General features: G+C 56.1%; 101 protein-coding genes and 4 pseudogenes (2 of these 105 cut by a window edge). 52 read left to right on the plus strand and 53 right to left on the minus strand.

Annotated features, from left to right (window positions below; translation table 11 throughout):
- On the minus strand, nt 1-40 hold the start of the coding sequence (locus tag V6L81_RS06205; RefSeq protein WP_095020958.1) for an aldehyde dehydrogenase family protein. It extends 1,481 nt beyond the left edge of the window; 40 of the gene's 1,521 nt are visible here — the first part of the coding sequence; its start codon is at nt 38-40; its stop codon lies beyond the left edge, outside the window.
- 346 nt (nt 41-386) lie between these two features.
- Here V6L81_RS06205 and V6L81_RS06210 point away from each other — a divergent pair, with 346 nt between their 5' ends.
- The 4 genes from V6L81_RS06210 to V6L81_RS06225 all read left to right on the plus strand — a co-directional run bounded on the left by V6L81_RS06210 (nt 387) and on the right by V6L81_RS06225 (nt 4,712).
- Nucleotides 387-2,267, plus strand: coding sequence for a sigma-54-dependent Fis family transcriptional regulator (locus tag V6L81_RS06210; protein WP_094999450.1), 1,881 nt, complete (start codon nt 387-389; stop codon nt 2,265-2,267).
- A gap of 189 nt (nt 2,268-2,456) precedes the next feature.
- Nucleotides 2,457-3,806, plus strand: coding sequence for a UDP-N-acetylmuramate:L-alanyl-gamma-D-glutamyl-meso-diaminopimelate ligase (gene mpl / locus V6L81_RS06215; RefSeq protein WP_094999449.1), 1,350 nt, complete (start codon nt 2,457-2,459; stop codon nt 3,804-3,806).
- A complete protein-coding gene (gene ubiX / locus V6L81_RS06220) occupies nt 3,803-4,432 on the plus strand; it encodes a flavin prenyltransferase UbiX (protein WP_094999448.1) in 630 nt (209 codons plus the stop codon). The genes mpl and ubiX overlap by 4 nt, the downstream gene beginning before the upstream one ends.
- A complete protein-coding gene (locus V6L81_RS06225; protein WP_094999447.1) occupies nt 4,425-4,712 on the plus strand; it encodes a YceK/YidQ family lipoprotein in 288 nt (95 codons plus the stop codon). The genes ubiX and V6L81_RS06225 overlap by 8 nt, the downstream gene beginning before the upstream one ends.
- Nucleotides 4,713-4,728: 16 nt before the next feature.
- Here V6L81_RS06225 and V6L81_RS06230 read toward each other — a convergent pair whose 3' ends face one another.
- Nucleotides 4,729-5,370: an oxidoreductase gene (locus tag V6L81_RS06230; RefSeq protein ID WP_094999446.1), complete on the minus strand. Its 642-nt coding sequence runs from the start codon at nt 5,368-5,370 to the stop codon at nt 4,729-4,731.
- Between the two features lie 49 nt (nt 5,371-5,419).
- Complete coding sequence (locus V6L81_RS06235; RefSeq protein WP_094999445.1) at nt 5,420-7,102, minus strand: C13 family peptidase; 1,683 nt, start codon at nt 7,100-7,102, stop codon at nt 5,420-5,422.
- Nucleotides 7,103-7,268: 166 nt separating this feature from the next.
- On the opposite strand from V6L81_RS06235, the gene V6L81_RS06240 reads away from it, so the two are divergent.
- The 3 genes from V6L81_RS06240 to V6L81_RS06250 are packed head-to-tail and all read left to right on the plus strand — an operon-like array spanning nt 7,269 to nt 8,945.
- Nucleotides 7,269-7,631, plus strand: a complete 363-nt coding sequence (locus V6L81_RS06240; protein ID WP_094999444.1) for a CidA/LrgA family protein — start codon at nt 7,269-7,271, stop codon at nt 7,629-7,631.
- On the plus strand, nt 7,628-8,344 hold the full coding sequence (locus V6L81_RS06245; protein WP_094999443.1) for an LrgB family protein: 717 nt from the start codon (nt 7,628-7,630) through the stop codon (nt 8,342-8,344). The genes V6L81_RS06240 and V6L81_RS06245 overlap by 4 nt, the downstream gene beginning before the upstream one ends.
- Before the next feature lie 10 nt (nt 8,345-8,354).
- Nucleotides 8,355-8,945, plus strand: coding sequence for an LON peptidase substrate-binding domain-containing protein (locus V6L81_RS06250; protein WP_338660561.1), 591 nt, complete (start codon nt 8,355-8,357; stop codon nt 8,943-8,945).
- 2 nt (nt 8,946-8,947) lie between these two features.
- On the opposite strand, the gene V6L81_RS06255 is transcribed toward V6L81_RS06250, so the two are convergent.
- Nucleotides 8,948-10,264, minus strand: coding sequence for a bifunctional DedA family/phosphatase PAP2 family protein (locus tag V6L81_RS06255; RefSeq protein WP_296304179.1), 1,317 nt, complete (start codon nt 10,262-10,264; stop codon nt 8,948-8,950).
- A gap of 161 nt (nt 10,265-10,425) precedes the next feature.
- Entirely contained in the window at nt 10,426-11,094 is a 669-nt protein-coding gene (locus V6L81_RS06260) for a DNA-3-methyladenine glycosylase (RefSeq protein WP_095031804.1), read from the minus strand.
- 176 nt (nt 11,095-11,270) lie between these two features.
- Between V6L81_RS06260 and V6L81_RS06265 the strand changes: the two genes are divergently transcribed.
- The 13 genes from V6L81_RS06265 (at nt 11,271) to V6L81_RS06325 (ending at nt 23,676) form a co-directional block, all read left to right on the plus strand.
- The gene (locus tag V6L81_RS06265) at nt 11,271-12,542 is read left to right on the plus strand and encodes a glutamate-5-semialdehyde dehydrogenase (protein ID WP_338660562.1); all 1,272 of its coding nucleotides are present in this window, start codon (nt 11,271-11,273) and stop codon (nt 12,540-12,542) included.
- A complete protein-coding gene (gene nadD, locus V6L81_RS06270; RefSeq protein WP_232527619.1) occupies nt 12,511-13,233 on the plus strand; it encodes a nicotinate-nucleotide adenylyltransferase in 723 nt (240 codons plus the stop codon). The genes V6L81_RS06265 and nadD overlap by 32 nt, the downstream gene beginning before the upstream one ends.
- Before the next feature lie 72 nt (nt 13,234-13,305).
- The gene (gene rsfS / locus V6L81_RS06275; RefSeq protein ID WP_016779261.1) at nt 13,306-13,800 is read left to right on the plus strand and encodes a ribosome silencing factor; all 495 of its coding nucleotides are present in this window, start codon (nt 13,306-13,308) and stop codon (nt 13,798-13,800) included.
- A 9-nt stretch (nt 13,801-13,809) separates the two neighbouring features.
- Nucleotides 13,810-14,277 carry a 23S rRNA (pseudouridine(1915)-N(3))-methyltransferase RlmH gene (gene rlmH / locus V6L81_RS06280; protein ID WP_003444191.1) on the plus strand — a complete coding sequence of 156 codons (468 nt, stop codon included), beginning with the start codon at nt 13,810-13,812 and terminating at the stop codon, nt 14,275-14,277.
- A 12-nt stretch (nt 14,278-14,289) separates the two neighbouring features.
- Entirely contained in the window at nt 14,290-16,185 is a 1,896-nt protein-coding gene (mrdA, locus tag V6L81_RS06285) for a penicillin-binding protein 2 (protein ID WP_094999438.1), read from the plus strand.
- Between the two features lie 31 nt (nt 16,186-16,216).
- Entirely contained in the window at nt 16,217-17,320 is a 1,104-nt protein-coding gene (gene rodA, locus V6L81_RS06290; RefSeq protein WP_165484550.1) for a rod shape-determining protein RodA, read from the plus strand.
- A 17-nt stretch (nt 17,321-17,337) separates the two neighbouring features.
- On the plus strand, nt 17,338-18,348 hold the full coding sequence (gene mltB, locus V6L81_RS06295; RefSeq protein WP_094999436.1) for a lytic murein transglycosylase B: 1,011 nt from the start codon (nt 17,338-17,340) through the stop codon (nt 18,346-18,348).
- Nucleotides 18,348-19,337 (plus strand): septal ring lytic transglycosylase RlpA family protein, encoded by a 990-nt coding sequence (locus tag V6L81_RS06300; protein ID WP_094999435.1) that lies wholly within the window; start codon nt 18,348-18,350, stop codon nt 19,335-19,337. The genes mltB and V6L81_RS06300 overlap by 1 nt, the downstream gene beginning before the upstream one ends.
- Nucleotides 19,338-19,513: 176 nt before the next feature.
- Nucleotides 19,514-20,671, plus strand: a complete 1,158-nt coding sequence (locus V6L81_RS06305; protein WP_094999434.1) for a D-alanyl-D-alanine carboxypeptidase family protein — start codon at nt 19,514-19,516, stop codon at nt 20,669-20,671.
- 79 nt (nt 20,672-20,750) lie between these two features.
- On the plus strand, nt 20,751-21,026 hold the full coding sequence (locus V6L81_RS06310) for a DUF493 domain-containing protein (RefSeq protein ID WP_016779266.1): 276 nt from the start codon (nt 20,751-20,753) through the stop codon (nt 21,024-21,026).
- Nucleotides 21,026-21,679 (plus strand): lipoyl(octanoyl) transferase LipB, encoded by a 654-nt coding sequence (lipB, locus tag V6L81_RS06315; RefSeq protein WP_094999433.1) that lies wholly within the window; start codon nt 21,026-21,028, stop codon nt 21,677-21,679. Before V6L81_RS06310 ends, lipB begins: the two co-directional genes overlap by 1 nt.
- Nucleotide 21,680: 1 nt before the next feature.
- Nucleotides 21,681-22,721, plus strand: coding sequence for a lipoyl synthase (gene lipA / locus V6L81_RS06320; protein WP_094999432.1), 1,041 nt, complete (start codon nt 21,681-21,683; stop codon nt 22,719-22,721).
- A 4-nt stretch (nt 22,722-22,725) separates the two neighbouring features.
- On the plus strand, nt 22,726-23,676 hold the full coding sequence (locus V6L81_RS06325) for an LD-carboxypeptidase (protein WP_095031787.1): 951 nt from the start codon (nt 22,726-22,728) through the stop codon (nt 23,674-23,676).
- A 38-nt stretch (nt 23,677-23,714) separates the two neighbouring features.
- On the opposite strand, the gene V6L81_RS06330 is transcribed toward V6L81_RS06325, so the two are convergent.
- The 5 genes from V6L81_RS06330 to leuS form a co-directional block, all read right to left on the minus strand.
- Nucleotides 23,715-25,025 (minus strand): lytic murein transglycosylase, encoded by a 1,311-nt coding sequence (locus tag V6L81_RS06330; protein ID WP_094999430.1) that lies wholly within the window; start codon nt 25,023-25,025, stop codon nt 23,715-23,717.
- A 50-nt stretch (nt 25,026-25,075) separates the two neighbouring features.
- Nucleotides 25,076-25,225 carry an alternative ribosome rescue factor ArfA gene (arfA, locus tag V6L81_RS06335; RefSeq protein WP_003444166.1) on the minus strand — a complete coding sequence of 50 codons (150 nt, stop codon included), beginning with the start codon at nt 25,223-25,225 and terminating at the stop codon, nt 25,076-25,078.
- Nucleotides 25,226-25,399: 174 nt separating this feature from the next.
- Nucleotides 25,400-26,437 (minus strand): DNA polymerase III subunit delta, encoded by a 1,038-nt coding sequence (gene holA / locus V6L81_RS06340; RefSeq protein ID WP_094999429.1) that lies wholly within the window; start codon nt 26,435-26,437, stop codon nt 25,400-25,402.
- A gap of 42 nt (nt 26,438-26,479) precedes the next feature.
- Nucleotides 26,480-27,085 (minus strand): LPS assembly lipoprotein LptE, encoded by a 606-nt coding sequence (gene lptE / locus V6L81_RS06345; RefSeq protein ID WP_094999428.1) that lies wholly within the window; start codon nt 27,083-27,085, stop codon nt 26,480-26,482.
- Between the two features lie 89 nt (nt 27,086-27,174).
- Entirely contained in the window at nt 27,175-29,781 is a 2,607-nt protein-coding gene (gene leuS, locus V6L81_RS06350; RefSeq protein WP_095039136.1) for a leucine--tRNA ligase, read from the minus strand.
- A 235-nt stretch (nt 29,782-30,016) separates the two neighbouring features.
- On the opposite strand from leuS, the gene V6L81_RS06355 reads away from it, so the two are divergent.
- Both V6L81_RS06355 and V6L81_RS06360 read left to right on the plus strand, forming a co-directional pair.
- Nucleotides 30,017-30,301 carry a hypothetical protein gene (locus V6L81_RS06355; protein WP_094999426.1) on the plus strand — a complete coding sequence of 95 codons (285 nt, stop codon included), beginning with the start codon at nt 30,017-30,019 and terminating at the stop codon, nt 30,299-30,301.
- Nucleotides 30,302-30,458: 157 nt separating this feature from the next.
- A complete protein-coding gene (locus V6L81_RS06360) occupies nt 30,459-31,220 on the plus strand; it encodes a YdcF family protein (protein WP_095031785.1) in 762 nt (253 codons plus the stop codon).
- Nucleotides 31,221-31,367: 147 nt separating this feature from the next.
- Here V6L81_RS06360 and lnt read toward each other — a convergent pair whose 3' ends face one another.
- The 5 genes from lnt to miaB form a co-directional block, all read right to left on the minus strand.
- Nucleotides 31,368-32,891, minus strand: coding sequence for an apolipoprotein N-acyltransferase (gene lnt, locus V6L81_RS06365; RefSeq protein WP_130871822.1), 1,524 nt, complete (start codon nt 32,889-32,891; stop codon nt 31,368-31,370).
- Between the two features lie 21 nt (nt 32,892-32,912).
- Complete coding sequence (locus V6L81_RS06370; protein WP_016779277.1) at nt 32,913-33,752, minus strand: HlyC/CorC family transporter; 840 nt, start codon at nt 33,750-33,752, stop codon at nt 32,913-32,915.
- Nucleotides 33,753-33,790: 38 nt separating this feature from the next.
- Nucleotides 33,791-34,252: an rRNA maturation RNase YbeY gene (gene ybeY / locus V6L81_RS06375; RefSeq protein ID WP_338660563.1), complete on the minus strand. Its 462-nt coding sequence runs from the start codon at nt 34,250-34,252 to the stop codon at nt 33,791-33,793.
- Nucleotides 34,245-35,264, minus strand: a complete 1,020-nt coding sequence (locus tag V6L81_RS06380; protein WP_094999423.1) for a PhoH family protein — start codon at nt 35,262-35,264, stop codon at nt 34,245-34,247. Before V6L81_RS06380 ends, ybeY begins: the two co-directional genes overlap by 8 nt.
- 194 nt (nt 35,265-35,458) lie before the next feature.
- The gene (gene miaB, locus V6L81_RS06385; RefSeq protein WP_094999422.1) at nt 35,459-36,787 is read right to left on the minus strand and encodes a tRNA (N6-isopentenyl adenosine(37)-C2)-methylthiotransferase MiaB; all 1,329 of its coding nucleotides are present in this window, start codon (nt 36,785-36,787) and stop codon (nt 35,459-35,461) included.
- A gap of 132 nt (nt 36,788-36,919) precedes the next feature.
- On the opposite strand from miaB, the gene V6L81_RS06390 reads away from it, so the two are divergent.
- Entirely contained in the window at nt 36,920-37,246 is a 327-nt protein-coding gene (locus V6L81_RS06390) for a DUF1820 family protein (RefSeq protein WP_016779282.1), read from the plus strand.
- 35 nt (nt 37,247-37,281) lie between these two features.
- Here V6L81_RS06390 and V6L81_RS06395 read toward each other — a convergent pair whose 3' ends face one another.
- From V6L81_RS06395 to V6L81_RS06415, 5 genes are all read right to left on the minus strand, one after another.
- Nucleotides 37,282-38,400, minus strand: coding sequence for a succinylglutamate desuccinylase/aspartoacylase family protein (locus tag V6L81_RS06395; RefSeq protein ID WP_095023451.1), 1,119 nt, complete (start codon nt 38,398-38,400; stop codon nt 37,282-37,284).
- 10 nt (nt 38,401-38,410) lie between these two features.
- The gene (locus V6L81_RS06400) at nt 38,411-39,121 is read right to left on the minus strand and encodes an ABC transporter permease (RefSeq protein ID WP_095024987.1); all 711 of its coding nucleotides are present in this window, start codon (nt 39,119-39,121) and stop codon (nt 38,411-38,413) included.
- A complete protein-coding gene (locus V6L81_RS06405) occupies nt 39,118-39,810 on the minus strand; it encodes an ABC transporter permease (RefSeq protein WP_095019043.1) in 693 nt (230 codons plus the stop codon). The genes V6L81_RS06400 and V6L81_RS06405 overlap by 4 nt, the downstream gene beginning before the upstream one ends.
- The gene (locus V6L81_RS06410) at nt 39,807-40,604 is read right to left on the minus strand and encodes a transporter substrate-binding domain-containing protein (RefSeq protein WP_095020948.1); all 798 of its coding nucleotides are present in this window, start codon (nt 40,602-40,604) and stop codon (nt 39,807-39,809) included. Before V6L81_RS06410 ends, V6L81_RS06405 begins: the two co-directional genes overlap by 4 nt.
- 86 nt (nt 40,605-40,690) lie before the next feature.
- Nucleotides 40,691-42,745: an FAD-dependent oxidoreductase gene (locus V6L81_RS06415; protein ID WP_133143811.1), complete on the minus strand. Its 2,055-nt coding sequence runs from the start codon at nt 42,743-42,745 to the stop codon at nt 40,691-40,693.
- A 572-nt stretch (nt 42,746-43,317) separates the two neighbouring features.
- Between V6L81_RS06415 and V6L81_RS06420 the strand changes: the two genes are divergently transcribed.
- Entirely contained in the window at nt 43,318-43,560 is a 243-nt protein-coding gene (locus tag V6L81_RS06420) for a hypothetical protein (RefSeq protein ID WP_133143810.1), read from the plus strand.
- Here V6L81_RS06420 and V6L81_RS06425 read toward each other — a convergent pair.
- The 4 genes from V6L81_RS06425 to V6L81_RS06440 all read right to left on the minus strand — a co-directional run bounded on the left by V6L81_RS06425 (nt 43,546) and on the right by V6L81_RS06440 (nt 47,071).
- On the minus strand, nt 43,546-44,094 hold the full coding sequence (locus V6L81_RS06425; RefSeq protein WP_094999416.1) for a tetratricopeptide repeat protein: 549 nt from the start codon (nt 44,092-44,094) through the stop codon (nt 43,546-43,548). The two genes, V6L81_RS06420 and V6L81_RS06425, sit on opposite strands and share 15 nt — an antisense overlap.
- Nucleotides 44,095-44,317: 223 nt before the next feature.
- The gene (gene hemL, locus V6L81_RS06430; RefSeq protein WP_338660564.1) at nt 44,318-45,601 is read right to left on the minus strand and encodes a glutamate-1-semialdehyde 2,1-aminomutase; all 1,284 of its coding nucleotides are present in this window, start codon (nt 45,599-45,601) and stop codon (nt 44,318-44,320) included.
- Between the two features lie 31 nt (nt 45,602-45,632).
- Nucleotides 45,633-46,256 carry a thiamine phosphate synthase gene (gene thiE / locus V6L81_RS06435; RefSeq protein ID WP_094999414.1) on the minus strand — a complete coding sequence of 208 codons (624 nt, stop codon included), beginning with the start codon at nt 46,254-46,256 and terminating at the stop codon, nt 45,633-45,635.
- Between the two features lie 17 nt (nt 46,257-46,273).
- Nucleotides 46,274-47,071 (minus strand): hydroxymethylpyrimidine/phosphomethylpyrimidine kinase, encoded by a 798-nt coding sequence (locus tag V6L81_RS06440; RefSeq protein WP_094999413.1) that lies wholly within the window; start codon nt 47,069-47,071, stop codon nt 46,274-46,276.
- 285 nt (nt 47,072-47,356) lie between these two features.
- Between V6L81_RS06440 and V6L81_RS06445 the strand changes: the two genes are divergently transcribed.
- From V6L81_RS06445 to V6L81_RS06460, 4 genes are all read left to right on the plus strand, one after another.
- The gene (locus tag V6L81_RS06445; RefSeq protein WP_338660565.1) at nt 47,357-49,735 is read left to right on the plus strand and encodes a 7TM diverse intracellular signaling domain-containing protein; all 2,379 of its coding nucleotides are present in this window, start codon (nt 47,357-47,359) and stop codon (nt 49,733-49,735) included.
- Between the two features lie 74 nt (nt 49,736-49,809).
- Nucleotides 49,810-51,459: an acyl-CoA dehydrogenase family protein gene (locus V6L81_RS06450; RefSeq protein ID WP_095039141.1), complete on the plus strand. Its 1,650-nt coding sequence runs from the start codon at nt 49,810-49,812 to the stop codon at nt 51,457-51,459.
- Nucleotides 51,460-51,689: 230 nt separating this feature from the next.
- Complete coding sequence (gene amn, locus V6L81_RS06455; protein ID WP_153327098.1) at nt 51,690-53,162, plus strand: AMP nucleosidase; 1,473 nt, start codon at nt 51,690-51,692, stop codon at nt 53,160-53,162.
- A gap of 136 nt (nt 53,163-53,298) precedes the next feature.
- Nucleotides 53,299-53,865: a pseudouridine synthase gene (locus V6L81_RS06460; RefSeq protein WP_169916967.1), complete on the plus strand. Its 567-nt coding sequence runs from the start codon at nt 53,299-53,301 to the stop codon at nt 53,863-53,865.
- On the opposite strand, the gene V6L81_RS06465 is transcribed toward V6L81_RS06460, so the two are convergent.
- Nucleotides 53,860-54,069 (minus strand): DUF2788 domain-containing protein, encoded by a 210-nt coding sequence (locus V6L81_RS06465; protein WP_016779292.1) that lies wholly within the window; start codon nt 54,067-54,069, stop codon nt 53,860-53,862. The genes V6L81_RS06460 and V6L81_RS06465 overlap by 6 nt on opposite strands.
- A 256-nt stretch (nt 54,070-54,325) precedes the next feature.
- On the minus strand, nt 54,326-54,823 hold the full coding sequence (locus tag V6L81_RS06470) for an Lrp/AsnC family transcriptional regulator (protein WP_338660566.1): 498 nt from the start codon (nt 54,821-54,823) through the stop codon (nt 54,326-54,328).
- Between the two features lie 397 nt (nt 54,824-55,220).
- Here V6L81_RS06470 and V6L81_RS06475 point away from each other — a divergent pair, with 397 nt between their 5' ends.
- Entirely contained in the window at nt 55,221-56,057 is an 837-nt protein-coding gene (locus V6L81_RS06475; protein ID WP_095023446.1) for a DUF6515 family protein, read from the plus strand.
- An 11-nt stretch (nt 56,058-56,068) separates the two neighbouring features.
- Here the strand turns inward: V6L81_RS06475 and V6L81_RS06480 are convergent, their stop codons facing one another.
- The gene (locus tag V6L81_RS06480; RefSeq protein ID WP_094999407.1) at nt 56,069-56,971 is read right to left on the minus strand and encodes a cation diffusion facilitator family transporter; all 903 of its coding nucleotides are present in this window, start codon (nt 56,969-56,971) and stop codon (nt 56,069-56,071) included.
- 29 nt (nt 56,972-57,000) lie between these two features.
- On the minus strand, nt 57,001-57,420 hold the full coding sequence (locus tag V6L81_RS06485; protein ID WP_094999406.1) for a polyribonucleotide nucleotidyltransferase: 420 nt from the start codon (nt 57,418-57,420) through the stop codon (nt 57,001-57,003).
- A 79-nt stretch (nt 57,421-57,499) separates the two neighbouring features.
- Between V6L81_RS06485 and hrpB the strand changes: the two genes are divergently transcribed.
- The 5 genes from hrpB (at nt 57,500) to V6L81_RS06510 (ending at nt 66,055) form a co-directional block, all read left to right on the plus strand.
- Entirely contained in the window at nt 57,500-60,001 is a 2,502-nt protein-coding gene (gene hrpB / locus V6L81_RS06490) for an ATP-dependent helicase HrpB (RefSeq protein ID WP_338660567.1), read from the plus strand.
- A 166-nt stretch (nt 60,002-60,167) separates the two neighbouring features.
- Entirely contained in the window at nt 60,168-61,637 is a 1,470-nt protein-coding gene (locus V6L81_RS06495) for a site-specific integrase (RefSeq protein ID WP_019824165.1), read from the plus strand.
- Nucleotides 61,630-63,558, plus strand: a complete 1,929-nt coding sequence (locus V6L81_RS06500) for a hypothetical protein (protein WP_010655484.1) — start codon at nt 61,630-61,632, stop codon at nt 63,556-63,558. Before V6L81_RS06495 ends, V6L81_RS06500 begins: the two co-directional genes overlap by 8 nt.
- Nucleotides 63,555-65,621 carry a hypothetical protein gene (locus V6L81_RS06505; RefSeq protein WP_010655485.1) on the plus strand — a complete coding sequence of 689 codons (2,067 nt, stop codon included), beginning with the start codon at nt 63,555-63,557 and terminating at the stop codon, nt 65,619-65,621. Before V6L81_RS06500 ends, V6L81_RS06505 begins: the two co-directional genes overlap by 4 nt.
- Nucleotides 65,618-66,055 carry a hypothetical protein gene (locus V6L81_RS06510; RefSeq protein ID WP_010655486.1) on the plus strand — a complete coding sequence of 146 codons (438 nt, stop codon included), beginning with the start codon at nt 65,618-65,620 and terminating at the stop codon, nt 66,053-66,055. The genes V6L81_RS06505 and V6L81_RS06510 overlap by 4 nt, the downstream gene beginning before the upstream one ends.
- A 230-nt stretch (nt 66,056-66,285) precedes the next feature.
- Here V6L81_RS06510 and V6L81_RS06515 read toward each other — a convergent pair whose 3' ends face one another.
- Nucleotides 66,286-66,501 (minus strand): helix-turn-helix domain-containing protein, encoded by a 216-nt coding sequence (locus V6L81_RS06515; protein WP_010655487.1) that lies wholly within the window; start codon nt 66,499-66,501, stop codon nt 66,286-66,288.
- A 100-nt stretch (nt 66,502-66,601) separates the two neighbouring features.
- On the opposite strand from V6L81_RS06515, the gene V6L81_RS06520 reads away from it, so the two are divergent.
- Nucleotides 66,602-67,201 (plus strand): hypothetical protein, encoded by a 600-nt coding sequence (locus V6L81_RS06520; protein WP_029612172.1) that lies wholly within the window; start codon nt 66,602-66,604, stop codon nt 67,199-67,201.
- The gene (locus tag V6L81_RS06525) at nt 67,198-68,592 is read left to right on the plus strand and encodes a DEAD/DEAH box helicase (RefSeq protein ID WP_010655489.1); all 1,395 of its coding nucleotides are present in this window, start codon (nt 67,198-67,200) and stop codon (nt 68,590-68,592) included. The genes V6L81_RS06520 and V6L81_RS06525 overlap by 4 nt, the downstream gene beginning before the upstream one ends.
- A 97-nt stretch (nt 68,593-68,689) precedes the next feature.
- On the opposite strand, the gene V6L81_RS06530 is transcribed toward V6L81_RS06525, so the two are convergent.
- The 6 genes from V6L81_RS06530 to V6L81_RS06555 all read right to left on the minus strand — a co-directional run bounded on the left by V6L81_RS06530 (nt 68,690) and on the right by V6L81_RS06555 (nt 79,335).
- Nucleotides 68,690-70,474 carry a UvrD-helicase domain-containing protein gene (locus tag V6L81_RS06530; protein ID WP_010655490.1) on the minus strand — a complete coding sequence of 595 codons (1,785 nt, stop codon included), beginning with the start codon at nt 70,472-70,474 and terminating at the stop codon, nt 68,690-68,692.
- The gene (locus V6L81_RS06535) at nt 70,474-72,612 is read right to left on the minus strand and encodes an ATP-dependent endonuclease (protein WP_010655491.1); all 2,139 of its coding nucleotides are present in this window, start codon (nt 72,610-72,612) and stop codon (nt 70,474-70,476) included. Before V6L81_RS06535 ends, V6L81_RS06530 begins: the two co-directional genes overlap by 1 nt.
- Before the next feature lie 410 nt (nt 72,613-73,022).
- On the minus strand, nt 73,023-76,160 hold the full coding sequence (locus V6L81_RS06540) for an efflux RND transporter permease subunit (RefSeq protein ID WP_010655492.1): 3,138 nt from the start codon (nt 76,158-76,160) through the stop codon (nt 73,023-73,025).
- Entirely contained in the window at nt 76,157-77,641 is a 1,485-nt protein-coding gene (locus V6L81_RS06545) for an efflux RND transporter periplasmic adaptor subunit (protein WP_010655493.1), read from the minus strand. Before V6L81_RS06545 ends, V6L81_RS06540 begins: the two co-directional genes overlap by 4 nt.
- Nucleotides 77,638-78,894, minus strand: coding sequence for a TolC family protein (locus tag V6L81_RS06550; RefSeq protein WP_010655494.1), 1,257 nt, complete (start codon nt 78,892-78,894; stop codon nt 77,638-77,640). Before V6L81_RS06550 ends, V6L81_RS06545 begins: the two co-directional genes overlap by 4 nt.
- A 99-nt stretch (nt 78,895-78,993) precedes the next feature.
- Nucleotides 78,994-79,335 (minus strand): hypothetical protein, encoded by a 342-nt coding sequence (locus tag V6L81_RS06555; RefSeq protein WP_029612175.1) that lies wholly within the window; start codon nt 79,333-79,335, stop codon nt 78,994-78,996.
- A gap of 296 nt (nt 79,336-79,631) precedes the next feature.
- Here V6L81_RS06555 and V6L81_RS06560 point away from each other — a divergent pair.
- Both V6L81_RS06560 and V6L81_RS06565 read left to right on the plus strand, forming a co-directional pair.
- Nucleotides 79,632-79,760 (plus strand): annotated as a pseudogene (locus V6L81_RS06560) (hypothetical protein); the annotation flags it as partial.
- A 66-nt stretch (nt 79,761-79,826) separates the two neighbouring features.
- Nucleotides 79,827-80,738, plus strand: a complete 912-nt coding sequence (locus V6L81_RS06565; RefSeq protein WP_010655496.1) for a cation diffusion facilitator family transporter — start codon at nt 79,827-79,829, stop codon at nt 80,736-80,738.
- Nucleotides 80,739-80,880: 142 nt separating this feature from the next.
- Here the strand turns inward: V6L81_RS06565 and V6L81_RS06570 are convergent.
- From V6L81_RS06570 to V6L81_RS06585, 4 genes and pseudogenes are all read right to left on the minus strand, one after another.
- Nucleotides 80,881-81,354, minus strand: a pseudogene (locus V6L81_RS06570) (ATP-binding protein); the annotation flags it as partial.
- Nucleotides 81,355-81,361: 7 nt separating this feature from the next.
- A complete protein-coding gene (locus tag V6L81_RS06575; protein ID WP_004577240.1) occupies nt 81,362-82,324 on the minus strand; it encodes an IS30-like element ISPpu17 family transposase in 963 nt (320 codons plus the stop codon).
- Between the two features lie 90 nt (nt 82,325-82,414).
- Nucleotides 82,415-83,380 (minus strand): annotated as a pseudogene (locus V6L81_RS06580) (histidine kinase dimerization/phospho-acceptor domain-containing protein); the annotation flags it as partial.
- A complete protein-coding gene (locus tag V6L81_RS06585) occupies nt 83,377-84,051 on the minus strand; it encodes a heavy metal response regulator transcription factor (protein ID WP_010655498.1) in 675 nt (224 codons plus the stop codon). The pseudogene V6L81_RS06580 and the gene V6L81_RS06585, both read right to left, overlap by 4 nt.
- Nucleotides 84,052-84,593: 542 nt before the next feature.
- On the opposite strand from V6L81_RS06585, the gene V6L81_RS06590 reads away from it, so the two are divergent.
- The 5 genes from V6L81_RS06590 (at nt 84,594) to V6L81_RS06610 (ending at nt 91,070) form a co-directional block, all read left to right on the plus strand.
- Nucleotides 84,594-85,826 (plus strand): TolC family protein, encoded by a 1,233-nt coding sequence (locus tag V6L81_RS06590; RefSeq protein ID WP_131690204.1) that lies wholly within the window; start codon nt 84,594-84,596, stop codon nt 85,824-85,826.
- A gap of 87 nt (nt 85,827-85,913) precedes the next feature.
- Nucleotides 85,914-87,140, plus strand: a complete 1,227-nt coding sequence (locus tag V6L81_RS06595; protein WP_010655500.1) for an efflux RND transporter periplasmic adaptor subunit — start codon at nt 85,914-85,916, stop codon at nt 87,138-87,140.
- 26 nt (nt 87,141-87,166) lie between these two features.
- Nucleotides 87,167-90,331: a CusA/CzcA family heavy metal efflux RND transporter gene (locus tag V6L81_RS06600; RefSeq protein ID WP_019824158.1), complete on the plus strand. Its 3,165-nt coding sequence runs from the start codon at nt 87,167-87,169 to the stop codon at nt 90,329-90,331.
- Nucleotides 90,332-90,471: 140 nt separating this feature from the next.
- Complete coding sequence (locus V6L81_RS06605) at nt 90,472-90,669, plus strand: co-regulatory protein PtrA N-terminal domain-containing protein (protein ID WP_010655502.1); 198 nt, start codon at nt 90,472-90,474, stop codon at nt 90,667-90,669.
- A 74-nt stretch (nt 90,670-90,743) separates the two neighbouring features.
- Nucleotides 90,744-91,070: a DUF2790 domain-containing protein gene (locus V6L81_RS06610; RefSeq protein ID WP_010655503.1), complete on the plus strand. Its 327-nt coding sequence runs from the start codon at nt 90,744-90,746 to the stop codon at nt 91,068-91,070.
- 1,033 nt (nt 91,071-92,103) lie between these two features.
- Here the strand turns inward: V6L81_RS06610 and V6L81_RS06615 are convergent.
- On the minus strand, nt 92,104-93,429 hold the full coding sequence (locus V6L81_RS06615) for an OprD family porin (protein WP_010655505.1): 1,326 nt from the start codon (nt 93,427-93,429) through the stop codon (nt 92,104-92,106).
- 353 nt (nt 93,430-93,782) lie between these two features.
- A pseudogene (locus V6L81_RS06620) lies at nt 93,783-94,652 on the minus strand (IS3 family transposase); the annotation flags it as partial.
- A 74-nt stretch (nt 94,653-94,726) separates the two neighbouring features.
- On the opposite strand from V6L81_RS06620, the gene V6L81_RS06625 reads away from it, so the two are divergent.
- Nucleotides 94,727-95,752 (plus strand): IS110 family transposase, encoded by a 1,026-nt coding sequence (locus V6L81_RS06625; protein WP_010655507.1) that lies wholly within the window; start codon nt 94,727-94,729, stop codon nt 95,750-95,752.
- Nucleotides 95,753-96,003: 251 nt separating this feature from the next.
- Nucleotides 96,004-97,091 (plus strand): IS3 family transposase gene (locus V6L81_RS06630; RefSeq protein WP_085985548.1). Its coding sequence is split into 2 segments (ribosomal slippage): nt 96,004-96,256 and nt 96,256-97,091, totalling 1,089 coding nucleotides; the frame shifts between segments, so codons are not numbered across the junction.
- A gap of 78 nt (nt 97,092-97,169) precedes the next feature.
- Here the strand turns inward: V6L81_RS06630 and copD are convergent.
- The 4 genes from copD to V6L81_RS06650 form a co-directional block, all read right to left on the minus strand.
- Nucleotides 97,170-98,108, minus strand: a complete 939-nt coding sequence (gene copD, locus V6L81_RS06635) for a copper homeostasis membrane protein CopD (RefSeq protein WP_010655510.1) — start codon at nt 98,106-98,108, stop codon at nt 97,170-97,172.
- 3 nt (nt 98,109-98,111) lie between these two features.
- A complete protein-coding gene (gene copC, locus V6L81_RS06640) occupies nt 98,112-98,495 on the minus strand; it encodes a copper homeostasis periplasmic binding protein CopC (protein ID WP_010655511.1) in 384 nt (127 codons plus the stop codon).
- Nucleotides 98,496-98,855: 360 nt separating this feature from the next.
- Nucleotides 98,856-100,244, minus strand: coding sequence for a heavy metal sensor histidine kinase (locus tag V6L81_RS06645; RefSeq protein WP_010655512.1), 1,389 nt, complete (start codon nt 100,242-100,244; stop codon nt 98,856-98,858).
- Nucleotides 100,241-100,930, minus strand: a complete 690-nt coding sequence (locus V6L81_RS06650) for a heavy metal response regulator transcription factor (protein WP_010655513.1) — start codon at nt 100,928-100,930, stop codon at nt 100,241-100,243. The genes V6L81_RS06645 and V6L81_RS06650 overlap by 4 nt, the downstream gene beginning before the upstream one ends.
- 206 nt (nt 100,931-101,136) lie before the next feature.
- Here V6L81_RS06650 and V6L81_RS06655 point away from each other — a divergent pair, with 206 nt between their 5' ends.
- Both V6L81_RS06655 and V6L81_RS06660 read left to right on the plus strand, forming a co-directional pair.
- Nucleotides 101,137-101,490, plus strand: a complete 354-nt coding sequence (locus V6L81_RS06655) for a co-regulatory protein PtrA N-terminal domain-containing protein (RefSeq protein ID WP_010655514.1) — start codon at nt 101,137-101,139, stop codon at nt 101,488-101,490.
- A gap of 166 nt (nt 101,491-101,656) precedes the next feature.
- Nucleotides 101,657-102,193, plus strand: a complete 537-nt coding sequence (locus V6L81_RS06660; protein ID WP_010655515.1) for a plastocyanin/azurin family copper-binding protein — start codon at nt 101,657-101,659, stop codon at nt 102,191-102,193.
- 135 nt (nt 102,194-102,328) lie between these two features.
- On the opposite strand, the gene dmeF is transcribed toward V6L81_RS06660, so the two are convergent.
- On the minus strand, nt 102,329-103,234 hold the full coding sequence (gene dmeF, locus V6L81_RS06665; protein ID WP_010655516.1) for a CDF family Co(II)/Ni(II) efflux transporter DmeF: 906 nt from the start codon (nt 103,232-103,234) through the stop codon (nt 102,329-102,331).
- A gap of 19 nt (nt 103,235-103,253) precedes the next feature.
- Nucleotides 103,254-103,529 (minus strand): metal/formaldehyde-sensitive transcriptional repressor, encoded by a 276-nt coding sequence (locus tag V6L81_RS06670; protein WP_010655517.1) that lies wholly within the window; start codon nt 103,527-103,529, stop codon nt 103,254-103,256.
- Between the two features lie 366 nt (nt 103,530-103,895).
- Between V6L81_RS06670 and V6L81_RS06675 the strand changes: the two genes are divergently transcribed.
- A complete protein-coding gene (locus V6L81_RS06675; protein WP_010655518.1) occupies nt 103,896-104,096 on the plus strand; it encodes a heavy-metal-associated domain-containing protein in 201 nt (66 codons plus the stop codon).
- A gap of 68 nt (nt 104,097-104,164) precedes the next feature.
- On the opposite strand, the gene flgB is transcribed toward V6L81_RS06675, so the two are convergent.
- The gene (flgB, locus tag V6L81_RS06680; protein WP_019824148.1) at nt 104,165-104,578 is read right to left on the minus strand and encodes a flagellar basal body rod protein FlgB; all 414 of its coding nucleotides are present in this window, start codon (nt 104,576-104,578) and stop codon (nt 104,165-104,167) included.
- 379 nt (nt 104,579-104,957) lie between these two features.
- On the opposite strand from flgB, the gene V6L81_RS06685 reads away from it, so the two are divergent.
- From V6L81_RS06685 to V6L81_RS06700, 4 genes are all read left to right on the plus strand, one after another.
- Entirely contained in the window at nt 104,958-105,164 is a 207-nt protein-coding gene (locus tag V6L81_RS06685; protein ID WP_010655520.1) for a co-regulatory protein PtrA N-terminal domain-containing protein, read from the plus strand.
- Nucleotides 105,165-105,379: 215 nt separating this feature from the next.
- Nucleotides 105,380-107,287, plus strand: a complete 1,908-nt coding sequence (locus V6L81_RS06690) for a copper resistance system multicopper oxidase (RefSeq protein ID WP_010655521.1) — start codon at nt 105,380-105,382, stop codon at nt 107,285-107,287.
- A gap of 72 nt (nt 107,288-107,359) precedes the next feature.
- On the plus strand, nt 107,360-108,292 hold the full coding sequence (locus tag V6L81_RS06695; RefSeq protein ID WP_073514879.1) for a copper resistance protein B: 933 nt from the start codon (nt 107,360-107,362) through the stop codon (nt 108,290-108,292).
- Nucleotides 108,293-108,580: 288 nt separating this feature from the next.
- Nucleotides 108,581-109,048 carry a DUF411 domain-containing protein gene (locus V6L81_RS06700; protein WP_010655523.1) on the plus strand — a complete coding sequence of 156 codons (468 nt, stop codon included), beginning with the start codon at nt 108,581-108,583 and terminating at the stop codon, nt 109,046-109,048.
- 412 nt (nt 109,049-109,460) lie between these two features.
- Here the strand turns inward: V6L81_RS06700 and V6L81_RS06705 are convergent, their stop codons facing one another.
- The 5 genes from V6L81_RS06705 to V6L81_RS06725 all read right to left on the minus strand — a co-directional run.
- Nucleotides 109,461-109,793 (minus strand): DUF2790 domain-containing protein, encoded by a 333-nt coding sequence (locus V6L81_RS06705; RefSeq protein WP_010655524.1) that lies wholly within the window; start codon nt 109,791-109,793, stop codon nt 109,461-109,463.
- A gap of 624 nt (nt 109,794-110,417) precedes the next feature.
- The gene (locus tag V6L81_RS06710; protein ID WP_010655525.1) at nt 110,418-111,830 is read right to left on the minus strand and encodes a CHAT domain-containing protein; all 1,413 of its coding nucleotides are present in this window, start codon (nt 111,828-111,830) and stop codon (nt 110,418-110,420) included.
- A 24-nt stretch (nt 111,831-111,854) separates the two neighbouring features.
- The gene (locus V6L81_RS06715) at nt 111,855-112,475 is read right to left on the minus strand and encodes a hypothetical protein (RefSeq protein WP_010655526.1); all 621 of its coding nucleotides are present in this window, start codon (nt 112,473-112,475) and stop codon (nt 111,855-111,857) included.
- Nucleotides 112,476-112,914: 439 nt separating this feature from the next.
- Nucleotides 112,915-114,360 (minus strand): aldehyde dehydrogenase family protein, encoded by a 1,446-nt coding sequence (locus tag V6L81_RS06720; RefSeq protein WP_296301496.1) that lies wholly within the window; start codon nt 114,358-114,360, stop codon nt 112,915-112,917.
- Between the two features lie 183 nt (nt 114,361-114,543).
- Nucleotides 114,544-115,343, minus strand: the 3' portion of a protein-coding gene (locus V6L81_RS06725) for an endonuclease/exonuclease/phosphatase family protein (RefSeq protein ID WP_095018410.1). It continues 283 nt past the right edge of the window; only the last 800 of its 1,083 coding nucleotides appear in the window; the start codon falls outside the window, past its right edge; its stop codon occupies nt 114,544-114,546.

Raw genomic sequence — 115,343 nt, forward strand, 5'->3', positions numbered from 1 at the left:
AAACAATCGAGCCTTCAGTACCGGGTTGTGCGTAACGCATGGTGAGTGTCTCCTGGCTTTATTGTGCTTATGGGAGGACGCGCTGTGGCGCTGGCAAAAGTATGAGCAAGGGCTGGGCCATCTTTGTGCAGGCCTTGCCTTCCAAGGCTTTGCGGGTTTTGCCCGGTCGTTGGGGAGAGGGGCTTGTGGCACACCTGATACAGCTGTGGTGACAATTTGTACCAGTCTTGGCACAACCGATGACCGGCCGGTCAGTTCGCGATTGCAAAGGCCGGTGAGCAAGAGGATGCTGGGCGTTCGGTTTGGACTGGATCTTTGTTGCCGCTGAGGGCGAGTTGCCTCTGTTGAGCACGGGACCACCGAGACAGAGCGGAGAACAATAAGAAATGCACAGCACCGATTTGCGCCGTCACGCACGGCAAGTCATTGATGTCACCCGCGGTCGCCCGCAAGGGTGTGACCCGTCCATCGTCCGTTCCTGGCAGCGTTGCCTGGAGGACTATCACCTCGATCCTGCGCAAACCATCGCCCCGACCGTACTTGAGCAAGGCCGTATCCTTGAAGGCCGCGAGCGTTTGCAGCAGGTGCTGAAAATTGCCGGTCACGAAATGAACAGCCTGCATCAGCAACTCTCCGGTGCCGGGCACGCGGTGCTATTGACTGATGCCCGTGGCGTGATCCTCAACTGTGTCACTGCCCCCTCCGAACGCAAGGTGTTCGAGCAGGCGGGGCTTTGGCTGGGGGCCGACTGGAGCGAAGCCAGGGAGGGTACCAACGGCATCGGTACCTGCCTGGTCGAGCGTCAGGCACTGACCATCCATCAGGATGAACACTTTCGTGGCCGGCACACCGGGCTGACCTGCTCGGCCAGCCCGGTGTTCGATCCGCAGGGCGAATTGCTGGCGGTGCTCGACGTGTCTTCGGCCCGCCATGAGGCTTCCCGTCAGAGCCAGTTTCATACGATGGCGCTGGTTAATCTGTCAGCGAAAATCATCGAAAACAGCTACTTCCTCGGGCACTTTCAGAATCAGTGGCTGCTGCGTTTTCATCTGCACGCCGAGTCTGTCGGATTGTTCAGCGAAGGCATGCTGGCGTTTGATGGCGACGGAGTTATAGGCGCGGTTAACCAGAGTGCCCTGAACCTGCTAGGGCATGTGCGTGGCAGTTTGCTCGGGCAATCGGTCGACAGTGTTTTCGATTGCCCGCGGGATGAGCTTTTCAGTCGGGCCACCCTCCAGGCGAATGCCAGTTGGCCGCTGCATACCCGCGACGGGCGTCGATTATTTGCGGCACTGCGCGGCCAGCCACGGAACGGGCCTGCCCCGGTCATGGTGCAAGCCGAGCCACCGCGCCCGAGCAGCATCTGCCTGGGTGATGAGGCCCTGCAGACAGATTTTCGCCGGGCATTACGGGTGTTTGAGCGCGATGTGCCGCTGCTGGTCAATGGTGAAACCGGCTCCGGCAAAGAAGCCTTTGCCAAGGCTGTGCATCAAGCCAGCTTGCGCAGCAGTAAGCCGTTTGTGGCGCTCAACTGCGCGTCGATCCCCGAAAGCCTGATCGAGAGCGAACTGTTCGGCTATCGCGGTGGCAGTTTTACCGGGGCACGCAAGGAAGGCATGCAGGGCAAGTTGCAGCAGGCCGATGGCGGCACCCTGTTTCTGGATGAAATTGGCGATATGCCGCTGGCGTTGCAAACCCGGTTGTTAAGAGTGCTGGAGGACCGTGTGGTGGTGCCCATTGGTGGCGAGCCGATGGCGGTCAACGTGCGCATTATCAGCGCCACCCACCGTAACTTGCAGGAGCGCGTGGCGGACGGCAGTTTTCGTGAAGACCTGTATTACCGCCTTAATGGACTGGAAATCGGTTTGCCAGCGTTGCGCGAGCGCACGGACAAATCGCAGTTGCTGGACTTCTTGCTGGCCGAAGAGGCGGGAGGGCAGCGCCTGTTTATCAGCCCGGCGGCGCGTGAGGCGTTGCTGGATTTTGCCTGGCCAGGCAACGTGCGTCAGCTGCGCAATGTGCTGCGAACCCTGGCTGCACTCTGCGAAAACGACGTGATCCAGTACGAAGATCTGCCGGCCACTATTCGCCTGGCTCCGCCCAAAGCCCCTGAAGCATGTGAATACCCGCTTGAGGATGCCGAAAAGCAGGCCTTGTTGCTGGCGCTCGAACTGCACCGCTGGCATATGACCCATACCGCGCTGCAACTGGGGGTGAGCCGCAACACCCTGTATAGAAAGCTGCGCAAGCATGGGATTGAGCGGTAATGCTTAAAAGCCCCTCACCCCAACCGTCTCCCGGAGGGTGAGGGGGCTGACCTGAGGCGTTGCGCAAATCCGCTTTTGCTTTTAGTCGCCTCTCCCTCAGGGAGAGGGCTAGGGTGAGGGTTTCAGAATCATCAGGTGCGAAAAGAACCTTGCTACGCTACCCTTCGCCGATGGTTTACGAGGTCAACTATGCACATTCATATTTTGGGTATTTGCGGCACTTTCATGGGGTCGCTGGCGGTTCTGGCCAAAGAACTGGGCCATCACGTTACTGGCTCAGACGCCAACGTCTATCCGCCGATGAGCACCCAGCTGCAGGCTCAAGGTATTGAACTAACCCAGGGCTATGACCCGGTTCAGCTCGATCCGGCGCCAGATGTAGTGGTGATCGGCAATGCGCTGTCCCGTGGCAACCCCGCAGTTGAGTACGTGCTCAACAAGGGCCTGCCTTACGTGTCCGGCCCGCAATGGCTGGCTGACCATGTGCTGCAAGGCCGCTGGGTACTGGCCGTGGCAGGTACCCACGGTAAAACCACGACCAGCAGCATGCTGGCCTGGGTGCTGGAGTACGCGGGCATGGCCCCGGGTTTCCTGATTGGCGGTGTGCCGCAGAACTTTGCCGTGTCGGCCCGTCTGGGTGATACGCCGTTCTTTGTGGTAGAAGCCGATGAATATGACAGCGCCTTTTTCGACAAGCGCTCGAAGTTTGTCCACTACCGTCCGCGCACGGCAATCCTCAACAATCTCGAGTTCGATCACGCTGACATCTTCCCGGACTTGCCGGCCATTGAGCGGCAATTCCACCATTTGGTGCGCACTATCCCGAGTGAAGGGCTGGTTATCCACCCGACCACCGAGCCTGCATTGCAGCGTGTAATCGAAATGGGCTGCTGGACGCCGGTACAAACCACGGGCGTCGATGGTCAATGGCAAGCCAGGCTGCTCAGTGATGACGGCTCTCGCTTTGAGGTGCTGTTTGACGGCGCGCTGCAAGGTACCGTCGATTGGAACATGACCGGCCAGCATAACGTGGCCAACGCCCTGGCGACCCTGGCCGCAGCGCGCCATGTCGGCGTGGTGCCGAGCATGGCGATAGATGGGTTGAGCGCTTTCAAAAGCGTGAAACGACGTATGGAGAAAGTCGCCGAAGTCCACGGCATTACCCTCTACGACGACTTTGCCCACCATCCGACTGCGATCGCGACCACCCTCGATGGCCTGCGCAAGCACATTGGTGACGCGCCCTTGATCGCGGTGATTGAGCCGCGCTCCAACTCCATGAAGCTCGGAGCCCACCGTGATGGCCTGCCGCAAAGCGTGGTGCAGGCGGATCATGTGGTCTGGTATGCCCCGGCCAATCTGGGTTGGGATCTGGCCGCGACGGTGGCATCGAGCCCGGTGCCGACCAAGGTGTGCGATTCGCTGGACGCCATCATTGCCGAGGTCAAGGCCCAGGTTAAGCCCGGTACCCATGTGGTGATCATGAGCAATGGCGGCTTCGGCGGGCTGCATGGCAAGCTGGCGGAAGCGCTGCAATGAGTGGCCCGGAACGCATAACCCTGGCGGTCACCGGTGCTTCCGGCATGCCGTACGCCTTGCGCCTGCTCGATTGCCTGGTGCGCGAAGACCGCGAAGTCCACTTCCTGATCTCCAAGGCCGCACAATTGGTCATGGCAACCGAAACGGATGTCAGCCTGCCGCCAAAGCCACAAGCAATGCAGGCTTTTCTGACTGAATACACGGGCGCTGCCGCAGGGCAGATTCGCGTATACGGCAAGGAGGACTGGATGTCGCCCGTGGCTTCGGGGTCGGGAGCACCCGCTGCGATGGTGGTGGTGCCGTGTTCTACCGGCACCCTGTCGGGGATTGCCACCGGCGCTTGCAACAACCTGATCGAGCGGGCCGCAGACGTGACGCTCAAGGAGCGTCGCCAGCTGATTCTGGTGCCGCGTGAGGCGCCGTATTCCAGTATCCATCTGGAGAACATGCTCAAGCTGTCCAATATGGGCGCGGTAATAGTGCCTGCATCGCCCGGCTTTTATCATCAACCGCAGACTATCGATGACCTGGTGGATTTTGTGGTGGCGCGCATTCTCAACCTGCTCAATATCCCCCAGGACATGCTCCCGCGCTGGGGCGAGTACCATGTGGGCGGCGATGAGTAAGGCGCTATTGGCCCTGCTGGTGGCGGCTCTGGTTTGTGGTTGCGCCAGCGTGCGAACGCTGGATGCGGCCAAGCCGGGCGCTCCCGTTGTGTACTCGGGTACGCGGCTGGACGTGTATGCCCTTGAGGGCGGGTGCTGTGCCAAGGATCGCTTTGGCGCCGAGGCTCCGCGCTATCCGGGCCTGGACCTGCCCGCCAGCGCGTTGCTCGATACCGTACTATTGCCGTTGTCCGTGCTGACGGTGCTGGGTGTCGGGTTTCAGGCCAGCGGTGGTTTGTAGCCAGCAGGGCGGGTGACTATTTACCCAGCTTGCGCAACTCATCGGATTCGATCACCCGCACGCCGTCCTGTTCTTCCAGTGCCAGGCGCCACAGCGCACGGGCCAGCTGGCAGGCTTCGATACCGTGGTACTTGCCCGGAATCAGTTTGGACAGTGGCCCGGCGATCTGTTCGGCCAGACGTGGCTCGACGCGATCGCCCAGTAGCAGGGAAGGACGGGCAATGGTCAGTTGCGGCCAGTTTTGCGCGCGCAGCGACTGCTCCATTTCACCCTTGACCCGGTTATAGAACACCGAGGACTTGGGATCGGCGCCGATGGCACTGACCACCACCAGATGGCGTGCGCCCATTTCCCGCGCGCGTTTGGCGAAAGCCACCACCATGTCGTGATCCACCGCGCGGAAGGCTGCCTCGGAACCTGCCTGCTTGATCGTGGTGCCCAGGCAGCAGAAGGCGACATCGACCCGGCCACTGAGTTGAGGCAGGAACACGGCGGGGTCACCTACCGGGTTTTCCAGGTGCGGATGCGCCGCCAGAGGCTTGCGTGAAGGGGCGAGCACGCGGGTGATGGTGGGCTCGTTGAGCAGGCGGTCAAGTAGCAGTTCGCCGGTAAGGCCGGTAGCGCCTGCGAGCAAAATATGTGAAGGCGTCAAGTGCATAATGTTTCTCCCTTGATACAACCAGCTTAGCCATTCCAGGGTTATTTGCTTACTGCAAAGCCTGTTTCGCTTGTTGTTGACGCAAGCGTTGCCAGTGGTTCAGAACGCCTTTTGGCGCCCAGATTTGCGGTTCGGATGGCTCGTAGCCATCCGCTTGTTCGCGTTCGGCCACGTACTGCCTGGCCAGTTTGAAGGCTTTTTGCAGGTCGTCGGTCTGGTTCAGCGCCTGAGCAAACAAGGCATTGCCGAAGTAGGTAAAGTCGGCTTCTTCAGAGCAGCCAAAAGACACGCGGTCAGCCTGGGATGCGGTCATGATCAGGGTTTTTTCATCCTTGAGCGCGGGGATAAAACCGCCTGAATAGCAGGATGAAATCACGATGATCTTGTCGCGGTTTTTCAGTGGGGCCAAGGCTGCAGCTAGTTCGTCGGCGGGCAGGTCTGCCAGCTCCATGCGCGGTTGATCGAGTACCAGCTCGTGTTCCTGGGTGCCGTGGCTGGTCAGATAAATGAAAATCAGGTCTTCAGGGCCGGTGCGCCCGGCCAGGGTTTTTGCCGCGCGGTACAGGTTTTCGCGGGTGGCCATGGGGCGATCGAGCAGATGGTCGCGGTGGTTCACCAGGGTGATCCGGCCACGGCTGCCAAAACGGCTGGCCAGCATGTCGCTGACGTAATCGGCTTCGCGCTTGAACACGCTCTGCTTGCCGTCGCCCGCCAGCACCAGGCTGTACAGCTCGATTGCCGGGGTGGATGGGGCAACGCCGTCCAGCGCCTTGTTGAGCAATGTGCCCTGGTTGAGCAGCCCCAGCTCCAGCGGGTCGGGCAAGACTGTCCCTTTGGCATCGCGCACTCGCTGGCCGTTGAGCCAGTAGCCGCTTTGTACGGTACCGTCGCTCAGGGTCAGGGTGCCCTGGCCCTGATAGGTGTCTGCGGCGAACTCGCCAACATAGGTGCTGCCGTCGGGCAGGCTCAAATGGCCGGGACCGTTGAAGCGCCACTCGTTGAACATGCCGCTGTAGTGGCTGCCGTCGATGCCTGTCAGTTCGCCCTTGCCGGTTAAAGCGCCGTCCTTGAAGTCGCCGCTCCACACATCGCCGTCGGCATTCTCATAGCGGCCCTTGCCGTTGAGCTGGTTGTGCTTGAACGCGCCCTCGTACTGGTCGCCGTCGGCGCTGTTGAAGATGCCGTTGCCTTCAAGTTCGCCATTGACGAACTCGCCGACGAACTCATTGCCGCTGGCATCGCTGCGCCTGCCGGTGCCGTGGGGTTTGCCGTGGGCAAACTGGCCCTGGTACTGGCTGCCGTCTTCCAGCTCCAGATGGCCATCGCCCGAGAACTGGTCATCCTTGAAGTCGCCGCGATAGCTCAGGGTACCTTGCTTGAGCGTGCCCTCGCCCTCGCGGTTGCCCAGCTTGAACCCGCCCTCGTAGGTACTGTCGTGGGTGGTCAGGCGGCCATGGCCGCTGTACAGGCCTTGCGCGAAACCGCCGCGATAGCTATCGCCATTGCTGGCGTGCCACTCGCCCTGGCCGTGCCACTGGCCATTTTTGAACTCCCCTGCGTACCAATTGCCATTCGGATAGTCGATACGGCCCTGGCCCTGCAGCAACCCGTTGACCACTTCGCCTCGATAGCGCCCGCCATCGGGCAGGCGTGCGTCGGGCGGTAACAGTGATTCACCGTCTCCACAGGCCGTCAGCAGCAGGGTCAAAGCAAGGGGGGCAAATGGGCGCATAACGGGATCCGGATAATTAAGCCACCGAGTATGCCGCAGCAATGGAAGCTGTCTATAGGCCCGGATGAAACATCGGCAGTTATTGTATGCCAAGGTGCAAGCCTGGGCCGTTGGTCGGTAGGACGTGCTTATAATGCGGCACAAAAATATTCGCTGGAGAGGTGAAATGTTGCTACGCGGCTTGACTTGGCTGGTGCTGTTTCAATTGCTCGGTACCGCCCTCAATCACTTGTTCGTCCCCGTATTGCCCGGGCCCATTATCGGATTGCTGCTGTTGTTGGGCTTCTTGATGGTGCGCGGTCAAGTCAGCGAGCCATTGAGTCAGGCTGCCGGCGGGTTGTTGCGTTATTTACCCTTGCTGTTGGTGCCGCCCGCGGTGGGCGTGATGGTGTACGCCGCCGATATTGCCGCTGACTTCTGGGCGATTGTCGGGGCGCTGGTGCTGTCGCTATTGATCTCGATGGCATTCGTCGGCGTACTGATGCAGCGTCTGCTCAAGAATCACAGCCATCCCGAGGAGCGGCCATGAATCTGCAATGGCAGGGCGCCTGGGAGTCAGTCATCCATCATCCGTTGTTTGGTATCGGTATCACCCTGGGCGCCTATCAACTGGTGCTCGCCGCTTACGAGAAAACCCGCTGGCTCTTCCTGCAGCCGGTGCTGGCCTCGATGCTGCTGGTGATCGGTGTGCTGCTCAGTTGCGGCCTGAGCTACGCGGAGTACCGCAAGAGCACCGATATCCTGAGTATTTTGCTGGGCCCCGCAACGGTGGCGCTGGCGGTGCCGCTGTACCTGAACCTGCGGCGGATCCGGCAGTTGTTCTGGCCCATTTTTACTACGCTGGTAATTGGCGGCGTCTTCGCCACTGCGTTGGTGGTGGGCCTGGCCTGGTGGTTCGGGGCCGAGCACATGATGCTGATGACCCTGGCGCCCAAGTCGGTGACCTCACCGATTGCCATGCTGGTGGCCGAGCAGATTGGTGGTGTGGCGGCGCTGGCAGCAGTGTTTGTGCTGATTACCGGGGTGATCGGCGCAATTTGCGGGCCGGGCCTGTTGCGCCTGCTCGGGGTTCACAGCCCGGAGGCCCGAGGTATGGCCCTGGGCATGACGGCGCACGCGGTTGGCACTTCGGTGGCCCTGCAGGAAAGTGAAGAGTGTGGCGCCTTCGCGGCGCTGGCGATGAGTCTGATGGGTCTGGGTACGGCGGTGTTCCTGCCGTTGGCCGTGACCCTCATGGTGTAAGGGTGAAGCTATGACATTGCCGCTGTTTCCTTTGAATACCGTGCTGTTTCCAGGTTGTGTGCTGGATTTGCAGATATTTGAGGCGCGCTACCTGGACATGGTTGCCCGCTGCATGAAGCAGGGCACAGGCTTTGGTGTGGTGTGCATCCTGGATGGCCGTGAGGTCGGCAATGCACCCCAGGGTATCGCCGGGATTGGCTGTGAAGCCCTGATTCGCGATTTTCAGCAGCAGGACAACGGCCTGCTGGGCATTCGCGTCGAGGGCGGGCGGCGCTTTGAAGTGCTGGGCACTGAGTTGCAGCGCGATCAGCTACTGCTGGCGCATGTCGAGTGGCTGGATGACGCCCCCGAGCAGCCCCTGCAGGAAGAAGACCAGGACCTGCTGGCCTTGCTCAAGGCGCTGGCCGAGCACCCGATGGTGGTGGCCCTGAACATGAACACCGAGGTGGCGGGGCAACAGTCGCTGTCCAATCAACTGGCGTACCTATTGCCCTTTGCCGAGGCAGACAAGATCGAACTGCTGCAGGTCAATGACCCGCAGCAGCGTCTGGACGGGATACAAGTGCTGCTCGATGAGATCCAGGGCGAAGCCCTCAACTGATCTCAGTAGGCGTAGCGCAGCAGTTCCTTGGACAAGTGCCCGAGCATGAAAAACCCGTAGAGCGCAGTGACTGACGGCAAGATCAGCCACCAGATTTTCTGCGGGACCGGCTCAAGGGGCATGTATCGCTGGCTTAACGCCAGAGCGAATGCGTTGACAGTGATGGCGAGCAGGGCCCCAGCGGTGATGTCCGTTGGCCAGTGAGCGCCCAGGTACACCCGCGACATCGCCACGGTGATCGCCAGCAGGCAACCCAGCAATACCCAGGTGACGCGCATGCGTTGTGGCTGGTTGCGCCCGGCCAGAATGGCCAGGGCGACAAAAAACGCAAACGCCCCCGAACTGTGGCCGCTGGGCATGCTGTAGCTGGTCAGCGGGTCCACCAGCACTTCGGGGCGCACCCGGGCGAAGAAGTGCTTGGTCGCGGTATTGGCCAGCGCGGTAAACAGCGTGATCCCGCCAAAGAACCACATTGCCCGCCATTGCCGGGTAAACAGCAGAATGACGCACACCAGGGCTGCCGCCAGAAACTGGGTACGGAAGTTGCCGATTTGCGTCACCAGCACGGCGGCGCTGTCCATGGCACTGCTGCGATGCTCTTGTACCAGGGCCGTGATGCCCTGGTCGAAGGCGGTCATGTGTGGATAACCGATAAAGACGGCCAGTAGCAGGGCGAAGCTGAGTGTGCCGATCAGCAGCGTGGCCCGGGGTTGGCGACGGATACTGGCATTGATGCTCAGGCCCAGCAGGGCGGCGAGGCCCGCGGCAACAATGGCGGCCTGTAGCCAGAAGCCTTCGGGCAGTGGCAGGCGAATGGCAGCACCGGTGGCCCAGCCCGGTAGCAGGTACGCCACCGACCAGCCTGCTCCGGCCAGCAGGCTGACGCCGATAAAGCGCGGGATCGGCATGTCGCACATCCCGGCCACCATCGGCAGCATGGGCCGCAGCGGGCCGATAAAGCGCCCGACCAACAGGCTGACAATACCGTAGCGATGGAAGTAGCTCTCGGCCCCGTTCATCCATTCGGGATGAGTGCGCAAGAGGGGTAAGCGGCGAATGTTCTGGTGGAAGCGCCTGCCCAGGGCGTAGGACACCGCGTCGCCGAGCAACCCGCCGAGAAAGCCCAGCAGCAGGGTTTGGCCCAGGGACAGGGCGCCGCTGCCGGCCATGACGGCAATGGCGAACAACAATACGGTGCCGGGAACAATGATGCCGGCAATTGCCAGACACTCCACGCAAGCCACAATAAACACCGCGAGGCCCAGCCACTGCGGGTTGGCTGTCAGCCAGCCGGTGATGCTATCGAGCCATGGGCCCATGTTCCGATTTCCTTGTCTGCTTATTAGGTTGTTTGTAGGCGCTACAGTCTTGAAGCTGGCCCGGCTCTAGTTATGGGAGTGGGTTTGCACGCGATGCAGGCCCCGCGGTCTGTCAGGACAATTGCGGCGATGCCATCGCGAGCAAACCCGCTCCCACAGGATCAGTTGTGCTCCAGGGTGATGAAATCCCGCCCCTCAACCTGCCCGCGACGCAGCGGATTACGCGTGCAATACGCAGCGTAGTCAGCATCGACAAAGCGGTACATCAAATGCTCGTCGCGCCCGTGGGGGATGCCCAGACGGGTGGTCTGGATAATTTTCGAAGGTTGTTCTCTGACGTCATCGACCCACAAGCGTTCGGGGTCGAAACATTTTGCATCCCATTCGCGCACCTTCAACCCCAGCGCTTTGCACAGCAGGGTTTGCCCCGCACACAGTTTGTGTTCGGGCCGGGGGTTGCCTTTGGCGTCCGGGTTGTTGCGTTGCATCTGCGCCAGGCTGTCCGGGCCCGCCAGCTCATCAAGCCAGGGATGGGCCGATTTGATCAGCACTGCGTTGCCGGGGCCGTGGGCGCTGAAATTCAGCGAGTCGCCGCCGCGGGCGTAATACATGTAGATATGCCCGCCATCGAGAAACAGCGCCTTGCGCTTGTCGGTATAGCCCAGCGAGGCGTGGCTGCCTTTGTCGGTGAGGTAATAGGCTTCGGTTTCGATAATCCGGGCGCTGAGCCACAGCCCGTTGACCCGATGGCGAATGACTTTGCCCAGCAGTTGGCAAGCAACAAGCTGGGCATCTCGATCGAAAAAGGCATCAGGCAGCATCATGGGCATGTGCAGGACGGTCAGTGGATAGCTGAAAAGGTGCAGATCATAGCAAGTCATGCTTAATCGGGGCTGAACGCAGTGTATTTGTGGTCCATTTCGACCATCCGCCTGCCACCGCTGTGCGTGAGGCGGCGGGACCGCTATAATCGGCCGCTTTCCTCCCTGCCAAGACCCTTGAGACCATGACTGAGTCCGTTCTTGACTACATGACCCGCCTGGGTCGCGCTGCTCGCGAAGCCTCCCGCGTGATCGGCCGTGCCAGTACGGCGCAGAAAAACCGTGCCCTGCACGGCGCTGCTGCTGCATTGGATGCCGCACGTCTGGAGCTGGTTGCTGCCAACGAACTGGACCTGGCCGCCGGCCGGGCCAACGGCCTTGAGCCGGCCATGCTGGAGCGCCTGGCGCTGACCCCTGCACGCATCGACAGCATGATTGTCGGTTTGCGTCAGGTGGCAAGCCTGCCAGACCCCATCGGCGCGATTCGCGACATGAGCTACCGCCCTTCGGGTATTCAGGTCGGCAAGATGCGTGTACCGCTGGGTGTAGTCGGAATCATCTACGAGTCGCGTCCTAACGTGACCATTGATGCTGCCAGCCTGTGCTTGAAGTCGGGCAACGCAACCATCCTGCGCGGTGGCTCCGAGGCGATTCACTCAAACCGTGCCATTGCAGTGTGCATCCAGCGCGGCCTGGCCGAAGCCGGTTTGCCGCCCGCCGTGGTGCAAGTGGTTGAAGTGACCGATCGTGCCGCTGTCGGCGCGCTGATCACCATGCCCGAGTACGTTGATGTCATCGTGCCTCGCGGCGGCAAGGGGCTGATCGAACGGGTCAGCCGTGATGCCAAGGTGCCGGTGATCAAACACCTGGACGGCATCTGCCATGTATACGTCAGTCCCCATGCCGATCTTGCCAAGGCGCAGCGCATTGCGTTCAACGCCAAGACCTACCGTTATGGCATTTGCGGCGCGATGGAAACCCTGCTGGTGGATCAGGCCGTCGCGGCAGAATTTTTGCCGGCAATGGCTGAACAATTTCGCGCCAGGGGCGTCGAACTGCGCGGTTGCGAGCGTACCCGGGAGTTGATCGACGTGGTTGCCGCCACTGAAGACGACTGGAACACCGAGTACCTGGACGCCATCCTGTCGATTCGTATCGTGGAGGGTCTGGACCAGGCGATTGAGCATATCAATCACTATGGCTCCCATCACACCGACTCGATCGTCACCGAACACCAGGGCGATGCCCGGCGTTTTATGGCCGAAGTGGACTCCAGTTCCGTGATGCTCAACACACCAACCTGCTTTGCCGATGGATTTGAATACGGATTGGGTGCGGAGATTGGCATTTCTACTGATAAGCTGCACGCCCGCGGCCCGGTGGGTCTCGAAGGTCTGACCTGCGAGAAGTACATTGTGGTCGGCGATGGCCAGTTGCGCGGTCAGGAGCCAGTCTGACTTGGTCAAGCTGAAAGCGTCAGCGCCGGCACCTGTGATCGACGTGTTACCCCAGCGCATAGGCGTACTGGGCGGAACCTTCGATCCGGTGCATATCGGTCATCTGCGTGGCGGGCTGGAAGTGGCGGAGATGATGGGGCTCGACGAGCTGCGTCTTACCCCCAATGCCAGGCCACCGCACCGTGACACCCCCCAGGTGTCAGCCCACGACCGTTTGGCGATGGTCGAGTGCGCTGTCGCAGGAGTGGCTACGCTGGTAGTGGACGCCCGGGAGCTGCAAAGGGACAAACCGTCCTACACGATCGATACACTGGAATTGATGCGGGCCGAGATGGCCGCGTATGACCAGTTGTTTTTACTGTTGGGTTGGGACGCGTTTTGCGGCCTGCCCACATGGCATCGCTGGGAAGAGTTGCTCCAGCATTGCCATATCCTGGTGCTACAGCGCCCGGATGCCGACAGCGAACCGCCGGATGCCTTGCGCAACCTGCTGGCAGCGCGCTCGGTAAGCGACCCGCTGGCCCTGAAGGGGGCAAGCGGACAGATTGCATTCGTTTGGCAGACGCCGCTCGCGGTATCCGCCACCCAGATCCGCCAACTGCTGGCCAGCGGTAAGTCGGTACGTTACCTGGTGCCCGACGCGGTCCTGGCCTACATCGATGCGCACGGGCTTTACCGTGCGTCGAACTGAAAAAGGGTGTGTTTCAAGGCGCCAATTGTCGTGTATTGAAACACCCGAACATACGAGCAAAACGAGTTTTATATGACTGACAAAGATGTAAGCAAAGTAAAGCGCAAAGGCACCTTCAAAAGCGCGCCATTGCCGGAAAAAACCTTCAGCGCCGAGCCTCTCAAGGGTGAAGAGCTGGTCAAGGTTGCTGTTGCCGCCCTGGAAGACGTCAAGGCCCAGGATATCCAGGTCATCGACGTGCGTGACAAGCACAGCATCACTGACTTCATGATCATCGCTACCGGTACTTCGAACCGTCAGATCGGTGCGATGCTCGACAAGATCCGCGAAGCGGTGAAGGCTCTGGGCGTCAAGCCGCTGGGCGAAGAAGGCAAGGGCGACAGCGACTGGGTTCTGCTGGACATGGACGACGTGATCGTTCACATGATGACCGCCAGTGCCCGTCAGTTCTACGACCTGGAGCGTCTGTGGGCCGGTGCTGAACAAAGCCGTGCAGGCAGCGCTGCTCACCACAGCCCGGAAAACACCCATGAGCACTTCCTGAAGCTCAACAAAGACCAAGAGTAAGGGTTCGCTGTGCGCCTGCGTTTGATCGCTGTCGGTTCGCGTATGCCCAAGTGGGTGGAAGAAGGCTGGCATGAATATGCCAAGCGTCTGCCATCCGAGCTGGCACTTGAACTGGTGGAAATACCGCTCAACACCCGTGGCAAGAATGCTGACGTGGCCCGCTTCATCCGCCAGGAAGGCGAAGCCATGCTGGCCAAGGTAGGCCCGGGCGAGCGCATCGTAACCCTCGAAGTGCACGGCAAACCGTGGAGTACCGAGCAGCTGGCGGTTGAGCTTGACCGCTGGCGCCTGGATTCGCGCACGGTGAACTTTATGGTCGGTGGCCCGGAAGGGCTGGCGCCGGAAGTCTGTGCCCGCGCTGACCAGCGCTGGTCGCTGTCGCCATTGACGCTGCCGCACCCGTTGGTGAGGATTCTGATCGGTGAGCAGTTGTATCGCGCCTGGACAGTGCTGTCCGGGCACCCGTATCACAAATAGTCAGCGCTCTGAATGACTCAGCCGATCCGCCTTAAAGACCACGAGAAAGACGCACGCCTTGTGCGCGGACGAGTCGTGGTCGGTGCGATTGTGGTCGTGACGCTGATTTGTGTGCTGCTCGCGCGGCTTTATTACCTGCAGGTGGTGCAGTACGACTACCACTCCACCTTGTCAGAGAACAACCGGGTGCATGTGCAGCCGATCCCGCCTACCCGCGGTCTGATTTTTGACCGTAATGGCGTGGTGATCGCAGACAACCGCCCCAGCTTCAGCCTGAGCATGACCCGCGAACGCTCTGGTGACTGGCAGCAAGTGCTCGACGTTATTGTTGAAGTGTTGCAGCTTGCGCCTGAGGATCGCGCCCTGTTCGAAAAGCGCATGAAGCAGGGGCGGCGGCCGTTTGAGCCGGTGCCCATTCTGTTTGAGCTTAACGAAGAACAGATCGCCCGGATTGCCGTAAACCAGTTCCGCCTGCCCGGGGTTGAAGTGGTTGCGCAACTGGTGCGGCATTACCCTCAAGGCGCGCATTTTGCGCACTCGGTGGGTTACATGGGCCGGATCAACGAAAAAGAGCTTAAAACCCTCGATCCGGTCAATTACAGCGGCACCCACCATATCGGCAAAACCGGCATCGAACGTTTCTACGAAGCCGAGCTGCATGGCCAGGTGGGTTACGAAGAAGTCGAAACCAATGCCCGTGGCCGCGTGTTGCGAGTACTCAAGCGCACCGACCCGATCCCTGGCAAAGACATCGTACTCAGCCTCGATATCAAACTGCAGGAAGCAGCTGAAGAGGCGCTGGCAGGGCGTCGTGGTGCAGTGGTGGCACTCAACCCGATGACGGGGGAAGTGCTGGCCATGGTCAGCCAGCCGAGTTTTGACCCCAATCTGTTCGTGACCGGCATCAGCTTCAAGGCCTATGCCGAGCTGCGTGATTCGATAGACCGACCATTGTTCAACCGCATCCTGCGCGGCCTGTATCCGCCGGGCTCGACGATCAAGCCTGCAGTGGCGATTGCCGGCCTGGACAGCGGCGTGATCACCGGCTCCTCGCGGGTGTATGACCCCGGCTATTACCAGCTGCCCAATTACGATCACAAATACCGTAACTGGAACCGTAGCGGTGATGGCTACGTCGATCTGGATACCGCAATCATGCGCTCCAACGACACCTATTTTTATGATCTGGCCCACAAGCTGGGGATTGACCGTCTGTCGAGCTACATGAACCAGTTCGGTATCGGCCGCAAGGTCTCGCTGGACATGTTCGAAGAGTCCGCCGGGCTGATGCCGTCCCGCGAGTGGAAACGTGCCACCCGACGCCAGGCCTGGTTCCCGGGCGAGACGCTGATTCTGGGGATTGGCCAGGGCTATATGCAGTCCACCCCCTTGCAACTGGCCCAGGCCACCGCGTTGATCGCCAGCAAAGGCAAGTGGATCCGTCCGCACCTGGCCAAGACCATCGAGGGCGTACCGCCGGTGGACCCGGACCCGGTGCCGGATATTGTCCTGCGTGACCCGTCCAACTGGGCCAAGGTCAACCACGGCATGCAGCAAGTGGTGCATGGCGCTCGCGGCACGGCGCGGGTGGCGGGCGTTGGCGCGCAATACCTGATTGCCGGCAAGAGCGGTACGGCCCAGGTGGTGGCGATCAAGCAGGGCGAAAAATACGACCGTTCCAAGGTGCAGGAGCGTCACCGCGACCACGCCTTGTTCGTCGGCTTCGCGCCGGCCAACAACCCGCAGATCACCGTCTCGGTGATGATTGAAAACGGCGAAGCCGGCAGTCGTGTCGCCTCGCCCGTGGTGCGCAAGGTCATGGATGCCTGGTTGCTGGGTGAAGACGGCAAACTCAAACCCGAGTACGGCGGCCCCGTAAAGGCAGAGGTTCCGGCCAATGATGAGTAATTTTGACCGCATCCTCTCCAGTGAGGACGTGATGCGTCGCCGTGCCACGCTGCTTCAGCGTTTGCATATCGATGGCCCGCTGCTGATTCTGCTGCTGACCCTGGCGGCTGGCAGCCTGTTTGTACTGTATTCGGCCAGCGGCAAAAGCTGGGACTTGCTGAGCAAACAGGCGACTTCGTTCGGTATCGGGCTGGTATCGATGTTTATCATCGCCCAGCTGGAACCGCGATTCATGGCACGCTGGGTACCGATCGGCTATCTGATCGGGGTGATGTTGCTGGTGGTGGTGGATGTCATGGGCCACAACGCCATGGGCGCCACTCGCTGGATCAATATCCCCGGGGTGATTCGCTTTCAGCCCTCCGAGTTCATGAAAATCCTGATGCCCGCGACCATCGCCTGGTACCTGTCCAAGCGAACCTTGCCGCCGCAACTCAAGCATGTGGCGGTCAGCCTGATGCTTATCGGGGTGCCTTTTGCCCTGATTGTGCGCCAGCCCGACCTGGGTACGGCGCTGCTGGTACTGGCAGGCGGTGCATTTGTATTGTTCATGGGCGGTCTGCGCTGGCGCTGGATCCTCAGCGTACTGGCAGCGACGGTTCCAGTGGCGGTGGCCATGTGGATCTTCGTGATGCACGACTATCAGAAGCAGCGCGTGCTGACCTTCCTCGACCCTGAAAGCGACCCGCTGGGCACTGGCTGGAACATTATCCAGTCCAAGGCCGCGATTGGTTCGGGCGGGGTGTTCGGCAAGGGCTGGCTACTGGGTACCCAGTCGCACCTGGACTTCCTGCCCGAGAGCCATACCGACTTCATCATCGCGGTGATGGGCGAAGAGTTCGGTCTGGTCGGCATTTGCGCGCTGCTGCTTATTTATCTGTTGTTGATTGGTCGTGGCCTGGTGATCACCGCCCAGGCCCAGACCCTGTTCGGCAAATTGCTGGCAGGCAGCCTGACCATGACGTTTTTTGTTTATGTTTTCGTCAACATCGGTATGGTCAGTGGCCTGCTGCCGGTGGTGGGCGTGCCATTGCCCTTTATCAGTTACGGCGGCACTTCGCTCGTGACGCTGTTATCAGCGTTCGGGGTTTTGATGTCGATCCACACACATCGCAAGTGGATCGCACAAGTTTGATTAAGGTGAATTATTCAATGCAAGCAATGCGTGGCTGGGCTGCTCGATACGCGTCGTGGGTAGGCCTGCTGGGTCTGTTCGGGACCGCACAGGGTGCGCTGGCCGGTGACTACGAAGGCTCGCCCCAAGTGGCTGAGTTCGTAGGCGAAATGACCCGTGATTACGGATTTGCCGGCGAGCAGCTGATGGGCGTGTTCCGCGAAGCCGAGCGCAAGCAAAGCATCCTCGATGCCATTTCGCGCCCGGCCGAACGGGTCAAGCAGTGGAAAGAGTACGGCCCGATGTTTTTGACCGACGCCCGCGTCGCCCGCGGTGTCGATTTCTGGCGCGAGCACGAAGCTGTTCTGGCCCGCGCCGAGCAGGAGTATGGCGTTCCGGCCCAGGTGATTGTGTCGATTATCGGCGTCGAAACCTTTTATGGTCGCAACACCGGTAACTACCGCGTGATCGATGCCTTGTCGACCCTGGGTTTCGATTACCCGCCCCGCGCCGAGTTTTTCCGCAAGGAACTGCGAGAGTTCCTGTTGCTGAGCCGCGAAGAACAGGTTGACCCGCTGACCCTGAAGGGTTCCTATGCCGGAGCCATGGGCTTGCCGCAGTTTATGCCGAGCAGCTTTCGCGCCTATGCCGTGGATTTCGACGGTGATGGCCATATCAATATCTGGAGCAACCCGGACGATGCCATCGGTAGCGTTGCCAGCTACTTCAAACGTCATGGCTGGGTAGCCGGTGAGCCGGTGGTGATTCGCGCCGATGTGACCGGTGATCGCGCCGATGAAGGCCTGACCCAGGGCATTGAACCGGTCAAGACCGTCGGGGAGTTGCGAGCGCTGGGCTGGTCGAGTCATGATGCGCTGCGCGACGATATGCCGGTCACGGCGTTCCGTCTGGAAGGCGCCGATGGCCCTGAGTACTGGATGGGCCTGAAAAACTTTTATGCGATCACACGCTATAACCGAAGCGTGATGTACGCCATGGCAGTGCATCAACTGTCCGATCTGCTGGTTCAAGCACGGGGCAACAAGTAATGCCGTTTCTAGCGACCCGTACACCTTTGAAACTCGCCGCCTGCGCCGCTGTTGCGTTGCTGCTGGTGAGCTGCTCGAGCAGTCGCTCGACGCCCCCGCAAACATCGACCGCGGTCAGTTCCAAGCCGGGCCTGGATATCAACCGTGCCCACAAGGACGGTGCGCCGTGGTGGGATGTTGACGTTTCGCGCATCCCCGACGCCACGCCGACCCTGCACACCGGGCCTTACAAGGCGGCGCCGTACTCGGTGCTGGGCAAGACCTATTTCCCGATGCAAGAGTCCAAGACCTATGTGGCCTCGGGCACCGCGTCCTGGTACGGCACCAAGTTTCACGGCCAGAACACCGCCAATGGCGAGGTCTATGACCTGTACGGCATGAGCGCGGCGCACAAGACTTTGCCGCTGCCCAGCTACGTCAAGGTGACCAACCTGGATAACGGCAAGGCCGTGATCCTGCGCGTCAACGACCGTGGCCCGTTTTATTCGGATCGTATTATCGACTTGTCCTACGCTGCTGCCAAAAAGCTCGGCTATGCCGAAACCGGTACGGCCCGGGTCAAGGTTGAAGGTATTGACCCTCAGGCCTGGTGGGCTCAGCGCGGTCGCCCTGCGCCGCTGATGCTCAACGAACCGAAAGTGGCCCAGAACACCGCCCCGACCGTGTCCACCGGCAAGGTTGAGCAATGGACGCCGCCCGCACAGCAGCATGCTGCCGATGTGGTTCCGGTCAGTCCAATGGCCAAGGGCCAGGGTACCTACCTTCAGGTCGGTGCCTTTGCCAATCCGGACGCTGCCGAGTTGCTTCGTTCCAAACTCAGTGGCATGGTCAGTACCCCCGTGTTTATCAGTTCGATTGTGCGCAATCAGCAAACCTTGCATCGTGTACGCATGGGGCCAATAGCCTCGGCGGGTGAGGTGGCACAAACACAAAACAGCGTGCGCCTGGCCAATCTGGGCCAGCCGAGCGTTGTGACGTCGGATCAGTAACACCGAACAAAGCGTTGGGCCCTGAGCAGTCGGGGCCCAAACGCAGTTGCAGAGGTCAAGAATAAAAGCCCTTCCAGGGGCCGGGACTGCAACTGAATACGCGGCAGTCAGTCAAACGACTGCCTGTACAGTTTTGCCCGCGAGGGTAAGTTTCCATTAACAACTTCGAGAGACGGATGAACATCACCACCTTTGCCAAACGCCTGTGCCTGCTAGTACCGCTGATCGTCACTCCTGCCGCCTGGGCAGTCGAGATGATGCCGTCGCCACCACAACTTGCAGCCAAGTCCTATGTTCTGATGGATGCCAGCAGCGGTAACGTGCTGGTCGAGAACAACGGCGACCAGCGTCTGCCGCCAGCCAGCCTGACCAAGCTGATGACCGCTTACATCGCGACTCTGGAAATCCGTCGTGGCCAGATCGGCGAAAACGACCCGGTAACTGTCAGCGAAAACGCATGGCGCACCGGTGGTTCGCGGATGTTCATCAAGGTCGGCACCCAGGTGTCGGTCAGCGACCTGCTGCATGGCATCATCATCCAGTCGGGTAACGACGCCAGCGTCGCCCTGTCCGAGCACATTGCCGGCAGCGAAGACGCTTTTGCCGACATGATGAACAAGACCGCCGGTGAGCTGGGCATGTCCAACAGCCACTTCATGAACCCGACCGGCCTGCCGAATCCGGATCACTACTCGTCGGCTCACGACATGTCGTTGCTGGCTCGCGCCATCATCCACGAAGACCCGACTCACTACGCGATCTACTCGCAGAAAGAGTTCTTCTGGAACGGTATCAAGCAGCCTAACCGCAACCTGTTGTTGTGGCGCGACAAAACCGTTGATGGTCTGAAAACCGGTCACACCGACGAAGCCGGCTATTGCATGGTGTCTTCGGCCGTACGTGATGGCATGCGCCTGATCGCCGTGGTGTTCGGCACCAACAGTGAAGCGGCCCGTGCTGCAGAGACCCAGAAGCTGCTGACCTACGGTTTCCGTTTCTTCGAAACCCAGACCTTCTACCAGAAGGGCACCGAGCTGGCTCAGGCTCCGGTCTGGAAAGGCACCACCAACCAGGTCAAGGCTGGCCTGGCGGATGACCTGACCATGACCCTGCCAAAAGGCCAACTGAAAAAGCTGGCTGCAAGCATGACCATGAACCCGCAACTGATGGCCCCTATCGCCAAAGGTGATGTGATCGGCAAGGTTGAGGTCAAACTTGACGACAAGGTTGTGCACAGTGCTGACCTGATCGCCCTTGAGCCCGTCGAGGAAGGTGGTATTTTCCGACGCGTGTGGGATAGCATCCGTCTATTCTTCTACGGGCTGTTCAACTGATTGCACCCACCTGTGTGACCCCGCGCCTACCCTGCGCGGGGCCACCTTTGTTGTTCCGGGCTTACGAGGCCAATACGCCATGAGCGATACCGAAGTAAAGGCGCCAAAGATCGAATTCCCCAACGTGGATTACCCGGTTAAGGTGATCAGCGACACGGGTGTGGGCAATAAGGACAAAATCATCGATATCGTCAAGAAACACGCGACGGTCAACGATGATCGTGTCGATGAGCGCCAGAGCACCAACGGCAAGTACACGACGATCCAGCTGCATATCGTGGCAACTGATCAGGATCAGCTCTACAACATCAACAGCGAATTGCGAGCCACCGGCTTCGTACATATGGTGTTGTGATGTCGCAGGTCTTGGGTATTCGTGAGCTGGGCCAGCTTGATTACGAGCGCACCTGGCTGGCGATGCAGCGTTTCACCGATGAGCGCAAGCTTGTGCCGGACACGCAAGACGAAGTCTGGCTGGTGCAGCACCCGCCGGTGTTTACCCAAGGCCAGGCAGGCAAGGCCGAGCATCTGCTGCTACCGGGAGATATCCCGGTGGTGAAGTCGGATCGCGGTGGCCAGGTGACCTACCACGGCCCCGGCCAATTGGTTGCCTACCTGATGCTCGATGTGCGCCGGCTGGGCTATGGCGTACGTGAGCTGGTCACGCGGATGGAACAGTGCCTGATCGACTTGCTCGCCAGCTATGGCGTGAGCGCTGCAGCCAAGGCCGATGCGCCGGGCGTGTATGTCGATGGCGCGAAAATCGCCTCTTTGGGCCTGCGGATCCGCAATGGCTGCTCTTTCCACGGCCTGGCCCTGAATGTGGACATGGACCTGGAACCGTTTCGACGGATTAACCCCTGTGGCTATGCGGGGCTGGCGATGACCCAGCTGCGTGACCATGCAGGGCCGATTGAATTTGCCGAGGTTGGTGCCCGGCTGCGCTCGCAGCTCGTCAAACACCTCGACTATGCTGAGCAGACGACCCTGACGGGCGGAATCGATTGATATGACTACTGCGCAAGACGCTGTTCAAACCCTGATCCCAACGCTGGATATCTCAGAACGTGCGGCCCGCGCCAGCGAGGCCCGTTCCAAGGTTGAGACCGGCGTCAAGTTGCGCGGTGCCGAGAAGGTTGCGCGTATCCCGGTAAAGATCATTCCGACCACCGAACTGCCGAAGAAGCCTGACTGGATTCGCGTACGCATTCCGGTTTCTCCGGAAGTCGACCGTATCAAGTCCCTGCTGCGTAAGCACAAGCTGCACAGCGTGTGCGAAGAAGCCTCCTGCCCGAACCTGGGCGAATGCTTCTCGGGCGGTACCGCGACCTTCATGATCATGGGTGACATCTGCACCCGTCGTTGCCCGTTCTGTGACGTGGGCCACGGCCGACCGAAGCCACTGGACACCAATGAGCCGGAAAGCCTGGCGATTGCCATCGCTGATCTGCGCCTGAAGTACGTGGTGATCACCTCGGTAGACCGCGATGACCTGCGTGACGGTGGTGCCCAGCACTTTGCCGACTGCATTCGCGAAATCCGCAAACTGTCGCCGGGCGTGCTGCTCGAAACACTTGTTCCGGACTACCGTGGGCGCATGGATGTTGCGCTTGAAATCACCGCAGCCGAGCCGCCGGACGTATTCAACCACAACCTCGAAACTGTGCCGCGCCTGTACAAGGCTGCGCGTCCGGGCTCCGATTACCAGTGGTCGCTGACCCTGCTGCAACGTTTCAAGCAGATGATGCCGCACATTCCGACCAAGTCGGGCCTGATGCTGGGGCTGGGCGAGACAGACGAGGAAGTGATCGAAGTGATGAAGCGCATGCGCGAACATGACATCGACATGCTGACCCTGGGTCAGTACCTGCAACCGTCACGCAACCACTTGCCGGTCCAGCGTTTCGTACACCCGGACACCTTCGCGTGGTTTGCCGAGGAAGGCTACAAAATGGGCTTTAAAAACGTGGCATCCGGTCCGCTGGTACGTTCTTCGTACCACGCTGATGAACAAGCCAAGCTGGTCAAATCCATGCTGGTGAGTGCCTGACTCCATGACTAACCGGCTCACCGCGCCAGTGTCCTTCAAGGCCCATAGCGCGGTGCCCGCGTTGCCCGCTGGCGGGGTGGTCGCCCTGATCGCCCCGGCAGGCCCTGCCGAACTTGACCTGAACCTCGCGACCCAATGGATGCATGCACGCGGCTATCAGCTGCGGGTCTATCCGGGGGTGTGGCAGCGGGAGGGTTATCTTGCCGGTTCTGATGCAGAGCGTTTACGCGACCTGCATGAGGCTTTTGCCGATGACAGCATTGATGCCATTTTCTGCCTGCGCGGCGGCTATGGCAGCCCGCGCTTGCTCGATGGCATCGACTTTGAGCTGTTGCGTCGTCATCCCAAGCCGTTTGTCGGCTACAGCGATATCACCGCGTTGCATCTGGCGATCACTCGTTACGCGGGCTTTGTGACCTTTCACGGGCCAATGGTGAACGCTGATCTGCTGGGCAACAAACAACCGCCTACCGAAACTTCATTGCTGCGTATGCTCGGCGGGCAACAGCCGCCCGTGCTGGAGCATCCCGCGGCCTGGCCGTTGACGACCATTGCCCCGGGCTGCGCCAGTGGCCGTTTGCTGGGTGGCAATCTGTCGATGATCTGCGCGGTGATGGGCACGGCGTTTGAACTGGACAGCGAAGACATCATCCTGTTTATCGAAGACGTCAACGAACCGTTGTACCGGGTCGACCGTCTGCTGACGCATTTGCGCCTGGCGGGCAAGCTCGACAGGTTGCGCGGAGTGCTGGTGGGGGACGTGGCCGGAGTTGATGTTGCGGCGCTGGAGCGGTTGCTCACCCAGGAGCTGGGCGGTCTGGGTATTCCGGTGCTGGCCGGTTGGCGCAGCGGGCATTGCGATCCGAACCTGACCTTGCCGATGGGTGCGCAGGTCAGGCTGGATGCTGATCAGCAGTTGCTGGTGCTTGAGCAGGATGTAGTTGTAAGCGCCTGAACCTGAAGCCCCTCTCCCATAGGGAGAGGGTAGCAACCTTACCGGCTACGCAAACTCTCCAGCAGCTTGTGGCTCGGATAGCCGTCTGCTGGCCAACCCATGGCCTGCTGCGCGCTGCGAATAGCCTTGCGGGTATTGGCGCCGATAATGCCGTCTGCATTACCCGCATCATAATTGCGCTGGCTCAGCAGCATTTGCAGTTCGACGCGCTCGGAGCGGCTCAGCGGTCGGTCGTCTTTTGGCCAGTCGGCCAAAATGGTCCCGCCACCGTTGAAACGTTGCGACAACAAGCCCACGGCCAGTGCATAGGATGATGAGTTGTTGTAACGCAAGATGGCGCGGAAGTTATCCAGTACCAGAAACGCCGGGCCACGATAGCCTGCAGGGAGCAGCAGGGCAGCGCTTAACTGCTCTGAGCCTGCGGCGCTGGCAGGTACCTTGACTCCCAGTTTTTGCCATTCGGCAACGCTCTTTTTGATTGCGCCATCAGCCAGGGCGTAGTCGAACCCGGCAGGCAGCGTCACTTCAAAGCCCCACGGCTGGCCTTGCTTCCAGCCCGAGCTTTGCAGGTAGTGGGCAGTCGAGGCCAGGGCATCTGCCGAGCTGTTCCATATATCACGACGGCCATCACCATCGAAATCCACCGCGTGGGTTTCATAGGTGGTGGGGATGAATTGGGTCTGGCCCATTGCGCCCGCCCACGAGCCGAGCATTTTTTCGGGGCTTATATCGCCTTCCTGAATGATCTTCAGTGCAGCGATCAATTGGCTTTGAGCAAACTCCGGGCGCCGCCCTTCATAGGCCAGGGTCGCGAGGGAGCGAATGACTGACTTGTTGCCCTGGAACGAGCCAAAATTGCTTTCCATGCCCCAGACCGAAACCAGCGCCTGGCGATCAACGCCATAACGCTGCTCGATGCGGCCCAGCAGTTCGGCATTCTGCTCCAGCAAACGCTGGCCATTACGTACACGCAAAGGCGACAGGGCACCGTCCAGGTACTCCCAGACCGGGCGGCTGAATTCGGGCTGGCTGCGGTCGGCCTTGATCACGCTCATGTCTGGCGTAATGCCGGCAAAGGCGTTATCGAATACCAGCGGGTTGATTCCGGCTTTAAGCGCCTGGGCGCGGAAATCGGCTTGCCACTCGCTGAAGCTTTGAGTGGGCTGAACAAGAGGGGTGTCGGTGCCTGGCACTGGCGCGCTGCTGATGACCGCAGGTGCCGGAGGTACCACAGGCAAGGTTTGAGCATCGGCTGCGGTCGGTTTCTCTGCGCAGGCGACTAAAAGGATGACGCTGGAAGCAGCGATCAGTTGGCGCATCGGCCAACGGCGTGTATGACGTGAGAGCATGCGCAGGTCCAGGTAATGCAAAACAGAAGCAGACCTTATCATCCCCGCCGTCAGGCAGCCAGAAAGTAAAAAGCCTCCCGGTCTCTCGACTGGAAGGCTTCGCGGCGGTAGCTGCCTTTGCCTTTGGCGGGGCGTTCCTGGCGGCTGCGGAACAGGGGTTGGGCAACAATGGATTTGGCCTTGTTGGGGCGCTTGCTCATGGCATGTGCTCTCGCTTGAGTTGAACAAGCGCAAATCATCGGCCGGTTTTTTCGTATTGTCTACAGGATAGTGATCGGTGGGAGCGGGCTTGCTCGCGTTAGCATCAACGCTATCAGCCTGTCAGGCCGCGACGCCCGTATCGCGAGCAAGCCCGCTCCCACAGAAAGCAGTGTTTATTCAGCTGGCAGATTCAGGCGTTGCCCGCACATCAGCAGCACCAGACGACTCAGGCTGCTCCAGGCAGACCCTGCTGCCTGGCCCTTGATCTGGGCATCGATACGCTGCGCGTCCAACAACAATTGTGCCCAGCGCTGCGCCGAATAACGCTGCAAGGCTTTGCTCATCAACGGTTTGCGCTTGTCCCACACCGGTGGTCGCGCCTGGCTGAACGCCTTGTCCAATGGCGTGCCCTGGCTGTACTGCAGGGCAATATTGGCCAGTACCCGCAGCTCACGCGCCAGGGCCCACAAGATCACAGGAGGCTCTACGCCTTCACCGCGCAAGCCTTCGAGCATACGCAGGGCATGTGCAGCTTCGCCGTTAAGTACCGCATCCACCAGGCCAAACACATCAAACCGCGCACTGTCAGCCACTGCGGCTTGCACGGTTTCGACAGTGATTTGCCCGTCTTCAGCCATTAACTTGAGCTTTTCGATTTCCTGCGCAGCAGCCAGAAGATTGCCTTCGACCCGGGCTGCTATCAGTTCCACCGCATCATGGGTGGCCGACAGCCCGGCCTGCGACAAGCGCTGGCGAATCCATTGCGGCAACTGGTTGGCGTCCACCGGCCAGATCTGCACGAACTGGGTTTGCGCCCCTTCAATCAGCGCCTTGCCCCACTTGGTCTTTTGCGCACTGCCGTCGAGTTTGGGCAGGCTGATCAGCAGCAGGGTGTCTTCGGCAGGGCGCGAGCAGTATTCGATCAACGCCGCAGCACCCTTGTCGCCAGGCTTGCCCGAAGGCAGGCGCAGTTCCAGCAGGCGCTTTTCGGCAAACAGCGACATGCTGGCACCGGCTTGCAGCAGCGTGCCCCAGTCAAAGCTGGCGTCGGCGCTGAACACCTGGCGCTCATCGAAACCCTGCTTGCGGGCGGTACTGCGGATGGCGTCGGCGGTTTCCTGGCACAACAACGGGTCATCGCCGCTGATGATGTAGACGGGCGAAAGAGGGCCTTGCAGATGCTTGGCGAGTTGGGCGGGAGCGAGTTTCATAGGACCATAACGATAGCGGGGCGCTTGAGCGCCCCGTATGCCTTACTGGTTTTGCAGTTCGAGAGGCGACTGTTGAGGAGTTTCCTCTTGAGCCTTGCGTGCAGCTTCGATGGCATCGGCTTCAGCCTTGGCCTTCGCTTCGGCTTGCTGTTGCAGTACTTCCAGCTGGGCCGGGGTCAATTGCTCCAGGCGCAGAACCAGTTGCTGGATCAGGTCGCGGCGCATTTCCTTACGGATCATGTCGCCTTCCTGGGTGCTGCCTGCCACGTTACTGCCATCCTGCAGGTAGACTTTGTAGGCTTCAACCTTGTCGCTCAGCAGCGTCAGATGGCTCGGCCCCTGAATTTCGTATTTCACTACGTTGTTCAACTGATACTCGGCGGTACCCGAATTGCCGGTGTAGCTGGCAGAACGCTGGGTTTCCTTCTCGTCGGTCAGAACCAGTTTGTATGGTGCGTTGGCAGTGATTTTCACGCCGCTGTTTTCCAGCACCTGACGCAGCTGGCGCACAGTGTCGCCATAGGCGTTGCGCGCGCTGACATCGAGTTCGGTGATCGTCAGCTGGTTGGTGCCGGTACCGCGCAGTTGAAAGCCGCAGGCGCTCAACAGAACTGCGAGACCCATCACCAGCAAGTTGCGTTTGATCATGTGTTGCTCCCCTTGAAACCAGATGGGCCGACCACGCGGCCCTGAAGGTCTTGTTGGGCGCCCGCGCATGACGCGGGCGCCTGTTCCAGTTAGCTGGCGACGATATTGACCAATTTGCCTGGTACCACGATCACTTTGCGAATCGTCAGGCCTTCTGTAAAGCGCAGTACGTTTTCGTTGGTGCGGGCAGCAGCTTCAACCTCTTCACGGCTGGCAGCAGCTGGCATTTCAATATGCCCGCGCAGCTTGCCGTTGACCTGGATAACCAGTTGCAGGGTGTCTTGAACCAGCGCGGTTTCATCCAGGGTTGGCCATGCAGCGTCGATGATTGCACCTGCATGCCCCAACCGGTTCCACAGCTCATGGCTGATGTGCGGTGTGATCGGCGCCAGTACCAGAGCTACAGTCTCGAGACCTTCCTGCAGCAGGGCGCGGTCTTGTTCAGTCGCTTGCGGTGCTTTTTCGAGCACGTTCATCACGGTCATCACCTGGGCGACGGCGGTGTTGAACTTGTGGTGCTGGCCGACGTCCTGGCTGGCTTGCTTGATAGCCTGGTGGATGGCACGGCGAATGACTTTTTGTTCATCGTTCAGGCTGGCGATATCCAGCGCGCCCGGCAGGCCTTGGCCTACATGGGCATGGGCCAGGCGCCATACACGCTTGAGGAAGCGGTGGGAGCCTTCAACACCCGAGTCGGACCATTCCAGGCTTGCGTCAGGCGGCGAAGCAAACATCATGAACAGGCGGCAGGTGTCTGCGCCGTACTGTTCGATCATGTATTGCGGGTCAACACCGTTGTTGAGCGACTTGGACATTTTCTGCGTGCCGCCGATTTCCACCGGCAGGCCGTCACTCTTCAGCGTGGCGCCGATGATCTTGGCCTTGGCATCACGTTCGATTTCCACGTCGTCCGGGTTGAAGTAATCCTTGCCGCCGTTGTCCAGCGTACGGAAGTAGGTCTCGGCGATCACCATGCCCTGGGTCAACAGGTTCTTGAACGGCTCGTTGGAGCTGACCAGGCCTTCGTCACGCATCAGCTTGTGGAAGAAGCGCGCGTACAGCAGGTGCAAAATGGCGTGTTCGATACCGCCGATGTACTGGTCCACCGGTAGCCAGTGGTCTGCTGCCGATTTCTCGACCAGACCACCTTCATAGTGCGGCGAGGCGTAACGTGCGTAGTACCACGACGACTCGACGAAGGTGTCCATCGTGTCGGTTTCGCGTTTGGCCGGTGCGCCACATTTAGGGCAGCTGCACTCGTAGAATTCAGGCATGCGTGCCAGTGGCGAACCGGCGCCATCGGGTACGACATCTTCTGGCAAGACCACTGGCAGCTGGGCTTCAGGCACTGGTACGTCACCGCAGGTATCGCAATGCACGATCGGGATCGGGCAGCCCCAGTAGCGCTGGCGGCTGATGCCCCAGTCACGCAGACGGAACTGGGTGCGCGCCTGGCCCAGGCCTTTGGCAGTCAGGGCGGCTTCGATGGCGGCGAATGCGGCGTCGAAATCCAGGCCGTCAAATTCGCCGGAGTTGATCAGCGGGCCGTGCTCGTTGTAAGCGTCCTGCCACGGTGCCGGTGACTCGTCGCCAGCACTGGTACGCACAACCGGCTTGATCGGCAGGTTGTACTTGGTGGCGAATTCGAAATCACGCTCGTCGTGTGCTGGTACAGCCATCACCGCGCCGTCGCCGTAATGCATCAGTACATAGTTGGCGACCCATACAGGAAGCTTTTCGCCGGTCAGCGGGTGCTCGACGAACAGGGAGGTTGGCAGGCCCATTTTTTCCTGGGTTGCCATGTCGGCTTCTGCCACGCTGCCGCCTTTGCACTGGGCGATAAACGCTTGCAGCTCGGGGTTGCCCTGCGCTGCCTGGGTGGCGAGCGGGTGCTCGGCAGCCACAGCGACATAGGTCGCGCCCATCAAGGTATCAGGGCGGGTGGTGAAGACCTTGAGCGCGCCTGCTGCGCCGATGGACTCGACGTTGTAAGGGAACTGCACTTCCATGCCGCGGGATTTGCCAATCCAGTTGCGCTGCATGGTTTTAACCTGCTCGGGCCAGCCCGGCATGTCGTCGAGGCTTTCAAGCAGCTCATCCGCGTAAGCGGTGATCTTGAAGTAGTACATCGGGATTTCGCGTTTTTCGATTACCGCGCCCGAACGCCAGCCACGGCCGTCGATCACTTGCTCGTTGGCCAGAACGGTCTGGTCCACCGGGTCCCAGTTCACGGTGCCGTTTTTACGGTAGATCACACCTTTTTCGAACAGGCGGGTGAACAGCCATTGTTCCCAACGGTAGTAATCCGGCTTGCAGGTCGTGATTTCGCGCGACCAGTCAACGGCCAGACCCAGGCTGCGCAGCTGGGTTTTCATGTAGGCGATGTTTTCGTACGTCCATTTGGCCGGCGCGACCTTGTTTTTCATCGCGGCGTTTTCGGCCGGCATGCCAAAGGCGTCCCAACCCATGGGTTGCAGGACGTTTTTGCCGAGCATGCGCTGGTAACGGGAGATCACGTCACCGATGGTGTAGTTGCGCACGTGCCCCATGTGTAGCTTGCCGCTTGGGTACGGGAACATCGATAGGCAGTAGAACGTCTCTTTGCCTAGATCTTCGCTGACTTCGAAGGACTTTTGGTTGTCCCAGAATGATTGGGCGGCGGCTTCTATTTCACGGGGCTGATATTGTTCGTGCATGGCTACTTGTACTGATAAAGGGTGGCCTAATCCTCTTCAACATAGACCGGCGACAGTGTTGCCCGGTCAGGTTGGAGCAGGGGTTACAGGAAGTCCCGTAGCATACATGACCCCGCTCTATCGAGGGAAACCCTGATTGCCTCATCACTCCGTTGGTCGCAGCAGCACGCCGCTTTTACAAGCGCAGCTAAGCTCTCCTGTGGGGGAGATTCATTTCCTTAAATGAGGTGGACGGATGGCAGAGTTGCAACGCAGCGTAGCAACATCGCAAGTGTATGAGCGGCTGATTGATCGTTTGAGTGTGGCTCTTGATTCAGCAAAGACGGCTGTCCAATTACGTGATGAACGCCCAGTCGAGTTGGAATTGCGAGGCTTGAGTCATGCCGAGCTGGAGTTGATCAACCTCTATTTGAACCGGATCGGGCGTGAGGCAATTAAACGCTCGCAAGGCAGCGTGAACATGCAGGATGCCCCCAGGGCCAAGGTTATCTGGCTTAAAGACAGGGTGCAGGGAGCTTAGGCCATACGGCGATTCAAGCCCGGCCTTCAACAAAGCCGCATCAAGAAAGTTGTACCTCCGGGTTGATGCATTACACGTTTGTGTTTGGGTTTCTCACCTGCGTTGTTGATGCGCTCAATCAACCCCCTTAGGCTTCGGGCATCTTTGGAGATGCTCGATGCCTATTCGATACTTTTTAAAACAGCTTCTATTACCCCCTGGCATTTTTCTGTTGCTCCTGGCGCTTGCCTGGTGGCTACGGCGTTCGCGCCCGCGAGTGGCGGGTGTGTTGTTTGCCCTGGGGCTGGGCGGCTTCTGGCTGATGAGTTTGCCGATAATGGTGGAGTGGGGCGCCCGTGTGCTGGAGCGCGAACCACCGCTGGCGCAGAGCGAGTGGTCGACGCTGGCCGCGCGTGCCGATGCCATTGTGGTGCTGGGCTCGGGGCGTGAGCGGGGGGATCCGGCCTGGGGCAGCGATCAGCCCACCGGCATCGGTCTGGAGCGCCAGCGCTATGCTGCCCGACTGGCGAAGGCTTCGGGCTTGCCGGTGTTGACCACTGGCGGTTTGCACTACGGCTCGCCGCCCAGTGAGGCGCAGTTGATGGCGGATTCATTGCGTGATGATTTCGGCGTGCAAGTACGGTGGAAAGAAGAGCAAAGCCGCACAACGTGGGAAAACGCCAAAATGACCGCAGACATTCTGCTGCCGCTGGGGGTCAAGCGGGTGGTCGTGGTGACGCACGGCTGGCATATGTCGCGTTCGGTGTGGAGTTTTGAAAAGGCTGGTTTTGACGTGGTGCCTGCGCCGGTCGGTTTTTTCAGTGCCGACAATGCGCGACCGCTGGGGGGCTGGATGCCTGAGTACAAAGCGTTCTGGCAGTCCGGGCTATTGATCAATGAAGTGGTAGGGCAGATTGCCTATCCGTTGTTTTATCGCTGACCCATTAAGCAAAAGCCCCTCACCCTGGCCCTCTCCCGGAGGGAGAGGGGATTAAAGGCAAAAGCAGCTCTACGCAACACCACCTGTCAGCTCCCTCCTCCTCCGGGAGAGGGTTGGGGTGAGGGTAGAAGACGCAGAAGCACAAGGCTAGACCGTCTTGGCAATCCGGCTGGTGACCAGGGCCCAGCCAATCAGCAGGCTGCACAGGATGATCAGTGGCCATGAGCGCCATTGCAGGTAAGGCGTGAGGTTGTGCATGGGCACCACTTCGCCGTACAGGATGCCTTGCTCGAACTGGGGAATTTGCGTGGTGATTTGCCCAAACGGGTTAATCAATGCCGTGACGCCATTGTTGGTGGCCCGAATCATCCAGCGCCCGGCTTCCAGGGCACGCATCTGCGCCATTTGCAGGTGTTGCAGCGGCCCAATCGAGGTGCCGAACCAGGTGTCATTGCTGATGGTCAGCAGGATATCGCTCTGGGCAGCAAGCCCGGCCACGAAGTCCGGATACACCACTTCATAGCAAATCAATGGCGCGATTTGATAACCCTTGGCCTGCAACATGGCCTGGTCCGCCGGGCCGCGGGCAAAGTCCGACATTGGCAGATCAAAAAATGCGATCAGGCCGCGCAGTACATCCTGCAGCGGCACATATTCGCCAAATGGCACCAGCTTCTGTTTCAGGTAAACACCATCGCCCTCGCCCACAGCGGTGATGCCGTTGAAGTAGCGCGGTTCATGTCGCACTTCCTGGCGGATCGGCACGCCGGTAATCAGCGCTGAGTTACGATCGGCGGCAAACCGGCCCATCATGCTCAAAAAGCCTTCAGCGTTCTCTTTGAGGACAGGGACAGCGGTTTCCGGCCAAACGATCAGGTCGACACGTTTGGAACTGAAGGTCATGTCACGGTAAAGGGCCAGCTGTGCATTGACCTGGGCCGGGTCCCATTTCATGCTTTGTTCGATATTGCCCTGGATCGCCGCCACGCTCAGCGGGTCACCTGAAGGGCTGGTCCAGGCGTGGTGCTTGAGGGCCTGGCCGACGGCCCAGGGGCCGATCAGCAAGACCACCCCTGCGGCGACAAAAGCCTTGCGTCTGGCCTTGATCAGGCGTGGCAAATTGCACAGCAGGGCTGCGGTCAGGGCCAGAGTGAAAGACACCAGCCACATGCCGCCCAACGGTGCGAGCCCGGCCAAAGGGCCGTCCAGCTGGCTGTAACCGGAATACAGCCATGGGAAACCGGTGAGGAACCAGCCGCGGAACGCCTCTTGAGCAACCCATAGCGCAGCAAATGCCAGGGTATCGGCCAACGGCGCTTCATTGCGACGGATCCAGCGCGCCCACACCCAGGCGGGCAGGGCAAAGAACCAGGCGATGGCTGCCGTGAACAACAACATCAGGAAACCGGCCAGCAGCACCGAAGCGCCGCCGAAGTGGTGGATGCTGTAGTAGATCCAGCTGGTGCCCGCGCCAAACAGGCCAAAACCGAAACACCAGCCTCGGCCCAGCGCCTGTTTTGGTGACAGGTCGCGCAAACCGAGATAGAACAGGGCCAGGGCAACCAGTGCCAATGGCCAGATATCGAAGGGGGCCAACGCCAGGGTTGTCAGTGCGCCGGCCACCACGGCCAGCAAGTTACCGGGCCAGCCGGGGGAGGTTATCCAGCGCATTTCAATCCTTGGTATTGAGATTTAGCGGGCAATAGGCGTGAGACGAATCAGATGGATCCGGCGGCTGTCAGCATTGAGGATGCGGAAGCGGTAGGGGCCGATTTCAGTGGTTTCGTTGCGTTTGGGCAAGTGCCCGAATGCGCTCATGACCAGGCCGCCCACGGTGTCGAACTCGTCGTCGGAGAATTCGGTGTCGAAGAACTCGTTGAAGTTCTCGATCGGGGTCAGGGCCTTGATCAGGAAGTCACCGCTGGGCAACGGCTTGATGTAGCTGTCTTCTTCGACGTCGTGCTCGTCTTCGATGTCGCCGACGATCTGCTCGAGAACGTCTTCAATCGTCACCAGACCCGCCACGCCGCCGTATTCGTCAATCACGATGGCCATGTGGTTGTGGTTGGCGCGGAACTCGCGCAACAACACGTTAAGGCGCTTGGACTCGGGGACAAATGTCGCCGGACGCAGCAAATCCTTGATGTTGTACTTGTCGCCGTTCTCTTGAAGGATCAGCGGCAGCAGGTCTTTGGCCAGGAGGACGCCAAGGACGTCGTCGTGGCTTTCGCCGATCACCGGGTAGCGCGAGTGCGCCGCGTCAATGATCGCCGGGAGAAATTCGCGGGGGGTCTGGGTTGCCTTGATGCTGATCATCTGCGAGCGAGGAACCATGATGTCCCGTACCTGCAGGTCAGCCACTTGAATGGCACCTTCGACGATGGCCAGCGCTTCACTGTCCAAAAGTTTGTTCTGGTGTGCTTCGCGCAGCAGCTCAAGCAGCTCCTGGCGGTTTTTCGGCTCATGGGCAAAGGCCTGGGTCAGCTTACCTAACCATGACTTTTGCCCGTTGCTCGATCGGTCTTCGCTCATAGCGATTTACTCGTATCCCTTGGTAGTTTCAGTGGGTGTTATTCGGTTTCGTCGTCTGCATACGGGTCAGGATGACCCAGTTCTGCAAGCAACGTTCGTTCCAGTGCTTCCATTTCTTCGGCTTCTTCGTCTTCTATATGGTCGTAACCCAGAAGATGCAAGCAACCGTGTATCACCAGATGGGCCCAGTGGGCCTCAAGGCTTTTGCCTTGTTCGGCGGCTTCGCGCTCAACCACGGCCACGCAAATCACCAGATCGCCCAATAGCGGGATATCGAGGAACTCATCAGGCACGTCGGCGGGGAAGGACAGCACATTGGTGGCGTAGTCTTTTTGGCGCCAGGTGTGGTTCAGTTCACGACCTTCGGGTTCGTCTACCAGACGAATGGTCATTTCCGAATCGGCGCTGCGCTGGCGCAAAGCCAGTTCACACCATTGGCGGAACTGGGTTTCGCTGGGGGCACTGGCGTCGGTCGCCAGTTGCAGGTCAAGCTCAAGCATCGTGGCGGTAATCCTTTGCAGCGGGCAGCGCGGCCAGCTTGTCGGCGGCTTCCTGTTCGTAGCGACCGTAGGCCTCGACGATGCGCTGCACCAGCGGGTGGCGCACGACGTCCTTGGACTGGAAGTGGGTAAAGCTGATGCCCGGCACGTCCTTGAGCACTTCAATGACATGGTTCAGCCCCGATTTCGTGCCTTTGGGCAGGTCGATCTGGGTGATGTCACCGGTGATCACGGCGGTCGAGCCGAAGCCGATGCGGGTCAGGAACATTTTCATCTGCTCGACCGTGGTGTTCTGGCTTTCGTCGAGAATGATGAAACTGTTGTTCAGCGTGCGGCCGCGCATGTAGGCCAGTGGCGCGACTTCGATCACCTGGCGCTCGATCAGCTTGGCCACGTATTCAAAACCAAGCATTTCGTACAGTGCGTCGTAGAGCGGGCGCAGGTACGGGTCTATTTTTTGCGACAGGTCACCCGGCAGGAAACCGAGCTTCTCTCCGGCCTCAACCGCCGGACGCACCAGCAGGATGCGGCGGATCTGCTCGCGTTCCAGGGCATCAACTGCGCAGGCCACAGCCAGATAGGTTTTACCCGTACCCGCCGGGCCAATGCCGAAGTTGATGTCGTTGCCCAGGATCTCTTTGACGTAACGCTGCTGGTTGATCCCGCGAGGGCGGATCATGCCCTTTTTGGTGCGCAGCGAAACACTGGCTTCAGCCACCGGGTTGCTGGCGAGGTCTTGTACCGCAGACTCTTGCAGGAACAGGTGAACCATGTCCGGCGAAAGCTCGGTAGCCTTGGTTTCGCGGTACAGGCGGCGCAGCAGGTTTTCTGCCGAAGAAGTGATTTTCGGGTCGCCGATCAGCTCGAACTGGTTACCGCGATTGCGGATTTCGATCGTCAGGCGTTGCTCGATCAAGCGCAGATGCTCGTCGAATTGCCCGCACAGATTGGCGAAACGGCGGGCCTCAAAGGGCTCGAGAAGGAAACGATGTGGTTCGATGGGTGCGTTCAAGGTCGTATTTAGCCGCCCTTAGGCAATTGATATGAAATTAAGGATAACGCTAGCAGGTCAAGCGTGAAAGGACTTCACCAAATGTTTGATGTGGGAGCGGGTTTGCTCGCGATTGCACCACCGCACTCATCCAGCCGGACCGTGTTGCGTGCATCGCGAGCAAGCCCGCTCCCACAAGGGACGATGGCGTGTGGTCAGTTCAGCAGCGAGCCCCGCAACGAGTGCGGCTGGGCCGCATCAATATGCACATCGGCGAATTGCCCGATCAACTGCGGGTTGTCGCAGCGGAAGTTGACGATGCGGTTGTTCTCGGTCCGGCCCTGCAACTCGCCCGGGTCTTTTTTCGAGTAGTCGGTTACCAGGATCCGCTGGGTCGACCCTACCATCTGGCGGCTGATCTCGAAGCCCTGTTGGTTGAGACGATGTTGCAGCGCGTTCAGACGCTCTTTCTTGCGCTCTTCCGGGGTGTCGTCCGTCAGGTCTGCTGCCGGGGTGCCCGGGCGCTGGCTGTAGACAAAAGAGTAGGAAAAGTCGAAACCCACGTCTTCGATCAGCTTCATGGTCTGTTCGAAGTCTTTTTCGGTTTCGCCCGGGAAGCCGACAATAAAGTCGGAGCTGATGCAGATACCCGGTACGGCAGCGCGCAGTTTGCGCAGCTTGGATTTGTACTCCAGCGCCGTGTGATTGCGTTTCATCGCCGACAGAATGCGGTCGGAGCCCGATTGCACCGGCAGATGCAGGTGCTTGACCAGTTCCGGGACTTCGGCGTGGGCCTGGATCAGGCTGTCGGAAAACTCCAGCGGGTGGGAGGTGGTGTAGCGGATACGCTCGATACCGTCGATCGCCGCCACCACACGGATCAGCTCGGCAAGGTCGGCGAGGCGGCCACCTTCGGTCAGGCCGCGATAGCCGTTGACGTTCTGGCCAAGCAGGGTCACTTCACGCACGCCGTTTTCAGCCAGGTGGATCACCTCGGCCAATACATCATCGAAGGGCCGGCTGACTTCTTCGCCGCGGGTGTAAGGCACCACGCAGAACGTGCAGTACTTGCTGCAACCTTCCATGACCGACACGTAGGCGCTTGGGCCGTCGATGCGAGGCTCTGGCAGGTGATCGAATTTCTCGATTTCAGGGAATGACACATCAACCTGCGGCAGTTTGGTGATGCGCGCGGCGTCAATCATTTCCGGCAGGCGGTGCAGGGTTTGCGGGCCGAATACCACGTCCACATACGGGGCGCGATCGCGGATCGCCGCGCCTTCCTGGCTGGCCACGCAACCGCCCACGGCGATAACCATGTCGGGGTTGGCCAGTTTCAGTTCGCGCCAGCGACCCAGTTGGGAGTACACGCGGTCCTGGGCACGTTCACGGATTGAACAGGTATTCAGCAGGATGACATCAGCGTCTTCGGCGCGCGCTGTGACTTCCAGGGCCTGATGTTCACCCAGCAGGTCGACCATGCGCGAGCTGTCGTACTCATTCATCTGGCAACCGTGGGTTTCGATGTAAAGCTTCTTGGCCATGGGTGTTCATCAAGTGGTTCAAAGAACCGCACATTATAGGGGTCATAGCCGTTGCTTCCTAGCGTTGTGCGTCTGATGGCTATGCTATAGTTCGCGCCCTCTTTTTTACCTTCAGATGCTTACCCGCCCACCATGACCAAACGTGAAGCTCCAATCTACAAGGTGATTTTCCTCAACCAGGGCCAGGTGTTCGAAATGTACGCCAAGCAGATCTATCAAAGTGATCTGTGGGGGTTTCTGGAAGTAGAGGAATTCGTCTTCGGTGAGCGCACACAAATGGTTGTCGACCCCAGCGAAGAAAAGCTCAAGGCTCAGTTTGAAGGTGTGGTGCGCAGCTTTGTGCCGATGCACTCGATTGTCCGTATCGATGAGGTTGAGCGGCTGGGCACGCCTAAAATCAGTGAAGCCCGTGGTGTCAGCAATGTGATGCCGTTTCCGTTTCCGATGCCGGACAAGTAAGGGCTTTTCTTTCCCTTCCCGCGCTCGCAATCCCTTCATGGCGACAGCAAGTCCCCTTGTCGATACGCCTGCGCCCCGGCGACATGGGCAATGGTCATTCCCGCAGTCGCCATGCGCCGCAATGAGCGGACATAGAGCAAGCCTTCGCGTTGACAGACCACTGGAGTAATACGGTCCGTGATGGGGTCAATGATGTCTGCCACCACAGCCCCCGCCTGCAGGTAGTCACCCACTTGCGCATAAAACACCAGCAAACCCCCCGTGGGGCTGTTCAACGGCTCGACGCCCGCTAGCGGGGTCGGCGGGTTGAGCAATGCCGGAAGTGCTTTTGGCTGCCCTTCGACTGCACCCGCATGGATCAAGTAGTCGATCAGCGCCTGGCTATCGTCACGCGCCAGTTCGTGGGTCACATCCGCCACCCCTCGCAGCTCAACGGTCACGGCAAAGCTGCAGCACGCCAGGGGGAAGCGTGGCGCAAAGCGCGCTTGCATCTGCGCCCAGAACAGGGTGAACCATTCATCGAAGGACTGCCCGCCCGACTCGGTGGCCATAAAGCAGGCTCGGGCCCCCAGGTAACGGGCCAGGGGCTCTACCTGCGGCCAGAAGGCCGGGGCCAGGTACAGGTGCTGCACGGCTTCGAAGTCGCAGTGCAGGTCCAGGACCATATCGGCATCGCACGCCAGGGTCTGCAGGGTCTGACGCAGGGCCTGCACGTGGGTCAGCGGCTGCGTGGCGACCAGGACACGGCGCAAGGCCGAGCGGATCAGTTGCGTATTGTGCTCTGGATCCTGGGTCAACTGGCCCTCGACACTATCGCCCACCTCCTGACTGACATCCACAAAGAAGCGGTTGAAATTCTGTCGGCTTTCGTTATCAAAACGCCCCTGGGGCACGTCCATCAGCACCTGCTCCAGCCCCGCGGGGTTGGCCACGGGCACCAGCACTATGTGCTTGCGCAACAGGCCGGCCTGCTCGAGCTCCAGCATGCGCTGCTTGAGATGCCAGATTACCAGCATGCCCGGCAGCTCGTCCGCGTGCAGCGACGCCTGGATATAGATTTTCCCGTGCTCTGGCGCTGGTCCGTAATGAAAACTATGGATTTGCCGACAGGTGCCCGGTACGGCGGCCAGCACATCATGACGTTGGTGGTGCATGGGGGTTCTCCTATCGGCGCGGGCCGAGAAATGCCAGCCAGCGCCGCTCGGCCAGGCGAAACAGGCCCACCAGGGCAAAGGTGGCGATAAGGTACAGCCCGGCAGCGATGACAAACGAAGGGAAGGTCTGAAGGGTGGCCGCGTTGGCATCCCGGGCGACTTTGAGAATGTCAGGGACCGTGGCGGTGAAGGCCAGGGTGGTGGAGTGCAGCAACAGGATCACTTCGTTGCTGTAAACCGGCAAGGCGCGGCGCAGTGCCTGGGGCATGACGACGCGGCAGTAGAGCTTCCAGCCATTGAAGCCATACGCCCGGGCAGCTTGTACCTCCCCCCGGGCGATTGAACGGATCGCACCGGCGAAGATTTCCGTGGTGTAGGCGCACGTATTGAGGGTGAAGGCCAGCAGGGTGCAGTTGATGGCATCGCGAAAAAATGCGCCCAGCAACGGCTGCGACTGAACGGCGGCAAGGCTGTAGATGCCCGAGTAGCAGATCAACAGCTGGATATACAGCGGCGTGCCGCGAAACAGGTAAGTAAAGCCATGCACCGGCCAGCGCACCCAGCGGTTTTCAGAAACCCGGGCAATGGCCAGCGGGATCGAGAGTACAAAACCCATGCCGATGGAAGCAGTGGTCAGCCACAAGGTCATGGCCAGACCGCTGATCTGCTGGCCATCGCTATACAAAAAAGGCTGCCAATACGACAGCAATACTTCGATCATCGCGCACCCCGCTCGAACCCCACGGCGAAGCGCCGCTCAAGCCTGTGCAATACGCTGTTGGAGGCAACGGCTATCAGCAGGTAGATCACTGCCGCCAGCACCAGGAAGTTAAACAGTTGAAAACTGCTTTTTCCCGCGTCGCTGGCTGCCTTTACCAGCTCGGCCAGGCCGATGATCGACACCAGCGAGGTTGCCTTGAGCAGCACCAGCCAGTTGTTGCCCAACCCCGGCAGCGCAAAGCGCATCATCTGCGGGAACAGCACACGACAAAAACACTGCATCGGGCTCAGGCCGTAGGCCCTGGCAGCCTCAATCTGCCCAAAGGGCACTGCGAGAATGGCGCCGCGCAAGGTTTCAGTGAAGTAAGCACCGTAGATAAAGCCCAGGGTCATCACCCCGGCAGTGAAGGCATCTATCTCTATATAGGCCCAGCCCAGCCTGTCCGTGAGTTGGCCGAGCCAGGTTTGCAGGCCGTAGAAGATCAGCAGCATCAGCACAAGGTCGGGCACGCCGCGGATCAGGGTGGTGTAAAGCCGGGCCATCCATCGCGCCGCACGGCTTGTGGATAACTTGGCTCCTGCGCCCAGCAGCCCCAGAAACAGGCTCAGCAGCAGTGATATCAGCGCCAGCTTGATCGTCATCCAGGTGCCCAGTGCCAGCAATGGCGCGTAAACCTGAAGGCCGCTCATTTATTGCTGTACAGAACAAGATCCCCGAAATACTGCTTTTGCAGCCGTGCGTAGGTGCCATCGGCATGCAGTTGGGCGAGGCCTTTATCGAGCATAGCCTTGAGTGCTTGATTGCCCTTGAGGATGCCAATGGCGCTGGTGCCCGGCATCAGGTCGCTTTCAATCGCCTTGCCGGCCTCAAAGGCAGCACCCTGGGGAGAGCGCAAAAAGCCCAGCTCGGCTTGAACCAGATCCTGGAGGGCCGCGTCCAGTCGCCCGACTTGCAGATCAGCGTAGGCCCGATCCTGATCCGGGTATGCCACGAGTTTCGCCCCGGCCTTGGCCAGCACCGCCTTGGCATAGACCTCCTGGGTGCTGCCCTGCAGGTAGCCGATGGCTTTGCCTTTTACCGCCTGCAGGCTGGCATCCAGGCCAGCGCCTTTTTTGAACACCAGCGCATTGGGCGTGGTCATCACCTCGGACGAGAAATCAATGACCCTTTGCCGCGCCGCCGTCACGGCCATAGTGGCCAGAATGCCGTCGATCTTGCGAGCATTGAGGCTGGGGATCATGCCGTCAAAATCGATTTCGACCCACTTGCAGCTTGCCTGCACGCGCTCGCACAGGGCGTTGCCCAGGTCAATTTCAAAGCCCACCAGTGAGCCGTCGGCACTTTTCGAGGCAAAGGGCGGGTAGGTCGGGTCGGTGCCAAAACGTATGACTTGGTAATCCTTGGCCAGCGCCGGGGCAATGACTACGACACAAGCCAGCACGGCCACCACCAGCAGTGCCAGCATCCACAGTATCTTTTTCATGGGTTGATTCCTTATTGTTGTTGTAATAACCGCCCGTCGGGTCGCTATTGCCCGTCGGGCGACAGGTTGACCACTCAAGAAAGAATTCAAGGCGCCGGCCAGTCTTCCAGCGCCACCAACTCCCGGCGCATGCGAAGCAACCCGGGGGGGGCGTCGAACTCCCGGGCAAAGCGATGCCCGGAGTACACCGCGGCAGCAATTGTGCCCGGAGCCAGGCAATCACCGATCTGGATCACCTGCTGCACACCCCGGGGCTCCGCCTGCAGGGCGTCGAACAGACCCTGCTCAGGCTCGCGGGAGGTCACCAGCAGCACCCCTGCGGCAGGAATGAAACGCGGGCGCCCGGTGTAGGTGCACGCTGCCTGTACACCGTACGGCGTGAGGCTGCACAGCGTATGGGAGGTGATGATGGTGACATCCAGTTCCAGCAAGCGGCGCTGGATCCGGTGCTGTTCAAGGGTATTGTGGGTCCAGGGGGCAACATCTGCGGCCGGGGTGACATACAGCACCTCGACTCCCCGGGCAATCAGGCTCTCGGCCAGTACGCTGCCCATGTAGTAGTGGTCATCGTCGAACACCACCACGGGCGAAGGCAGCACAGCGCCTGCCATCACATCATCCGGCGTGAATACGGGCAGGTTTTCCAGCCCAGGGAGAGGCTGGCGCAACACACGGCCCAGGCCATCGTTGCGCCAACGCGAACCGGTGGCGACAAACACGTGGCTGGCTTCAATGTCGAGAACGTCCTGCACTTCAAGGCGGCTTTCACGGTAGATCTCGACATTGCCCAGACGGCTCAAGGCATCCACCCTGTAATCGACCACCCGCGACCAGCTCGCCAGCCCCGGTAGCCGGGACTCGCTGGCCACGCGTCCGCCCAGGGTGCGAGTGGCTTCAGCCAGCATCACTTCCAGGCCGCGAGCGCCGAGTACCCGGGCACACTCAAGACCGGCAGGGCCTGCGCCGATTACCAGCGCTCGCCCCTCGGCACGCCGGACCGGAACCTGCTCCGGATGCCAGCCGCGTCGCCATTCCTCGCCCATAGTCGGATTTTGTGTGCAGCGCATTGGCGTGCTGGTGTGATCGCCGCTGACGCAAACATTGCAGCCGATGCACTCGCGAATTTCGTCGGTGCGCCCCTGGTCGATTTTGTTGGGCAGGAAAGGATCGGCTATAGAAGGGCGGGCCGCGCCGATCAGGTCCAACACCCCGCGGCGCACCAGCGAGGCCATGGTATCGGGCGAGGTGAAACGTCCTACACCCACCACCGGCTTGCTGGTCAAGGCCTTGAGCCCGGTGAGGAATGCCTCCTGATAACCCTCTGGGGCAAACCGCGAGGTCACGCTGTCATTGGCCCAGTCGGCAACGTTGATATCCCAAAGGTCCGGCAGCTCGGCCAGCATGGAAAACACTTCGACGCCTTCGCTGTCCCGGGTCAGGCCGGCGCAGCCCTGCTGCTCGTCAACGGCCAGGCGCACGGCAACGGCGCAGCGGTCACCGACGGCATCCCGGGTGTCTTCTATCAACTCGCGCAGCAGGCGCACACGATTGAACAGCGCTCCGCCATATTCATCCGTGCGGCGATTGTTGCGTTGCGTCAGAAAGTGGAACGGCAAGCCCAGATCATGGCCAGCGTATACATAAATGATGTCAAACCCTGCATCACGGGCACGCAAGGCCGCAGCCCTGTGCAGCTCGCGCAGTTGCTTGATGTCGGCGCGGCTCATGGCGCGGGCCTGCACCGGGTCGTAGCCGCGCACGGGGGTATTGGAGGGGGCCCAGGGGATTTCGCGGCTGGTGCGATTGGGCGCGGAATAGCCATTGAAGGCCAGTTCCACACCCGCCAGGCTACCGTGCCGGTGAACCGCGTCACACATGCGAGCCAGCGCCGGTATGTCGCGCTTGTCCCACAGGCGTGCTTCGATATAAGGCGAGAATTCGCTCAAGGGGCTGATTTCGCACTCTTCCGTGCAGACAACACCCCACCCGCCCTCGGCCTTTATTGCGCGCATACGTGCCATAGCCGAAGGATGTACATGCCCCATGCCATTACAGTGCGGTACCTGGTAAAAACGATTGCGCGTACGCACGGGCCCTATCTGGACCGGCTCAAACAAAATGTCATATCTCGGATCACGCACAGGTATTCCCCCGTGCCCAAATAGATCGACGCATTTGATACAAAAACAAAGAACAGCGCGTCAATCAAATGAGCACACTATTGCCACGTTTAAAGAGTGAACTGCGTGATGACACGCCAATAGCTACTGCGCAGCGCAAGACCGTGGGCAGCGAGAGGAAATCATGAGTTGTTTCTTGTAACGGGTCAAACCCGTTAAATCGAGGGTCGCGGCCTATCATCATATTCTGTTCAAGGCTCTAAGACAGGGCTTTGAACAATGATGGGCATAATAATCATGGGTGAAAACAACGTAATCAAGTTAACTTAAGCTTAAGTAAGGTTAATCTTTATTTGGCGTAAGAATAATTACCTAGATATATATTTAACAGCTTCAAGCTGCAGCGCTCAGCCCATGAATCACCCCGTGTGCATAATGCATAAGACGAGGTTGGTCTTCACGTAGCGTTTGAGGTTGTGCAGGCGCAGCATTAAGTTGAGTTGGGTAAAAAATGTTTTCGGTGCAGGGTTAAGTGATGCGCTATGAAAAATTCATGCGTCGCTCTATTAGTGCCACTCACCATCAGTCGAGTCATGCCCTATTACGGAATAACATTCTTGCGGACTTTGGTGGCTCACAAGCACGCGAGTGACCTGGCGTTGATTTCGTATGTGCTGGCGATTTTTTCTGTAGTGGCCGTGATGCTTTCAATGTCATTGGGGGCGACGGGTAATTTAATCGCTGAACATTCGGATGACATCCAGGAAAAGCCGTATCCGGCACAGGCACGTTGTCGCCAGCAAACCAGTAAGGGTTTGAAATCAGGGCAATGGTGAAAACGGCGAGCGGGCGTCGGTAGATTGCAGCTCCTGCAAATACTTGCGGAAGATCTGTCCGAGTATCTGGGTAGCCGTTTCGAGCTGGTCGCGCGGCATTTGCTCGGCCACCATGTCGGCGGTGTCCAGGGCGTCTTCGGCGCCGTTGACCGCAGCCATTTTCAGCACGATATAGGCCTGAATGTTGTTGGCCGGCACGCCTTCGCCTTTGAAAAACATGGTGCCGAGCTGGAACTGGGCCATGGCGTGGCCTTGCAGCGAGGCTTTTTCGAAGTAGCTCAGCGCCTTGTTGAAGTCTTGCGGGGTGTTTTTACCGTCGTAATAGAACTCGCCCAACTCGTATTCGGCTTCTGCATCCCCGGCTTTTGCCGCCTCTTCACAGGCTGCAAGCGCCTCGGCGAGGTCCTCAGGCTGAGTATTGAGGGTGCAGCGACCCATCGCTGGGATCAACAACGAGTTACCGCCTGCCTGGGCAAGCAACGGCTGTAGGAGCAACAGGCAGCCCAGTGCAAGGGCGCGGCCGGTGCGGTTCATGGGAATCGACGTACCTCTGGATGACGGGTTAACCCGATCATGGGATGTATAGGCGCGCATTATGAAATAAGCAGAGGCAACCTTACAAAGTCTTTACTCGTTTTTCTGCTGCCTGAGCGCGATATCCATTGATTTAAGACGATTATGGACGGGTGGGCTAAAAGATCTGCTCATTACTGGCATAAAAAAACGGCAAGGGCGCTCGCCCTTGCCGTTTCTTGGATTATTTCAGTGCAGCAAATGCGCGTTCTGCGGCGTCCAGGGTCAGTTGCAACTCGGCTTCGCCGTGGGCGATCGAGGTGAAACCGGCTTCGAAGGCGCTGGGTGCCAGGTATACGCCTCCTGCGAGCATCAAATGGAAGAATCGCTTGAACAGGTCGGCATCGCTGGCCATGACGTCGTCAAAGGTGACAATGTCATCGGCGCCGCTGAAGTACAGGCCAAACATACCGCCGGCCTGTGTGGTCACGAAGGGGATGCCGGCCGCGTCGGCGCGCTGTTGCAGGCCATCGAGCAGGCGGGTGGTGTAATCGCTCAGCTCGGCGTGGAAGCCCGGGCGGCTGATCAGGCGCAAAGTGGTCAGGCCGGCGGCCATGGCCAGCGGGTTGCCGGACAGGGTGCCCGCCTGGTAAACCGGGCCCAGCGGCGCGATGTGCTGCATGATCTCGCGTTTGCCGCCAAAGCAGCCGACGGGCATGCCGCCACCGATGATCTTGCCGAAGGTACTCAGGTCCGGAGTCACGCCGTAGTGGGCTTGGGCACCGCCGAGGGCGACGCGGAAGCCGGTCATCACTTCGTCAAAGATCAGAACCACGCCGTGCTGGTCGCACAGGCTGCGCAGACCTTCAAGGAAGCCTGGCGCAGGCGGCACGCAGTTCATGTTGCCGGCAACCGGTTCGATGATGATGCAGGCCACGGTGTCGCCGACTTCGCTCAGCAGCTGTGCAACCGCGTCGATATTGTTGAACTCGGTGGTCAGGGTGTGCTTGGCGAAATCTGCCGGCACGCCAGCCGAGCTTGGCACGCCCTGGGTCAGCAGGCCGGAACCGGCTTTTACCAGCAGGCTGTCGGAGTGACCGTGGTAGCAGCCTTCAAACTTGAGGATATTGTCGCGGCCAGTGAAGCCACGGGCCAGACGGATCGCGCTCATGGTCGCTTCAGTGCCGGAGCTGACCATGCGCACCATTTCCATTGACGGTACGATGGAGCACACCAGATCGGCCATTTCGGTTTCCATGGCGGTCGGGGCGCCGTACGACAGGCCGTGCTCCAGTTGCGCACGTACTGCGTCCAGCACGTCAGGGTGGCTGTGCCCAAGAATCATCGGGCCCCACGAGCCGACGTAATCGACATAACGCTTGTCGTCCTCGTCAGTCACGTAGGCGCCTTCGGCGTGTTTGAAGAACAACGGCGTGCCGCCCACGCTTTTGAAGGCACGCACTGGCGAGTTCACGCCACCGGGAATGTGTTTCTGGGCGTTGGCAAACAGGGTTTCGGAACGAGACATGGTGGGCTCTCTCAGAATTAGGATTCGGTATTTAAATAGACAACAAGGTGTTGAAGGCCTTGGCGCGCAGGGTGACTTCCCGGGCGCTTTCGGCGCCAAACAGGCCATGCACCACGGCCAGCAGGTCGGCACCGTGGGCCACCAGCGGCGCGGCATTGTCCAGGGTAATTCCGCCTATCACGCAGATCGGCAGGCTGAGGCGGGCGCGGGCCTGGTCCAGGGTCTCAAGGGTAGCGGTTGGCGCCCCGGGTTTGGTGCTGGAATTGAAAAAGCGGCCAAAGGCGACATAACTCGCACCTTCTTTGGCGGCTTGCTCGGCCAGTTCGACCTGGCTGTGGCAGGTCGAACCGATAATTGCCTGTGGCCCCAGCAGGGCGCGGGCAGGGGTCAGCGGGCCGTCGGTCTGCCCCAGGTGCACGCCGACACCCAGGCGGGCGGCCAGCTCGCCATCATCGTTGATGATCAGGTGTGCCTTGTAGCGTTCGCACAACCCGCGCAAGGCTTCGGCCTCGCGCAGTCGGCGGGCGTCGTCAGTGCTTTTGTCGCGATACTGCAACAGGGTCAGGCCGCCATCGAGGGCCGCCTCCACATAGGGCAGCAGTTTGCCAGCCAGCAACTGGCTATCAGTGATCGCATACAGGCCGCGAAGCGTCATGGGGTGAGCCTCATTGGTTACGAGCAAAAATCCAGCGGCAAGCGGCGCGGTACAAATTGCCCTTGCCCCAGTTGCTCTGCATCACGCAGGGTGCGCCATGTGTAATTGAGCGCGGTTTGCACGGCGCTGACCAGTTCTTCACCGATGGCCAGGCGCCCGGCCAACGTGCTGGCCAGGGTGCAACCCGAGCCGTGGTAACTGCCCGGCAAGCGATGGCAGGTAAAGGTGTGGCGGCTGCCGTCGCGGCTGTACAGGCGGTTATGCACTTCGTGCTCATCACCGTGACCGCCGGTGATCAGCAGGTGCCGACAAAATGGCAGGAGTTTTTCAGCGCACTCATCGGCGCTGCCATCGGGCAGTTCGGCCAGGATGCGGGCTTCGGGAAGGTTGGGGGTGGCAATGGTGGCCAGGGGGAGCAGGCGTTCGCGCATGGCGTAACCCACTTCGTCCTTGCCCAGTCGTCCGCCACCGCCTGCACGCAGCACCGGGTCACAGACCATCGGCAGATGCGGATTGGCCTGAAGCAGTTCGACTACGGTATCGACCATCTCCAGTGAACCGAGCATGCCCAGCTTGACCGCCGCAACGGTGGAGTCGCCGAGCACGGCATCGGCTTGCGCCAGTACCCACTCGCGATCCAGCACGCGGAAGTCGCGGACATTGACAGTGTTCTGCACAGTCAGGGCGGTCACTACCGGGGCGGCGTGACAGCCTTGAGCCAGCAGGGCTTCGATATCTGCCTGCAAGCCGGCACCACCACTGGGGTCATGGCCGGAGAGACAGAGGACAACGGGGCGAGAACTGTAGATATTCATGGTGCGCGAGCTTACCACCAAACAGTTTTTACGGGCGCTTGCTCGGTGTCAGGTTAGCGGAAGTTTGTAAGCCGTTGCCTGGCCTTAAGAATCTTCGGTCTCAGCGCTTATTTAGCTCTGTAATGCCCGTACTAGAGCCTTTGTGATGAATTGTTAGATGGTGTGTATGTGCCATTAATGGCTATGTTAAAGTGCCTTCAAATTATTAACCGGTCATTCGGTCGACGCGATCTCAAAGGGAATATGGGGTTGCCCGCGTCTTCGAGTGAGCTACGTTGGGGCTGTATGCGCTATTTGCTGATGATGTTGTTGGGCTGGCTACCGATGCTGGCCAGCGCAGTCGCTTTTGACGAATCCACACAAAGCCTGCCCTTGGGCCGCGTGATGCAGGTGTTCGAAGACGCGGGTGGCGAAGCGACTCTGGCAGATGTCACCGCACACGGCGAACTGTTCGAGCCCCATACCAAAGACACGCTGAACAAGGGCTACTCGCACTCGGCCTTCTGGATCAAAGTGGATTTGCACTACCAGCCACAAGACCCGCAGGTGCATCGCACCTGGCTGCTGGAGCTGGCATACCCGCCGCTTGATTCCATCGAGCTTTACCTGGCAGACGCCGCGGGCAATTACCGGCTGGCCGAACGAACGGGCGATGCACTGCCCTTCGACAGTCGTCAGATCAAAGAAAACAACTACCTGTTTGAGCTCAACTTCAGCCCGGGGCAAAGCCAGACGGTGTACCTGCGTCTGGCCAGTCAGGGTTCGGTTCAGGCGCCGCTGACGCTATGGTCGGCCCAGGCCTATCTTGAAGAGCAGCCCGTGCGGATTTACATCCTGGGCCTGATTTATGGCGTGTTGCTGGGGATGCTGGTCTACAACCTGTTTATTTACCTCAGCGTGCGTGACACCAGCTACCTCTACTACATCTTTTATATTGCCTCGTTCGGCCTTTACCAGCTGTCGGTCAACGGTGCGGCAGTGCAGTACTTCTGGCCTGACAGCCCGTGGTGGGCCAATGCCTCCACCCCGTTCCTGATTGGTGCATCGGCGTTTTTTGGTTGCCAGTTCGCCCGCTCCTTCTTGCACACCGCCTCCCACAGCCGCTGGCTTGACCGGGCACTGATGTTGCTGATGGGCGTGGGTGCTCTGGTGATGGTGCTCGCACTGACCACCAGCTATGCCGTGTCGTTGCGCCTGGCCACCGGCCTGGCGCTGGCGTTTATTGTCACCATTTTTACCGCTGGTGTGGTGGCATGGGTACGAGGCCTGCGGGTCGCGCGTTATTTTGTGATCGCCTGGTCGGCCTTCCTGCTCGGGGGGCTGGTCAATACGCTGATGGTGCTGGGTTACCTGCCGAACGTTTTCCTGACCATGTACGCCAGCCAGATAGGTTCGGCAATCGAGGTGGGGCTGCTGTCGCTGGCGCTTGCCGACCGGATCAACGCCATGCGTGACCTGCAGGCGCGTACGCTGCAGGAATCGGGACAGAAACTGGCCGCCATGAACCAGCAACTGGCCCGTACCAACCAGCTCAAAGACGAGTTTCTGGCAACCGTTACCCATGAATTGCGCACGCCCATGAACGGTGTCATTGGCTCTCTGGAATTGATCAAAACCCTGGACATGAGCCCTGAGCTGGAGCAGTACACCAAGACTGCGCAAGGTTCAGCACGAGAAATGATGCACATGGTCAATGGCATCCTGACCCTGACCGAACTGCAGGCCGGACGACTGGTCGCGCAACCCCGGCCCTTCAGCCTGAATGAACTGCTGCAGGGGCTGAGCGATCAGTTCAGGCCGGCGGCACGCAGTAAAGGGCTGGAGTTTTCGTACGAAGTGGGCCGCAATCTGCCGGATCAATGGGTAGGTGATGCGGATAAAATTCGCCAGTGCATGGAGTGCCTGCTGGATAACGCGATCAAGTTCACCCGTGAGGGCGGGGTGATTTTGCGTGTTACCGGTAAACCCGCAGAGACCGGGCGCTGGGCGCTGGCGTTCAATGTAATCGACAGCGGCATTGGTTTTGTTCACCAGGAAGAGGCCGAACTTTATCAGCACTTCTTTCAGGTTGATGGCTCCATGACCCGTGAATATGGCGGCCTGGGTATCGGCCTGGCGATTTGCCGGCGCCTTGTGGAACTGCTCGGCGGGCGCCTGACCCACCATTCCCAGCCGGGGCAAGGCTCACAGTTCCAGCTGTTGCTGGAGCTTGAACCCACGGTGCAAACCCCGTCGCACACGACTCATTCGGCGTTGCAGCTGAGGGCGCCCGGGGAGTGTGTGGTCTTGCTGGTAGAAGGCCCGGAAAACCCTGTGGTAGTGCGCGCCATGTTGCTCAAACTGGGTTATCGCGTGCTCGGCGTTGACACGGGGCAGGCGGCCATAGAAGCGTTGCGCCGCGAGCGGGTCGATGCGGTGCTGCTGGCGTGCCCGTTGGCCCAGGTCTGTGCTACGTCGATGGGCAGCCAGCTGCTGACATTGGCCGCCTGTGCGCAGTTGCCCGTGCTGGCGCTGTTCGAGTCGCAAGCCCAGGCGCAGCAAGCCCGCGAGCAGGTTGACGGGATCACGGATTATCTGCTGAAACCGCTGCGTTTTGAGGACTTGCAACAGACCTTGGCGCAACGCCTGCTGATCGACAATAACGATAAAAACGCCGAGTTTTAGGCGTTTATGCCCCTTGTTTAGCCGCAGATGCGTGCTTCACTGGCTCATTGGTACGATCCCAAGGAGCCCGCGCAATGAACTTGCATCAATACGCAGAAACCCATCAGGTGACCAATCAACCGCCGTCAATGGACGGCGTGAACCTGTACCGCATTGACCTGCCGTTGCAGTATTGGAGCCAGCATTTCGGCGCGGGATGGGCGCAGGCGCGGATTGACGAGTACGGTGCCCTGGCGGGCGGCCCGCTGATGGCTGCGGGTTTTCTGGCCAATGAAAACAAACCGCAGTTTGTCAGCCATGACCGTTTCGGGCATCGGATTGATCTGGTGGAGTTTCACCCGGCTTACCACGAACTGATGCGCACGGCGATTGAGCATGGTTTGCCGTCCTTGCCCTGGGCCCACCCGCAACCCGGTGCCCATGTGGCCCGCGCATCCATGACCTACCTGCACAGCCAGGCCGAAGCGGGCAGCGGCTGCCCCTTGACCATGACCTTCGCCAGCGTGCCGGCCTTGCGTCTGCAACCGGACCTGGCTGCCATCTGGCTGCCCAAAGTGCTGGCCACTGAATATGACCCGCGTAATGTCGATATCAGCCAAAAGGCCGGCGTGACCCTGGGCATGGCCATGACTGAAAAACAGGGCGGCACCGATGTGCGTGCCAATACCACGCGGGCTTACCCCGTAGGGGCCAAAGGGCCGGGGCAGGCCTATGAACTGCTGGGGCACAAATGGTTCTGCTCGGCACCCATGTGTGACGGCTTTCTGACCCTGGCCCAAACCGAAAAAGGCCTGAGCTGCTTTTTGCTGCCGCGCCATCGTCCGGATGGCAGCCGCAACCAATTCTATATTCAGCGCCTGAAGAACAAACTGGGCAATAGCTCCAACGCCTCCAGTGAAGTTGAGTTTCGTGGGGCATTGGCCTGGATGATCGGCGAAGAAGGTCGTGGCGTGCCGACCATTATTGAAATGGTCGCCATGACCCGGTTCGACTGCATGGTCGGCTCCAGTGCCTTGATGCGTCAGGCGCTGACCCAGGCCAGCCATCATTGCGCCCATCGACTGGTGGGCGGTCGGGTGTTGGCAGATCAGCCACTGATGCAGAACGTATTGGCTGACCTGGCGCTGGAAAGCGAGGCGGCACTGGCCCTGAGCCTGCGCATGGGGCGGGCGCTGGACAATCCGGATGACCCGCATGAGGCCAGGTTTTCCCGGTTGGTCACAGCGGTGGGCAAGTACTGGATCTGCAAGCGGGCTCCAGCCATGATCAACGAAGCGGCCGAATGCATGGGGGGCGCAGGTTATGTCGAAGACAGCATCCTGCCGCGCCTGTATCGCGAGGCGCCGGTCAATTCGACGTGGGAAGGGTCGGGTAATGTGCAGTGCCTGGACGTGTTGCGAGCCTTGTCCAAAGAGCCGGGCGTGCTCGATGCGCTGTTTGCCGAGTTGGGCGACGGGCATGGCGATGTGCGCCTGGGGCAGCACATTGTGCAGCTTAAGGCGGCGCTCAACGACACTGACGATATCCAGTATCGCGCTCGCCAACTGACAGAAGACATCGCCCTTGGCCTACAGGCAAAACTGCTACTTGAGGCTGGTAACAGTGATGTCAGCGACGCCTTTATCGCCAGCCGGCTACAGGGCAGCGGCCGGGTTTACGGCACATTGCCGCGGGGTTTGAATGTGGCAGCCATCGTTGCCCGCGCCACCCCGCAGGTTGCCTGAATATCCCCAACCCTGTGGGAGCTGGCTTGCCTGCGATGCAGACGACGGGTTTTATCTGCCAGACCCGGTCGATGCCATCGCGGGCAAGCCCGCTCCCACAGGGATTTGCGTGAGGCAGCCTATATTCTGTTTATCCCCAGCAGCCACAGGAAATCTTCGGCAGGCAATTTTGTAGCTGCCTTTAGCCATCGATACAGGCAAGATAAAGGCCTGCCCGCTCAGAAGACAGGATGCTTATCGTGACCGAAGCTTTTATTGTCGTTTCCACCGCTGAAGAGGCCGTTGACCGGCTTGCTGCCTTGCACGAGCGCGCAACCACGGCCTTGAGCCAGGCACTCAAGCGTTATCTCAAGGATCGGGTTGAACCCTCTGCGCAAGAACGCGCGCTGTTTCGCTACCCCGAACTGCGTTTGACCTACCGTATCAACGGTGAAGTGCCGACTACCACCCGTGCTTATGCCAAGGTCCAGTTACCGGGCACCTACAGTGTGACCGTCACCCATCCCGCCTCTTTCCGTAACTACCTGCTGGAACAGCTGGTGCCATTGATGCGCGACTTCACCGTTGAAGTAGAAGTCGGCGTCAGTGAGCAAAATATTCCTTACCCTTATGTGGTCGAGCAAGGTGATGAACTGGCCGGCTCCGGCGTTACCGCTGCTGCGCTGGCGCGGGTGTTTCCGAGCACCGACCTGTCTGCTGCCACCGACGGCATCGCCGATGGCCTGTACGACTGGGAAAACACCGATCCGTTGCCCCTGGCGCTGTTCGACGCCGCGCGGGTCGACTTCTCCCTGCGCCGCCTGGTGCACTACACCGGCAGCGACTGGCGCCATGTGCAGCCGTGGATTCTGCTGACCAACTACCATCGCTATGTTGACCAGTTCATCCTCCATGGCCTTGAGCAATTGCGCGACAACCCGCGCTTTGTGCGCATGGTGATGCCGGGCAATGTGATCATCGAAAAATCGATGGACTACGGCGAGGCCCAGGCCATCGCGGCGGGGGTGGTGTGGCATCGCTACCAGATGCCGGCGTATCACTTGCAGGCCAGTGATGGTCATGGCGTGACGCTGGTCAATATTGGCGTCGGCCCGTCCAATGCGAAAAACATTACCGACCACCTGGCCGTGCTGCGTCCGCATTGCTGGCTGATGATTGGTCACTGCGGCGGTCTGCGCCAGTCGCAGACCATTGGCGATTATGTGTTGGCCCATGCCTACATGCGTCGTGACGGCATTCTTGATCGGGTCGTGCCGCCGAACATTCCGATTCCGGCCCTGGCTGAAGTCCAGCTGGCACTGCAGGAGGCTGCCGCACAGGTTACCGGTGAGCGCGGCGATGAGCTGAAAAAACGCCTGCGTACCGGCACCGTACTGACCTATGACGATCGCAACTGGGAGCTGCGCTGGGCTCAGGAACGTCCGCTGATCAACCTGTCCCGTGCTGTTGCCGTGGACATGGAAAGCGGCACCATTGCTGCCCAGGGTTATCGCTTGCGCGTCCCGTATGGCACGCTGTTGTGTGTGTCGGACAAGCCGCTGCACAGTGAAATCAAACTGCCAGGTTCGGCCAATGCCTTCTATGAGCGCGCGGTCAGCCAGCATTTGAAAATCGGTATTGCTGCCGTGGACTTGATGCGCAGCCAGCTCAACTCCCTGCATTCGCGCAAGCTGCGCAGCTTTGATGAACCGCCGTTCCGTTGATCGGTGATGGTCATTTAGCGATCGGGGGACTAGCATTGCCAGCCCTGATCGCTAGATAGCCTTTTTTGTCATGTCTCGTCCCGCCCCACGCCGCCCGGCCTCGAAAAGCCTCACCGCGCCAGCTGCCAATCGCCGCGTGGCCAAAGCGCCACCGTCTGATCCCAAGCTGTACCTGTTCAATAAACCCTTCGATGTGCTGACCCAGTTCAGCGACGAAGGCGGGCGCGCCACGCTCAAGGACTTTATCCCGATTCCGGGCATCTACCCGGCCGGGCGACTGGACAGGGACAGTGAAGGTTTGCTGCTGTTGACCAATGATGGCCAGCTGCAGGCGCGGATAGCCGACCCCAAGCACAAGTTGCCCAAGACCTACTGGGTTCAAGTTGAAGGCGAGCCCACGCCGGAGCAACTGCAGCAGTTGCGTGATGGCGTTGAACTCAATGACGGCAAGACCCTGCCTGCCGAAGCGCGTGCCCTGGACGAGCCGCACCTATGGCCGCGCAACCCGCCGGTACGCTTTCGCAAAAGTATCCCGACCGCCTGGCTGGAACTGGTGATTCGTGAAGGTCGCAACCGTCAGGTGCGGCGCATGACGGCGGCAGTGGGCTTGCCGACCTTGCGCCTGGTGCGGGTACGCATTGGTGACTGGAGCATTGAAGGGCTGGAGCAGGGGCAGTACCGGGAAGTTCCGGCGCGGCTATAGGGCTCCGGATTCGATCAGGCCGATGACCACGCTTTTGATGATAAACGCGGCAACGCCCAGGCCGAGGACGAAAAACAGGATCATGGAGCCGAAGCGTCCAGCTTTGGACTTTTTCGCCAGATCCCAGACGATAAAGGCCATGAAAATGATCAGCACGCTGACCAGAATCGTCATCATCCATTCTTCAAGTACGGCAGGATCCATCGGTATTCTCCGGCGACATCGTGGGAAAAAGCCGTAGGAGTATACGCCAGGGAAGTGTGGGGATATTGATCTGGGTAGTGAGAGGATGTCGCTATACCTGTAGATACTCTGTTGCCGGTCAATCCTCCCTGTGGGAGCGAGCCTGCTCGCGAACGACCTTCGCGAGCAGGCTCGCTCCCACAGCTGGAGTTTCCTTCAGACCTTGTAGCTGCCGAGGAACGAAGGCTGCGTTCCTCGGCAGCTGCAGGTTCTATTTTTACGTGCGCAAATGGGTCAGCGGCAGCTCGGTGCTGTTGAGCACCTGATTGAGCACAAAGCTCGAACGCACGCTGGTTACGCCTTCGATACGGGTCAATTCACCCAGCAGCAGCTTCTGGTAGTGGTCCATGTCGGCAACCACCACTTTCAGTTGGTAGTCGGCGTCCATGCCGGTCACCAGGCTGCATTCCAGCACCTGCGGCAGGGCGCGGATGCAGGCTTCGAAGTTCTCGAAACGCTCTGGTGTATGTCGGTCCATTCCGATAAGCACGTAGGCTGTAAGGCTCAAGCCCAGCAGTTTGCGGTCGAGCAGCGCCACCTGACGGCTGATGTAACCGTCATCCTCAAGCTGTTTAACGCGGCGCGAGCAAGGAGATGGCGACAGGCCAATACGTTCGGCCAGTTCCTGGTTAGAGATGCGTGCGTCACGCTGCAATTCCGCCAAAATGCTCAGGTCATACCGGTCGAGTTTGCTCACGAAGTCACCCTTTGTCATAACTATTGCGTGAAAGTATCCACCTTAAGTCAAAAATTGCGCAAGTAATGTTTTATCGAGCAATCTTCGCAATCGCCTGCCGCGGCTAAACGCCTATTCTTTAAACCAGAATCACTGCCCGGACATAGAGTCCACTGCGGCCCGCCGAATCAGGCCAGCCGCGGCCGCCAACCCCACAGGGTTGCCCCGGCCCCCGGGCTACGCACTGTCCAGAAGACGGAGCGAGGTGAGCCAACATCACAAGTGTTGAGCCAGGACAGAAAATTCAAGGGGCGACCGACGGGTCGCCCTTTTTTCGTCTGGCAAAAAATAAGTTGCGTTATGCACTGCCTGGCGTAGAACCGCTTCCTGAAACCCCAGTCTTATCTATAAGCCCTGTCCTTCAGTGAGAAACAGCATGAAATCGCGTATCTGGCGTTTGGCTACAGTTGGCGTGCTCTTTGTGAGCGTCAGCGGCCAGGTGTTGGCCGATGAGCGTGGTGATGGCGGCTGGCAAGGTCGGCCACAGGGGGCAGACAATCATCAGCCGCGGCCGAATCAACAAGGTAATAACCTGCCGATCCAGCCGCGCCCCGACAGGGTTCAGCAGACTCAGTCGCCGAACCGGGGCGGCAATCAGAATTGGTATGGCGGCGGTTACGCTCCTGGCGCGAATAACCGTCATCCCAACGACCAGCGCTGGGCCGGTCGCCCGTCCGGGCATGGCAATGGCTGGGGCCCGGGGCCGCAATATCGCCCGGGTAATGTGGTAGAGCGGTTCCCCGGCCAGCACTGGCAAGTGCCGTATCGCGGCCAGAACTACTACTTTTCAGGCGGCTACTGGTATCGCCCTCAAGGCCCGCGTTACATCGTGGTGCAGCCGCCTTATGGACTGCGCGTAGGGTTTTTGCCTGATTACGCTAGGGAAGTGTGGTTTGGCAGTACCTTGATGTTTCTCGCGGCGGGGGCGTATTACGCCTATCAACCTGCAACTCGCGATTACATCGTGGTCCAGCCGCCGACGGTCTACCAACAGCCCGCGAGCAACAACTATGAGATGGTGGCTTACCCGATGAACGGTCAAAGCCCGGCCCAAATCGGTCAGGACCGTTATGACTGCTATCGCTGGGCTGTGGAGCAAAGCGGCTTCGACCCTGCCAAGGCGACATACGCCCCAGCGGCGCAAGTGGTGCAAGCCTATCGGCAGGCGCAGGGCAGTTGCCTGAGCAGTCGTGGTTATCAAGTGACGTATTGATCTGAAGCCTGCTACGGAGCCTTGCTCAGCCTCGGTTTGACCACTTCCTTCGGGTCTGCATGCACCAGTACTTCGGCCCGCGGATAGACCTGTTCAATGGCTTCAGCCGCGCGGTCACAGATGCTATGGGCTGCGGACAACGTCAGTTCACCCGGCAGCTCCAGGTGAAACTGCACAAACCAGGTATTGCCCGAGATCCGTGTGCGCAGGTCGTGGGCGCCGAGCACGCCGGGCACGCTGCAGGCCAGATTCAGCATGTTTTCACTGACATCCGTGGGTAACTCCTGATCCATCAACACGGCAAAACTCTCACGGGCGATCTGCAGTGCGCTCCACAGGATATACACCGCAATCCCCAGGCCAAACCAGGCGTCCAGCTGCGGGAAACCTACACTGGCCAGCACCAGCGCCAGCAAAATACTGCCATTGAGCATCAGGTCCGAGCGGTAATGCAGCGAGTCGGCGCGCACCGCGTTGGACCCCGTGGCCTTGATCACCCGGTGTTGCAGCACCAGCAGTGCCACGGTCATCAGCAACGAAAAGACAATGACGCCAATTCCGATCCACGGTGCGCCTACCGGCTCCGGGTTTTTCAGCCGTTCCACTGCCTGAAAGGCAATCAGCACTGCACTCACGCCAATAAACAGCGCTTGCGCCATGCCCGCCAGGGACTCGGCTTTGCCGTGACCATATCGGTGATCCTCATCGGCGGGACGCAGCGCGTAATGCACGGCCAGCAAATTGAGAAACGAAGTTACGCCATCGAGCAGCGAGTCGGTCAGGCCGGCGAGCATGCTGATCGAACCACTGAGCCACCACGCGATGGCCTTGGTTACGATCAACAGGCTGGCCACCGCCACTGATGCGCGGGTAGCCAGACGTAACAGGCGGGCGTGTTCCGGGCTGCTGGTCATGGTGCTTTCCTGATGAATGATGACGTGCTTCAGGCTGCTGGCTGCAAACCATACATAGCCAGTTGCTGGGCGCTGCCCCGGTGCTGGATCAGGCGTGGATCGTTCAGCGGGAAGCTGCGGCCCAGTTCGCTTTCAAGGATGGCCTGGAGCTTGGCGTTATCCACCTTGCCGTCTGCGCCGATGGCTTCGCGCAGTTTTTCCGGGGCGATTTGTGCGGTCTTGCCCGGCGGGAAATAAATTGCGCCGGTGGCGAAGTCGACACCGAAGGCGATCAGCCCCGGGATCACATAAAACAGCAGGCCCACGGCATCCAGTACGACGATCATGGGGTCGATCTTGCCGTCGATCTGGCCGCGGCGGTCTGGAAAGAAAATACTGCCGCAAGCAGTCAATTGGGTGAACAGTGCCGCAACCACGACACCGCCGATTACTCGCGAAGGCATACGCATACTTAAAACCTCAAACATGTTCAAAGGACTGGATCATTACTGTTCGCCGTTATACTCGCCGCTCTGTTCTGGAGCCACCATGATTTCTTTGCCGATTGATGAAGTTTTACCTGCGCTGCGCCTGGCCCTGGCCGAGCGCCATGAAACCGTGCTCGAAGCGCCGCCCGGCGCCGGTAAAACCACCCGTGTGCCGCTGGCCCTGCTCAACGAGCCCTGGCTGGCCGGGCAGAAGATCCTGATGCTCGAACCCCGGCGCCTGGCGGCCCGTGCGGCGGCCGAGCGGCTGGCCAGTGAACTGGGTGAAAAAGTCGGCGAAACCGTAGGTTACCGTATACGCCTCGACAGCAAGGTCGGCCCCAACACCCGTATCGAAGTGGTCACCGAGGGCATCCTTACTCGACGTCTGCAGCACGATCCGTCGCTGGAAGGGGTGGGCCTGCTGATTTTTGACGAATTCCATGAGCGTAGTCTGGATGCCGATCTGGCGTTGGCCTTGAGCCTCAATGGGCGTGAGCTGTTTCGGGATGAACAGCCGCTGAAAATTCTGCTGATGTCCGCCACTCTTGAGGGCGAACGGCTGGCGAGCATTCTCGACGATGCGCCGATCTTGCGCAGTGAGGGCCGCATGTACCCGGTGGCGATGCGCTGGGGGCGGCCGTTTGTGCCCGGTGAGTTTATCGAGCCGCGAGTGGTGCAGACCGTACTTGATGCCATCAACGATGAAAGCGGCAGCCTGCTGGTGTTCCTGCCCGGGCAGGCGGAGATTCGCCGGGTCAATCAGCAACTGGCCGACGCGCTGGGTTCGCGCAGCGATATTCTGCTGTGCCCTTTGCATGGAGAACTGGATCTGGCGGCCCAGCGTGCGGCCATCGAGCCTGCGCCAAAAGGCCTGCGCAAGGTGGTGCTGGCCACCAATATTGCCGAGACCAGCCTGACTATCGACGGCGTGCGCGTGGTGATCGATGCCGGGCTGGCGCGTGTTCCGCGGTTTGACCCGGGCAGCGGCATGACCCGCCTTGATACCCAGCGCATTTCCCGCGCCAGTGCCACCCAGCGCGCCGGCCGCGCCGGGCGTCTGGAACCGGGTGTGTGTTATCGGCTGTGGTCCGAGGACCAGCACGCGCAGTTGGCGGCCTATGGCAGTGCGGAGATCCTGCAGGCTGATCTGGCCGGGTTGGCGCTGCAACTGGCACGCTGGGGTGTCACTCCCGAGCAACTGATCTGGCTCGATATGCCGCCCTCGGCCAGTTATGCACAGGCCCGACAATTGCTCGATCGGCTGGGTGCCTTGCACGGAGCAAAACTCACCCCCCACGGCGAAGCGATGGCTGAACTGCCTGCACATCCGCGGATTGCCCATCTATTGCTGCGCGGTCAGGACCTTGGGCTGGCCGACATGGCCTGTGATATCGCGGCGTTGTTGGGGGAGCGCGATATCCTGCGCGGCGTCGGAGCGGACCTGCATAGCCGGCTGGCCCTGCTGTCAGGCGAAAGCCGCGCCGCACGGGGCGGGCAGGGCGGTGTGCAGCGGGCCAAACAACTGGCCCGGCAGTATCGCGGGTACTTGCGTGGCAAGGCCAGGCAGCCGGTCGCCGACCCCGACCACCCGCGCTGGCTGGGTGCCTTGCTGGCGCTGGCCTACCCCGATCGGGTCGCCCAACAGCGTAAACCCGGTGGGGCGGAATATCGTCTGGCCAATGGCCGTGCGGCGTTGTTCAGCGAAGTGGATGGCCTGATGAAACAGCCCTGGCTGGTCATCGCCGATTTGGGCAGCCGTCAGGGGCAACGTGAAGAACGCATTTATCTGGCGGCCGAGTTTGATCCTGCTTTGCTCGAGGGTGTCTTGAGCGAGCAGGTCAGCGTTGTTGATCAACTGGACTGGGATGAGCGCGAGGGCGTGCTGCGTGCCGAGCGCCAGCGCAAGGTCGGCGAGCTGGTCCTCAGTCGCGAGCCATTGACCGGGCTCGACGAAGCGGCCCGTACGCAAGCGCTGATCAATCTGGTGCGACGCAAGGGCCTGGAGCTGTTGCCGTGGACGCCCGAGCTGCGCCAGTGGCAGGCGCGGGTAGCGTTGTTGCGTCAACTGGACCTGCAGATCCAGGGGCACAGTGAATGGCCCGACGTCAGCGATGCCGCCTTGCTGGCCGGGCTTGAAGACTGGTTGGGGCCGTATCTGGGGCGTGTGTCGCGGCTCAGTCACTTTGCCAGCCTCGACCTGTCGAGCATTGTGCATAACATGCTCAAATGGCCGCTGCCCCAGCGCCTGGACGAACTGGCGCCCCACCATATCAAGGTGCCTTCAGGGTCTTCGGTGCGGCTGGACTACAGCGAACACCCGCCGATTCTGGCGGTGCGCCTGCAAGAGTTGTTTGGGCTGGCGGACACCCCGCGTATTGCGGGCGGGCGCCAGGTGGTCAAGTTGCACCTGCTTTCTCCGGCAAGGCGTCCGGTGCAAGTAACCCAGGATCTGGCCAACTTCTGGCGAAGTACCTATGCCGAAGTGAAAAAAGATTTGAAGGGGCGCTACCCCAAGCTATTCCATAAGTTGGACCCTTGGGTCGATTCGCTTAACAAGAAATGATTGACGCATTCAGGCTTCTGCTTCCACATAACGAGCAGCGTTGACTACGACGCGTTCACTGTCCCAGGTTGCTTGAGCTCTGGACGAGGAAGTAACTGCACTGAGTTGAGGTGAATCGAAAACGCGTACTCGCTAAGGTGGATTTTCCAACATCCACAGGTGAGCTATGCCATACAGCAACCCCTCTCATCGAAGTCGCCTGACCACGATTGCGCGTATTTCCGATCCCTTTTCAAACGTGTCAACGCTTGAAGCCGCTGGCGCCCGCGCGGAGCCTCTGACCGCAGACCAATCACTTGTCGTTTATGAGTTCAACTCGATCTGCGAACCGGGAAATTCAGAGCTATACCACCTTCCATTTTTGTTTCATGCCAACGGAGACCCTTGGCATGAGGCAAACTCATACGTGCTGAGTGTGATTCGTGATAGCCCAGTTAGGGTTAGCCGCACCGATGGGATAAGAAAGCTAGCAAGTAAGTTGTTAGATTATTTGAGGTTTTGCGAAGACAATGAACAAGAATGGCTCGACTTCTCGGGTACTAGGATGTCCATGCACCCAACTACCCGTTACTTTCATAGGCTGATAACGGAAGGTAAGAGAAGTAATTCTGTAATCAATCAATATACCGGGGCGGTATACGGTTTTTATCAATATGTCAGCGAGAACTGGCATCCATTAGATATGAATAAGGTTGATACGGTCAAGTACGTCAAAATGATGGTGGAGACGTCAACAGGTACCAAGTCATTCGAGGTAAGGAAAAGAGGGCAGACAAAAAAGGTGCCACGCAGGGCGATGCCGCAAATTGGATACATAAGAGAGGATGGCGAGGATTTGCGGCCTCTGCATAATTCTGAACTTCAGGTCTTGATGCTATCTCTGAGTGATGGTGAAGTTTGGTCTGCTGTAGAGCGGCTTATTGTGCATGTTTCTCTTCTTACTGGGGCAAGAAAACAAACAGTTTTGACATTGCGGCTTCGGCACCTGAAAAGATTTCGCCCTGAATTTCTGCAAAAAGATAATACTTATAAACTTTTTGCCGGGCCAGGAACCGGAATCGACACGAAAAATAACAAGCTGCAAGACCTCTATTTTCCTAGGCCGCTCGCCGAAGAATTATGCAGGTTAATTGCTAGCCCGTTGATGCTTGCCCGACAGAAAAAATTTCAAGCAAAGTTGGCAAAAGAATTTCCACAGGTGCAAATGACAGGCGATGAAATGTACGTATTTTTATCTGATCAGGGTAATAGCTATTACATGGCTAAGGATGATCCCCGGTATACCCTAGTGAAATCGCCTCAGTCCGGGCAGGTCGCAGATACGATTCGACGCAAAATAAGACGTCTTGATATTAAAAACTTTCCTTGCGATTTTACCTGCCACTGGCTGAGAGCAACATACGCCTATATTTTATATCAAAGGCTGAAAGCTCTCGTATCTAAAGAGTTGTTGCCGTCGGGGGATATCATCGATTTCATACAATCCAGAATGCATCATGAGGCAAGAGAGACTACGGAGAACTACTTAAAGCTCTTTACAATGACGCATGAGAAAGTGCTCGTACAGGAGTTTTGGGAGTATAGGTTGTTTGAAGGTGCGTACGAAATATCAGGCGGAGGCCTGTCCAATGCATGAGGATTACGTGCAGCGTGCAGACTTAATTCACATCCCACCGTCAGCGTTTCTGGAAGATTTTTCTGAGCCTGAGAGGCTTCTAGTTAGATTGACAAGGTCGGTCAAGAAAAAAGGCTTAGATTTTGGAAGTTTTGCGTATGCTGATACTCGGGCAGATTTGAATGTGCACGAGGATCGTGGCGAGTATGTTGTTCTTTCATCTTTTGTTGAATCTCGCCGGGAACTCATTCTTGCAATCATACAGAGCTTGTTTACTCTTCGTGAAGAAAGCGTGCTCCAAAACTTCGTACGCATACGGCTATTCATTCGATGGCTGAATAGAGAAGGCTTTGTGAGGCTGTTCGAAAGCGAGGAGGAAGCGCAAAGAGCGTATGTTGGATACACGGCTCACCTTATACATAGGCTTCATACTGGTGGGCTTAAGCCGCGTACTGCTGCACATTACCAAGAAGGTGCTTGTTCCGTTATTAAAGCAGCATTTCCCCAGACCTACCGACATGTCGTATCGGGAGTCACAAAAATTTCGGGAGTGACACAACCTGTTGCTCCTAGTGACGATCATATCCACTTTTATAGAGATGTATGTCTCGCTCTGGCTCGACAATGCAGTGAGTTCGTGTTGAACAAACGACCTTTCCCATGCGTGGTAAATATTCGCGATTATGAAGTGGTTGTTTTTCACTCTGTAGTAGGCGTTTCGAGCCCGTATAGACCTCCTATAGACGTTTATAATGCCGCGGAGCGGCGTATCGCTACGCTCGATGAATATAAGGCTAAATTGCTTGAGAAAAACATTGAAGTAAAAGACAGGATCCTTAAGCACGGCATAATGGATGCTCAAAAAACCTTGAGCAGAAATAACCGCGATGAACGATCTCGGCAGCGTCTTCGCATTGCATCCTTGGCAGTCAAGGCGTATGCGTGCCTTCTGCTCTTAATTACCGGGGCTACCCCTACGGAATTTTCTCAGTTTTTATACGCGGATGCCCTGCAAGTTAATAAATCGCCGTTAAAAAAAGAATTGTCGGCGGTGAAGTTTAGGGCAGGTGGGAAAGTTACAAATTATAATGTTGGTAGAAAAAATGGGCTGTCTATTCTCCAGGACTATCTCAAATTGCGGGAGTGGTTGCTAGACGGTCGGAGCTACGATAAGCTTTTTTTTACGGTCTCTGAACTGCGTAATCCATCCTACAAAGAGCTTGACGCTTTGAGGGATTTTCCAACTAGCGATGCGCTACAGACGTTCTATCGTACCCTTCATGCGGGGTTTATAGATCCTAGTATTCCAATCCTTACAGTGAGGGAGATGCGAAGACATAAGAGCGTCACCCAGCATATGGGGGGGTTTTCCGTATCTACAGTAGCGAATTCTCTGAATCATACAGAGACTATGAACCTAGGTCGGTATTCTGGAGGTACCCTCGAGCATCAAAAGTCAGAGCTTTCCAAATACTGGGAGGCTGTTCAAACGGCTGCTGCATCAATTAAAGAACAATCCGAGAAGGCGGATCAGCTGATACCTATCGCCAGCGGCCAATGCGAACAATTCGGCGCTGCTTCGCCAGCACCTCAATTTGCGTCGAGTATTTCCATACTACCGGACTGCCAAACCCAGCACGGATGCTTGTTTTGTGTTCACTATGTGTGTCACTCAGATGAGACTGACATAAATAAATTGATGAGTTTGCAGTACGTAGTAAATGCTGTACGTCGTTCTGCGCCAGATATGGAGCATGCTGAATTACTATACTCGGATTTGTCTGCAAGGATTGATTATATCCTTAACGCTCTTGCGGAACGCGGCGATTCGGTTGCGAAGATTGTTGAAAAAGTAAGAACTACTGTGCATGTCTATGGTGTATTAACCCCTTTTTGGGAAACGCGCTTGAGTCGCTTTGAAAGGCTAGGAGTTGTTTTTTGAATAAGAAGTTTTCATCCTCGGGCATATTATACGCAGCCAAAGGCTTGGATATGAAGAACAAGCCTGATGTTGCATGCGCAAGCGGTAAGGCACCAAGTAATTGTTTTGTTTTATGTCGAGATGGTGACGGCCTGGCCACCGCCGTTTATGGAAATAATATTTGGGATTTTAATCCGTACAGGCTGTCGGCGGTTCATATATGCAAGGTAAATTTTGCCAAGGTTTTCAAGGGCGAAGGCGAACACGAATTGCGCTTAATAGATGAGGCGAAATATATAATGTACTCATTGATTTATTACGGCGGAGGTGGACGGACCGGGGCTTTGAGCGCTACTACTCTTGGTTTGTATTGGGTGCATGTGCTGCGGGGAGCGCTGCGGTTTTGCTATGCTCAGCGCGCTAAACCCATGGTAGGGATTATCACACTGGGCGAGTTGTTTACTATTCCAGTTTATCTTGCTGCATTCTTGCGCGAATTGAACCCGTCCTATCACAAAGTTACATCTGCATTTCTAAGTCAAATGATAGGTGTCGGGGCGCGGCATCTGGGTTATGAAGTTGTTAATCCTCAAGCTCTTAAAATCGTCCGGCCGAAGAATAAACAACACCCCGTTATTCCCACAAGATTTTACCTTCAGATTATAAACGTTACCGGCGCTTTGCTCGATCAGATTTATCCGAATATTAAAGAGCTCGATACATTGATTTGTAAATTCTCCGATGAACATTACGGCATTGGGAGAGGTACACAGAAATCAAGGGGCTTAGGTGGGAAAAGACACTATCGTCCAGATTTGCACATGGCTATCAAGGAGCATGGTTTGCACGATTTGTTCAAGGGGGAATTTGAGTGTCAATCTCGGTTGGTATTTCAAAGAATCATTTTGAAACTTCAGTATGTTATGAAAACTGTAATCCAGTTGTATACCGGCATGCGGGAGCAGGAAGTCATGCGCATGTCATATAATTGTATAAGTGAGGTATCGTATCGTACTCCGTTTCAAGACCCGAAGCGTATCAGTACCGATCTTGGGCAATGCGTGAGCGTACTGTCTACGACGACCAAGTATTCTGGATATAAAATGGAAGGAAGGTGGCTTGCCCCCAAGGAAGTCACAAGGGCTGTGGAAGGCGCACAGGCCATTTGCAGAGGGTTGGCGACCTTATATGGAATAGACGTTGGTGATGAATGCCCACTGTTTCTTAGTCCTTCGGTGATCGGATTTATAAGAGGGGCGAAAAAAGTAGCAGTTGCTAACTTTGTATCAGAAAAGACCCAGCTTGCTGGCTTCTCTTCGATGCTTATTACCGCTGAGGATTTAGCTGAGCTCTCATTAACCGATCAGTCTCGTGACTTTTGGAATGAACCTGCTTACCAAGTTGGTCAGCCATGGCCGCTGACTGGACATCAATATAGACGCTCGCTAGCGTTTTATGGCAGTAGTAGCGGCTTCGTCTCTCTTCCAACGCTCAGATCTCAGTTTAAACATTTGTCTTTAGCAATGGCCCGATATTACGCTAACGGGTTTAATAAGTTGCGCACGATGTTCGGGTACTATGATCAAGGTAGAGGAGAGTTTGTCTTGCCGAAAAACCACATTGCATATGATTATCAGATGGCTATACCAATGTCAGTTGCTAATCAATTAATCGCAGACCTTCTGCATTCTGATGCCCCTCAGTTTGGCGGAGTCGGAACTTATGTGGAAAAGCAGCGTGGAAGAGTTCTCAGTGGTGAAATTAGTGTAGAGGAACTTCGAGCGGATACTCAGCGCAGAGTCAAGAACGGTGACATAAGCTTTCGCGAGACGCTCTTGGGTGGATGCACTAAGTTTGGTCGCTGCAATTCTTTTTTGCTCGGCGATTTTTTGAGTTGCCTAACGTGCGAGAGTGCGGTGATAAAGTTAGAAAGGATTGAAGTCGTGATATCGGATAGTCGTTCCGAATTGTTGATGTATCCACAGGCTTCTGGCGAGCGGCAGATAGTAGAGAAAGAAATTGAAAGACTATCCGACTTTTTGCGTCTAAAGACCACTGAGCGGGTTGGGGTAGAACTAGTATGAGTAAAGAACCCCAAAGCGGTTTATTACTTTGTTTTGAGGCGTTGGATCGATTGATTGCGGCGCAACCCGTAAAATCCAGATTTGTAGGGTTGTCTTTAAGTAAGCTTACGGCAAGTATAGTTAGCGAAGAGGCGGGGTATGATAGAGGATATCTTAAGCGCTCACGCGCCGCTCATCTTCCGCTACTGGCGAGAATTGATGCTTTACGCATGAGTGCGTCTAAAACTAAAACGTCATCAAGTGAGAGTACGCTGCAGTCATTGAAAAAAAAGGTACAGAATCTTGAGCAGCAGCTTATTGAAACCTCGTATCAGCGTGATCGGGCTCTGGCTCAAAATCTTAAACTTTGGGAGCGTATGAGGGTATTAGAGCAATCCAAGTCCGGCCGAATCGTGGCGCTGGGAGGTCCTAAAAGAGGTACTACCAATCGCTGATGTTCAAGTTGGCTGGGGTTGAGATTAGTAACGCGCTTTTCTTAGCCTCTGGCCATTTTTACTAGGTATCTGATAATAGAGTAGTAAGGATAAATGATCGATGTCGTGATTAATCGCCGTTGTATCCTCATCTTTATCTATTATGGTAGTTCAAAATTTCAGCGATTTCCACCTGGGATAGATTGCCAGATTTGCTCGATGGCGTATCTAAGAGGTGTGCCGGTCCCATGTTATCGGCTGTCAGGTAACAAGCATCTGGGATCACACCCTAGACTCTCCGCAATCTGATAGAGCTTCTCTACCGTAATGTTTGCCTCGCCCCGCTCAATCCGGCCCATATAGCTGCGATCAACTTTGCATACAAGTGCAAGCCCATCTTGGGATATGCCTTTTGCCTTCCTTGCTTCCCTCACTTTTTTCCCTAACGCCTTCGCCAAATCGCTCATAGCTGCCTCAATTCACTCGAGGCAGGACTATCGGGCGTTTACGGACGAATCAGCCACGGACTATAATCCGTATTTTGTCTGCGAAAGCTTGGTTCCCTGCATGAAACATGATTCATTCGAGTTTGACAGGCAGCTGTATGACCTCCTCTGCCATGAACACCATCAAAGTTTCACGATCCGGCAGCTCCGGGATGCCTACGTGCTGACTATGGAAGGAAGCCCGAAACTCGCTGCAGTTCGGATCTACGTGTATGAGCAGATCCGGCGGCTGGTGCGTGCCGGATGGGTGGCCAAGGCGCCTATGCTTCGTAAGCGTGGCCAAGTCTATCAAGTCTTAAGCAAGCCTCCTGGCATAGACCTCATGCTGGTTGCATCTCGCTTCCGATGTGCAGACATCTCAGACCCAGTTGTGGGGGGGCATCACGCAAGTGACAATACAATTGATCCATCAGATCCAATTTTGCCAATCGCTGATCCGGCGGTAGCCCATAGCCGCTTAGAGGAAATGCTGAAGGAGACTCGCCTAGACCTTCTTTCCTCAATGGGAGAAACAGAACGTTACAAGCAGCTCTTTGAGGAAATCCCCCATTTGAAAGGGCTTCTTGAAAACGCTTATTACGAGGTTCGAGACCGCTGCTCCCGCCTGTTGGGTCATCTCCGCGCGCTAGAGACGACACTCAAGGCTGTGACCGCGGTATGAGCATGGGACTTCGCACATGGCAGGATCAATGCAAAAACACGGCGTTGGCTCAATACCTTGAGACGCCCCATTTTTTCTGTCAGGCCACTCCCGGGGCCGGTAAGACCAGGATGGCGGCTGAACTTGCAAAAGCGCTGCTGGATCAGGGCAGAATTGACCTGGTTTTGTGTTTTGCTCCATCACGCCAAGTGGTTGAAGGCTTCCGGCGTACTTTTTCTGATGTGCTGTCGAGACGACTCGATGGGCTGATTGGCGCCGTCGGCGCTGTGTGCACCTACCAAGGGATGGAATACCGGGATGAGACCTTTTGGAAGCTGTTCGATGATTATCGTGTGTTCGCTGTGTTTGACGAAATTCATCATTGCGCTGGCCACGATGCACTCTTAAGCAATGCTTGGGGGCAGCGTATAATTCAGCGCGTCCAGGACAGGGCTGCGTACACGCTAGCGCTTTCTGGCACGCCTTGGAGGTCCGACCAAAAGGCGATAGTCCTGGCGCGCTACTCGACTCCAGAAGGCAACCTTATTTGTGACTACCGTTACGGTCTTGAAGAGGCGATCTCGGACGAGGTATGCCGATCACCGCGAATAGTTATTTTGGACAATACAATGGTCAGACTCACAGAGGCCATTGAGAGTGATAATACGGTTACTGTTTTCCCCAACATCGCTAGCTTGCTTACAGACTCGCCAGTTACCTATGAAAGCCTGCTGTTCCACGAAGATGTCCTGAGACAGCTTTTGCTATTAGGGTGCCGGAAGCTCAAGGAAATTCGTAACGTGAAACCGGACGCTGGCGGGCTTGTGGTGGCAACAAATATCGAACACGCTCACCAAGTCGCAGCGATGCTCCGACTTGAAGGTGAGAGCTGCGATGTAGTCACAAATAAAACCCCAAATGCTCAGCGAGTGATCAACGATTTCAGGCACAGCAATCGGCCGTGGATTGTGGCTGTTGGAATGATTAGTGAGGGTACTGACATTCCGAGGCTTCAAGTGTGCTGTCACCTAAGCAGGATCAGGACTGAGCTTTATTACAGACAGGTCTTGGGCCGGATTCTGCGTCGTTCCGCTAGTAATGACACAGAGGCCTGGCTGTACGTCTTGGCCGAGCCTTCGCTGCAGCAGTTTTCTGAGCGGGTTGCAGACGATCTTCCCCGCGACGTCGCGGTGCTGAACTATCTTCAGGGTGTCTCAGAGGAGGTCGCCGCTAGCCCAGTTGAGAACTCGGCTGACCAGTACAACTGTCACCCTGTGACGCCGTTCCAAGGCGAGTGCTTTGAGCGCGAAAGCCAACAGTTGCCGGATGAGATCTATAGCTACGATGTTGGCCGAACCTACGAGCTCAACTTCTCTCAGCATTACCGGACACAACTGCTTCGAGTTTGCTAACGCAAGGGGCCACCATGCCTTACCAATCTAGTCTTTTGGCACAGCAATGTGCCGGGGCGAGGCGTATTTTCGATGGGCCTCCCCCCTAGGCTGGATTCTACTCGGCTGCGTCGTAGTCAAAGACACATGTGAACAGTGCCTCTGTAGCCGCATAGTGCCCATAGTGCCCTTGGGGGCGTCCGCTCTCAGAAATCAAATGTAGATTCTTGCGGGCACGGGAACCTACGACGTAGAGGAGCTTGTTCGCGGCATCCAGGCTTGCTGCCTCGGTGAAATGAGGCACCATCCCCTGAAGAAGGCCGAACGCGATGACCACATCGTACTCGGCACCTTTTACCCCGTGGATCGTCGAAACGGTGATACCAGTCCGCTCGCGAAATACCTTCCTGAAGAAAGAGATATCGTTGATGTACGGGGCCCCGTCCTTTTGGAGCCTGTCGATCCGAGATAGTGAGCTGCGAAAGAACGCATCGCGGTGCTCCATTAATGCGGGGAAGCTATGAAGGGCTACCCCGAGTCGTTCAAGCAGCGCGGTGAAGGCTTGGTCAAGGTAGGCAATCCCATCCATTTCGGAGATTGAAATTGAGTTGCATTCCCTCAATAGGAGCCGCTGTGTCAGGCGCGATGTATCAACGCCCAAATCACCCAGGTCGCTGATCACATCTCTGGCCCATCGCATGCGACGAACAAGCATCTTCGGCGATGACTCAGTCAGGATGATTTTCGAAACCTTGAACCAGAAGTTGTCTATATCGTTACTAAAGGGGACTAGACCAGGGCCGTCAAACTGCTGATCCGGAAGCATCCTTACTAGATGCCGCGTCGTCGATGCCAATAAAATCCACCATGGGGCGAGCACGCAGATCTCCTCAGGAGGATGCCCGGCAGCAAGGCTTGCTTGGATCAGTCGTACTAGCTCGTCATGCAAATTGGTGAGTGTTACGTGCTGGTTGTACGAAACCTTGCTTGGAAACGACGCATCCGATCCCGCGCTCTCGATTGATGTCGGATAAACGCTGAAATTCGAGAAGTGGGAAATGATCCTATTACTCGAACGGTAATTCCGGGTAAGCGCCATTTCTCTTATCGGGATTCCAGCTTCGGCACGAAAATCAGCCACCGGAACTGCGTAGCCACCAAGCGAGCCGTAGATAGCTTGGTTTGGATCGCCTACGATGAAGGTCTTCGTTCGCCCCGCTCCGGCACGCAAAATAGCGGTAAGAAGGCCATATTGAATTTGTTTCGTGTCCTGATACTCGTCTACCAGAACATATGAGAAGACCGAAGCGAGAATTGATGCAATATGCTTTTGATCACTCATCAGGACCTGCGCATACCAAAGGATCAGCTCGAAATCGATCTGACGCGCTTCGCCGAGCTCGCGAAAATACTCACCAAGAATTTTATGTAGCGTTTCATGCTTCCAAGCATCTTTGCATCCTAGGTGATAGCCCGTTTTGCTGAAGTAATAATCGCAATCCCAGTGCGTGATCTTTGGGTAGGGCGCGCATAGCCTATCGAGCATGAGTTCGCGGTCGTGTCTGTCTAGGACTCGATAGCCGCGGGAAAGCTCTGGAAGGTAGATGCCATATGGCTTAATGATCCACTCGAGGCAAAATGAGTGAATGGTCCCGATCCACAGCTTTGACGTGTCAACACCGAGACCTTCAATGCGCTCCTGAATTTCATCTGCTGCGCGGTGCGTATAAGTAATCGCCACGACAATCCGCTTGTCCGTGGCCCGCGAAAGCTCATAAGCGATCTTATAGGTCAACGTCCGCGTTTTTCCGCTCCCAGGGCATGCGATGAGGAATACGCTCGAAGGCTCCTCGATTGCGGCAGACTGCTCGGCGTTCAATTCACGGGAATCCCAGGCGAACATCAGGCAATGCCAACCATGAACGAATTAATGGCATCGCCTGGTAGCGCGAGGGCGACAGCAGCTTTTAGGAAAACCAGATCGATTTCGCCGCGTTGGAAACGCTCAACCTCACCCCTCAGGAGTGTTAGTCGTGGCTGTGCTGAAGGATCGGCATGGATTTGGCGGGCAACTCGATACTGTAGGATTCTGGCGAGCAGCAGAGGGGACATGTGCCCATGCGCGAATTGAAGGGCCTGCAAGATGTAGGGAGGGATCGCTACCTGATGGTCCAGCTCTTCGGCGAGCATGATTGCAAACCAGCCTTTCCCCTCATACTCAGCCATCAACAGCGCACGAAAACCTACTAGGTGAGGTTGACCCGATCGAAGGGCTTCCACCGCCTCTTTGATAGTGTGCGGCGCTATATAGACCTTGCTCGCTGCTCGAGCGAACGCCTCTTCGTTGCCCGCTGATACGAGGTCAACTTCAAAGGTGTGTGGTGCATAGAAGGCCGAGATCCAAGGGTTTCCAGCGACAAAGGCATCGAGACCAACCTTGCGTTCGACGCCAGCTTTTTGGGAACCTATCGCCTTGCGTTTCTTGCTTGCCAGAAACTCATGATCAGTGGGCTGCGGCGTCACATCAAAGAAGGTGGTATCAAGGTCAGTAACTATCGCACAGCGCTTGCGGATTCGGAGGTCGTGAAAAAGGACTGCGACGTTTTTGAACCCCGTGCTGCGTATGTTGATGACACTAATACCCAACTCATCAACGCTCAGCCCAAGCACCTTTTTCACCAATATCGGGATCAGTATCTCCTCCGCATCGCCTTCAACGAGTAGTACGCTTTTAGCGAAGAGCAAATTACTGCGGACAGCATCCAGATATCTCTGGATGCTTCTCACCTCTGATGGCTCAAGCCCCGTAGCGGGTTGGTAAGCCTCGCAATATGAGCCTTGCCGCCCCAGAATGTTGACGTTAGTGACATTGCTCACTTCGGAGATGTGGGTCGAATGCGTTGTGTAGATAATCTGGGCATCGCTGTAGGAAATACGGTCGAACAGAGTCTTCTGGATATGGGTGTGAATGTGCGCTTCGGGCTCCTCGATCAGTAGAAAGTTGGCAATGGCAAGCTTCTCACGCTGATACTTGAACTCAAGAAGCTTCAGCGTCAGGTAGATGAGGTTTGCTCCGCCCAAGCTCAGCTCGTGAATACCACCCTCATACCCATCATCGGCCTCGCCTACAAAAAGGCGCAGGGACTGAAATAATTTTTCTGCCTCATCTGGTAGGTCAGATTTAATCGAAAGCGAAGCAGGCGAGTAGGTTTCTCCGGCCGCATCTTTGATCGTTTCGCGAATGTGGTTACGAACCGACTGCACATCTTCGAGTCCTTCGATAGAGGCATTCAGGTCTCTGACCATTTGGGTTATAGGAAGCATCGACACTGGATCTATCTCCCCACTCTTACTCTTGAGTAGCGCAAACAACGGGTTCGTTCGGTTGTTGTGAAACTCGGCAACGACGTCCCGGAGGGCTTGTATGAAGGTCAGTGACACTTCTTTCGTAACCGAGAGGAATCCAGGTACTTTAGCCCCGATCTGAGGGAATTCAGTTTCAGCACTGAAAGTACACGTTTCGAAATTACCCACAATCGACTGGTAGACGGAAGGGTCGCTGAAGTCGGCGCTGCTTCTTCCCGTGAACACAGTTTCGTAGTCATCGATCGTGATGGTACTGCGTATTTCCGCGAGCACCTCATCATCAAAAATATCTAGAGCAGCCAGCTTGAGCCGGATCTCCTTTTTCGGACGGAAGATGAGGTTATAGGTTGCCTTCGCTAGCGGTCCTTCTTCTAGCGCAGCGGTGCCGTGAAGAAATAGCGCCTGAACGGCTTCGTCGGCGCTGATCTGTTCAAACTCAACACTGATAATGATCCAGTGACCTCGCCATTCACCGAGCGATCGGCAGAAGTCGGACTCCTCCAGTCGATAGGCTGCACGCACCATGGTGTCATCCAATAGTAGACGGATTGCGCGCAGGATATTGGACTTACCTGAGCCATTTTCGCCGATGATGGTGTTGACGCCCCGCTGAAACTTTAGCGTTGTGTTGCTGAAGTTTCGGTAGTTCACCAAAGTCATTTTGGAAATGTGCATAATTCTCCAGAGCGCCAACGCTCATGAACAGTCTTGTCTGTTTGTGAACGATGGTAGCGTGAGGGAGCATCGTATTCCCACAGAAACCGCTCACAGGCGCCCACCAACAGGCGCAGGGATTGCGCTGTTCCGCAATAGCTTGATCTCATGGCTCAACCTCAGATGTTAACGAGGCAAATGTGATGCAAGACTCACGAGTTTTAGAACTCTTCTTTCGAGCCCCGGTCGAGTGCTGGAGTACAGATCGCCAGTTTGGATTTGGACATACAATCACGAGCGATCGAACATGGCCCTCGGAGGCATTCCCCCCCTAACAGAAGTTGGCCCTAGTAGCTTGATCTCTATTTCAGGCGAGTATCAAAAATGGGGGCATTATCAGGGGCAGTTTCATAAGGTTTTTTCCTTAAGGCTTAGTGGGTACAACCCGAGAGGTTCCGACGGCGCATTAAGCTGTAGGCTGCCGGTATGACAAACAGGGAAAGCAAGGGAGCAGTGACCATCCCGCCGACCATTGGCGCGGCGATGCGACTCATCACTTCACTACCGGTTCCGCTGCCCAACAGAATGGGCAACAGGCCGGCAATGATGACGGACACGGTCATGGCCTTGGGGCGAACGCGCTGTACAGCTCCTTCACGGATCGCCGCCACCAGCCCAACTTCCGTGTTGTCGCCGAGGTCTACACGTTCGACCCAAGCGTTCTTGAGGTAGAGCAGCATGATCACACCGAATTCGGCCGAAATTCCGGCCAGCGCGATAAAGCCGACCCCGGTTGCGACCGACAGGTTGTACCCCAATAGATAGAGGAACCATGCCCCGCCCGTGAGGGCGAATGGCAGAGTGGCCATGACCAAAAAGGCCTCATCGAAGCGGGCGAAAGTCATGTAGAGCAGCACGAAAATGATCAACAACGTGGCAGGCACAACTAGTTTTAGTCGGGCGTTGGCCCTTTCGAGAAATTCGAACTGCCCCGAGTAGCTCAGGCTCATACCTGGCTGCAACTTGACCTGTTCACTGACGACCCGGCGCAGATCGGCGACGACTGAGGCAATGTCCCGGCCCCGCACGTCGATATAAACCCAGCCCGAAGGCCGAGCATTTTCGCTCTTGAGCATCGGCGGGCCGTCGCTGACCTTAATCTTCGCCACAGTACCCAGGGTGATCTGGCTGCCTAACGGGGTGTAGATAGGTAATTGCTCCAAAGCACCGAGCGAGTCACGCCACTCCCGTGGGTAACGCACGTTGATTGGAAACCGTGCCAACCCCTCAATGGCCTCCCCAACGTTCTCTCCACCGATAGCACCGGCCACGATGGATTGCACATCGGCGATATTCAGGCCGTAGCGGGCGGCGGCCTTGCGATCGATATCCACATCGATATATCGGCCACCGGTCAGTCGCTCCGCCAGAGCCGAGCTGACACCAGGCACCCCCTTGGCCACGCGCTCGACCGCCTGAGTGACCGTATCAATTTCCATCAGATTGGTGCCGGCAACCTTCACCCCGATGGGGCTCTTGATCCCCGTAGCCAGCATGTCGATACGGTTGCGAATTGGCGGTATCCAGATATTGGTCAGCCCCGGAACTCGCACCACTCGATCCAATTCTTCCACCAGTTTTTCCGGTGTCATACCTTGACGCCATTGCTCGCGTGGTTTGAATTGAATGGTGGTTTCAAACATCTCCAGGGGAGCCGGATCGGTTGCGGTTTCGGCACGCCCTGCTTTACCGAAAACGTGTTCGACTTCAGGCACGGTTTTGATCAGACGGTCGGTTTGCTGCAGCAGCTGCGCGGCTTTGTGTGCCGATAACCCCGGAAGTGCAGAAGGCATGTAGAGCAGATCGCCTTCGTCCAGCGGTGGCAGAAACTCGCCCCCCAGGCGAGACATTGGCCATAGCGCACTGCAAAATACCAAGAGCGCCACCAGTAGCGTGACCTTGGGACGACGCAGTACTGCATCCAGGGCTGGCTGATAGAGTCGAATCAACCACCGGTTCAACGGGTTCTGTTGTTCATTGGGAATTCGACCTCGAATCCAGTAACCCATCAGCACTGGCACCAACGTCACTGACAGTCCCGCCGCTGCCGCCATGGCGTAGGTCTTGGTGAAAGCCAACGGGCCGAACAGCCGCCCTTCCTGGGCCTCAAGGGTAAATACCGGAATGAACGACAGGGTGATGATCAACAAGCAGAAGAACAGTGCCGGGCCTACCTCCGCAGCCGCTTCGGTCATCACGTGCCAATGACGCTCGCCGTTCAGTTCCTCCCCAGGGTTGGCAGCGTGCCAAGCCTCTATCTTCTTGTGGGCGTTCTCGATCATCACCACGGCGGCATCGACCATAGCGCCGATGGCGATGGCAATCCCGCCCAAGGACATGATGTTGGCGTTGATGCCTTGGTAGCGCATGACGATGAAGGCAATCAACACGCCCACCGGCAGCGAAATGATCGCCACTAGGGATGAGCGCAAGTGCCAGAGGAAGATCCCGCAGACCAGCGCGACGACGATGAACTCTTCGATGAGCTTGTGGCTGAGATTTTCCACCGCGCGATCGATCAGCTTGCTGCGGTCGTAGGTGGTGACGATTTCAACGCCGGCCGGCAAACTGGATTTCAGTTCGTCGAGTTTGGTCTTGACCGCCGCAATGGTCTCGCGGGCGTTCTTGCCGTTGCGCAAAATCACCACACCACCAACGGTCTCGCCTTCGCCGTCGAGTTCGGTGATGCCACGTCGCATTTCCGGGCCCAATTGGATGGTGGCGACATCGCCAAGGGTGACCGGCACTCCGGCCGCCCCCAGTTTTAGCGGGATGGCCCGAAAGTCATTGAGCGTCTTCAGGTAGCCGGAAGCTCGCACCATGTACTCAGTCTCGGCCATCTCCATCACGGCGCCGCCCGTCTCCTGGTTGGCCTTGCCGATAGCCTCGGTCACCTCCGCCTGTGTGATGCCCAGACTGGCCAACTTGAGCGGGTCAAGCTGCACCTGGTACTGCTTGACCATGCCTCCCACCGTAGCCACTTCAGCAACATTGGGCAGGGTCTTGAGTTCGAACTTGAGGAACCAGTCCTGAAGTGCGCGCAGCTGTGCCAAGTCGTGCCCACCCGTGCGATCCACCAGTGCGTACTGATAGATCCAGCCCACTCCCGTTGCATCCGGCCCCAACGCAGGTTTTGCACTGGCCGGCAATCGGTTTTGTATCTGACTCAGGTACTCCAGCACTCGCGAGCGGGCCCAGTACAAGTCCGTGCCGTCTTCGAACAGCACGTAAACGAAGCTGTCACCGAAGAAGGAATAACCACGTACCGTCTTGGCTCCCGGCACTGAGAGCATGGTGGTGGCCAGCGGATAGGTCACCTGGTTCTCGACAATCTGCGGCGCTTGTCCCGGATAAGGGGTGCGGATGATCACTTGCACATCTGAGAGATCCGGCAACGCATCGATCGGTGTGCTCTGTACCGACCAGATGCCCCAAGCAGTGACGAACAGCGTAGCCAGTAGCACCAGAAACCGGTTGGCCACCGACCAACGAATCAGTGCAGCAATCATGGCTGGCTCCCCGATTTGTCCAGGCGCTCGACACGCAAACCATCGTCAGTTTGGCTCACCGCGATCCGAACCTTGTCCCCCGCCTTGAGGCCCTGCATCAGCGCCGGACTGGCGAGAGGAAAAGTCATCGTCATGCCGGGCATGCCCAGCGTCTTGAAAGGACCATGGGCGAGCGTCACGTCTTTGTCGTTGATCTCAACAATCTGCCCATCGGCCTCATGAAAACTGGAGGCTGTTGCGCCGAGTGGTGAATCTTCCTCAGCGCTGGCAACAATGCCTTTAAGACTGGCTTCCGAGTCGAGCAGGAACTGGCCAGACGTAACCACTTTCTGTCCTTCTGTCAGACCTTTCACAATCGCCGTCTTGCCATCGCTTTCCTGCCCGAGTTGCACCTCCACCGGGCGATAGCGACCGGCGTCTTCAGCGAGCATCACCAGGGCGCGTCGGCCAGTGCGAATGACTGCTTCACTCGGCACCCACAACACACTTTCCCCGGTCGAATGACTCAGGCGCACCTGCGCCGTCAAACCGGGCCTGAGGTGCTCGTCCGGGTTGGGTAGTTCCACCCGCACCCGAAGAGTGCGGCTGTCCGGATTGGTCTCGGGCAAAATCGCGCTGACCTTGCCTCTGAACGTTGTCCCCGGGAAGGCTGGCAGACGCGCTTCGACCGCCTGCCCCACAGTGATGGCCCCGGCATCGGATTCTGGAACAGCCACGGCTAGCCATATACTGCTCAAGCCATTGACCCGTGCCAGAGTCTCGCCCGTCGCCACGGTCATGCCCGCGCGTACGTTCAGCTCTTGCAGCACACCGGCGATGGGACTGGTCAGGGTCAGATACGGTTGAACCTTACCGCTACGTTCAACCTGAGTAATCAGTGCTGCGGGCATCCCTGTGAGTCGCAGGCGCTGACGGGCCGCAACCAACAGATCGGCATCCCCGTTACGCCTCAGGGCCAGAAACTCTGTCTGAGCCGCGGCCCATTCCGGCACCAGAATATCCGCCAGGGCGGCATTGGCTTTGAGCACATCCCCTGGAGCAAGGGCATAGACCCGCTCCACAAAGCCGGCGGTACGGGCCTGAATCACCGCGACATCACGCTCGTTGAACGCCAAGACACCTGCCACATCTAGGCTGGAATCAAAGACTCCCCGGGTGACCGTCGCAAAACGCAAACCGAGGTTCTGGGTCAGGCTTGGATCGATACTGACGACCGCACGATCCCCTTCGCTGCTGGCGTATTGAGGCACCAACTGCATGTCCATAAAGGGGGACTTTCCGGGGTTATCAAACTTTTGCTGCGGGTACATGGGGTCGTACCAATACAGAGCCTTGCGTTCACCCGACGGGCTGACACCCCTCTCCTGGGCAGTACTGGATACTCCGTTCATCCGCTGCTGAGCGAACCAGTAACCACCGGCAACACCCAATGTCAGCGAGATGCCTACCAACAATGCCCCATTCCACTTTTTAAGGATCACTGGCTGGGCTCCCCATAGGCAAAGTACAGGCGCGCACTGGTCAGCGCCCGCTGCTCTTCCACCTCAATCTGTTTGAGACGCGCTTCGATGAGCTCACGCCGGGCCGCAACAACGGCATTTAAATCGCCTTTTCCGGCACGATAACTGGCCATGCTGAGTTCGACCTTTTCCTTGGCCAGAGGCAACAGACTGTCCTGGTTTCGGTGCACCGCACGATTCAGACGCTCATAGTCAGCCAGTTGGTTTTCCAGTTCCTGAGTGTGCTCGCGTGACAGGGCTTCACGCTCGGCCTCAAGCTGGCTGAGTTCAGCCTGCTTGGCTGCGATTTTGGGATTTTGGCGAGAGCCAGGAAACAGCGGCAGATCCCAGGAAAGCTGCACACTGACCATATCCCCAAACGCTCGGCCACGGTGCTGGTAATCCAGCTCCCAGCTCCAGTCTGACTGTTTCTCCGACACGGCTTCACGAACCTTGGCTTGCGCTTCTCGGGTCATCGGGGCAAACGCTGCCAGCTCGGGATGGTGCTGCAGGTTATGGGAGTAACCGGAGGTATCGACGGACCATTCAGGCAAGCGGCCCACAAGCTCGTCGTTGGCAGCGGGGCCAATCCAACGCTTGAGGGCAGCTCGGGCCTGCCTTCGCTGCTGAATCAGATCGTCCTGTTGCTCCGCTAGTCGAGCCGCTTCTTGCTTGGGTGTTACCGCATCGGCGGGTTGAGCCCGGCCACCGGCAATCTGAGCCAGGACGGTATTGCTCAGCAGGCGGTTCTCTTTGTAGAAGTCCTGGAACAGTGCATCTTTGCGCTCAACCGAGTAGCTACTGATCCAGGCCAACGCCGTGGATTGGCGTACGTTCAGACGTTCGACCCGCCGCTGCGCCGCGGCGCGTTCAACGGCCGCATCGGCGACCTCAATGCGCGCCTTGCGCTTGTCGCTGTTGGGCATTTCTTGCCTGACTCCAACCATTTGCATTGTCATGAAGTCTTGGTCGATGCTCCAGCGATCCGGGCCGCCAACAGGATAGTTCTGCACACCCAGCAGCAGTTTGGGGTCAGGCAACTCCCCCGCTGGAATGGCTGCGCTGCTGGCAGCCTGAATTTTGGCGTCTTGTGCGGTCAGCGACGGTGCATTGTTTTCGGCCAGCCGCAACGCTTCATCAAGCGTCAATCCACCCGCCAAGCTCGGCAATGCCAGAACGCTTACCGCCAGACCGGCCACGAGGGACCAGCCTATGCAATAGCACTTTGAGTTCATGTTTAGGATTCCTGTGATCATCCACTGCACGCATCAAAAGACATGCGCTCAGCTCTTGCATCCCGCCAATGCGGAATGAGGCTCAATATGGGACAGGAATCAAACGCGGGGCGGTCGCCACACCCTGGACGGGGTTTGTGCAGGCAAGGAATCACTAAAGAAGGAAAGTACTACGGGGCTAAACACGGCTACTGAAGGCTTGAAAGTCGAGACTTGCAATATGCCGCCTGCCTTGCATTCCTGTCCCGGTTTACATGGCTTTCCGTGCTCGGACAGGGTTTTCATATCGTTGCAGCAGTCCATGCCCATGTCGTCCATTATCGTCATGCCCATCGTCTTCATGGGGCACGGTTCTATCGATGCCTGAACTCCCGCCATCCCGCTGAGGGGAAGCGCCAAGCTAATCACGAAGATGATGCAAAACTGCACGTAGCGTTTCATTCGCTGGAGTGTAGTCGCTTCAAATGGTCGTTACAAATCGACTCATGTCATTAACACCCTGTCGCCAAGCTCCGACATATAGGTAATGAAGCCGACAAGGAATTAAGCCAACATTACGTTTAGAAAATAGACGCGGACGACGAGCTATCGATCCGCCTATATTTGAATTCATAGTGTTGATCTGAACTCAATCATGGATGAAATGGCTAGCCAACTGAGAAATCAAGCAGAAGCCGAGATGAAAAATTGGCGCGACAAAGACCTATCGGTCTACTAACATCTGATTCCGGGAAGTTTGGGTACAAATAATACGCGTATTCGCAGTACTGCTATTTTCTAGAGTGTGGGTGCCTTGGGGGAGCACAGGTCGCGTCCAAATAAGTGCTTTTCAGTTGCCTCTCTCCAAAACCGAAATCTCTTCTTGAGGAAGATTGACCCGTTGACGATCTTTTGAGTAGTTGCCGCATCCTTTCACCCGCATGGAGAGTCATATGAGCGCTGGTCATAGTCACGGTCAAGCTCGTGCAGGACACGAGAAAAAATTGTGGATCGCTCTGGCGTTAACGACAAGCTTCATGATCGCGGAGGTCATTGGGGCTTTCGTGACAGGCAGCTTGGCGTTGTTATCCGATGCGGCTCACATGCTAACTGATTCCACTGCCTTGGCTATTTCATTGATAGCTATTCAAATTGCCAAACGCGCTGCGGATAAAAAACGGACATTCGGCTATGCACGATTTGAGATCCTCGCAGCTGCTTTTAACGCGATTTTGTTGTTTATGGTGGCGGTGTACATCTTGTATGAAGCTTATCAGCGGTTTAAAGCCCCGACAGAAATCCAATCGACAGGGATGCTGATCGTCGCAGTGATCGGACTAGTTGTGAACCTTGTTTCAATGCGGTTGCTAATGTCTGCCAGTGCCGAAAGTCTTAACGTAAAAGGCGCGTACCTAGAAGTATGGAGCGACATGTTGGGCTCCATGGGCGTAATAGGGGCGGCATTGATCATTCGTTTTACCGGATTCACTTGGGTTGACTCGATCGTTGCCGCAGCTATCGGCCTGTGGGTGCTTCCCAGAACCTGGGTTTTGCTCAAAGAAAGCATGAACATCCTGTTGCAAGGGGTTCCGGATGGCATCGATATCGCTGAAGTGGAAGCGTGCATCAGGGCGGTTGAAGGCGTTGAGGATATCCATGACCTGCATATCTGGGCCCTGACCAGCGGCAAGAATGTCATGAGTGCTCACCTTGTAATCCTGCGTAGCTCCCGAACTGAGCAAGATATATTGGCTGAGGTGACTCGGCTGATGAGCGAGGTATTCCATATCAGCCATACGACTCTTCAATTGGAAAACTTACAGTTTCATGCAACGCTTGAAGAAAACGAAGGCATGCAGCACTAGAGCGGGATCTTGCAAACATCTCATGTCGGAGTAGGGGCTGCTGCGATGTACTCAGAACTCAGCGGACATTAAAAAACCTGACCACAGGCGCATATCCAGTGGTGCAGGGAGGGTTGCACAGGTTTGTTGCGGGAATTTACCCTTAAACCTTTCTAGCCTGTTGCCAAGTGGTCTGTCCGTCGAGGTTTGGGAAGCTCAGCCTGAAAACGGTCATGCTGCCAGGCATGCTTTGAACATCCGCAGTTCCCTGGTGGAGGCTCATGATCGATCGAACAATAGCTAAACCAAGACCAGTGCCACCCTCAGCACGCGAGCGACTTGTATCAATTCGATAAAAGCGGTCAAACAAGTGCAGCAGATGCTGAGGTTCGATTCCTGCTCCAGGGTTGCCTACAAGTAGCGATACCTGTTTGGCATAGTTTTCAATAACAATTGAAATAGATTGTCCCGCAGGGCAATGGCGTATTGCGTTGGACAATAGATTGGATATTGCTCGCTGTATCATTAACCTGTCGCCAATGGTCTTGCCATTTCCGGTAACATTCAGGGTGATACGTTTCTCTTCCGCAGACAGTGAAAACAGATCGACCACCTTAAATGCTTCATCTTCTAAGGTCCTGAATTCAACACATAAGTGCAACGCTCACCCCTGTATGCACTTCGTACGGCGTCTTCCAGCCCAAGCGCTTGCGCGGGCGTAGATTGATCCTCGCTACTGTCCGATTGACGGCTTCGACGGTCAGCTTGCTGAAGTCGCTGCCCTTGGGGAAATACTGGCGGAGCAGACCGTTGGTGTTTTCATTGGTGCCACGTTGCCAGGATGAATAGGGGTCTGCAAAAAAGACCTGGCACTGGCTCCGTAGCGCGATGCGTTCATGCCCGGCAAACTCCCTTCCGTTATCCAGCGTCAGCGTGTGAGCGGCATGGCCCTGAAGCATCAGATTGATCGCCCGCGTTACCTGCCGGCGCGTTCTGCGCTTGACCGGATAGGCGCTCAGATAGCCGCTTTTGCGATCAACCAGGGTCACCAGGTTACCGCCCAGTCCATGTACCGTATCGCCCTCCCAGTCCCCCAGGCGCTCGCGGCTTTCGACCTCGGCTGGGCGTTCACTGATTGACACGCGATTACGCAGCTGCCCGCGCCGATCGTGGCTTCCATAGCGTTTCCGGTAGCGCTTTCGGCGATGTCGCAGATAGGTATAAAGCTCACCACCGGCGCGCTGTTCGGCGGCAATGAACCGATAAATCCACTCATGGCTGACCGCCCGGCTTGGCTGCTCCTGCTTCAACCGCTGGGCGATCTGCTCCGGACTCATGCCATGCTTGAGCCACACCGGGAGATGATGGCTGAGCCATGTCGCCGGCTTGCAAAACTTGCGCGCACCCGCTCGACGAGCATCACTTTCATGGGCCGCAGAAACAGCCTTGTAGATATTCTGGGTGCTGTTGCGGCGAACCTCGCGACTGATCGTCGAGGGATGCACGCCGACCCGCTTTGCAATGCTCGCCTGGCTCTCTGCGGCGCTCAAGCCAGCCTCAATCTGGTAACGTTGTCCCTGAGTCAGCTGCCGGTAATGCGTAGTCATCTGCGCTTGAATCCTTCGGTGTGAGAGCCTGGATTCTACCGGTGGCTGGCTCTCTGCCTCTCGTTTCAAGCGTTGCGCTTATTCTATGAATTCAGGGGTGATTATTTCGAACGGGACAAGTGCCGCGGGATGGCTGACCTGAGCTAAGAAGAGCATATCCGAGACAATTCGCGTGACACGGCCCAACTCCTCGGTGCATGACTCCAGCACAGCTTTGTATTCTTCTGCCGGACGCTCCCGAGAAAGGGTAACCTGGGCCTTGCCCATCAAATTGGTGATCGGGGATCGTAATTCATGGGCTAAGTCATCTGAAAATTGCGACAGCTGCTGAATACCGCTGTCGAGCCGGTGCAGCATGAAGTTGATGCCATGAGCCAACTCACTAAGCTCCTGAGGCATTTTAACAACAGAAAGTCGATGGTTGAGATCTTGAGCCGAGATCATGGCGGCGACCTTCCGGAACTCTCTCAGTGGAGAAAGTCCTTGTTGTACTACGGCCCAAGCACTTGCTCCGATGAGTATCAGTAAAAGCGGTAGTGCAATAACCGTCGACCTAAGGTACGCGCTGAGCAGCGCTTCATCGTTCGCACAATCCATCGACAGCAATACGGGAACACTTACACCATTCTTTAATGGGATGAGCTTGGATGCGGTAAGGAAGTGTCGACCTTCACCATCTGAATTGGTGGAATAGGAAACCTTGTCAACGGCAGCAGTCGCAGCTTTCAACTCAGTCCGCGGATCCGACAATCCAGGCCCAAATTTCAGTAAGGGCGCCCTGAGGTTTTTCAGGTCATAGATGGTCAGATTCAGATTGTCATGTCCCATGACTTGATCCAGTAACGAATGCGGTTTTGAATTTACGTCGGCCGTGTCATCGTATAGCGAGAGGCTATGTTCAACCTGCTCCATCTTATTGATCAGGCTGTTTTTTGCCAACTTATCCAGCTCATGCGTCAGCGCAAAAAAGGCCAAGACAGCCAAAAACACTACCAACAACGCCCCTAAAATACTTACTGTCAAGCCTAGTCGCATTGACAGGCTGACCGGCTTCATACACGCGCCTCTAATACGTAACCAACACCGCGAAGGGTGTGGATCAACTTGTTATCGAAGGGGTCATCTATTTTGGCCCTCAGCCTACGGATTGAAACCTCGACAACGTTAGTGTCGCAATCAAAATTCATATCCCAGACCAGTGAAATGATTTGGGTGCGAGAAAGCACTTCTCCAGTTTGGCGCATCAGCAAGTGCAGCAGCGCAAACTCCTTGGTTGTCAGATCTATGCGCTGCTCACCGCGAAAAGCACGATGACGTCCTTGGTCTAGTTCCAGGTCGGCTACTTTTAGTACCTGCGGGACAGGTATGTGCTCACTGCGACGCATCAGGGTTCGTACCCGTGCAAGTAACTCAGGAAATTCAAACGGTTTAACCAGATAATCATCGGCACCCAAATCTAGTCCGCGTATCTTGTCCGCTAGGCGCCCTCGGGCCGTCAACATCATGACCCGGGCATTACTGCTTTGTCGTAGACGTTCAAGAACACCCCAGCCATCAAGTTCGGGAAGATTAACGTCAAGTATCACCAAATCATAAACATGTTGGCGCGCCAGATGTAGTCCATCCGCGCCAGTTATCGCACGATCAACAATGTAGCCACTTTCAGTCAGTCCCTGATGTAAGTATTCGGCAGTTTTGAGCTCGTCCTCAACTACAAGGATTCGCATGACATTTCACCTTCTTAATGACTAGAGTTAAAGGGGGCTCAGAAAAATAATAACCGTATTAGTGTGGTTTTCTGATTGGTGCTATCTTTTAATAGGATTTTCAATCCTCATATGGTTTGAATAACTTACGAGATGACAGCCCTCATTCTAAAGCCTGTAGCTGCTTCAGGGTCAAGCCAAAGCTGCGGTTTTGAGGCGCCAAAGCTAGGGTTGCGACAATCTGTCGCGGGAAATAATCCAGGGGCTATGTAGCACATCGTGTGCTCATATGAATACCCCAATTCGACAAGTGCGCTTCGGCAGATAATTGCTGAATTTTTGTTTCATCATATTGCTGCCTTAAGTTTTTTCTTTTTTAACACCTCCTATATTAGAGCAAAATCTACAGTAGTAGAGCTGGATAACATATTTGTAATTCTTCAGTCACCTTGTTGATAAGTGAAGAACTCTACAGTTACTACGTTGAGAAAATTCGCTTTAAAGGAAATATAAAATTGCGTTGGCTTAGAAAGTTCATTACCCCCTTGCGTATCATAAAATCCATGTTGGTAATAGGCCTAAGTTGCACGCTTGCACTATCAGGCACGGCTTTTTCCGCTGGTTCGGCTTCACAGGCGCTGACAATGGATCAAGTTCTTCAAATGGCGTTTGCCAACAATCCTGACCTAGCGGCAGCACAGTGGGAAATTGGTATCACTCAGGGAGATCGGCAGCAGGCGAGCTTGATTCCCAATCCTGAGTTGTCTTGGGAGGCTGAGGATACCCGGCGAAATTCGCGCACTACGACGGTGATGATCAATCAGCCGATCGAGCTTGGCGGTAAGCGAGGCGCTAGGATCGAAGTGGCAAGTCGAGCGCAAGATGCAGCCGAGATTGAATTGGAGCGCAAGCGTAATGCTCTACGTGCCGATGTCATTCAGGCGTTTTACAACACATCTACGGCTCAGCAAAGGTTGCTGTTATCACGTCAATCACTTGAGCTCGCACAGCGTGGCTTGCATGTAGCTCAAGGTCGCATCAGTAGTGGCAAGTCATCGCCTGTTGAAGGTACGCGAGCAGAAGTCCAGTTGTCGGAGGTACGCCTAGAGCTGAAACGGGCAGAGCGAGATGAGGCAAATGCCTATCAACAACTCGCTCGAGTCATGGGTGTGCCTTTGCCGGCGTTTGCGTCTGTAAGTGATTCAAGTCAGCCAATGCCAACTGTACCGGAACCTTCGCTGCTCCTTAATCGCATAGGTCAGACTGCGGAGTTACGGTTGGCAAAGCTGCAAATTGACCAGCGTGAAGCCTCACTTGGCTTGGAGAAAGCCCAGCGCATTCCTGACCTAACCGTAAGTTTAGGTAGCCAATACGATGAACGGGAGCGTGAGCGCGTGAATGTCGTAGGGCTGTCGATGCCCATCCCATTATTCAATCGTAACCAGGGCAATGTGTTGGCAGCCGCCCGCCGAACTGATCAGGCCCGCGACCTTCGCAATGCCAGCGAGTTACGCCTGCGCACAGAAATTCAGACCACTCTAGCTCAGTGGAATACAGCGAACACTGAAATCACGTCGTTCAATCAAACCATCCTACCTGCCGCGCAAAGTGCTGTAGATACCGCTACCCGTGGTTTCGAAATGGGGAAATTCAACTTCCTAGATGTGCTAGATGCCCAGCGCACCTTAATCAGCGCACGCGGTCAGTACATCCAGGCCATTGCTGAGGCGACAGACGCCTGGGTGCGTATCGAGCGAATTTTCGGTGATGTCGACAAGCTCACTCATACCCCTTGAATTTCATATAACACTTTTTTAACCGCTACTCAGCATCGCAGTGCCACGGTAATCCGTGACTGCCCACTGAGCTGCGTAGGGAGTCCCATGGATAAAAAACAAATCCTTGTCACCGCACTGACCCTCACGGTGGGCATATGTGTTGGTTCGCTCTGGATGGGTAGCACGTCAACAGCGTCCACCGGCGTACAGACGCAAGAAGAACAGGGCCACGATGCTGATCACAGCAACGAGGGTGCGGCCAAGGAGTCAGTTGATGGCGGGCATGCAGAAGGGGAAGCAGAAGAAGGTCACCTGACTCTGAGCGACGATCAGATCAGATCTGCCGGCATTCAGTTAATCGAAGCTAAGGAACAGAGCATCAGCCTCTCATTGCCGTTTCCTGGAGAAGTCCGTTTCGATGAAGACCGTACTGCGCATGTGGTACCCCGGGTTCCTGGTGTCGTCGAGTCGGTACATGTCAATCTTGGCCAAACAGTGAAAAAAGGTCAGCTACTAGCCGTGATTGCCAGTCAACAAATTTCTGATCAGCGCAGTGAGCAAGCCGCAGCGCAACGTCGTCTAGAGTTGGCGCGCACTACCTACGAGCGTGAACGCCAGTTATGGCAGGACAAAATCTCTGCCGAACAGGATTTCCTTCAAGCCCGTCAGGCTCTGCAAGAGGCCGAAATCGCTGTCAGTAATGCCCGACAAAAAATCAGCGTACTTAGTGGCAGCTCGGTGACCAGTGGTGGCAACCGGTATGAGCTGCGTGCACCGTTCGATGGCGTTGTGGTCGAAAAGCACTTGGGCCTTGGTGAGGTTGTCAGTGAAACCAGCAATGCGTTCACACTCTCGGACTTGTCGCATGTTTGGGTGACTTTTGGCGTTTCCCCTAAGGATTTGAGCAAAGTCCTGGTGGGCAAGTCTGTCACGGTTAGTGCCGCTGAGTTGAATGCGGAAGTTACGGGTGCCGTGGCCTACGTTGGGAGTTTACTGGGTGAGCAGACTCGTACCGCCACTGTCCGTGTGTCCATAGCGAATCCGCAAGGAGCTTGGCGTCCCGGGCTGTTCGTAACCGTACTGGTTGATACCGATACCCGGCTGGCGAAAGTCGCAGTACCAGAAGCAGCAATCCAGACGGTCGAGGATAGGCCAACAGTTTTCGTGCGAACTGATGACGGGTTTAAGGCGCAAGCAGTAGTAATAGGTAGTCGTGCAGCAGGTCTGGCTGAGATCACAGAGGGCCTGGAGCCCGGAGCTCAAGTCGCTGCTGCCGGCAGCTTCATTCTGAAATCAGAACTGGGTAAAGCCTCGGCTGAACACGCCCACTGATCCGCCACTTCCACGAGAAGGTTCTCATGTTCGAACGCCTAATCCAATTTGCCATCGAGCAACGCATAATCGTCCTGCTCGCGGTTCTCCTCATGGCCGGACTCGGCATTGCTAGCTACCAGAAGCTGCCGATCGACGCCGTGCCCGACATCACCAACGTCCAGGTGCAAATCAATACTGGTGCCGCAGGTTTCTCGCCACTGGAGACTGAGCAGCGCATCACTTTCCCTATTGAAACCGCCATGGCAGGTCTGCCGGCACTTGAGCAGACGCGTTCACTCTCACGCTCGGGTCTTTCACAAGTTACGGTGATTTTCAAGGAAGGCACCGACCTATTCTTCGCCCGGCAATTGGTCAATGAACGATTGCAGATGGCAAAGGAACAATTGCCCGAAGGCGTGGAAGCTGTCATGGGGCCGATTTCTACCGGTTTGGGTGAGATTTTTCTGTGGACTGTCGAGGCCCGAGAAGACGCCGTAAAAGAGGATGGTAGCCCCTATACGCCGACCGACCTGAGGGTAATCCAAGATTGGATTATTAAACCTCAGCTGCGCAACGTTCCTGGGGTCGCCGAAATTAACACCATTGGCGGATTCGCCAAGGAATACCAGATTGCTCCGGATCCAAAACGCTTGGCCGCTTACAAGCTGACCCTGACAGACATTGTGACCGCGCTGGAAAGCAACAACGCTAACGTAGGAGCCGGCTACATTGAGCGCAGTGGCGAACAACTACTGATTCGTGCCCCTGGCCAAGTGGCGACCACCGACGACATCGCCAATATCGTGATCGCCAACGTCGATGGCACTCCTATACGTATTAAAAATGTGGCGACCGTGGATATTGGGCGTGAAATGCGTACCGGTGCGGCGACCGAAAACGGTCGTGAAGTCGTACTCGGCACGGTGTTCATGCTGATAGGCGAGAACAGCCGTACCGTCTCTCAGGCCGTTGCAGTCAAGCTAGAGCAAATCAACCGTTCACTGCCCAAAGGGGTGGTTGCGATCACTGTTTACGACCGTACTAACTTGGTAGACAAGGCTATTGCCACGGTCAAGAAGAATCTGATTGAAGGTGCAATCCTAGTAATCGCGATTTTGTTCCTATTCCTAGGCAATATTCGCGCAGCACTGATCACTGCCATGGTCATTCCTTTAGCCATGCTCTTTACCTTCACAGGCATGTTCACCAACAAAGTCAGCGCCAACCTGATGAGCCTGGGGGCTCTGGACTTCGGTATTATCGTCGACGGTGCAGTGGTTATTGTCGAAAATGCTATACGGCGCCTCGCCAATGCGCAGCACCATCACGGGCGCCTCCTAACTCGCTCCGAGCGCTTTCACGAAGTGTTTGCAGCAGCCAAGGAAGCCCGTCGACCACTGATTTTCGGGCAGTTGATCATCATGGTCGTTTATCTACCTATTTTTGCCCTGACCGGTGTCGAAGGGAAAATGTTCCACCCCATGGCGTTCACCGTCGTGATCGCCTTGCTAGGCGCGATGCTGCTGTCCGTAACCTTTGTTCCTGCGGCAATTGCCATGTTCGTGACGGGCAAAGTCAAGGAAGAAGAGAACGTGGTAATGCGAGGAGCGCGACGGGCTTATGCCCCCGCGCTGGATTGGGTCATGAGTCATCGATCGCTGGCATTTGCCATGGCATTAGGTGTCATCGCTGCGAGTGGCGTGGTCGCCAGTCGAATGGGCAGTGAGTTTGTACCTAGTCTCAGCGAAGGCGATTTTGCACTGCAAGCATTACGAGTACCCGGTACAAGTCTGACGCAATCGGTGGAAATGCAGCAGCGCCTAGAAAAGCTTGTGCTGGAAAAAGTGCCTGAAGTCGAACGGATGTTTGCTCGAACCGGTACTGCAGAGATTGCTTCCGATCCAATGCCGCCGAACATCTCTGATAGTTATGTGATGCTCAAACCGAAGGATCAATGGCCTGATCCAAGTAAATCCCGGGAGACGTTGACAGAAGAGATCCAGAAAGCAGCGGCTGCTATGCCCGGTAGCAACTATGAGCTTTCCCAGCCTATCCAACTACGTTTCAACGAGTTGATTTCAGGCGTGCGAAGTGATGTGGCGGTCAAGGTCTTCGGTGATGACATGGCAGTGCTTAACAGTACCGCTGCGAAAATTGCCGCGTCAATGCAGGGGGTCGATGGCGCCTCCGAGGTCAAAGTCGAACAGACAACGGGGCTACCTGTACTGACCATAAACATAGACCGCGACAAAGCCGCACGTTACGGTCTGAACGTTGGAGACGTTCAAGACACCATTGCGGTGGCTGTCGGTGGCCGCCAGGCCGGGACGATGTATGAGGGAGATCGCCGCTTCGACATAGTGGTGCGTTTATCCGACGCCATGCGTAAGGACGTTGAGGGGTTGTCCACACTGCTGATTCCAGTCCCGGCGCTGCTCAATGGCAATGCCGATCAGATCGGTTTTATTGCCCTTTCAGAAGTGGCGACCCTCGATCTTGTACTTGGCCCGAATCAGATCAGTCGTGAGAACGGTAAGCGTCTGGTCATTGTCAGCGCCAATGTACGTGGACGGGATATCGGCTCATTCGTTAAGGAGGCTAGCATCGCCATTGATCAGCAGGTAGAGATTCCGGCCGGTTATTGGGCTACCTGGGGTGGGCAGTTTGAACAACTTCAATCAGCTGCCAAACGCTTGCAGATAGTTGTCCCTGTGGCTCTGCTCTTGGTATTCACCCTGCTGTTCATGATGTTTAACAATCTCAAAGACGGCATGCTGGTATTCACCGGGATTCCATTCGCATTGACGGGTGGTGTTATGGCGTTGTGGCTACGTGATATCCCACTGTCGATCTCGGCGGGTGTTGGTTTCATTGCATTGTCGGGTGTGGCAGTGCTGAACGGTCTGGTGATGATTGCTTTTATCCGCAACCTTCGAGAAGAGGGACATTCGTTGAATTCTGCGATCAATGAAGGAGCGCTAACGCGGTTGCGCCCAGTATTAATGACAGCTTTGGTGGCATCCCTTGGCTTTATCCCCATGGCTCTAGCTACTGGAACAGGCGCGGAAGTCCAGCGGCCCCTAGCTACCGTTGTAATCGGGGGAATACTGTCCTCAACTGCGTTGACCCTACTTATACTTCCTGCGTTATATCACTGGGCACACCGTAAAGATGAAGAGGCAGGCAGCGAAAAACAAGAAATAGTATAGCAGTTTGTTTTTAAAGCCCGCTGCTGATCCTCATTAGCGGGCTACTTATATCAATGATGACGGATATGTAATCTTAGTGCCACCGTATTGATAGCTTCGTATTGATACTCTAATGCCAGTATTTAATATGAGGTGTCGAAATGAAAATCGCACAAATTTACGCTCTTGTAGGAGCATTGATTCTTTCTTCCACTGCATTGGCTGAGGGTGGTGGAGACCGGACTTTTTCTAGAGCTACTCAAGCTACCGAGCAGGCTATGGAGAAGTTTTTAGCCAAAGAGCTGAAAAAAACTCCTCCGAAAATGTCAGGCGGTGATAAGGGCCAGATTAGTAAGTAAATGTAGTGGTGCTACACATAAGCCCCGCCCCGATTCCGGTTGCGGGGTTTTTATTGACATGTGAGGTGCAAAAAGTGAAGACTATTAATTCTGTGATTTTTATTGTGGTCGCTGCGATCTCTTCAAGCGTATTTGCTAAAGATAGTGACAAGGTTTTTGAAAAAAGAATGAGTGCCAACTCCGTAGCTATGGAGCAGTATGCGATTAGGCATGGAAAAAATATTCCCGTAGCTAAGCAATATAAATACGGAATGAAATTAGATGTTGTGAATGTAGTTAGCATGGTGCGACCAGCGAAAGGGTGCGGGGTGATGCCCGCAGCTATGACATACGAAGACTCTGAAGGAGTACTGAATACAGTCAGATACACAGTGGCCGGAACATGCCGTAAAGGTGGTTAGCCTCTACGCTCTTGGCATAGGGGCTCATATTTTTGACGTGCGTCATAAGACATAAAATGTGGGGGGTGTTTACGGCAGATCGAGTAGGAGGCGGGGTTACCCCCGCCGTCCTCTCACACCACCGTACGTACGGTTCCGTATACGGCGGTTCCTGCCTACTGACAAACAACGTCAGCGAGCTTGGTTCCGTTGATGTGTCGCCTGTGGTATCTAAGCGCCCAGACCGGCCCTCGGAGCTTCCGGCTCCTACCTCCTGATGGTCTCGACCCCCGCTACGCGGAGTTTCTGCTTTACGCTCCAACAGAGATCACACCCGACTGTCCACTCATGGCAGGTTCAGCCCTTCATTGCTCCGGTTTCGAGCAACTACTACGGCCTCGGCTGACTTCTGTCGCCCATCCCGTCATCTCGCGATGCCGGTAGCACGTGGCAGGCTAAACAGATCTCCCAGGGTAATTCGCGCGACCTTCCTGCTTATGCCTGTCGGATCTACGTCGTAGCGTTCCGTGCAAGTATTGGGCTTTGACGATTTGCGCCGTCTTACCCCGCTACGCCGCCTAATCCGCTTCCTGTTCGTCAGGCCAGCATTTTGCCTAAGGCTTCCTTCAGATTCGCAGTCGCCCGCGACACCCTTGCCTTCGGCTAACACTTCCCCTTGCTGGGTGTGTAGAGGACTTGCACCTCCAAGTCACCAGCGTGGCCACCACAGCCAAGCTGATTGCGCTCACGCGCAACGCGCCATGCCTGGCGCACGCATAAAAAAGACGCCCCGAAGGGCGTCTTAAAATACATCGTATTTAGATGAGTGATCTAAAAGTGGATGCGGAGCTTCAACTTGACAGCAGTGAGTTTCAGGTTTTTGCAGGGTATTACTTACCTGTAGCAATCTGGCCAGATGCGCTAGCAGATTGCTATAAACTCCAGTTTACTATAAGTGACTTAAGCTAACAGGAAGATGATTGAAAAATTACATTTTTGAAATTTTTCAGCAAAAAAGTAATGTTCGTCTAGGATGATTCATCCTGCGCAGATCTTAAAGAATAGCTAATGGATACTCAATAATCACACGAACCTCATCCAGATCCGACTCAAATGTGGTTGCACGAGTATTAGCTTGCCGTAGGCGCAAAGACATATCTTTCAAGGTGCCTGTCTGAACGACATATTTTACTTCGATGTCACGCTCCCAACGTTTCTGGTCGGTAAGTGGGTTTCCATCCGCATCGCGTCTCATGTACGTCGTATTGGCGTTAGAGTAATCAGCATCAGTGCCACGACCGTAACGCGTCATAAACGACAAGCCAGGCACGCCATACGATGTCATGTCGAGGTCGTAGCGAACCATCCAAGAGCGTTCTTTAGGTGAGTTGAAATCACTGTACTGAATTGAGTTATCAAGAAAGATCGAGTCCGACTGACGCAGGTAATCGAAATCGTTATTGCCATTATTTCTCTGATGGGATAGTGCAAGTGTGTGTGCACCATACTTCACGCCTACTTTACCGCTCCATATGTTATTGTCGAAATCGCCAAGTAATTTTTTTCCTTCGTCGACGGCCTTATAATAGTTAAGGCCTCCGAATACGGAAAGCTCATTTGATAATGAGTAGTTTAGCCCGGTGCCAGCATAGTATTGATTCCATGCGTCCTTGAGGCGACTGGAGTAAAGACTAAGGGTGACGTTTTTGTTTAAGTTATAATCACCACCAAAGTAGCCTACCCAAGGCGAGTTAACAGGCCCAGCATAGAAGGTCGCAAAGTTGTCGCGCATGTTGCTCGAAACTGGCTGGCTCATGGCATGTAGGCGACCGCCCTGAACGGTCAAGCCTTCAATGCTAGTATTGGTTGCTGTGACGCCAGTGAAACTTTCCGGTAGTAGTCTTGAGTCGCCAGCAGCCACAACTGGGGTGGATGGGAATACGTCACCGACTTTTACTACGGTGTCAAAGGCGCGAATTTTTGCCGCACCTCCCACTTTTGTGTATTCGTCCCTTGCCTCTCCGTTGCTATTGACTGGAAGGACATCAAATGAACTACGGCCGCCATTACGGCCGCCACCCGTGTCGAGTTTTATTCCAATCATAGCAAACGCATCCACTCCGACACCGATTGTGCCCAGGGTAAATCCAGACTCGAATTTAGTAATAATCGCGTTTGCCCATGCTTCGGAATATCCATTGCCTGTAGGGCTTGACTCTCCGTTACGATGTTCGCGATTGAAGTAGTAGTTGCGGTTAAGGACGGTAAGGCTACTATCCTCTATAAAACCGCCATTTTTTTCTTCCGCAATCACCATTGGCGGCACAGAGCTGACAATCATTGCCATAGCGGCTATCGAAAACTTTGTATTGTTAATCATTAATCACTCCTTCGGTTCGGCAGAACTAGAAAGCACTTCGGCTGGAATTGTTGTTTTAAGGAAGCTGGTCGCGCTTCCTGTATCATCGCCGAGTTGTATCGTTGCAATCTGTAGATAACAGGGGCATGATTGAGAAATTACAATTTTGTAATATTCGGCGGCTTTCTTGAAATGTTGACGCGCGTACCGTGCGATCAGCCGTTTACGGATCTGAGTTTTTACAATGCTAGTTGCTACACAGTGCTCACTTAGCGACCAGAAATCTCTAATTCGCACGTGAGAGGTGCGGATGCGCGGTGCTCGACCAGCTATAAGTGCAGTGGTCAACTAATTCCGGACACGACGTTAAGTTTTTACTCGGCCTGAGCCGGTGGCAGCCCACCATTAAATTGGTGCGGTCGAATCCAGTTGTACCGGTGCATCAAAAAATGGCTGATATCCCGCTGAGCTTGTTGGGCCGTCGTGTAGCCCGTGGTCGGTATCCACTCGGTTTTCAGGCTCCTGAACACCCGCTCCATCGGCGCGTTATCCCAACAATTTCCTCGCCGGCTCATACTCTGACGCATGCGATATCGCCAAAGGCGCTGACGAAAACTCCGGCTTCCATATTGCGAGCCCTGGTCGGAGTGGAACAGCAGACCTTGAGGCTTCCCTCGCTGCTCGTAAGCCATGTCCAAGGCCTTGATGACCAAGTCGGCATCCGGCTTTCCCGACAACGCCCAGCCCACAACACGGCGGGCAAAAAAATCCAGCACAACCGCCAGATACTGCCATTTCCCTTGAGCCCAGATGTAAGTGATATCGCCACACCAGACGTGGTCAGGAGTGGGCACATCAAACTCCCGGTTCAAAATATTAGGAATGTCGGGCCGCTCGACCGTCGCCTTTTTGTAAGCATGCGATCCCGGTTGTTTGCTGACCAACTCTAGCTCGCGCATCAGGCTGCGCACTTTGAATCGCCCGATCTGCTCGCCGTCGTCCTGCATCATGGCCATGATGCTACGGCTACCGGGAGCACTGCGGCCTTGGGTGAACAACTCGTTCACCCGACTGCGCAATCGAAGGCGTTCTACATCCGGTGTGCGGCGCCTGAGACGCCGAGCGTAGTAGCACGAGCGGGTCACTTCAAACACCTTGCACAGCCAATCAATCGGCTCGTGGATGCTCAACTGGTCAATCAGCGCGAACGCTCGAGATCTTCCGACATCAAGAGCGCGGTAGCCTAATGAGATGGTCACCCCCACACCTTGCGAGGGCTAGGCTTTAGCAGGGTGATTTATTTTCGGAGGGCATCATCATGAGCGAGTCAGCGCTGATAGGTATTGATCTCGGTAAACATACGTTCCATCTGCACGGCCAGGATAAGTCAGGCCGGGAGGTGTTTCACAAAAAATGTTCACGGGCGCAAATGATGCAGTTTTTCGCCCGCTTGCCGAGCTGTGTCGTGGCAATGGAGGCCTGTGCGGGGTCACACTATGTTGCTCGTCAGTTGGCGGCAATGGGACACGCGGCCAAGCTGATTTCCCCGCAGTTCGTTAAGCCCTTCGTCAAGGGGAACAAAAACGACTTTGTCGACGCTGAGGCGATTTGCGAAGCCGCTTCTCGTCCTTCGATGCGTTTCGTTACGCCCAAGACTGAATCCCAGCAAACCCTGTCTGTACTCCATTGGATGCGCGAATCGTTGGTGCGTGATCGCACCAGAACCGCTAATCAAATGCACGGTTTTCTATTGGAGTTTGGCGTCAGCTTACCCAGAGGTTTGGCCATCATGAAGCGTCTGGCGGTTGTTTTGGCTGAGCATGAACTTCCCGTTCGTCTGACGGTGCTGCTGCAGCGTTTGCACAATCACTTCGTCTATCTGGATGAGCAAATCAAGGCAATGGATAAAGAGTTGGCATGCCAACTGGCCGACGATGATCTGGGAAGTCGTTTGCTGAGCATTCCATGTGTCGGCCCGATCACCGCCAGCCTGCTGGCTGTGGAGATGGGCGATGGCAAGCAGTACCGATGCAGCCGGGACTTTGCCGCATCAGTGGGCTTGGTACCCAAGCAATACAGCACCGGCGGCAAGGCCAACTTACTGGGGATCAGTAAACGCGGCGACAAGCACCTTCGACAGTTGTTGGTGCAATGTTCCAGGCTCTACATGCAGAGACTCGATCACCAGAAAGGAGCCTTGGCCGACTGGGTTCGCTCATTGCTGAGCCGACGCCACTCTAATGTCGTAGCCTGTGCCTTGGCTAACAAGCTGGCGCGTATCGCTTGGGCGATGGCCGCGCACCATACGCAATACGAAGCAGGGCCAGACGCCTTGAACGCCTGATTCTGCAGTTGTTGCTGTACCACGATTCACCTTTCAGGTTTTGCGATAGCTGAATAATGGATGACGTAAACGGCCTACCGGCCTGACGAAGAACCTGTTTTAAAAATTGGCTCAGCAAGAAGCCGTTAGCCTTTTCAGGATCGTCAGGCGCGACTCTCATCATGGCGCGGGTGAATCATCCGGTAATCCCCCCTGAAAAAAGTACGCATCAGAAGTAGAATTTTCTCCTGACCGGATCAAGGAAATTTTGCGTGAAGACATCGCGTTTTTCAGACAGTCAAATCATGGCCATTCTCAAGCAAGCAGAGGCTGGAACCCCAGCCCCAGAGCTATGCCGTGAGCACGGCATCAGTTCGGCCACGTTCTATAAGTGGCGTACCAAATTCGGTGGCATGGACGCCTCGCTAATGGCTCGTTTACGTGAGCTGGAGGAAGAAAACCGGCGGCTTAAAAAAATGTATGCCGAAGAGCGCCTCAAAGCCGAAATCATCCAGGAAGCCATGGCAAAAAAGTGGTGATGCCATCTCGGCGACGAGAGATGGCGCAGGAGGTGGTTCGCTCAGGTCGGTGCAGTATCAAGCTGGCGTGCTTGGCCTTCAGGGTCAGCACCACGTGCTATCGCTATCAGCCGCGTTTGGCGTATGAAAACGCCGAGATTGCCGATCATTTAATCCGCCTGACACACAACCAGCGAAACTGGGGCTTCGGCTTATGCTTTCTGTACCTGCGCAACGTCAAAGGCTATCGCTGGAACCACAAGCGGGTGTACCGGATTTACCGCGAGCTGGAACTGAATCTGCGTATCAAGCCGCGCAAACGTATTGTGCGCGAGAAGCCCGAGCCGCTGGCTGTTCCTGAAGTCAGCAACCACTGCTGGTCGATGGATTTCATGCACGACCAATTGGCGGACGGACGCAGCTTTCGAGTTTTCAATCTGATCGACGACTTCAACCGCGAAGCCCTGAGTATGGAAATTGATTTTTCGCTTCCGGCTGAACGTGTGGTGCGAGCGCTGGATCAGGTCATTGAGTGGCGCGGGAAGCCACAAGTCATCCGCAGTGACAACGGCCCGGAATTCATCAGTGCCAAACTCACGGGTTGGGCTGAAAAACGGGGCATTCGTTTGGACTATATTCAGCCGGGCAACCCGCAGCAAAACGCTTACGTCGAGCGCTATAACAGCACAGTACGTTACGACTGGCTGGGGCATTACTTGTTTGGATCGATAGCGGAAGTTCAGAATTACGGCACAAGCTGGATCTGGACATACAATCACGAGCGCCCGAATATGGCCCTCGGCGGCATAACCCCTAAACAGAAATTGGCCCTGGTGGCCTGACCTCTATTTTTGACGAGTATTAAAAATGGGGGGATTACCATTCACCCTTGGGTCTTCTTTGTTGGCTGCCACTAACCCCTATTCCGCGCTCATTTCCATTACCGGACTTAAGGTGCCTAGCCACGCGACGAGGCAAATTATGACGATCGCCATTGTAAATTCCAGCGTCATGCTGCGGCGCAATGCATTAACTGCAACAGAATATTCTCCGTTGCGAACTGACTTTTCTAGTACCGGGCTTAAGTGGAAGCGGTTGAGCGCGGCTAACACGATCATTCCGGCAAAGAGCAAGGTTTTCAAAAATAGAAGTTGGCCATAAGTACTGAGCATCACTTCATCGAGGTTTGGTCCAACGATAAATAGGTAATTGACTATTCCAGTGATGCTTATGATTGCCACAATCACTCCGCCGGCCGACTCAAAGCCAGTCAATACCCGAGCAAGAATTTGTGCTTCCTGCTCGCTTTTGAGCGATTTTAAACGCAGTAGTAGGGCAAATGCCGCTAGAGCACCTAACCATCCACCGGCGGCCAAAAGATGGAAAATATCACTGATAAAATGCCAGTAGCGTCGACTGCCCTCATCCATGGCACCGTGCCCTGTCCATGCTAACGTCGCCAACGCAATCGCTCCGCATACAGTCACCATCCAGAGACTGAGTGTCGGAAATCTTTTATTCAGCGCTACGCCAATAATTGCCATAACCAAGGCAGCTATGCGGACCATCCAGGTCAGTCCGACGTCAGTCCCCATGAGGACCATTTGGAAAATATGGTGATGTAGTTCCATGAACCCCGATACACCGCTCATTGCTTTCGCAAGCAACAACATTGCTGCAAGGGATAGAGCTACACCTACAACAGAAGTACCGTAAAGAAGCGACTCAAAATTCAAGACCGTGCCCGATACTCTTTCTATTCCCCTAAGGCTGTACAAGCCGAAAATTGCCAATCCGAATAACAGCATCAGGTCTAAATAAAGAGCAAAGCGAACCACAATATTTATTGAGTCGCTCATGAATCATTTCACTTTGAATGAGAAGTTACCGGTGATCGGATGAGTGTCCGAGGAGACAGCACGCCATTCGACTTTGTAGGTGCCTGTGCTCAAAGGTGCTGCCGGTGTAATCACCATCGTTTTCGGATCACTGCCACCAGCGACGCTGGCCTTAACACCCATCGGGGAGTTCGGCATCCCAGGCATATCGGTCATGATCAGTTTTGCACCTGAAAACTGAGTAGTTAGATTTTCAGAAAAGTGCAGCTCAATTTTCGAAGGGGCCGCCGCATCCGAGCCTTCTACCGGAGTAGAAGAAAGGAGCTTTGGATGTGCTTGAGCTACTGCACTCAGAAGCAAGCCCGCAGTAAGTGCAACAGCTACGGTCGTAGTTTTAAGGAATGACATGCAAGACTCCTCACAGCAAGAGCTGTTGATTCGAGGTTTGTTTGGGAATATCTAGTTTTTTACTTTTCGACGCTTGTTAAAACCACTGGCGAATACCTAGCAGGTTCAGTGTCCTATGGCGGAACGAACAGGAGGAGCTCACAAGAATCTCCACGTCACAGCGCAAGTACACGATGCCACATGAATGTAAACTGTTCGATTACATTTCAGTCAGCTTGGGGCGGTTTTTTGGCTATTGGATGGCGCGGATAAGGGGCCTAAATACGGCCCCTCTTCGCGGCGTATCACGAGCTCTAACTCATTCAAAAAGGGGCCTTTAAGCTAATCCCATACTGCGTGGTTTAATATGTGCAGCTTGTCTCAGGCCTTTTTTTCGTCTGCACTAGGAAGCTCTATATTGAATGCCGTTTTCCCACCAGATGACGTACACCATATCTTGCCGTCATGCGCCTCGATTATCGATCGGGTGATCGATAAACCTAGCCCGGCGTTGCTTGGGCTCCCTTCTCTACGCGCAGGGTCCACTCGATAAAATCGATCGAAAAGCTTTTCAAGATGCTCAGGCGCAATGGACTCTCCAGGATTTTCCACTACGACCAATACCGACGTTCCTTTTTGTTGGATATCGACATTGATGCACTTCCCTTCAGAGGTATACCTGAGCGCATTTGATAGCAGATTAGAGATGGCTCGGTGCAGCATTAGAACATCGCCTCGGACGCTACCCCGCCCTGAAACCGTGAGGCCAATCCCTCGCTCATCAGCTAGTAGAGAGTAGTACTCCTGTAATTTCTCCACTATCTCTACTAGGTCTATCGGTTTCTTCTCGTGTGAAATCAGACCGTTGTCTGATTTTGCCAGAAAAAGCATGTCATCAATCATCCGACTCATACGCTTCAAGTCATCAAGATTTGAATACAAATTGTCTTCGTAGTCCTCAATATTTCTTTTTCTAGAAAGCACTACTTCTGTGTGGGTCATCAAATTGCTGACCGGCGTCCGTAACTCGTGAGCGATGTCCGCGGAAAAATTCGATAAACGGACAAATGCATCATCCAGCCTGGATAACATTGCGTTGAACGACAGCACCATCTGCTGAAGTTCTTTAGGAACAGATGCTAAGGGAATGCGCTCCTTAAGGGATTTAGCTGACATTGAAGCAGTGACCCGAGTGACTTGACGTATAGGCCGCAGACCGCTGCTCGCGACCATCCAACCCAAGGCAGCACTGATCAGCGCGCTGATCACCAGCCCTATCCAAAACCACCGCTCAAGTGTCTCGAAGAAAGACATATGCTGAGTCACATCAAAGATCAACATAACGGTTAATGGCCTGTCTTGCCCCGTCACGATCACTTGTGCAGTCACTCCACGGAACATTTTCTCCTGCTCCCGCCACTCCCAGACGTTGCTGTTCGGGATCGTACGAAATTCCTCTGGAACATCGATCGAGCCGGGATCAGCAAACAGTAACTTCCCGTCACCATCGATTATTATGGCAGTCAAATCACGGTGAGCACCAAGCAGCGCCTCCAGCTCAGGCTTAACATCACTGAATTGATCGATGCTATTCAATCCAGTCAAAATTCTCTGAGTAGAATGGAGCTTTTCGCTTAGTGCCTGTTGATCCAGCATCTTGAAGTGATGCTGGCTAAGGTTATTGAAGCTGAGGCCGGCAATAGTGAGCACCGCCGTTACAGCCAGCATGAACATCAGACTCATACGGCTCGTCAGAGACATTCGCTTCATTTCGACTCCGAATCAGGAGAGTCGAGCATGTAACCCATACCTCGCGAGGTATGAATCAGCTTGACCTCAAAATCATCATCGATTTTGGCTCTCAGTCGCCTGATCGCCACCTCGATAACGTTGGTATCGCTATCAAAATTCATGTCCCAAACTTGGGAAGCGATAAGCGATTTTGGCAACACCTCTCCTCGACGACGCAGCAACAGCTCAAGCAAAGCAAACTCTTTAGCTGTCAGATCTATACGTTTACCTCCACGGATGGCCCGACGCTTAAGCAGGTCCACTTCCAGATCGGCCAATTTCATATAGGTTTGCGAGGGAGCGCTGCTACCCCTACGCAGCAGCGTTCTAACGCGAGCCAAAAGCTCAGAAAAGGCGAACGGTTTGATCAGGTAATCATCTGCCCCGAGTTCAAGGCCCTTCACTCGATCTTCGACGCGGTCTCGCGCCGTGAGGAAGAGCACGGGAACATCCTTCCCGGATGCACGTACCTTCTGGAGGACTTCCCAGCCATCCAGCCCAGGCATCATGACGTCGAGAATCAGCAGGTCATAGGCTTCGCTCAAGGCGTGCTGAAGTGCCTCTTTGCCATCGGTAAACCGATCAACATTGAACCCCGCCTCGGTGAGTCCTTGCTGCAAATAGATGCCTATTTTTGGTTCGTCTTCAGCAACAAGAAGTCTCATAGGAGTGGCTCTCAAGTAATTATGAAACGGAGTCTGCAACGAAAAACACAAGCCAAGCAGCAACTGACAGAAAAGTAATATTGGCTTCAGGTATATGTCAGCGACCGCTGTCTATGGTCAAAAATGAGCATTTCCCTAATGCTCAGCCGACTCTTCAGCATGAACCGTATTTGGAGCCGGAAAACAATTCCAAAAGGAGCGGCACCATGAATCGCTTAAAAGTTCTTATTCTTGTGAGCTCGCTACTCGTCTCGTCTTCTCTATGGGCTGAAAGTGGCGGAGACCGGGTTGTAGAGCGTATGGAAAACCTGCGCAACAAGGCTGAATCTGTGCTTATACAAGCTGAAAGAGCTCCTGAAGGGCAGCGTCATGTCCACATGGCCGAGCATATGAATATGCTTGGGGAGATCATGAGTCAGCTCCATCAAGATCACCCAGACGCATCGATGTCACCTCAGCAGCACCTCGCTTGGATGGAAAAGCACGACAAAATAGTTGATGACGTTTTGAGCCAAATGCAGCGTGAGCACAAATTGATGCTTTCTGAAAACCATCAGTGACCAACCTAGTCTCATTGGGGTTTGTTAACCGCTCCGCTGAACACGGCGTTACCTGGGCGCCGTGTTTTCTTTTGAAAACTGACAGAAATGTAGTGTTCAGGTCAGTTAACTAGCAGCTCATTCCCTTTAGCATAGCCAGTGATTCCCTCTTACTCTCGAGGTCACCATGAAAGCTAAGCTCATTACCCCTGTTATTGCGGCAATCACCCTAATCTTCGGTGCTACGGCGATCGCCAGTGTTGGTCATGGTAAAGAGGACATCGGCCAGCCCGGTGTCTCTTCTAAGGTTACCCGTACGGTGGAAGTGGAGATGGGTGATGTTTTCTTCAAACCTAAAAGCATCGACGTCAAACCGGGTGAAACGGTCCGATTCGTCCTTCGCAATGAGGGTTCGCTGCTGCACGAGTTCAACATCGGCAAAGCCGCTGCTCATGCGGCACACCAAAAAGAAATGGCGAACATGTTCCAGAACGGGGCGCTAAGCCCCACCGGGGCCGGGAAAATGATGAGCGACATGGGCCATAGCATGGGAGGGATGAAGATGGTCGAAATGGAACACAACGACCCGAACAGCGTGCTGATCGAGCCAGGCGCAACCAAGGAGCTGATCTGGACCTTCAACACCACCACTGGGCTTCAATTTGCTTGCAACGTGCCGGGGCATTATCAATCAGGGATGGTCGGTCAGATTGTCCTGAAGTAGGTCGTAGTAGGCTGCAAACCACGCGTCGACGAAAGCGTTGGCGCGTGATAATCAACCGGCGTTCGATCCGCGCAGATCACGTTACCCTGGAAGAGTTGCGGGCACCATTGGAGGCCATAGTGAGGAGGCGCTGAATTAGACTGGTCGAAACTCGATCGTCAGATGGCTGACCTCGTGAACCGACTTGAGACGTTCACGAATGCTGTCGGCATTCGCAGTGGCCTCACCAAGGACGCTGACGATTGCCGCATGGGCTTGTGGCCCAATCTGCCAGACGTGCAAGTCCGTAATGGTGGCATCCCCCGGCGTCTCAACCAGTTCACGGATTTCCTCGGCAACATGCGCATCGGTCTGATCCAGCAGTACACCTGCAGTGACCCCCATCAAGGTCCATGCCCACCGCGCAATAACGATGGCACCGACGATGCCCATGACCGGGTCCAGCCACACCCAGCCGAGATAACGGCCGGCGAGCAGTGCCACAATGGCCAGAACCGAAGTCAGCGCGTCCGCGATGACGTGGACGTAGGCCGATTTCAGGTTGTTGTCGCTCCCGTGATGGGCATGGTCATGATCATCATGATCGTGCCCATGGCCCAGCAGCAGGGCGCTGGCAATGTTGACGATCAAACCGGCAATTGCGATGAGCGTAGCGGTGCCGAACTGCACGTCCGTTGGCTGGAAGAGGCGCATGACAGACTCAACGCCAATTCCCAGGGAGACCATGCCGAGAATCAACGCCGAGGCAAACCCGCCTAGGTCTCCAACCTTTCCGGTACCGAAACTGTAGCGCTGGCTGGAAGCGTGGCGTTTTGCATATCCGTAAGCGACGGCCGCGATGCCCAATGCTACGGCATGGGTTGCCATATGAAAGCCATCGGCCAGTAACGCCATTGAGCCAGTTATATAACCGGCGGTGATCTCGCCAACCATCATCACAACGGTAAGTGCCACAACCCAAAGCGTACGCTTGGCATTATCGTCGTGCGCTGAGCCAAGGAACACGTGGTCGTGGGTGTGTTTGATGTCGATACTGCTCATGAGTGATTCCTGACAGCGTTTACTTGGAGTAGCGGCGAATGGCTTCAAGAAGCTCTTCGACGCCCTTACTTCGCTCTTCTTCACTGAGAGCAGGGTTCGCGACATGCTCACGCGCATGCTCCTCGATGATTTCCTCCATCAAGCCGTTCATGGCACCGCGAGTGGCGGCAACAAGGTGCAGTGTTTTGGCGCAATCGAGATCCGATTCCAACGCTCGCTCAACCGCTTGAAGTTGTCCGGCGATACGTTTTACACGCTTGAGAAGATCATCTTTGTTTGCTGCGATATGGCCCATGGGATACCTCTCCTACCTATACGTCGCACATGATAGGCATACCCCCTATACCTATACAAGGTTCGCAGGCGTATGGGGCATTAAAAAACAGTGAGCAGGAAAGAGAGGTTCAAATCTGAGGATGAAGCAGAGGGCCTGGAGTGTTTTCTTCTGGCCGTGCTCTGCCGGCCATGGCCTAGATGCGTACTGGTCGAACTCGATGCAAATCGGGTGGTTAGATCAAATGAAAACGGTTGGTCAAGTCTGTGCTGTCATACATCAATGACACTCACAATTTGAAACAGACAATTATTGACATTGCCATAGTGTCAACCTTGATGCTGTCGGTGCGGTGTAAAGAGACCGCTCAGCACGAGAGGAATAATCATGTTCATCTTAGATGTATCAGGCATTGGTTGCGGCGGTTGCGTCAGCAAAATCACTAAAGCAATTCAGTCCTTGGACAACAAAGCTACGATTTCCGTGGATCGGTCCGCCGGAAAGGTGAGTGTTGAAAGTAGCGAAAGCTCAGAGCAAATTCGTAAAGCTGTCGAGGCGTTAGGTTTTCCTTCCCAAATCAGCACTTGAATGCTGACACCTACCCTTGGCCCATAGTCAGCGCCCCTTATGCGGATGGCTCACAAGACCCTGCGCTACTAATCTCCTCGCAGAGCTTTGAGCAAACCTTTGAATGCACCATTCAAACGAGTAAAAGCGGCATCGAAACGTATCCCATTTTCTGTGTATTTTGCGACCTCAACCTGCTGATCGACAGTATTTTGATCGATGGCAGGTTGAACCGGAGTGCTGTAAAGCAAACCGCTTCCGTAAATATCACTTGCTGAATCTTTTCCGGCAATATGTTTTACATTTGGCGTTTTCAAAGAAAACGTATTAGCAAGGTTTTCTCTATTCTGACTTGCAAGCACAGTAGAGAAGTCCATATCTCGAGCTTTGAAGTTCGGCGTATCGGCGTTTGCGATATTATTACTCAGGATTTCAGCTCTTTGACTACGATAAAATAACGCTCTTTCTGATGTGCCAAGTGCTTTCTCAAAGTTAATGCTCACACTCAATCACCCTTGATGGCTCAATTTTTTCCAAGAACAACTAATACTTTGATTTTGCCGCAGTGCATCTAGGTTCATACACGAAGCTCCGGCATAGAAATCTAAAAACGACTTCACCTTGAAAGCACCTAAACCAAATCAATTACCCACCTAAAGCTGAGGCTAAATAAACAGCCGTGCGACTCGAAAAGATCGATACTTTACGTATTGAATAGCGTATTCCTCAAGAGAAATATGCCAACCTGACACAACTGTAATATTCAGCTAAGGCTTCTGACAGGGCATGAGTTTTATAGTCCTATTGAGCCTTAAGCTCTCCCCTAAGAATCATCGTTTGATGTGGATTTAGGGATTACCAATACTCCCAGAGGACACTAAAATGAAATCCATCAAAGCTTTGTTCATCATTGCAGCCCTAACCGTCTCTTCTTTTGCTATGGCTGAAGGCGGTGGTGACCGGACGTTCGCCCGCATGGAAGTAGCTAGGAATAATTCAATGGAATCGTATCAAATAGCCCAACAACAGAGCACCCAGCCCCCGATCGCAGAAAGCAAAGTCAAAGCGATGGGCCACAAGAATTGCTGAATAGCTTACTGCGCATCAAAACTGACAGAAATGTAATCACTGTGATGGTTCAAATGTGGCAATTTCTGAGCTCGCTTGCCGTAAACACTCGTTTTTAGTGACGGCGAGCTAAGCTCATTCGGGCGCATCCCCCCGAGAGAGTTCCTTCAACCTGTTGAGCAACTCATTGGTTGTTTCGCACGGCTTCCCTTTTTCACTGATCGGACGTAAACGGCATGAATTCCAAAACCTCTAGGCGGACATTCGTTAAAGGCCTGGCCGCTGGTGGCGTTCTCGGCGGCCTTGGTCTGTGGCGCACTCCTGTATGGGCAGTGACCAGTCCTGGTCTGCCGAGCATTCTCACCGGTAACGAATTTGATCTGTTTATTGGTGAAACCCCTGTAAATATTACTGGCTCGCCGCGCACAGCCATGACCATCAATGGTTCGTTGCCCGGACCTTTGCTTCGTTGGCGCGAAGGCGAAACGGTCACACTGCGTGTGAAAAACCGCCTAGACCAAGACACGTCGATTCATTGGCACGGGATCATTCTGCCCGCCAATATGGACGGTGTACCGGGGTTGAGTTTCCATGGCATCGCGCCCGACGGGATGTACGAGTACAAATTCAATGTGCATCAAAACGGCACATACTGGTACCACAGCCATTCAGGCTTGCAGGAACAGGCAGGCGTATACGGTCCAATTGTCATCGACTCTAAAGAGCCTGAACCTTTTCAATACGATCGCGACTATGTGGTGATGTTGACTGACTGGACCGATGAAGATCCTAGTCGTGTCATGGCCAAGCTCAAGAAGCAATCGGACTACTACAACCACCACAAACGTACCGTGGGCGACTTTATCGGCGACGTCAGCAAGCAAGGTTGGTCTGCTGCTGTGGCCGACCGCAAGATGTGGGCTGAAATGAAAATGAACCCCACTGATCTCGCAGACGTCAGTGGGGATACTTACACCTATCTCATGAATGGCCAAGCGCCTAACGGTAACTGGACCGGTATTTTCAAGCCGGGCGAGAAGCTGCGCCTGCGCTTTATCAACGGTTCAGCTATGAGCTATTTCGACGTTCGCATCCCTGGTTTGAAAATGACCGTTGTGGCGGCTGACGGTCAACATGTCAAACCAGTCAGCGTCGATGAATTCCGCATCGCCGTGGCAGAAACGTATGACGTGATCGTAGAACCTACCAGCGAAGAGGCTTACACCATCTTTGCCCAGTCCATGGATAGAACCGGTTATGCACGTGGAACCTTGGCAGTTCGAGAAGGTTTGAAAGCACAGGTACCTGCGATCGATCCTCGGCCGCTTTTGACCATGGATGACATGGGTATGGGCGGTATGGAGGGCATGGACCATGGCGGCATGGCTGGTATGGGCGGCGATATGAAGCAAGGTGAAATGTCAGGCATGGCTGGCATGGATCACAGCAAGATGACGGGGATGAACCAAAGCGACATGACCGGCATGGACAGCGGTGACATGTCTAACATGGCCGGCATGGATCACAGCAAGATGGCGGGAATGGACAAAGGCGACACGTCCAATATGGCCGGCATGGACCACAGCCAGATGGCTGGGATGAGCGATATGAGTGGCGAAATGCAGGCCCATCCAGCATCCGAAACCAACAACCCCTTGGTTGATATGCAAGCCATGAGCCCTACGCCAAAGCTAAACGACCCTGGCATAGGTTTGCGGAATAATGGTCGTCGAGTCCTCACCTACTCTGATTTGAGAAGCACTTTCCAAGACCCTGACGGCCGCGAGCCCAATCGCACTATTGAACTTCATCTGACCGGTCACATGGAGAAGTTTTCGTGGTCCTTCAACGGAATCAAATTTTCAGACGCAGAGCCGCTTCGTCTGAAGTATGGGGAGCGTCTTCGGATCACCCTGGTGAATGACACCATGATGACCCATCCCATCCACCTTCACGGCATGTGGAGCGACCTTGAAGACGAAAATGGCAAGTTCATGGTGCGCAAGCACACAATTGACATGCCACCAGGTACTAAGCGCAGTTATCGAGTCACCGCTGATGCCTTAGGTCGCTGGGCCTATCACTGCCACCTACTTTTCCATATGGAAATGGGCATGTTCCGTGAAGTACGGGTTGATGAGTAAAGGAGACGATCTGTGAGCACATACGTAAATCGTAATAAATCGCTGGTGGGTTGCCTCTTTGCCGTTGGTCTGATGGGCGGACTCTCTTCTGTGGTGATGGCAGGAGAAGATAGTAGTGATCATTCATCTACTGCGAAAGCAACTAACAAACCTGCAACTACGGCAAACGAAACTAAGCCCGATCACGGTTCAATGGACCACAGCAAGATGGGGTCTATGGATCACAGTAAGATGAGCATGGACGACGGGGAAATGGAAGGTATGGAAAGCATGAATGGAGGGGCGACCGCCACGAGTCGAACCCCGATCCCTGTACTTACCGACGCTGACCGTGCAGCCGCCTTTCCAGATGTGGCAGGTCATGGTGTCCACGACAAACAACTCAACTCCTTCATGCTGCTGGATAAGTTTGAGTACCAGGATGCTGATAACGGTAGTGCACTGGCCTGGGATGCGAAAGGATGGATCGGCGGTGACGTTGACCGATTGTGGTTGCGCTCGGAAGGCGAACGTACCAATGGTGTAACGGAAAGCGCTGAACTCTCCGCACTTTGGGGACACGCCATCGGTCCGTGGTGGGATGTCGTCACCGGCGTACGGCAAGACTTCAAGCCCGGGTCGCCACAAACTTGGGGAGCGCTCGGTATACAGGGCATGGCCCTGTATAACTTTGAAGCCGAAGCCACTGCCTACATCGGTGAGAACGGTCAGACCGCTGCTCGATTTGAGGGCGACTACGACATTCTGCTGACCAATCGCCTGATCTTGCAGCCTACAGCCGAAGTAAATTTATACGGGAAAAATGATCCTCAGCGTGGCATTGGGTCTGGATTGGCTAACACCGAAGTAGGGTTGCGATTGCGTTACGAGATTGTTCGCCAATTTGCCCCCTACATTGGAGTTAGCTGGAACCGCTCCTACGGCAAGACGGCCGACCTGGCGAGCGATGAAGGAGAAAGGACCAGCGAGGCTCGATTTGTTGCCGGTATTCGGATGTGGTTCTGAGTGCATAGCATGAAAAAACATTGACCTCTGCTGGTGTGGTCGCCGCAATAGTAGCTGCCGGTAAGGTGCTCCCTCTGGATATCTTCATGCAGATGCAGCCGAAGAGGTAACTGAAGCAGAGGACCATCATGGCGAGAGACCGCGACTACGGTGAGGTAGCAGCACCTTCTCAGGATGAAAGTACCCAACATACCCATCCTTAGGGCGGTGAGGCTTCACATGACGCGTCTTCAACTCCGACCGCTTAGCCAAAAAATCATACCCATGCTGATGGGAAGGAACATACCCATGCGAAATAACATTTTTCGTCCTGGTCGGGCACTGCGCCTCGCTGCACTCTCGGTTCTGTTTATCAGTTCCGCAGGTCATGCCACAGAATTGCTGACGATCAACGTCCATCGTGACGCTAACTGTGGATGCTGCAAGAAGTGGATGGAGCACCTTGAAGCCACCGGTTTCACCGTCGTTGATCATGTAGAAACCAACATGAGCAGAGTCAAGAAAGACTTGGGTGTTATTCCGCGTCTCTCGTCATGCCACACCGCTATGGTCAACGGAAAATTTGTTGAAGGCCATGTACCTGCCGAGCAAATAGTTGCTTTGATCAAACGCGACGACCTTATCGGGATTGCTGTACCTGGCATGCCGACAGGGTCGCCTGGTATGGAGGTCGGTGGAAAGCAGGATGCTTATCAGGTCATTGGCCTGAGCAAAACAGGTATTAACCAAGTGATTGCCGAATACCCGGCAAACTAGTTTTCAAACTTTCCTTAATTCTTGCGTGGTCACTGCCCTTGATCATGCAAGTGACGGAGTGCTTACTCTAATGAGCTATCAAAATTGAGATGGACTCCGCACTGGCTATAACCATCTACCTGTAGGTTGGCAAAAAGCTATGGAGCATTTGTAGTCGTATGGGTGACACACCATAAAAAAGGCGCCACTAGGGCGCCTAAACCATCTCCACAACCAAAGGAGAAACACAGAGATGGGGTGTATCTGGTAAGCGAACATTTGTTGCTAGCTAGCATTTGTTAATAGAGTGGCAGTAGTTACTCAGCAATAAATCGAACCTAATCCAAATAAGAATCGAAAATGTCAGCACTCGTCGTTACTTGGCAACCATTAAACACATGCGCTCCAGAGAACCTACCATGGCTACCTTAGTCTATCCTCCGCGTGGGCAGTTAGTACCCATAACCCTGTACTCTACAGTGTTGAGCTTGCCAGCCGAATCTTCAAAGGTCATACGCGAAGGCGCTACAGCACAGTCTATATTGGCTTGCGTCATACTGACGATCTTATGAATATCTAGGTCCATACCATATTTATAATGAACAATTTCAGGGTTAGACTTCCCGTTTTTCAAGGCGTACTGCTCCATCGCCTGTTGGTTTTCTTGCATCATCCGACCGTAAACGCGATCACCACCTCCTTCAGCTATTGCCAAAGACGACAAGGCCAATATTGAAATGGTAAAAAATGCTTTAAATACTTTCATGATTGTCTCCTAGTGCTGACTTACTTCTGACTAGAGAATAACCAATGATACCTTTCAGAATGCTGCCGCGAATATTACTTATGTGTCAGGTATTGTGAGCCCGGCTCCTGGCTTGCAAGGTGTCTAGAGAATCCGGGGCGATTCAGACAGTTGCTACCGCACCGGTGGGTAGAGCTCCATCGCATTGATCAAATGGGCGTAACCCACTAGATTTCCCATTTTTTCCCCTGTCGCTGGCTAGATTTTCTTAACCGCGCCAAGATTTTCTTAAAATGTGCGCCGAACACTCAGAAAATATTAACCGAAAATGGCCGCGCAACCACTATTTTGGGGCTTTCCGCTTATTGGCGGTAAGCGTCCCGCAATCACACCTTACCGCATTGCGCTTTCTGGACGACCTGGGCTTTGAACGTTTTGGGATAAGAGCTACGTTGGCGCATGGAAATCCTAGCGATAAGGGTGATTGCGTTCGCTTAAAAATACGCGGACACAATCGCCCTTAATGCTGGAGTTCGGTAGGTGAGTTCGCCGGACGGTTACTGCTATGGGGCATCTCAGCCAGAACGCAGTCACTGAGTGCGAGCTACCCAACTGAGCTGGGAGTTGAACTGCTGAAAAGCACGGTTATTGGTAGAAGGCTGCCGACCCGTAGAACTCAAGTGGAGTATAATCTTCCTCTTTCCTTCGAAGCTGACGGATTAAATCAAATTCTCTTCCAGTTTTGGAGGCAAGGTCGTCTGCGATCTCTAATGTAGACCTCCTAATTGCAAGCATCGCCATCTTATAGGCGTCGAAATAAGAGTTCCCAGCCGCCAAATTGAAAGCTAGATAAGCTCCGAACGCTGCTGCTGGATAACCCATGACAGGCCATAGATGGGAAATTGTCGCTTGATCTGCGCTCGCTAAACCTGGGGCTATACCGATTTTTGGTAGAAAACCGCGTTCCTCAAATCGCGCTCCGTCACAAATGTTTAGAAATGCTAATCGCCGTTTATCCATGACTGGAGCCTGCTCCCATAGATCCTCAAGCGAAACGGATAAATTATCCCCGATGTGCATTTTCACATGTTTAGGAGACCAGTGATCAAACTCGCCGTGGGATGCGACCCAAATAATATCGTACTTAGGGTCTTTATAAGCGTCGATGAAGCTTTGTTGCGTGGCTTCGGTGAAGCAGACCACTTTTACGGTGGCTCCGGCAGATTCAAAGATGTGCTTAATTACTTCGGCCTCAAGTTCTTCTGTAAGACTTCCGCCACCACACCAAATCAAAACATTTTGCGGTTTTCTGTCAGATTTTGGAGTGGATAACGATGAGGTTAGCGGCCATGTTTCACCCCGCACTTTGAGCTGTATCGCTTGCAGCGGGGTACACTCAGTATCAAGAATCAACTGGTATAAAGGTTTGGCGTTGAACGGAAATGGAGAAAAGCAATAGCTTCTAGTTAGGGCTGTTTCGTATTCTGTAGAATTCCCATACTTAGGGATTCCTATTCTATTTGGAATTGTTAGACCAGAGTTGTCGGAATAAGCGATGGTTTTTGCCACGCCTAAAAAATGGTTGCTCGATTGTACCAGTTGCTCGATAAAGGTCTGAGTATCACGCTCAATGAATATTTTCTCGTCGCCTAAAGCTGCGAGATAGCCATGCTCACCGAACGGAATAGATATGTACAGATCTTGTGCATTGATATTGGAATTGGCTGTCAGTAACTGGTGCCACAGCAGTAAACCGTCAAGCGTGACGTGGGTTTTACCGGCGTTCAAGCTGTTGACGACAAACGGCAAAATTGAGCCGCTCCGCATTGCTGCATCACGAAAGAAATTAATTCCGTCAAGCTTTGACTTATAGAAACCTTGGACAAGGTTTATCTTTCTGAGAAGTGCGGATGGGTCTCCATCCTTATTGCCTGCATAGATAGTGGCTAGCAGTTGCAGCTTATGCGGCTCAGCGAGGTTTTCATTGAAGTCGGCGAGTGCCTTTGCTGCCCACTCATGCGATGCTTTGCTTGAGAACGCACTTGCTGTAGTAGACAAGGTGTAATAATGAACGGCACGGACTTAATCTGGTAGAGTATTTTTGCCAGCGACAGACTCTAGGTATGGAACGAAAGTCTTGGCCAAGTCAGGCGCTTCTTTTGCTGCCCAGCATGCCATTTGACTTCCAAGATTTGCTTCGTCAATGTAAATGTATTCCGCAGGCAGATTCATCGTGTCTGTAAAAGTCGATGCGGCGAAGGGCCATAGCTCGCGTGCTATATTGTTCATGGCTGTTCGCTCGCGAGCGTAGTAGTAGAAGGCGCTGAAAAATTTCACCATCACCGGCACAAACCCTGGCCAGGTTCTTACCACCGCTGATGAATAGAAGTCAAAGATTCTCCCCAGATGTAAATTTTTTGAGTGACTGTCTCTGGTGTCTTCTGATAACGCCCATCCAATCCAGCTCCCCATATCAGTTAGTTCATATATACGGTATGACGCGTGAAGTGTTTCGGTAGCAAAAATGAACTGGTAATAGTGGGACAATAGTCTGTCTTCGGCAGGGGCACTATTTTGCTGATCAATTATAAGGCAGATTATGCGTCGGACTTCTGCATGCGAGATAGATGAAGCTAAAGTGGCGTCACGGAAAACTTTGTCAAAGTGCTCATGCAGAATCGCTAGGCTTTGTTCGAGGTTCAATACATTGCTTCCTTCTAGTCTGCATTGATCAATTTATGTATCCGTTGGCCTCAGTCGGACTGCTCCTCTCTATGGGCACTGTCAATGTCGAGCGCCTAAACTGGCTGTGGATGTTTTGGCCGCTGTCAATCCTATCTGCAATCGGCAGGATTTATGTCAACCTTTGCCCCAATCATTGACAGTCAATCCAGTTCTGTAAGTATCGGGCGGTAGCCCCGGTTTCGCGGGGGATTTCGGTGTCAATGGTGATTGGACATAGGTGATACCATGCATTACTGGCCCGATGATCCGCTGGTGGCCGAAGCCACGGCGCGGATCAAGCCGCGTAAGGTGTAGCGACCGGGCGTACGCATCGCGAGCAAGCCCGCTCCCACAAAAATTGCGCAGTTCTTGTGGGAGCGGACTTGCTCGCGATGGCATCAACGCGGTGAGTAGAGCTTCACGACCCGATATAGCTGGTCTTGACCACGGTGTAGAATTCTTGCGCATAGCGGCCCTGCTCGCGCGAGCCATAGGACGAGCCTTTGCGCCCGCCAAACGGCACGTGGTAATCCACCCCCGCCGTGGGCAGGTTGACCATCACCATCCCTGCCTGGGAATGACGCTTGAAGTGATTGGCATATTTGAGCGAGGTCGTGGCAATACCCGCCGACAAGCCAAACTCGGTGTCATTGGCCATCGCCAGGGCGGCTTCGTAGTCTGCAACCTTGATGATATTGGCTACCGGGCCGAACACTTCTTCGCGGCTGATGCGCATGTCGGCCGTGCTGTCGGCAAACAGGGCCGGGGCCAGGAAATAACCCTCGGTATTGCAGGTCACCAGGCTGCCTCCGGCAACCAGGCGGGCGCCTTCGTTGCGGGCGATGTCGATGTAACCCAAATCCTGGTCGAGCTGCGCTCGGGACACCACCGGGCCGATATCAATCCCGGCCTGCAAGGCATGCCCGACCTTGATCGAACGCATGCGCTCGGCCATCGCCTCGACGAATTTGTCGTGGATGCCCGCGGTAACAATCAGGCGGCTGGAGGCGGTGCAACGCTGGCCGGTGGAGTAAAACGCACTCTGCACCGCCAGTTCGACCGCTTGCTTGAGGTCGGCATCGTCGAGGATGACCTGTGGGTTTTTACCGCCCATTTCCAGCTGCACCTTGGCCTGGCGCGACACACAGCTGATGGCGATCTGGCGACCGACGCTCACCGAGCCGGTAAAGCTTATACCGTCCACTTTCGGGCTGTTGACGATAGCGTCGCCGACCACGCGGCCGCTGCCCATCACCAGGTTGAACACGCCTGCCGGGAAGCCTGCGCGAGCAATGATCTCGGCCAGTGCCCAGGCGCAACCCGGTACCAGATCGGCCGGCTTGAACACTACACAGTTGCCATAGGCCAGGGCCGGGGCGATCTTCCAGGCGGGGATGGCGATGGGGAAGTTCCATGGCGTGATCAGGCCAACCACGCCCAGGGCTTCACGGGTGACTTCTACATGCACGCCCGGGCGTACCGAGGGCAGGTAATCACCCGACAGGCGCAGGCATTCACCGGCGAAAAACTTGAAGATATTGCCGGCACGGCTCACTTCACCGATGGCTTCGGGCAGGGTCTTGCCTTCTTCGCGAGCCAGCAGGGTGCCCAGTTCTTGCTTGCGGGCGAGGATTTCGCTGCCGACCTTGTCCAGCGCATCGCTGCGCGCCTGGATGCCGGAGGTCGACCAGGCAGGGAACGCAGCCCGTGCCGCATCAATGGCAGTCTGGACCTGGGCGACGTCAGCCTTGGCATATTCGCCAATCACATCGCTCAGGTCGGAGGGGTTGATATTGGTGCTGTATTCAGTGGCTGTTACCCACTCGCCACCGATGTAATTGTCGAAACGCTTTGAACCAGTCATCAAATTTCTCCACACGTGGACAGGCATCGATTTCCTGTAGTTATACGTCATCGTACGACTTCAGGCAAAAACAATCGGCGCGGCGAAACTGAGCGAGGGAGGGAACCGTCTGATTGGGTTTCAACTGTGGGAGCGAGCCTGCTCGCGAAGACTGTATTCGCGAGCAGGCTCGCTCCCACAGGGTCAGTCTGCAGGCAGCAGCAATCGGGCCAGCACCGGCAGGTGGTCGGAGATGGTCTGGGTGTCTTCCTGGCGCACATAGCCTTCGATGCGCTGCAGCTTGGGGCTGTGGAAGAGGTAGTCGAGCGTACGGTCGGGCTCGTCCGCGTCGGGGAGATTGGGAAAGTGGGTCAGCCACAGTTCGCGGTCGATGCCGGTAGCTTCAGGGTTGCTGGGGATCATCGGGTACTTTTCCCAGAGCAGGTGCAACTCGCTGTCTTGCGAGTAGCCCTGGCGCAATGGCTCGGGCAGGCGCAAGTACTGGCCGATGGGCAGCAGGTTGAAGTCCCCGCCGATCAACCACGGCGTGCCCTGGCCTTCCAGCTTGTCGGCCAGTTCGGCGACAGTCTGCATTTGCAGGCGCAGGTTGCTGTTGTTGGCGGAGGGCGCATCCAGTTGTGTATTGATTGCTGCCAGTTGCCCGCCATCATTGAGTGGCAGGTAGTTGACCAGCAGCGCGGGCCTGGGCTGGAACTGACGGCTGAGAAAGTTGGTATCGGCCAGGGGCAATTGCAGACGTTCTGCGTGTTCGATCTGGAAGCGGCTGAGGGTGACCAGAGAGCGTCCGACACTGCCGAAAATATGCCAGTCGGGCACAAAGTCGGCCTTCCAGGTAAAGGCCTGGGTGCTGCAGGGGTAGAGGTCGATCAGGCGTTCTTGCAGCAGGGCCAGCTGGTTCTGGTAATCGCTGGCCTTGGCGTTGTCATCGACTTCCTGCAACAGCACGAGATCCGGGCGTTCGTCACGTATGACCCGCGCTACCT

The sequence above is a fragment of the Pseudomonas bubulae genome (genome assembly GCF_037023725.1).
Lineage (GTDB): Bacteria > Pseudomonadota > Gammaproteobacteria > Pseudomonadales > Pseudomonadaceae > Aquipseudomonas > Aquipseudomonas bubulae.

Coding starts and splice junctions, on each gene's coding strand:
- amn (WP_153327098.1), top strand. CDS start 51,690: ATGCTTATCGTGACCGAAGCTTTTATTGTCGTTTCCACCGCTGAAGAG.
- V6L81_RS06720 (WP_296301496.1), bottom strand. CDS start 114,360: ATGACTGGTTCAAAGCGTTTCGACAATTACATCGGTGGCGAGTGGGTA.
- ybeY (WP_338660563.1), bottom strand. CDS start 34,252: ATGCTTGAGCTTGACCTGCAACTGGCGACCGACGCCAGTGCCCCCAGC.
- V6L81_RS06425 (WP_094999416.1), bottom strand. CDS start 44,094: ATGAACCGCACCGGCCGCGCCCTTGCACTGGGCTGCCTGTTGCTCCTA.
- V6L81_RS06585 (WP_010655498.1), bottom strand. CDS start 84,051: ATGCGAATCCTTGTAGTTGAGGACGAGCTCAAAACTGCCGAATACTTA.
- leuS (WP_095039136.1), bottom strand. CDS start 29,781: ATGCACGAACAATATCAGCCCCGTGAAATAGAAGCCGCCGCCCAATCA.
- V6L81_RS06670 (WP_010655517.1), bottom strand. CDS start 103,529: ATGGGCCATATCGCAGCAAACAAAGATGATCTTCTCAAGCGTGTAAAA.
- V6L81_RS06695 (WP_073514879.1), top strand. CDS start 107,360: ATGGGCGGACTCTCTTCTGTGGTGATGGCAGGAGAAGATAGTAGTGAT.
- rodA (WP_165484550.1), top strand. CDS start 16,217: ATGCGTCGCCGTGCCACGCTGCTTCAGCGTTTGCATATCGATGGCCCG.
- mpl (WP_094999449.1), top strand. CDS start 2,457: ATGCACATTCATATTTTGGGTATTTGCGGCACTTTCATGGGGTCGCTG.
- ubiX (WP_094999448.1), top strand. CDS start 3,803: ATGAGTGGCCCGGAACGCATAACCCTGGCGGTCACCGGTGCTTCCGGC.
- V6L81_RS06450 (WP_095039141.1), top strand. CDS start 49,810: ATGAACTTGCATCAATACGCAGAAACCCATCAGGTGACCAATCAACCG.
- V6L81_RS06555 (WP_029612175.1), bottom strand. CDS start 79,335: ATGAAACGCTACGTGCAGTTTTGCATCATCTTCGTGATTAGCTTGGCG.
- V6L81_RS06645 (WP_010655512.1), bottom strand. CDS start 100,244: ATGAAGCGAATGTCTCTGACGAGCCGTATGAGTCTGATGTTCATGCTG.
- V6L81_RS06210 (WP_094999450.1), top strand. CDS start 387: ATGCACAGCACCGATTTGCGCCGTCACGCACGGCAAGTCATTGATGTC.
- V6L81_RS06595 (WP_010655500.1), top strand. CDS start 85,914: ATGGATAAAAAACAAATCCTTGTCACCGCACTGACCCTCACGGTGGGC.
- V6L81_RS06690 (WP_010655521.1), top strand. CDS start 105,380: ATGAATTCCAAAACCTCTAGGCGGACATTCGTTAAAGGCCTGGCCGCT.
- lipB (WP_094999433.1), top strand. CDS start 21,026: ATGTCGCAGGTCTTGGGTATTCGTGAGCTGGGCCAGCTTGATTACGAG.
- V6L81_RS06225 (WP_094999447.1), top strand. CDS start 4,425: ATGAGTAAGGCGCTATTGGCCCTGCTGGTGGCGGCTCTGGTTTGTGGT.
- V6L81_RS06700 (WP_010655523.1), top strand. CDS start 108,581: ATGCGAAATAACATTTTTCGTCCTGGTCGGGCACTGCGCCTCGCTGCA.
- V6L81_RS06565 (WP_010655496.1), top strand. CDS start 79,827: ATGAGCGCTGGTCATAGTCACGGTCAAGCTCGTGCAGGACACGAGAAA.
- mltB (WP_094999436.1), top strand. CDS start 17,338: ATGCAAGCAATGCGTGGCTGGGCTGCTCGATACGCGTCGTGGGTAGGC.
- V6L81_RS06600 (WP_019824158.1), top strand. CDS start 87,167: ATGTTCGAACGCCTAATCCAATTTGCCATCGAGCAACGCATAATCGTC.
- V6L81_RS06405 (WP_095019043.1), bottom strand. CDS start 39,810: ATGAGCGGCCTTCAGGTTTACGCGCCATTGCTGGCACTGGGCACCTGG.
- V6L81_RS06615 (WP_010655505.1), bottom strand. CDS start 93,429: ATGATTAACAATACAAAGTTTTCGATAGCCGCTATGGCAATGATTGTC.
- V6L81_RS06510 (WP_010655486.1), top strand. CDS start 65,618: ATGAGTAAAGAACCCCAAAGCGGTTTATTACTTTGTTTTGAGGCGTTG.
- V6L81_RS06325 (WP_095031787.1), top strand. CDS start 22,726: ATGACTAACCGGCTCACCGCGCCAGTGTCCTTCAAGGCCCATAGCGCG.
- V6L81_RS06475 (WP_095023446.1), top strand. CDS start 55,221: ATGAAATCGCGTATCTGGCGTTTGGCTACAGTTGGCGTGCTCTTTGTG.
- V6L81_RS06655 (WP_010655514.1), top strand. CDS start 101,137: ATGAATCGCTTAAAAGTTCTTATTCTTGTGAGCTCGCTACTCGTCTCG.
- V6L81_RS06305 (WP_094999434.1), top strand. CDS start 19,514: ATGAACATCACCACCTTTGCCAAACGCCTGTGCCTGCTAGTACCGCTG.
- V6L81_RS06480 (WP_094999407.1), bottom strand. CDS start 56,971: ATGACCAGCAGCCCGGAACACGCCCGCCTGTTACGTCTGGCTACCCGC.
- V6L81_RS06500 (WP_010655484.1), top strand. CDS start 61,630: ATGCATGAGGATTACGTGCAGCGTGCAGACTTAATTCACATCCCACCG.
- V6L81_RS06310 (WP_016779266.1), top strand. CDS start 20,751: ATGAGCGATACCGAAGTAAAGGCGCCAAAGATCGAATTCCCCAACGTG.
- V6L81_RS06535 (WP_010655491.1), bottom strand. CDS start 72,612: ATGCACATTTCCAAAATGACTTTGGTGAACTACCGAAACTTCAGCAAC.
- V6L81_RS06675 (WP_010655518.1), top strand. CDS start 103,896: ATGTTCATCTTAGATGTATCAGGCATTGGTTGCGGCGGTTGCGTCAGC.
- V6L81_RS06525 (WP_010655489.1), top strand. CDS start 67,198: ATGAGCATGGGACTTCGCACATGGCAGGATCAATGCAAAAACACGGCG.
- V6L81_RS06360 (WP_095031785.1), top strand. CDS start 30,459: ATGCCTATTCGATACTTTTTAAAACAGCTTCTATTACCCCCTGGCATT.
- V6L81_RS06355 (WP_094999426.1), top strand. CDS start 30,017: ATGGCAGAGTTGCAACGCAGCGTAGCAACATCGCAAGTGTATGAGCGG.
- V6L81_RS06440 (WP_094999413.1), bottom strand. CDS start 47,071: ATGAATATCTACAGTTCTCGCCCCGTTGTCCTCTGTCTCTCCGGCCAT.
- V6L81_RS06260 (WP_095031804.1), bottom strand. CDS start 11,094: ATGCCCATGATGCTGCCTGATGCCTTTTTCGATCGAGATGCCCAGCTT.
- lipA (WP_094999432.1), top strand. CDS start 21,681: ATGACTACTGCGCAAGACGCTGTTCAAACCCTGATCCCAACGCTGGAT.
- V6L81_RS06370 (WP_016779277.1), bottom strand. CDS start 33,752: ATGAGCGAAGACCGATCGAGCAACGGGCAAAAGTCATGGTTAGGTAAG.
- V6L81_RS06230 (WP_094999446.1), bottom strand. CDS start 5,370: ATGCACTTGACGCCTTCACATATTTTGCTCGCAGGCGCTACCGGCCTT.
- rsfS (WP_016779261.1), top strand. CDS start 13,306: ATGACTGACAAAGATGTAAGCAAAGTAAAGCGCAAAGGCACCTTCAAA.
- hemL (WP_338660564.1), bottom strand. CDS start 45,601: ATGTCTCGTTCCGAAACCCTGTTTGCCAACGCCCAGAAACACATTCCC.
- V6L81_RS06330 (WP_094999430.1), bottom strand. CDS start 25,025: ATGCTCTCACGTCATACACGCCGTTGGCCGATGCGCCAACTGATCGCT.
- V6L81_RS06650 (WP_010655513.1), bottom strand. CDS start 100,930: ATGAGACTTCTTGTTGCTGAAGACGAACCAAAAATAGGCATCTATTTG.
- V6L81_RS06300 (WP_094999435.1), top strand. CDS start 18,348: ATGCCGTTTCTAGCGACCCGTACACCTTTGAAACTCGCCGCCTGCGCC.
- V6L81_RS06250 (WP_338660561.1), top strand. CDS start 8,355: ATGACATTGCCGCTGTTTCCTTTGAATACCGTGCTGTTTCCAGGTTGT.
- copC (WP_010655511.1), bottom strand. CDS start 98,495: ATGTCATTCCTTAAAACTACGACCGTAGCTGTTGCACTTACTGCGGGC.
- V6L81_RS06530 (WP_010655490.1), bottom strand. CDS start 70,474: ATGTTCGCCTGGGATTCCCGTGAATTGAACGCCGAGCAGTCTGCCGCA.
- V6L81_RS06495 (WP_019824165.1), top strand. CDS start 60,168: ATGCCATACAGCAACCCCTCTCATCGAAGTCGCCTGACCACGATTGCG.
- lnt (WP_130871822.1), bottom strand. CDS start 32,891: ATGCGCTGGATAACCTCCCCCGGCTGGCCCGGTAACTTGCTGGCCGTG.
- V6L81_RS06575 (WP_004577240.1), bottom strand. CDS start 82,324: ATGACTACGCATTACCGGCAGCTGACTCAGGGACAACGTTACCAGATT.
- thiE (WP_094999414.1), bottom strand. CDS start 46,256: ATGACGCTTCGCGGCCTGTATGCGATCACTGATAGCCAGTTGCTGGCT.
- V6L81_RS06660 (WP_010655515.1), top strand. CDS start 101,657: ATGAAAGCTAAGCTCATTACCCCTGTTATTGCGGCAATCACCCTAATC.
- lptE (WP_094999428.1), bottom strand. CDS start 27,085: ATGATCAAACGCAACTTGCTGGTGATGGGTCTCGCAGTTCTGTTGAGC.
- miaB (WP_094999422.1), bottom strand. CDS start 36,787: ATGGCCAAGAAGCTTTACATCGAAACCCACGGTTGCCAGATGAATGAG.
- V6L81_RS06390 (WP_016779282.1), top strand. CDS start 36,920: ATGACCAAACGTGAAGCTCCAATCTACAAGGTGATTTTCCTCAACCAG.
- V6L81_RS06240 (WP_094999444.1), top strand. CDS start 7,269: ATGTTGCTACGCGGCTTGACTTGGCTGGTGCTGTTTCAATTGCTCGGT.
- V6L81_RS06470 (WP_338660566.1), bottom strand. CDS start 54,823: ATGACAAAGGGTGACTTCGTGAGCAAACTCGACCGGTATGACCTGAGC.
- V6L81_RS06520 (WP_029612172.1), top strand. CDS start 66,602: ATGAAACATGATTCATTCGAGTTTGACAGGCAGCTGTATGACCTCCTC.
- nadD (WP_232527619.1), top strand. CDS start 12,511: ATGGCCAGTTGCGCGGTCAGGAGCCAGTCTGACTTGGTCAAGCTGAAA.
- V6L81_RS06395 (WP_095023451.1), bottom strand. CDS start 38,400: ATGCACCACCAACGTCATGATGTGCTGGCCGCCGTACCGGGCACCTGT.
- V6L81_RS06235 (WP_094999445.1), bottom strand. CDS start 7,102: ATGCGCCCATTTGCCCCCCTTGCTTTGACCCTGCTGCTGACGGCCTGT.
- mrdA (WP_094999438.1), top strand. CDS start 14,290: ATGACTCAGCCGATCCGCCTTAAAGACCACGAGAAAGACGCACGCCTT.
- dmeF (WP_010655516.1), bottom strand. CDS start 103,234: ATGAGCAGTATCGACATCAAACACACCCACGACCACGTGTTCCTTGGC.
- holA (WP_094999429.1), bottom strand. CDS start 26,437: ATGAAACTCGCTCCCGCCCAACTCGCCAAGCATCTGCAAGGCCCTCTT.
- arfA (WP_003444166.1), bottom strand. CDS start 25,225: ATGAGCAAGCGCCCCAACAAGGCCAAATCCATTGTTGCCCAACCCCTG.
- V6L81_RS06685 (WP_010655520.1), top strand. CDS start 104,958: ATGAAATCCATCAAAGCTTTGTTCATCATTGCAGCCCTAACCGTCTCT.
- V6L81_RS06465 (WP_016779292.1), bottom strand. CDS start 54,069: ATGGATCCTGCCGTACTTGAAGAATGGATGATGACGATTCTGGTCAGC.
- V6L81_RS06445 (WP_338660565.1), top strand. CDS start 47,357: ATGCGCTATTTGCTGATGATGTTGTTGGGCTGGCTACCGATGCTGGCC.
- V6L81_RS06625 (WP_010655507.1), top strand. CDS start 94,727: ATGAGCGAGTCAGCGCTGATAGGTATTGATCTCGGTAAACATACGTTC.
- V6L81_RS06245 (WP_094999443.1), top strand. CDS start 7,628: ATGAATCTGCAATGGCAGGGCGCCTGGGAGTCAGTCATCCATCATCCG.
- V6L81_RS06255 (WP_296304179.1), bottom strand. CDS start 10,264: ATGGGCCCATGGCTCGATAGCATCACCGGCTGGCTGACAGCCAACCCG.
- V6L81_RS06590 (WP_131690204.1), top strand. CDS start 84,594: ATGTTGGTAATAGGCCTAAGTTGCACGCTTGCACTATCAGGCACGGCT.
- V6L81_RS06485 (WP_094999406.1), bottom strand. CDS start 57,420: ATGCGTATGCCTTCGCGAGTAATCGGCGGTGTCGTGGTTGCGGCACTG.
- V6L81_RS06265 (WP_338660562.1), top strand. CDS start 11,271: ATGACTGAGTCCGTTCTTGACTACATGACCCGCCTGGGTCGCGCTGCT.
- V6L81_RS06410 (WP_095020948.1), bottom strand. CDS start 40,604: ATGAAAAAGATACTGTGGATGCTGGCACTGCTGGTGGTGGCCGTGCTG.
- hrpB (WP_338660567.1), top strand. CDS start 57,500: ATGATTTCTTTGCCGATTGATGAAGTTTTACCTGCGCTGCGCCTGGCC.
- V6L81_RS06400 (WP_095024987.1), bottom strand. CDS start 39,121: ATGATCGAAGTATTGCTGTCGTATTGGCAGCCTTTTTTGTATAGCGAT.
- V6L81_RS06420 (WP_133143810.1), top strand. CDS start 43,318: ATGCCCTATTACGGAATAACATTCTTGCGGACTTTGGTGGCTCACAAG.
- V6L81_RS06605 (WP_010655502.1), top strand. CDS start 90,472: ATGAAAATCGCACAAATTTACGCTCTTGTAGGAGCATTGATTCTTTCT.
- V6L81_RS06540 (WP_010655492.1), bottom strand. CDS start 76,160: ATGATTGCTGCACTGATTCGTTGGTCGGTGGCCAACCGGTTTCTGGTG.
- V6L81_RS06515 (WP_010655487.1), bottom strand. CDS start 66,501: ATGAGCGATTTGGCGAAGGCGTTAGGGAAAAAAGTGAGGGAAGCAAGG.
- copD (WP_010655510.1), bottom strand. CDS start 98,108: ATGAGCGACTCAATAAATATTGTGGTTCGCTTTGCTCTTTATTTAGAC.
- V6L81_RS06705 (WP_010655524.1), bottom strand. CDS start 109,793: ATGAAAGTATTTAAAGCATTTTTTACCATTTCAATATTGGCCTTGTCG.
- V6L81_RS06550 (WP_010655494.1), bottom strand. CDS start 78,894: ATGAACTCAAAGTGCTATTGCATAGGCTGGTCCCTCGTGGCCGGTCTG.